The organism is Shinella sp. R2-11, from assembly GCF_055330205.1.
In genome coordinates this window covers 1-111,622 of record NZ_JBVAPC010000007.1, presented here as the reverse complement: position 1 = coordinate 111,622, position 111,622 = coordinate 1, and the positions used below count along the sequence as shown (strand labels likewise).

106 protein-coding genes, 1 tRNA gene, 1 pseudogene and 1 riboswitch (1 of these 109 cut by a window edge) are annotated in these 111,622 nt (G+C 65.1%); of the genes and pseudogenes, 62 read left to right on the top strand and 46 right to left on the bottom strand.

The annotated features are described in order from the left end of the window. On the bottom strand, nucleotides 1–559 hold the 5' portion of the coding sequence (gene dnaN, locus ACZ1A1_RS17905; RefSeq protein ID WP_463620973.1) for a DNA polymerase III subunit beta. It extends 560 nt beyond the left edge of the window; only the first 559 of its 1,119 coding nucleotides appear in the window; its start codon is at nucleotides 557–559; its stop codon lies off the left edge, out of view. 232 nt (nucleotides 560–791) lie between these two features. Between dnaN and rsmI the strand changes: the two genes are divergently transcribed. The 9 genes from rsmI to ACZ1A1_RS17860 all read left to right on the top strand — a co-directional run bounded on the left by rsmI (nucleotide 792) and on the right by ACZ1A1_RS17860 (nucleotide 10,294). Then, on the top strand, nucleotides 792–1,718 hold the full coding sequence (gene rsmI, locus ACZ1A1_RS17900; protein ID WP_463621128.1) for a 16S rRNA (cytidine(1402)-2'-O)-methyltransferase: 927 nt from the start codon (nucleotides 792–794) through the stop codon (nucleotides 1,716–1,718). Next, nucleotides 1,708–2,076, top strand: coding sequence for a YraN family protein (locus ACZ1A1_RS17895; protein WP_313195553.1), 369 nt, complete (start codon nucleotides 1,708–1,710; stop codon nucleotides 2,074–2,076). Before rsmI ends, ACZ1A1_RS17895 begins: the two co-directional genes overlap by 11 nt. A 102-nt stretch (nucleotides 2,077–2,178) precedes the next feature. Continuing rightward, on the top strand, nucleotides 2,179–3,477 hold the full coding sequence (locus ACZ1A1_RS17890) for an extracellular solute-binding protein (protein WP_463620972.1): 1,299 nt from the start codon (nucleotides 2,179–2,181) through the stop codon (nucleotides 3,475–3,477). Nucleotides 3,478–3,647: 170 nt separating this feature from the next. Beyond that, entirely contained in the window at nucleotides 3,648–4,529 is an 882-nt protein-coding gene (locus ACZ1A1_RS17885; protein WP_463620971.1) for an ABC transporter permease subunit, read from the top strand. Between the two features lie 13 nt (nucleotides 4,530–4,542). Next, nucleotides 4,543–5,385 (top strand): sn-glycerol-3-phosphate ABC transporter permease UgpE, encoded by an 843-nt coding sequence (ugpE, locus tag ACZ1A1_RS17880; RefSeq protein ID WP_415215189.1) that lies wholly within the window; start codon nucleotides 4,543–4,545, stop codon nucleotides 5,383–5,385. Nucleotides 5,386–5,397: 12 nt separating this feature from the next. Next, entirely contained in the window at nucleotides 5,398–6,510 is a 1,113-nt protein-coding gene (locus ACZ1A1_RS17875) for a sn-glycerol-3-phosphate import ATP-binding protein UgpC (protein WP_463620970.1), read from the top strand. Further along, the gene (locus ACZ1A1_RS17870; protein ID WP_463620969.1) at nucleotides 6,507–7,499 is read left to right on the top strand and encodes an endonuclease/exonuclease/phosphatase family protein; all 993 of its coding nucleotides are present in this window, start codon (nucleotides 6,507–6,509) and stop codon (nucleotides 7,497–7,499) included. Before ACZ1A1_RS17875 ends, ACZ1A1_RS17870 begins: the two co-directional genes overlap by 4 nt. A 60-nt stretch (nucleotides 7,500–7,559) precedes the next feature. Continuing rightward, complete coding sequence (gene gshB / locus ACZ1A1_RS17865) at nucleotides 7,560–8,504, top strand: glutathione synthase (RefSeq protein WP_463620968.1); 945 nt, start codon at nucleotides 7,560–7,562, stop codon at nucleotides 8,502–8,504. A gap of 257 nt (nucleotides 8,505–8,761) precedes the next feature. Continuing rightward, the gene (locus ACZ1A1_RS17860; protein WP_463620967.1) at nucleotides 8,762–10,294 is read left to right on the top strand and encodes a YifB family Mg chelatase-like AAA ATPase; all 1,533 of its coding nucleotides are present in this window, start codon (nucleotides 8,762–8,764) and stop codon (nucleotides 10,292–10,294) included. A gap of 90 nt (nucleotides 10,295–10,384) precedes the next feature. Here the strand turns inward: ACZ1A1_RS17860 and ACZ1A1_RS17855 are convergent, their stop codons facing one another. From ACZ1A1_RS17855 to dut, 4 genes are all read right to left on the bottom strand, one after another. Further along, on the bottom strand, nucleotides 10,385–10,783 hold the full coding sequence (locus ACZ1A1_RS17855) for a VOC family protein (RefSeq protein ID WP_463620966.1): 399 nt from the start codon (nucleotides 10,781–10,783) through the stop codon (nucleotides 10,385–10,387). A gap of 70 nt (nucleotides 10,784–10,853) precedes the next feature. Then, complete coding sequence (gene cysK / locus ACZ1A1_RS17850; protein WP_313195562.1) at nucleotides 10,854–11,822, bottom strand: cysteine synthase A; 969 nt, start codon at nucleotides 11,820–11,822, stop codon at nucleotides 10,854–10,856. A gap of 118 nt (nucleotides 11,823–11,940) precedes the next feature. After that, complete coding sequence (locus tag ACZ1A1_RS17845) at nucleotides 11,941–12,825, bottom strand: GNAT family N-acetyltransferase (protein ID WP_463620965.1); 885 nt, start codon at nucleotides 12,823–12,825, stop codon at nucleotides 11,941–11,943. Between the two features lie 4 nt (nucleotides 12,826–12,829). After that, nucleotides 12,830–13,303: a dUTP diphosphatase gene (gene dut, locus ACZ1A1_RS17840; RefSeq protein WP_463620964.1), complete on the bottom strand. Its 474-nt coding sequence runs from the start codon at nucleotides 13,301–13,303 to the stop codon at nucleotides 12,830–12,832. Between the two features lie 93 nt (nucleotides 13,304–13,396). Between dut and ACZ1A1_RS17835 the strand changes: the two genes are divergently transcribed. Continuing rightward, nucleotides 13,397–14,977: a peptide chain release factor 3 gene (locus ACZ1A1_RS17835; RefSeq protein WP_460929423.1), complete on the top strand. Its 1,581-nt coding sequence runs from the start codon at nucleotides 13,397–13,399 to the stop codon at nucleotides 14,975–14,977. Between the two features lie 203 nt (nucleotides 14,978–15,180). After that, nucleotides 15,181–15,277, top strand: a riboswitch (TPP riboswitch). Nucleotides 15,278–15,316: 39 nt separating this feature from the next. Next, a complete protein-coding gene (gene thiD / locus ACZ1A1_RS17830) occupies nucleotides 15,317–16,120 on the top strand; it encodes a bifunctional hydroxymethylpyrimidine kinase/phosphomethylpyrimidine kinase (protein WP_463620963.1) in 804 nt (267 codons plus the stop codon). 3 nt (nucleotides 16,121–16,123) lie between these two features. On the opposite strand, the gene ACZ1A1_RS17825 is transcribed toward thiD, so the two are convergent. The 4 genes from ACZ1A1_RS17825 to ACZ1A1_RS17810 form a co-directional block, all read right to left on the bottom strand. Then, nucleotides 16,124–16,732 (bottom strand): LysE family translocator, encoded by a 609-nt coding sequence (locus ACZ1A1_RS17825; RefSeq protein ID WP_463620962.1) that lies wholly within the window; start codon nucleotides 16,730–16,732, stop codon nucleotides 16,124–16,126. A 76-nt stretch (nucleotides 16,733–16,808) separates the two neighbouring features. After that, complete coding sequence (locus ACZ1A1_RS17820) at nucleotides 16,809–17,609, bottom strand: AraC family transcriptional regulator (protein WP_463620961.1); 801 nt, start codon at nucleotides 17,607–17,609, stop codon at nucleotides 16,809–16,811. A 3-nt stretch (nucleotides 17,610–17,612) separates the two neighbouring features. Continuing rightward, complete coding sequence (locus ACZ1A1_RS17815; RefSeq protein WP_463620960.1) at nucleotides 17,613–18,017, bottom strand: GFA family protein; 405 nt, start codon at nucleotides 18,015–18,017, stop codon at nucleotides 17,613–17,615. Nucleotides 18,018–18,072: 55 nt separating this feature from the next. Further along, complete coding sequence (locus tag ACZ1A1_RS17810; RefSeq protein WP_463620959.1) at nucleotides 18,073–18,984, bottom strand: pirin family protein; 912 nt, start codon at nucleotides 18,982–18,984, stop codon at nucleotides 18,073–18,075. 262 nt (nucleotides 18,985–19,246) lie between these two features. On the opposite strand from ACZ1A1_RS17810, the gene ACZ1A1_RS17805 reads away from it, so the two are divergent. Continuing rightward, complete coding sequence (locus ACZ1A1_RS17805; RefSeq protein ID WP_234189039.1) at nucleotides 19,247–20,068, top strand: class II glutamine amidotransferase; 822 nt, start codon at nucleotides 19,247–19,249, stop codon at nucleotides 20,066–20,068. On the opposite strand, the gene coaBC is transcribed toward ACZ1A1_RS17805, so the two are convergent. The 4 genes from coaBC to ubiE form a co-directional block, all read right to left on the bottom strand. After that, complete coding sequence (gene coaBC, locus ACZ1A1_RS17800) at nucleotides 20,061–21,266, bottom strand: bifunctional phosphopantothenoylcysteine decarboxylase/phosphopantothenate--cysteine ligase CoaBC (protein WP_463620958.1); 1,206 nt, start codon at nucleotides 21,264–21,266, stop codon at nucleotides 20,061–20,063. The two genes, ACZ1A1_RS17805 and coaBC, sit on opposite strands and share 8 nt — an antisense overlap. Nucleotides 21,267–21,352: 86 nt before the next feature. Continuing rightward, on the bottom strand, nucleotides 21,353–22,156 hold the full coding sequence (locus ACZ1A1_RS17795; RefSeq protein ID WP_463620957.1) for an ion channel: 804 nt from the start codon (nucleotides 22,154–22,156) through the stop codon (nucleotides 21,353–21,355). A 46-nt stretch (nucleotides 22,157–22,202) separates the two neighbouring features. Further along, complete coding sequence (ubiB, locus tag ACZ1A1_RS17790; protein WP_463620956.1) at nucleotides 22,203–23,777, bottom strand: 2-polyprenylphenol 6-hydroxylase; 1,575 nt, start codon at nucleotides 23,775–23,777, stop codon at nucleotides 22,203–22,205. Between the two features lie 37 nt (nucleotides 23,778–23,814). Beyond that, a complete protein-coding gene (gene ubiE / locus ACZ1A1_RS17785) occupies nucleotides 23,815–24,591 on the bottom strand; it encodes a bifunctional demethylmenaquinone methyltransferase/2-methoxy-6-polyprenyl-1,4-benzoquinol methylase UbiE (RefSeq protein ID WP_463620955.1) in 777 nt (258 codons plus the stop codon). Between the two features lie 175 nt (nucleotides 24,592–24,766). On the opposite strand from ubiE, the gene mutM reads away from it, so the two are divergent. From mutM to dnaA, 4 genes are all read left to right on the top strand, one after another. After that, complete coding sequence (mutM, locus tag ACZ1A1_RS17780) at nucleotides 24,767–25,657, top strand: bifunctional DNA-formamidopyrimidine glycosylase/DNA-(apurinic or apyrimidinic site) lyase (protein WP_463620954.1); 891 nt, start codon at nucleotides 24,767–24,769, stop codon at nucleotides 25,655–25,657. A gap of 18 nt (nucleotides 25,658–25,675) precedes the next feature. Then, nucleotides 25,676–26,449, top strand: a complete 774-nt coding sequence (locus tag ACZ1A1_RS17775) for an enoyl-CoA hydratase (protein WP_415213319.1) — start codon at nucleotides 25,676–25,678, stop codon at nucleotides 26,447–26,449. A gap of 266 nt (nucleotides 26,450–26,715) precedes the next feature. Then, nucleotides 26,716–26,982, top strand: coding sequence for a 30S ribosomal protein S20 (rpsT, locus tag ACZ1A1_RS17770; RefSeq protein ID WP_203317299.1), 267 nt, complete (start codon nucleotides 26,716–26,718; stop codon nucleotides 26,980–26,982). Nucleotides 26,983–27,962: 980 nt separating this feature from the next. Beyond that, a complete protein-coding gene (gene dnaA, locus ACZ1A1_RS17765) occupies nucleotides 27,963–29,414 on the top strand; it encodes a chromosomal replication initiator protein DnaA (RefSeq protein ID WP_313195578.1) in 1,452 nt (483 codons plus the stop codon). Nucleotides 29,415–29,576: 162 nt separating this feature from the next. Here the strand turns inward: dnaA and hemW are convergent, their stop codons facing one another. The 4 genes from hemW to rph are packed head-to-tail and all read right to left on the bottom strand — an operon-like array spanning nucleotide 29,577 to nucleotide 32,578. Then, entirely contained in the window at nucleotides 29,577–30,770 is a 1,194-nt protein-coding gene (hemW, locus tag ACZ1A1_RS17760) for a radical SAM family heme chaperone HemW (protein ID WP_463620953.1), read from the bottom strand. A gap of 6 nt (nucleotides 30,771–30,776) precedes the next feature. Next, the gene (rdgB, locus tag ACZ1A1_RS17755; RefSeq protein WP_463620952.1) at nucleotides 30,777–31,421 is read right to left on the bottom strand and encodes an RdgB/HAM1 family non-canonical purine NTP pyrophosphatase; all 645 of its coding nucleotides are present in this window, start codon (nucleotides 31,419–31,421) and stop codon (nucleotides 30,777–30,779) included. Between the two features lie 8 nt (nucleotides 31,422–31,429). Then, nucleotides 31,430–31,846, bottom strand: coding sequence for a VOC family protein (locus ACZ1A1_RS17750; RefSeq protein ID WP_463620951.1), 417 nt, complete (start codon nucleotides 31,844–31,846; stop codon nucleotides 31,430–31,432). A gap of 15 nt (nucleotides 31,847–31,861) precedes the next feature. After that, complete coding sequence (rph, locus tag ACZ1A1_RS17745) at nucleotides 31,862–32,578, bottom strand: ribonuclease PH (RefSeq protein ID WP_318910698.1); 717 nt, start codon at nucleotides 32,576–32,578, stop codon at nucleotides 31,862–31,864. A 151-nt stretch (nucleotides 32,579–32,729) separates the two neighbouring features. Between rph and hrcA the strand changes: the two genes are divergently transcribed. The 3 genes from hrcA (at nucleotide 32,730) to ACZ1A1_RS17730 (ending at nucleotide 35,533) form a co-directional block, all read left to right on the top strand. Next, a complete protein-coding gene (gene hrcA, locus ACZ1A1_RS17740; RefSeq protein WP_313195583.1) occupies nucleotides 32,730–33,812 on the top strand; it encodes a heat-inducible transcriptional repressor HrcA in 1,083 nt (360 codons plus the stop codon). Nucleotides 33,813–33,957: 145 nt separating this feature from the next. Next, nucleotides 33,958–34,578 carry a nucleotide exchange factor GrpE gene (grpE, locus tag ACZ1A1_RS17735; protein WP_463620950.1) on the top strand — a complete coding sequence of 207 codons (621 nt, stop codon included), beginning with the start codon at nucleotides 33,958–33,960 and terminating at the stop codon, nucleotides 34,576–34,578. Nucleotides 34,579–34,786: 208 nt separating this feature from the next. Next, complete coding sequence (locus ACZ1A1_RS17730) at nucleotides 34,787–35,533, top strand: sulfite exporter TauE/SafE family protein (protein WP_463620949.1); 747 nt, start codon at nucleotides 34,787–34,789, stop codon at nucleotides 35,531–35,533. A gap of 80 nt (nucleotides 35,534–35,613) precedes the next feature. On the opposite strand, the gene ptsN is transcribed toward ACZ1A1_RS17730, so the two are convergent. The 6 genes from ptsN to lptC form a co-directional block, all read right to left on the bottom strand. Next, on the bottom strand, nucleotides 35,614–36,075 hold the full coding sequence (ptsN, locus tag ACZ1A1_RS17725) for a PTS IIA-like nitrogen regulatory protein PtsN (RefSeq protein WP_119257409.1): 462 nt from the start codon (nucleotides 36,073–36,075) through the stop codon (nucleotides 35,614–35,616). Between the two features lie 73 nt (nucleotides 36,076–36,148). Further along, nucleotides 36,149–36,724, bottom strand: a complete 576-nt coding sequence (hpf, locus tag ACZ1A1_RS17720; RefSeq protein ID WP_313195586.1) for a ribosome hibernation-promoting factor, HPF/YfiA family — start codon at nucleotides 36,722–36,724, stop codon at nucleotides 36,149–36,151. 249 nt (nucleotides 36,725–36,973) lie between these two features. Next, the gene (gene rpoN, locus ACZ1A1_RS17715) at nucleotides 36,974–38,515 is read right to left on the bottom strand and encodes an RNA polymerase factor sigma-54 (protein WP_463620948.1); all 1,542 of its coding nucleotides are present in this window, start codon (nucleotides 38,513–38,515) and stop codon (nucleotides 36,974–36,976) included. A 149-nt stretch (nucleotides 38,516–38,664) separates the two neighbouring features. Continuing rightward, the gene (gene lptB / locus ACZ1A1_RS17710) at nucleotides 38,665–39,462 is read right to left on the bottom strand and encodes an LPS export ABC transporter ATP-binding protein (protein ID WP_409530062.1); all 798 of its coding nucleotides are present in this window, start codon (nucleotides 39,460–39,462) and stop codon (nucleotides 38,665–38,667) included. A 27-nt stretch (nucleotides 39,463–39,489) separates the two neighbouring features. Further along, nucleotides 39,490–40,053: an LptA/OstA family protein gene (locus ACZ1A1_RS17705; RefSeq protein ID WP_234189057.1), complete on the bottom strand. Its 564-nt coding sequence runs from the start codon at nucleotides 40,051–40,053 to the stop codon at nucleotides 39,490–39,492. Between the two features lie 7 nt (nucleotides 40,054–40,060). Further along, nucleotides 40,061–40,729, bottom strand: a complete 669-nt coding sequence (lptC, locus tag ACZ1A1_RS17700; protein ID WP_313195588.1) for an LPS export ABC transporter periplasmic protein LptC — start codon at nucleotides 40,727–40,729, stop codon at nucleotides 40,061–40,063. Nucleotides 40,730–40,939: 210 nt separating this feature from the next. Between lptC and sppA the strand changes: the two genes are divergently transcribed. The 3 genes from sppA (at nucleotide 40,940) to ACZ1A1_RS17685 (ending at nucleotide 42,657) form a co-directional block, all read left to right on the top strand. Continuing rightward, nucleotides 40,940–41,890, top strand: a complete 951-nt coding sequence (gene sppA, locus ACZ1A1_RS17695; RefSeq protein ID WP_463620947.1) for a signal peptide peptidase SppA — start codon at nucleotides 40,940–40,942, stop codon at nucleotides 41,888–41,890. Between the two features lie 9 nt (nucleotides 41,891–41,899). Next, the gene (locus ACZ1A1_RS17690) at nucleotides 41,900–42,217 is read left to right on the top strand and encodes an integration host factor subunit beta (RefSeq protein WP_162911428.1); all 318 of its coding nucleotides are present in this window, start codon (nucleotides 41,900–41,902) and stop codon (nucleotides 42,215–42,217) included. A gap of 95 nt (nucleotides 42,218–42,312) precedes the next feature. Continuing rightward, nucleotides 42,313–42,657, top strand: coding sequence for a DUF1049 domain-containing protein (locus ACZ1A1_RS17685; RefSeq protein WP_463620946.1), 345 nt, complete (start codon nucleotides 42,313–42,315; stop codon nucleotides 42,655–42,657). Here ACZ1A1_RS17685 and ACZ1A1_RS17680 read toward each other — a convergent pair whose 3' ends face one another. Next, on the bottom strand, nucleotides 42,658–43,107 hold the full coding sequence (locus tag ACZ1A1_RS17680; protein WP_463620945.1) for an SRPBCC family protein: 450 nt from the start codon (nucleotides 43,105–43,107) through the stop codon (nucleotides 42,658–42,660). It abuts the gene before it with no gap. Between the two features lie 138 nt (nucleotides 43,108–43,245). Between ACZ1A1_RS17680 and ACZ1A1_RS17675 the strand changes: the two genes are divergently transcribed. The 5 genes from ACZ1A1_RS17675 (at nucleotide 43,246) to olsB (ending at nucleotide 49,000) form a co-directional block, all read left to right on the top strand. Then, complete coding sequence (locus tag ACZ1A1_RS17675) at nucleotides 43,246–44,343, top strand: class I SAM-dependent methyltransferase (protein ID WP_463620944.1); 1,098 nt, start codon at nucleotides 43,246–43,248, stop codon at nucleotides 44,341–44,343. Continuing rightward, nucleotides 44,340–45,194, top strand: a complete 855-nt coding sequence (locus ACZ1A1_RS17670; protein ID WP_463620943.1) for a TrmH family RNA methyltransferase — start codon at nucleotides 44,340–44,342, stop codon at nucleotides 45,192–45,194. The genes ACZ1A1_RS17675 and ACZ1A1_RS17670 overlap by 4 nt, the downstream gene beginning before the upstream one ends. Continuing rightward, entirely contained in the window at nucleotides 45,191–45,682 is a 492-nt protein-coding gene (gene lspA, locus ACZ1A1_RS17665) for a signal peptidase II (protein WP_463620942.1), read from the top strand. Before ACZ1A1_RS17670 ends, lspA begins: the two co-directional genes overlap by 4 nt. 55 nt (nucleotides 45,683–45,737) lie before the next feature. Beyond that, nucleotides 45,738–48,023 (top strand): hybrid sensor histidine kinase/response regulator, encoded by a 2,286-nt coding sequence (locus ACZ1A1_RS17660; protein ID WP_463620941.1) that lies wholly within the window; start codon nucleotides 45,738–45,740, stop codon nucleotides 48,021–48,023. 98 nt (nucleotides 48,024–48,121) lie between these two features. Then, on the top strand, nucleotides 48,122–49,000 hold the full coding sequence (gene olsB, locus ACZ1A1_RS17655; protein WP_313195595.1) for a l-ornithine N(alpha)-acyltransferase: 879 nt from the start codon (nucleotides 48,122–48,124) through the stop codon (nucleotides 48,998–49,000). A gap of 60 nt (nucleotides 49,001–49,060) precedes the next feature. Here the strand turns inward: olsB and ACZ1A1_RS17650 are convergent, their stop codons facing one another. Next, entirely contained in the window at nucleotides 49,061–51,346 is a 2,286-nt protein-coding gene (locus ACZ1A1_RS17650; protein WP_463620940.1) for an NADP-dependent malic enzyme, read from the bottom strand. 137 nt (nucleotides 51,347–51,483) lie between these two features. Here ACZ1A1_RS17650 and mutS point away from each other — a divergent pair, with 137 nt between their 5' ends. The 3 genes from mutS (at nucleotide 51,484) to murJ (ending at nucleotide 58,740) form a co-directional block, all read left to right on the top strand. Then, nucleotides 51,484–54,219 (top strand): DNA mismatch repair protein MutS, encoded by a 2,736-nt coding sequence (mutS, locus tag ACZ1A1_RS17645; protein WP_463620939.1) that lies wholly within the window; start codon nucleotides 51,484–51,486, stop codon nucleotides 54,217–54,219. 94 nt (nucleotides 54,220–54,313) lie between these two features. Next, a complete protein-coding gene (locus ACZ1A1_RS17640) occupies nucleotides 54,314–57,157 on the top strand; it encodes a [protein-PII] uridylyltransferase (RefSeq protein ID WP_463621127.1) in 2,844 nt (947 codons plus the stop codon). Continuing rightward, nucleotides 57,154–58,740: a murein biosynthesis integral membrane protein MurJ gene (gene murJ / locus ACZ1A1_RS17635; protein WP_463620938.1), complete on the top strand. Its 1,587-nt coding sequence runs from the start codon at nucleotides 57,154–57,156 to the stop codon at nucleotides 58,738–58,740. Before ACZ1A1_RS17640 ends, murJ begins: the two co-directional genes overlap by 4 nt. 25 nt (nucleotides 58,741–58,765) lie before the next feature. Here murJ and ACZ1A1_RS17630 read toward each other — a convergent pair whose 3' ends face one another. Continuing rightward, entirely contained in the window at nucleotides 58,766–59,242 is a 477-nt protein-coding gene (locus ACZ1A1_RS17630) for a YcbK family protein (RefSeq protein WP_463620937.1), read from the bottom strand. Nucleotides 59,243–59,514: 272 nt separating this feature from the next. On the opposite strand from ACZ1A1_RS17630, the gene trpS reads away from it, so the two are divergent. The 15 genes from trpS (at nucleotide 59,515) to trmB (ending at nucleotide 73,203) form a co-directional block, all read left to right on the top strand. Continuing rightward, a complete protein-coding gene (gene trpS / locus ACZ1A1_RS17625; protein WP_463620936.1) occupies nucleotides 59,515–60,582 on the top strand; it encodes a tryptophan--tRNA ligase in 1,068 nt (355 codons plus the stop codon). A 35-nt stretch (nucleotides 60,583–60,617) separates the two neighbouring features. Continuing rightward, nucleotides 60,618–61,109: a universal stress protein gene (locus tag ACZ1A1_RS17620; protein ID WP_313195601.1), complete on the top strand. Its 492-nt coding sequence runs from the start codon at nucleotides 60,618–60,620 to the stop codon at nucleotides 61,107–61,109. A 97-nt stretch (nucleotides 61,110–61,206) separates the two neighbouring features. After that, nucleotides 61,207–61,776 carry a NifU family protein gene (locus tag ACZ1A1_RS17615; protein ID WP_313195602.1) on the top strand — a complete coding sequence of 190 codons (570 nt, stop codon included), beginning with the start codon at nucleotides 61,207–61,209 and terminating at the stop codon, nucleotides 61,774–61,776. A gap of 30 nt (nucleotides 61,777–61,806) precedes the next feature. Next, nucleotides 61,807–62,454: a tRNA (adenosine(37)-N6)-threonylcarbamoyltransferase complex dimerization subunit type 1 TsaB gene (gene tsaB, locus ACZ1A1_RS17610; RefSeq protein ID WP_463620935.1), complete on the top strand. Its 648-nt coding sequence runs from the start codon at nucleotides 61,807–61,809 to the stop codon at nucleotides 62,452–62,454. Beyond that, nucleotides 62,455–62,949: a GNAT family N-acetyltransferase gene (locus tag ACZ1A1_RS17605; RefSeq protein ID WP_463620934.1), complete on the top strand. Its 495-nt coding sequence runs from the start codon at nucleotides 62,455–62,457 to the stop codon at nucleotides 62,947–62,949. Nucleotides 62,950–62,986: 37 nt separating this feature from the next. Then, on the top strand, nucleotides 62,987–63,412 hold the full coding sequence (locus ACZ1A1_RS17600; RefSeq protein ID WP_119257429.1) for a Fur family transcriptional regulator: 426 nt from the start codon (nucleotides 62,987–62,989) through the stop codon (nucleotides 63,410–63,412). 220 nt (nucleotides 63,413–63,632) lie between these two features. Then, the gene (gene olsA / locus ACZ1A1_RS17595) at nucleotides 63,633–64,421 is read left to right on the top strand and encodes a lyso-ornithine lipid O-acyltransferase (protein ID WP_463620933.1); all 789 of its coding nucleotides are present in this window, start codon (nucleotides 63,633–63,635) and stop codon (nucleotides 64,419–64,421) included. Between the two features lie 54 nt (nucleotides 64,422–64,475). Further along, a complete protein-coding gene (gene miaB / locus ACZ1A1_RS17590) occupies nucleotides 64,476–65,864 on the top strand; it encodes a tRNA (N6-isopentenyl adenosine(37)-C2)-methylthiotransferase MiaB (protein ID WP_463620932.1) in 1,389 nt (462 codons plus the stop codon). A 27-nt stretch (nucleotides 65,865–65,891) separates the two neighbouring features. Continuing rightward, nucleotides 65,892–66,944, top strand: coding sequence for a PhoH family protein (locus ACZ1A1_RS17585; RefSeq protein WP_415215862.1), 1,053 nt, complete (start codon nucleotides 65,892–65,894; stop codon nucleotides 66,942–66,944). Between the two features lie 14 nt (nucleotides 66,945–66,958). Continuing rightward, nucleotides 66,959–67,468, top strand: coding sequence for an rRNA maturation RNase YbeY (gene ybeY, locus ACZ1A1_RS17580; protein WP_463620931.1), 510 nt, complete (start codon nucleotides 66,959–66,961; stop codon nucleotides 67,466–67,468). Nucleotides 67,469–67,477: 9 nt separating this feature from the next. Continuing rightward, nucleotides 67,478–68,620, top strand: coding sequence for a hemolysin family protein (locus ACZ1A1_RS17575; RefSeq protein ID WP_463620930.1), 1,143 nt, complete (start codon nucleotides 67,478–67,480; stop codon nucleotides 68,618–68,620). A gap of 294 nt (nucleotides 68,621–68,914) precedes the next feature. Next, on the top strand, nucleotides 68,915–70,498 hold the full coding sequence (gene lnt, locus ACZ1A1_RS17570) for an apolipoprotein N-acyltransferase (RefSeq protein ID WP_463620929.1): 1,584 nt from the start codon (nucleotides 68,915–68,917) through the stop codon (nucleotides 70,496–70,498). A gap of 146 nt (nucleotides 70,499–70,644) precedes the next feature. Next, nucleotides 70,645–71,064, top strand: a complete 420-nt coding sequence (locus tag ACZ1A1_RS17565; protein ID WP_415212062.1) for a helix-turn-helix domain-containing protein — start codon at nucleotides 70,645–70,647, stop codon at nucleotides 71,062–71,064. A 191-nt stretch (nucleotides 71,065–71,255) separates the two neighbouring features. Beyond that, nucleotides 71,256–72,494 (top strand): methionine adenosyltransferase, encoded by a 1,239-nt coding sequence (gene metK / locus ACZ1A1_RS17560; RefSeq protein ID WP_463620928.1) that lies wholly within the window; start codon nucleotides 71,256–71,258, stop codon nucleotides 72,492–72,494. Nucleotides 72,495–72,501: 7 nt separating this feature from the next. After that, the gene (gene trmB, locus ACZ1A1_RS17555; protein ID WP_463620927.1) at nucleotides 72,502–73,203 is read left to right on the top strand and encodes a tRNA (guanosine(46)-N7)-methyltransferase TrmB; all 702 of its coding nucleotides are present in this window, start codon (nucleotides 72,502–72,504) and stop codon (nucleotides 73,201–73,203) included. A gap of 26 nt (nucleotides 73,204–73,229) precedes the next feature. On the opposite strand, the gene ACZ1A1_RS17550 is transcribed toward trmB, so the two are convergent. Continuing rightward, on the bottom strand, nucleotides 73,230–73,490 hold the full coding sequence (locus ACZ1A1_RS17550) for a BQ00720 family protein (RefSeq protein ID WP_119257505.1): 261 nt from the start codon (nucleotides 73,488–73,490) through the stop codon (nucleotides 73,230–73,232). A gap of 131 nt (nucleotides 73,491–73,621) precedes the next feature. Further along, complete coding sequence (locus ACZ1A1_RS17545) at nucleotides 73,622–74,053, bottom strand: Hsp20 family protein (protein ID WP_463620926.1); 432 nt, start codon at nucleotides 74,051–74,053, stop codon at nucleotides 73,622–73,624. A 173-nt stretch (nucleotides 74,054–74,226) separates the two neighbouring features. On the opposite strand from ACZ1A1_RS17545, the gene ACZ1A1_RS17540 reads away from it, so the two are divergent. The 3 genes from ACZ1A1_RS17540 (at nucleotide 74,227) to ACZ1A1_RS17530 (ending at nucleotide 76,670) form a co-directional block, all read left to right on the top strand. Further along, nucleotides 74,227–75,168 carry a nucleoside hydrolase gene (locus ACZ1A1_RS17540; RefSeq protein WP_463620925.1) on the top strand — a complete coding sequence of 314 codons (942 nt, stop codon included), beginning with the start codon at nucleotides 74,227–74,229 and terminating at the stop codon, nucleotides 75,166–75,168. Further along, the gene (locus ACZ1A1_RS17535; RefSeq protein ID WP_463620924.1) at nucleotides 75,168–75,518 is read left to right on the top strand and encodes a hypothetical protein; all 351 of its coding nucleotides are present in this window, start codon (nucleotides 75,168–75,170) and stop codon (nucleotides 75,516–75,518) included. The genes ACZ1A1_RS17540 and ACZ1A1_RS17535 overlap by 1 nt, the downstream gene beginning before the upstream one ends. 66 nt (nucleotides 75,519–75,584) lie before the next feature. After that, on the top strand, nucleotides 75,585–76,670 hold the full coding sequence (locus ACZ1A1_RS17530; RefSeq protein WP_463620923.1) for a glycosyltransferase family 4 protein: 1,086 nt from the start codon (nucleotides 75,585–75,587) through the stop codon (nucleotides 76,668–76,670). On the opposite strand, the gene pgi is transcribed toward ACZ1A1_RS17530, so the two are convergent. Together pgi and ACZ1A1_RS17520 are read right to left on the bottom strand one after the other, a co-directional pair. Further along, nucleotides 76,667–78,292 carry a glucose-6-phosphate isomerase gene (gene pgi / locus ACZ1A1_RS17525; RefSeq protein WP_463620922.1) on the bottom strand — a complete coding sequence of 542 codons (1,626 nt, stop codon included), beginning with the start codon at nucleotides 78,290–78,292 and terminating at the stop codon, nucleotides 76,667–76,669. The genes ACZ1A1_RS17530 and pgi overlap by 4 nt on opposite strands. Nucleotides 78,293–78,408: 116 nt before the next feature. After that, nucleotides 78,409–80,109 carry a long-chain-fatty-acid--CoA ligase gene (locus ACZ1A1_RS17520; RefSeq protein WP_463620921.1) on the bottom strand — a complete coding sequence of 567 codons (1,701 nt, stop codon included), beginning with the start codon at nucleotides 80,107–80,109 and terminating at the stop codon, nucleotides 78,409–78,411. A 282-nt stretch (nucleotides 80,110–80,391) separates the two neighbouring features. Between ACZ1A1_RS17520 and ACZ1A1_RS17515 the strand changes: the two genes are divergently transcribed. Beyond that, entirely contained in the window at nucleotides 80,392–81,597 is a 1,206-nt protein-coding gene (locus ACZ1A1_RS17515; RefSeq protein ID WP_463620920.1) for an AI-2E family transporter, read from the top strand. Nucleotides 81,598–81,608: 11 nt separating this feature from the next. Here ACZ1A1_RS17515 and ACZ1A1_RS17510 read toward each other — a convergent pair whose 3' ends face one another. After that, on the bottom strand, nucleotides 81,609–81,800 hold the full coding sequence (locus ACZ1A1_RS17510) for a hypothetical protein (protein WP_463620919.1): 192 nt from the start codon (nucleotides 81,798–81,800) through the stop codon (nucleotides 81,609–81,611). A 65-nt stretch (nucleotides 81,801–81,865) separates the two neighbouring features. Further along, on the bottom strand, nucleotides 81,866–82,237 hold the full coding sequence (locus tag ACZ1A1_RS17505) for a hypothetical protein (protein ID WP_463620918.1): 372 nt from the start codon (nucleotides 82,235–82,237) through the stop codon (nucleotides 81,866–81,868). A 122-nt stretch (nucleotides 82,238–82,359) separates the two neighbouring features. Here ACZ1A1_RS17505 and ACZ1A1_RS17500 point away from each other — a divergent pair, with 122 nt between their 5' ends. Then, a complete protein-coding gene (locus ACZ1A1_RS17500; protein WP_463620917.1) occupies nucleotides 82,360–83,049 on the top strand; it encodes a hypothetical protein in 690 nt (229 codons plus the stop codon). A 31-nt stretch (nucleotides 83,050–83,080) separates the two neighbouring features. Here the strand turns inward: ACZ1A1_RS17500 and ACZ1A1_RS17495 are convergent, their stop codons facing one another. After that, nucleotides 83,081–83,359, bottom strand: a complete 279-nt coding sequence (locus ACZ1A1_RS17495; protein WP_463620916.1) for a hypothetical protein — start codon at nucleotides 83,357–83,359, stop codon at nucleotides 83,081–83,083. A gap of 582 nt (nucleotides 83,360–83,941) precedes the next feature. Here ACZ1A1_RS17495 and ACZ1A1_RS17490 point away from each other — a divergent pair. Further along, entirely contained in the window at nucleotides 83,942–85,834 is a 1,893-nt protein-coding gene (locus ACZ1A1_RS17490) for a DUF262 domain-containing protein (RefSeq protein ID WP_463620915.1), read from the top strand. Nucleotides 85,835–85,854: 20 nt separating this feature from the next. On the opposite strand, the gene ACZ1A1_RS17485 is transcribed toward ACZ1A1_RS17490, so the two are convergent. From ACZ1A1_RS17485 to ACZ1A1_RS17455, 7 genes are read right to left on the bottom strand one after another with little or no spacing between them, the layout of a single operon-like run. Further along, the gene (locus ACZ1A1_RS17485) at nucleotides 85,855–86,115 is read right to left on the bottom strand and encodes a hypothetical protein (RefSeq protein ID WP_463620914.1); all 261 of its coding nucleotides are present in this window, start codon (nucleotides 86,113–86,115) and stop codon (nucleotides 85,855–85,857) included. 37 nt (nucleotides 86,116–86,152) lie between these two features. Then, entirely contained in the window at nucleotides 86,153–89,224 is a 3,072-nt protein-coding gene (locus ACZ1A1_RS17480) for a type I restriction endonuclease subunit R (RefSeq protein ID WP_463620913.1), read from the bottom strand. A 1-nt stretch (nucleotide 89,225) separates the two neighbouring features. Then, nucleotides 89,226–89,933, bottom strand: a complete 708-nt coding sequence (locus tag ACZ1A1_RS17475) for a TIR domain-containing protein (protein ID WP_463620912.1) — start codon at nucleotides 89,931–89,933, stop codon at nucleotides 89,226–89,228. A 12-nt stretch (nucleotides 89,934–89,945) separates the two neighbouring features. Continuing rightward, complete coding sequence (locus tag ACZ1A1_RS17470; protein WP_463620911.1) at nucleotides 89,946–90,791, bottom strand: hypothetical protein; 846 nt, start codon at nucleotides 90,789–90,791, stop codon at nucleotides 89,946–89,948. Nucleotides 90,792–90,794: 3 nt separating this feature from the next. Next, entirely contained in the window at nucleotides 90,795–91,406 is a 612-nt protein-coding gene (locus tag ACZ1A1_RS17465) for a hypothetical protein (protein WP_463620910.1), read from the bottom strand. After that, nucleotides 91,403–92,716, bottom strand: a complete 1,314-nt coding sequence (locus ACZ1A1_RS17460; RefSeq protein WP_463620909.1) for a restriction endonuclease subunit S — start codon at nucleotides 92,714–92,716, stop codon at nucleotides 91,403–91,405. Before ACZ1A1_RS17460 ends, ACZ1A1_RS17465 begins: the two co-directional genes overlap by 4 nt. Continuing rightward, on the bottom strand, nucleotides 92,713–94,890 hold the full coding sequence (locus tag ACZ1A1_RS17455) for a type I restriction-modification system subunit M (protein WP_463620908.1): 2,178 nt from the start codon (nucleotides 94,888–94,890) through the stop codon (nucleotides 92,713–92,715). Before ACZ1A1_RS17455 ends, ACZ1A1_RS17460 begins: the two co-directional genes overlap by 4 nt. A gap of 342 nt (nucleotides 94,891–95,232) precedes the next feature. Between ACZ1A1_RS17455 and ACZ1A1_RS17450 the strand changes: the two are divergent. The 5 genes and pseudogenes from ACZ1A1_RS17450 to ACZ1A1_RS17430 form a co-directional block, all read left to right on the top strand. Continuing rightward, nucleotides 95,233–95,451, top strand: a pseudogene (locus ACZ1A1_RS17450) (hypothetical protein); the annotation flags it as partial. Between the two features lie 18 nt (nucleotides 95,452–95,469). Continuing rightward, nucleotides 95,470–96,399: a tyrosine-type recombinase/integrase gene (locus ACZ1A1_RS17445; protein ID WP_463621126.1), complete on the top strand. Its 930-nt coding sequence runs from the start codon at nucleotides 95,470–95,472 to the stop codon at nucleotides 96,397–96,399. Beyond that, nucleotides 96,386–96,856 (top strand): hypothetical protein, encoded by a 471-nt coding sequence (locus tag ACZ1A1_RS17440; RefSeq protein WP_463620907.1) that lies wholly within the window; start codon nucleotides 96,386–96,388, stop codon nucleotides 96,854–96,856. The genes ACZ1A1_RS17445 and ACZ1A1_RS17440 overlap by 14 nt, the downstream gene beginning before the upstream one ends. A gap of 332 nt (nucleotides 96,857–97,188) precedes the next feature. Continuing rightward, complete coding sequence (locus ACZ1A1_RS17435) at nucleotides 97,189–97,419, top strand: helix-turn-helix transcriptional regulator (RefSeq protein WP_463620906.1); 231 nt, start codon at nucleotides 97,189–97,191, stop codon at nucleotides 97,417–97,419. Further along, nucleotides 97,412–99,823, top strand: a complete 2,412-nt coding sequence (locus ACZ1A1_RS17430) for a bifunctional DNA primase/polymerase (RefSeq protein ID WP_463620905.1) — start codon at nucleotides 97,412–97,414, stop codon at nucleotides 99,821–99,823. Before ACZ1A1_RS17435 ends, ACZ1A1_RS17430 begins: the two co-directional genes overlap by 8 nt. Nucleotides 99,824–100,142: 319 nt before the next feature. On the opposite strand, the gene ACZ1A1_RS17425 is transcribed toward ACZ1A1_RS17430, so the two are convergent. Continuing rightward, nucleotides 100,143–100,361 carry a helix-turn-helix domain-containing protein gene (locus tag ACZ1A1_RS17425; RefSeq protein WP_463620904.1) on the bottom strand — a complete coding sequence of 73 codons (219 nt, stop codon included), beginning with the start codon at nucleotides 100,359–100,361 and terminating at the stop codon, nucleotides 100,143–100,145. A gap of 114 nt (nucleotides 100,362–100,475) precedes the next feature. On the opposite strand from ACZ1A1_RS17425, the gene ACZ1A1_RS17420 reads away from it, so the two are divergent. Next, a complete protein-coding gene (locus tag ACZ1A1_RS17420; RefSeq protein ID WP_463620903.1) occupies nucleotides 100,476–100,772 on the top strand; it encodes a hypothetical protein in 297 nt (98 codons plus the stop codon). A gap of 6 nt (nucleotides 100,773–100,778) precedes the next feature. Here ACZ1A1_RS17420 and socB read toward each other — a convergent pair whose 3' ends face one another. From socB to ACZ1A1_RS17400, 4 genes are all read right to left on the bottom strand, one after another. Beyond that, the gene (gene socB, locus ACZ1A1_RS17415) at nucleotides 100,779–101,501 is read right to left on the bottom strand and encodes a type VI toxin-antitoxin system SocB family DNA replication inhibitor toxin (RefSeq protein WP_463620902.1); all 723 of its coding nucleotides are present in this window, start codon (nucleotides 101,499–101,501) and stop codon (nucleotides 100,779–100,781) included. Beyond that, entirely contained in the window at nucleotides 101,479–102,030 is a 552-nt protein-coding gene (gene socA, locus ACZ1A1_RS17410; protein WP_463620901.1) for a type VI toxin-antitoxin system SocA family antitoxin, read from the bottom strand. Before socA ends, socB begins: the two co-directional genes overlap by 23 nt. A 31-nt stretch (nucleotides 102,031–102,061) precedes the next feature. Then, a tRNA-Thr gene (locus ACZ1A1_RS17405) sits at nucleotides 102,062–102,137 on the bottom strand. 261 nt (nucleotides 102,138–102,398) lie between these two features. Then, the gene (locus ACZ1A1_RS17400; protein ID WP_463620900.1) at nucleotides 102,399–103,358 is read right to left on the bottom strand and encodes an NAD(P)H-dependent flavin oxidoreductase; all 960 of its coding nucleotides are present in this window, start codon (nucleotides 103,356–103,358) and stop codon (nucleotides 102,399–102,401) included. A gap of 1,068 nt (nucleotides 103,359–104,426) precedes the next feature. Here ACZ1A1_RS17400 and ACZ1A1_RS17395 point away from each other — a divergent pair. Further along, complete coding sequence (locus tag ACZ1A1_RS17395) at nucleotides 104,427–105,566, top strand: biotin transporter BioY (protein WP_463620899.1); 1,140 nt, start codon at nucleotides 104,427–104,429, stop codon at nucleotides 105,564–105,566. Nucleotides 105,567–105,595: 29 nt separating this feature from the next. Here ACZ1A1_RS17395 and ppk2 read toward each other — a convergent pair whose 3' ends face one another. After that, on the bottom strand, nucleotides 105,596–106,477 hold the full coding sequence (gene ppk2 / locus ACZ1A1_RS17390; RefSeq protein WP_463620898.1) for a polyphosphate kinase 2: 882 nt from the start codon (nucleotides 106,475–106,477) through the stop codon (nucleotides 105,596–105,598). 144 nt (nucleotides 106,478–106,621) lie between these two features. On the opposite strand from ppk2, the gene phoR reads away from it, so the two are divergent. The 4 genes from phoR to ACZ1A1_RS17370 all read left to right on the top strand — a co-directional run. Next, nucleotides 106,622–107,911: a phosphate regulon sensor histidine kinase PhoR gene (phoR, locus tag ACZ1A1_RS17385; RefSeq protein ID WP_463620897.1), complete on the top strand. Its 1,290-nt coding sequence runs from the start codon at nucleotides 106,622–106,624 to the stop codon at nucleotides 107,909–107,911. Nucleotides 107,912–108,100: 189 nt separating this feature from the next. Beyond that, nucleotides 108,101–109,135 (top strand): substrate-binding domain-containing protein, encoded by a 1,035-nt coding sequence (locus ACZ1A1_RS17380; protein WP_415212075.1) that lies wholly within the window; start codon nucleotides 108,101–108,103, stop codon nucleotides 109,133–109,135. A gap of 153 nt (nucleotides 109,136–109,288) precedes the next feature. Further along, nucleotides 109,289–110,773, top strand: a complete 1,485-nt coding sequence (pstC, locus tag ACZ1A1_RS17375) for a phosphate ABC transporter permease subunit PstC (protein ID WP_313196715.1) — start codon at nucleotides 109,289–109,291, stop codon at nucleotides 110,771–110,773. Continuing rightward, nucleotides 110,770–111,622, top strand: an 853-nt coding sequence (locus ACZ1A1_RS17370; RefSeq protein WP_463620896.1) for a DUF3333 domain-containing protein, incomplete at its 3' end; no start/stop codon positions are given. The genes pstC and ACZ1A1_RS17370, both read left to right, overlap by 4 nt.

The following is a 111,622-nucleotide window of genomic DNA, read 5'->3' as shown; positions in this document are numbered from 1 at the left end:
CGTCGGCGCGGGCAAGGCGATGGCCGTCGGTCGCGACGGCGCGCAGCTTGAGGTCGCCCTTGCTCTCGATCGTGTGGATGAAGATGCCGTTGAGGTAGTAGCGGGTCTCTTCCGTCGAGATCGCGAACTGGGTGCGATCGATCAGCATCTTGAGATCCGCCGCCTTGAGGCGGAACGTGTGCGAGAAGCTGCCGGCGGTGAGGTCCGGGAAATCGGACTGCGGCAGGCATTGCAGCGAGAATTTCGAGCGGCCCGAGGCGACCGTCATCGACGCGCCGTCGGCGCTCGTCGCCAGAAGCACTTCCGAACCGTCGGAGAGCTTGCGCACGATGTCGTAGAGGAGATGGGCCGGAACGGTCGTTGCGCCAGCCTGCTCGACCTGCGCGGGCGTCGCCTCGGTGATTTCGAGGTCGAGGTCGGTCGCCTTCATGTCGAGGCTGGCGCCGTCGGCCCGCAGCAGCACGTTCGAGAGGATCGGGATCGTGTTGCGCCGTTCGACCACGCGATGGACGTGGTTCAGCGACTTCAGAAGATTGGACCGCTCGAGAGTAATGCGCATGGAACTGTACCGCTTTCGACCGCTAGCCCGCCGGAACCCGGCGCGGCATTGCCTTGAAGGTCCGGCAGGTGCCGGAAGATGTGGACGGGCAAAATGGCAGAAGTTCCGGCAGGATTGCAAGTGCTAACGGCGCGCGATGCACGATAGTCGACAGCCGGACCTTGCGGGGCCATCCGCCCTCGCCCATAAGGAGGGAAAAGTGCGGCCATCCACGGCCGGAAAGGGACGGACGATGCGGGACGAGGGTGCGACAGGCGGGGCAGGCGACGGCGCGAAGAGCTTCCGCCTCCACAATGCCGTCATCCCCGCCCGGCCGCTGGAGCCGGCGCTCTATCTCGTCGCCACCCCCATCGGCAATCTCTCCGACATCACGCTGCGGGCGCTCGAAACGCTGGCCGGCGCCGACGTGCTCGCCTGCGAGGATACCCGCGTCACCCGCGTCCTGCTCGACCGCTACGGCATCGTGGGCCGGCCCTATGCCTATCACGAGCACAATGCGGACGAGGCAGGTCCCCGTCTCATCGCCGCGCTGGAAGCCGGAAAGTCCGTCGCCCTCGTCTCCGATGCGGGCACGCCGCTCGTCTCCGATCCCGGCTATCGCCTCGCGCTTCTCGCCATCGCCGCCGGCCACCGCGTCGTGCCGATCCCCGGCGCCTCTGCCCCGCTCGCAGCCCTCGTCGGCTCGGGCCTGCCGAACGACGCCTTTTTCTTCGCCGGCTTCCTGCCGTCCAAGGACAAGGCGCGCCGCGACCGCCTCGCGGAACTGGCGACTGTTCCGGCAACGCTTCTCTTCTTCGAATCGCCGCACCGCATCGCCGCGACGGTCGCCGCCGCCGCCGACGTGTTGGGCGAGGCGCGCGCGGCCTGCGTCTGCCGGGAGCTGACGAAAACCTTCGAGGAATTCCGCCGCGGCACGCTCGGCGAGCTTGCCGCCCACTATGGCGACGGCGCTTCCGTGAAGGGCGAGATCGTCTTCGTCATCGGCCCGCCGGGCGAGGCGCCCGCGCCGGAGGCGGAGGATGTCGACCGGCTGCTGACGATGCTCGCGAAGGACATGTCGACCGGCAAGGCGGCGACCGAGGCGGCGCGCCAGACCGGCCTGCCGCGCAAGGACCTTTACCAGCGCCTCCTCGACCTGAAGGACGCCGATGGGAAATAGGACGGCGGACCCGAACAGGCTGAAAGCCTTCCGCCGGGGGCACGTCTCCGAATATCTCGCCGCGCTCTATCTCCTCGCCAAGGGCTACCGCATCCGCGCCATCCGCTACCGCACGAAGCTGGGCGAGATCGACATCGTCGCCCGGCGCGGCGATCTCGTGATCTGCGTCGAGGTGAAGGCGCGCCGGGATGTCGGCAGCGCCGTCTTCGCCGTCACCGGAACGGCGCAGCAGCGCATCCGCGCGGCAAGCGGCATCTGGCTCTCCCGCCAGCCGGACGCCCACCGCCTCTCCTTACGATATGATATCGTTGCGGTCCTGCCCTGGCGGCTTCCGAAACACCTGCCGGATGCATTTTGATTGAAAGGAAAATGTAACGAAACTGACATGAAAGCGTAACGCGTCTGTCATCGGGCGCCCTTAGTGCACCCCTCACACCAATCCGGTGAAGAGGAGCAACCCATGTTCAAGCCGCTTTCCCTCGCAGGTTTCGCACTCGCAATTTCCGCCACGACGTCGATGGCCGCCACCAACATCACCTGGTGGCATGGCATGGCCGGCCGCAATGGCGAGGTCATCAACGAAGTCGCCCAGAAGTTCAACGCTTCCCAGTCGGCCTGCGCCATCACGCCGGTCTCCAAGGGCACCTACGAGGAAGCGCTCGCTTCCGGCATCGCCGCCTTCCGCTCGGGCGAGCAGCCGAACATCCTGCAGGTCTTCGACGCCGGCGCGGCGACGATCATCAACGCTCCGGGCGCCGTCATCCCGGCCGAGGACCTGATCACGCAGGCCGGCTATAAATTCGACCGCGAGGCCTTCATCGAGGGCGTGCGCTATTTCTACGCCGCCCCGGATGGCAAGTTCGTCGGCATGCCGTTCAATTCCTCGGCGCCGATCATGTATGTGAACACCGAGGCTCTCGAAAAGACCGGCGTCGAGGCGCCGAAGACCTGGGAAGAGTTCGAGGCGATCGCCCCGAAGCTGAAGGAAGCCGGCTACCTGCCGCTCGTCCAGTCGCAGCTCACCTGGCAGTTCACGGAAAACTTCTTCTCGCGCCACAACATCCAGTTCGCGACCAACAACAATGGCTACGACTCGGTCGCCGACACCAGGATCAACATGACGGACCCGAACCTCGTCATGATGTTCACGAAGCTGAAGGCCTGGGCCGACGAGGGCTATTTCGGCTATTACGGCGCCGGCTGGAACGACAACCAGAAGCTCTTCGAAGACGGCAAGGCCGCCTTCTGGATCGGCTCCTCGGGTTCGTTCGGCGGCCTCCAGAAGACCGCGCAGAAGCCGTTCACCGCGACCTTCCTGCCCTACTGGCAGAGCGTGAAGGGCGCCGGCACCAATACCTTCATCGGCGGCGCGGCGCTCTTCGCCATGTCCGGCAAGCCGGCCGCCGCGAACAAGTGCACGGCCGACTTCTTCCAGTTCCTGACCTCGCCGGAAATCCAGAAGTTCTACCACGAGGCCACCGGCTACGTCGCCATCACCAAGGCGGCCTACGAGCTGGCCAAGTCCGAAGGCTATTATGAGAAGGCCCCGGTCGCTGAAGTCGGCATCCAGCAGCTCATGCTGCCGTCCGGCGAATGGTCGAAGGGTTATCGCCTCGGCTTCTACCCGCAGATCCGCGAGATCATGGAACGCGAATACGGCCGCATCTTCGCCGGCGAGACCTCCGTCGAGGACGCCCTGAAGACCATCGAGACGGAAGCGAACGACCTGCTCGCCCGCTTTGCCAAGACCGCCGGTTGATAGGGTCTGCGTCTGGCAGGCCCCTCATCCGGCCTGCCGGCCACCTTCTCCCCGCAGGCGGGGAGAAGGTGATTTGCCGCACCGTCGCTTCCCCTCTCCCCGCTTGGCTAGGGAGAGGGTCGGGGTGAGGGGCGACCGCCCGCTTCTCCCGCTCTTTCGAAGGCTACGCCATGAAGCGCGTCCAGTTCTCGTCGCCCTATCTGCCCTATCTCTTCCTCGCGCCGCAGATGGCGATCATCTTCGTCTTCTTCTACTGGCCGTCCGTGCAGGCGATCCAGTCGTCCTTCTACCTTGAAGACCCTTTCGGCTTCGGCGCCACCTTCGTCGGCCTTTCCAACTATTCGGATGCGCTCGGCTCCGTGCAGTACCGGTCGATCGCCCGCTTCACCGTCGTCTTCACGGCGCTGGTGACGTTCCTGTCGCTAGGGATCGGCATGCTGCTCGCCGTCAAGGCGGATGCGGTGCTGAAGGGCAGCTCCGCTTACAAGACGCTGCTGATCTGGGTCTATGCCATCGCCCCGCCGGTCGCCGGTCTCATGGGCATGATGTTCTTCGACCAGCATATCGGCCCGCTGGTGAAGTTCGCGGCCCTCTTCGGCTGGGACATGAAGGTCGGGCTCAACTACACCGACACGGCCTTCGCGATGATCGTCGTCTCGGTCTGGAAGCAGATCCCCTACAATTTCATCTTCATCCTGTCGGGCCTGCAGGGCATCCCCGTGTCCGTGCGGGAAGCAGCCACCATCGACTGCCGTTCCGGTTTCCGCCGCTTCTGGACGATGACGCTGCCGCTGCTCGCGCCCACCGCCTTCTTCCTGCTCATCATCAACATGACCTACGCGCTCTTCGACACGTTCGGCGTCATCGACGTGATGGTGAAGGACAAGGCCGCCAACAACCCGATCACGCTGGTCTACAAGGTCTACATGGACGGTTTCCGCGGCAACGACCTCGGCGGCTCCTCGGCCCAGTCCGTCATCCTGATGATCGTTGTCTTCGTGCTCACCGTCTTCCAGTTCCGCTTCATCGAGCGGCGCGTGCACTATAATTGAGAGGGCGCCCGCGATGAACCGTATCCGCCTTTTCGATCATCTCGTCCTCATGCTCGGCGTCTTCGTCATGGTGGCGCCCGTCGTGGTCGCCTTCATGACCTCCACCCACGATGCCGCCGACATCCACCGCAACGGCCTGTCGCTCACCTGGGGCGGCAACTTCACCGAGACTTACAATACCGTACTGACGCGAAAGGGCGGCTTTACCGGCGAGATCACCGGCGCGCGCATGATCTGGAATTCGCTGATCCTCGGTGTCGGTTTCGCGGCCGGAAAGATCGTGCTTTCCATGCTCGCCGCCTATGCCATCGTCTATTTCCGCTTCAGGCTCGGCACGCTGTTCTTCTGGATGATCTTCACCACGCTGCTGCTGCCGCTCGAAGTGCGTATCCTCCCCTCCTACGAGGTGATGAACAAGCTCTCGCTCACCAACACCTATACCGGCCTCATCGTGCCGCTGCTGGCCTCGGCCACCGGCACCTTCTTCTTCCGCCAGTTCTTCAAGTCCGTGCCGGAGGAACTGCTGGAGGCCGCGCGCATCGACGGGGCGGGGCCGTTCAAGTTCTTCGTCGACGTGCTGGTGCCGCTGTCGCGCACCATGATCGCGGCCATCTTCATCATCATGTTCGTCTATGGCTGGAACCAGTATCTCTGGCCGACGCTGATGACCACGGACGAGCGCTTCTTCACGCTGGTGCGCGGCATCAAGCAGATCCTGCTCGTTTGGGTCGGCTCCAACATTCCCGATTACAACGAAGCCTTTGCGCTGGCGATCCTCGCCATGCTGCCGCCGGTGATGATCGTGCTGATCTTCCAGCGGTGGTTCATCAAGGGTCTCACCGAAAGCGACAAGTAAGGAGTTCCGTCCATGGCATCCATCGGCATCAAGGACGTATCCAAGATCTACAATGGCGGCGTGACTGCGGTCAGCTCCGTCAGCATCGACATCGCCGACGGCGAGTTCATCGTGCTGGTCGGCCCGTCGGGCTGCGGAAAGTCGACGCTCCTGCGCATGGTCGCGGGGCTGGAGACGATCAGCGAGGGCGAGGTCACCATCGGCGGCCGCGTGGTCAACGACGTCGACCCGGCCGACCGCGACATCGCCATGGTCTTCCAGAACTACGCGCTCTACCCGCATATGACGGTCTACGAAAACCTCGCCTACGGCCTGAAAAACCGCCGCACGCCAAAAAGTGAGATCGACGCCCGCGTGGCGGAAGCGGCCCGCATGCTGGAGCTCCAGCCCTATCTGGAGCGCAAGCCCCGCGCGCTTTCCGGCGGCCAGCGCCAGCGCGTCGCCATGGGCCGCGCCATCGTGCGCAAGCCCTCCGCCTTCCTCTTCGACGAGCCGTTGTCGAACCTCGACGCCAAACTGCGCGTCTCCATGCGCGGCGAGATCAAGCGCCTGCAGCGCCGTGTCGGCACCACCTCGATCTATGTCACCCACGACCAGCTCGAGGCCATGACGCTCGCCGACCGCCTCGTCGTGCTCTCCGGCGGCCGGATCGAGCAGATCGGCGCGCCGCTCGATGTCTATCATCGCCCGGCCACCACTTTCGTCGCCAGCTTCATCGGCTCGCCGGCCATGAACCTCGTCGGTGGCGAGCTGCACGGCAGCAGGCTGGCGCTCGGCCCCGCCCTCCTCGATCTCGGCGCGACGGTGCCGGCGCAGGGCGCGCTCACCGTCGGCCTGCGCGCCGAGGACCTGCGGCTTCACGCGGGATCGGACGGTGCCATGCCCTTCCGCATCGACTATGTCGAGGAACTCGGCTCCCAGCGCCTCGTGCACGGCCTCGTCGGCGACCAGCCGATGGTCGCCGCCGTCTCGTCGGAGATCCCGCTGCCCGAGACCGCCTCGCTCTCCATCGCGCCTTCCCGCCTGCATTTCTTCGACACGGCGAGCGGTCACCGCATCGACTGGGCGGGCGCGGAACGGAGCCCGGCCGCAAGCGTTGCCGGTCTGGAGGTCGCCGCATCATGATCCGCGCCACCACGGACCGGCTTGCCGCCCCAAGCGCGGAAGACCGCGCCGCCATCGCCAGCCTTGAGAGAACCATTGCCGCGCACGACGCCCGCATGGCGGAACTGCCCGCCATGAACGCGGTGGAAACGGGCGGCCACGCCGAGCGCGCCGGAACGCTGCCGTTCCCCTTCACCGTCGCCGCCTGGAACCTTGAGCGCTGTCTTTTTCCGCTGCAAAGCGCCGAGCATCTCGGCGCGGCCGGCGCCGAAATCGTGCTTCTCTCCGAAATGGACGACGGCATGGCCCGCACGCGCCAGTCCCACACCACGGCCGAGGTCGCCGGGGAGCTGGGCATGGCCTATCTCTACGGCGTCGAATTCATCGAGCTCGGCCTCGGCTCCGACACCGAGCGCGAATTCTGCAAGGACCGCTTCAACCGCCGTGGTCTGCATGGCAATGCGCTCCTCTCCGCCGTGCGCCTGCGCGAGCCCTTCCTCCTGCGGCTGGAAGGCGAGCGCCTCTGGTTCACCGGCGAGGTCGACCAGCCGCGCCTCGGCGAACGCATGGCCATCGGCGGCATGGTCGATACGGAATCCGGCCCGCTCGTCCTCGTCTCCACCCATCTCGAAAGCGCCGCCACCGCCGCCTATCGCGAGCGTCAGGTGGTCGGGCTCATCGACGCGCTCGACGCCGCCTTCCCCGGTCGCCCGGTCCTCATCGGCGGCGATCTCAACACCGGCAACCATGCGGGCGGCGATTTCGAGTCGGAGGGACTTTTCGCCCGCGCCGCCGAGCGCGGCTTCACCCGTCATGGCGGCCCGCTCGATGTCATGACCACGCGCCCGAGCCTCATCACCCGCTGGCCCGAGCGGGCGATGAAGCTCGACTGGTTCCTCTCGCGCGGCCTTGCCGTCTCCGGGGTGGAGATCGTCTCCTCGCTCTCGCCGACGGGCAAGCCGCTCTCCGACCACGACATGATCACCTGCCGCATCGACGGCTTTGCCTGAGCCCGTTGCCATGGCGCCCGGTGCATCCTAAATGTGTGGGACATCCTCAGGGGACTTTTCATGGCAAAGATCAAGAACGTCGCGGTCCAGATGGACCACGTGTCGACCATCAACATCGCGGGCGATTCCACCTTCGCCATGAGCATCGAGGCGCAGAACCGTGGCTACAGGCTCTTCCACTATACGCCGGATCGCCTAAGCCTTCGCGACGGCAAGGTCCATGCCACGGTCGAGCCGATGGAGCTGCGCGACGTCAAGGGCGACCACTACACGCTCGGCGAAGCCGAGCGCGTCGATCTTTCCACGATGGACGTGGTGCTGCTGCGCCAGGACCCGCCCTTCGACATGTCCTACATCACCTCCACGCACCTCCTGGAGCGCATCCACCCCAGGACCCTCGTCGTCAACGATCCGGCCTGGGTGCGCAACTCGCCGGAGAAGATCTTCGTCACCGAATTCGCCGACCTGATGCCGGCGACCCTCATCACCCGCGATCCCGTCGAAATCCGCCGCTTCCGCGACGAGATGGGCGACATGATCCTGAAGCCGCTCTATGGCAATGGCGGCGCCGGCGTCTTCCATTCCACCAAGGACGACCGCAACCTCTCCTCGCTCCTCGAAATGTTCGGCCAGATGTTCCGCGAGCCCTTCATCGCGCAGCAATACCTGCCGGACGTGCGCAAGGGCGACAAGCGCATCATCCTCATCGACGGCGAGCCGGTCGGCGCGATCAACCGCGTGCCCGCCGAGCACGACGCCCGCTCCAACATGCATGTCGGCGGCCGCGCCGAAGCGACGGAGCTGACGGCGCGCGAGAAGGAAATCTGCGCCCGCATCGGCCCCGCCTTGCGTGAACGCGGCTTCCTCCTCGTCGGCATCGACGTCATCGGCGACTACATGACCGAGATCAACGTGACCTCGCCCACCGGCATCCGCGAGGTGAAAAAATTCGGCGGCGCGGACATCGCCTCGCTGCTCTGGGACGCCATCGAGAAGAAGCGCTGAGCCGCCACGGCAGGGCGCGCCGGGACCGTCCGTTCGCGAACGGTCCCGGCTTCGTTCCGCAAATGCAACCGCCCACAACCGATGGGCGGAAAATTCCCGCTTCGGTTCTATAATTGTTCTTGTTTCATTCCATCTTTCATGCCAGATTTGCGGCTGCAACCCAGAGGCGGTTGCGGGAGCGGTTTTCGGCAAAAAGGTGTTGCGGCGTCGCTAGCGCATGAGCGGCGCGCGGCGCTGCACGGCGGGCGGGGGCAGGCATGGTGGCGCGGGTCGGTACGATTGCGTTTCAGGGCATCGAGGGCGTTCCGGTGGACGTCCAGGTCATGGTCGCGCCCGGCAAGGTGGGCATGCAGATCGTCGGCCTGCCGGACAAGGCGGTCGCCGAAAGCCGCGAGCGGGTCCATGCCGCGCTGCACGCATCGGGACTTTCCCTTCCGCCGAAGCGCGTCACCGTCAATCTCGCCCCGGCCGATCTTCCGAAGGAAGGCAGCCATTACGACCTCGCCATTGCGCTCGGCCTCATGATGGCGCTCGGCGCCGTGCCTGGCGATGCGCTGGAGGATTACATCGTCATCGGCGAGCTGAACCTCGACGGCACGATCGCCTCCGTCACCGGCGCGCTTCCCGCGGCGATGGGCGCCAATGCGCTCGGCAAGGGCCTCATCTGCCCGGCGGAGAACGGGGCGGAAGCCGCCTGGGCCGGCGGCGGGCTCGACATCCTTGCGCCGCGCAGCCTCATCGCGCTCGCCAATCATTTCAAGGGCACGCAGGTTCTCGCGCGGCCGGCGCCGGCGATCCGCGCCCCCGCCGCCGGCCTGCCGGACCTTGCCGATATCCGCGGCCAGGAAAGCGCCAAGCGCGCGCTGGAAGTGGCCGCCGCCGGCAACCACAATCTCCTGATGGTCGGCCCGCCCGGCTCGGGCAAGTCGATGCTCGCCGCGCGCCTTGCCGCCATCCTGCCGCCGCTCTCGCCGGCGGAGCTGCTCGAAGTCTCGATGATCCATTCCATCGCCGGCCAGCTTTCCGGCGGCCGGCTGTCGGATCGCCGGCCCTTTCGCACGCCGCATCATTCGGCCACCATGGCCGCCCTCGTCGGCGGCGGGCCGCGGGCAAGGCCCGGCGAGGTCTCGCTCGCCCATAACGGCGTCCTCTTCCTCGACGAACTGCCGGAATTCTCCCCGCAGGCGCTGGATGCATTGCGCCAGCCGCTCGAAACGGGCGAATGCATCATCGCCCGCGCCAATCACCGCGTCAGCTATCCGGCGGCCGTGCAGCTCGTCGCGGCGATGAATCCCTGCCGCTGCGGCATGGCGGGCGAACCTGGCCGCACCTGCGCCCGCGGCCCGCGCTGCGTGAGCGACTACCAGGCCCGCGTTTCCGGCCCGCTGCTCGACCGTATCGACATCCGCATCGACGTGCCGGCCGTATCGACGACGGACCTCATCCGCCCCATGGCTGCCGAGACCAGCGAAACCGTCGCCGCAAGGGTCGCAAGGGCCCGCGCCCTGCAGATCGACCGCTTCGCCCGCCTCGGTATGGCCGGGGTGACGAGCAATGCCCGCGCCTCGACGGCGCTTGTCGAAAAGATGGCCGAGCCCGATGCCGGCGGCCTCCAACTCCTGCGCGATGCGGCGGAGAAGATGCGCTTTTCCGCCCGCGGCTACCACCGCGTCCTCAAGGTCGCGCGCACGCTGGCCGATCTCGACGAAGCCTCTATTGTCGGCCGCATCCATCTGGCGGAAGCGATTTCCTACCGCATGGCTGGCGAGCGGCTGACTGCGTTGGCGTGAGCGCCGGCAGCAGAAGGATTGCGTGCGGAAATGTGAAAGCGGTGCCGGCTTTAAGCCGAAGGCGGCCGCGTTTCCGAAATCGGCCCGGCCTCAGGCCAGTCCCTTGAAAACGGCTTCGAGCCGATGCCCGTCCGGGTCGATGACGAAGGCGGCATAATAGGTCGGGCCGTAGGGACGGCGCAGTCCCGGCGGGCCGTTGTCGGTTCCGCCGGCCGCGAGCGCGGCCTTGTGGAAGGCGTCGACCGCCGGCCGGTCCGGCGCGGCGAAGGCAATGTGGAAGCCGGGGCCGGGCGCGCGGGCGGCATCGCCCAGATGCTTGAGCGCAAGCTTGTCGCCGCCGCTCGCCGGCCCGTAGCCGATGGCCTGGTCCGGTTCGCCGGGCCTCATGTCGGACCAGACGCGGCAATAGCCGAGCGGCGCAAGGGCCGCGTCGTAGAAGGTGGCCGCGCGTTCGATGTCGGAGACGCCGAGGGAGAGGTGGTGGAGCATATCCGGTGCTGCAGCCGCAGGGTTCGGGAAAGGCCCGCCGCGCGGGTGTCGCGCGGCGGGCCCTCGCGATTCAGCCGCCGAGGCCTTCGAAGAGCGCGGTCGAAAGGTAACGCTCGGCGAAGGAGGGGATGATGACGACGATGGTCTTGCCGGCATTTTCCGGCCGGCTGCCCACCTTGGCCGCCGCCGCCAGCGCGGCGCCGGAGGAAATGCCGACCGGCACGCCCTCGAGCCGTGCGACGAGGCGCGCATTCTCGAAGGCCTCGTCATTGGTGACGGTCACCACCTCGTCGTAGATCGCCGTGTCGAGCACTGCCGGCGCGAAGCCCGCACCGATGCCCTGGATCTTGTGGGGGCCGGGATTGCCGCCGGAAAGCACCGGGCTGTCGGCCGGCTCCACGGCGATGACCTTGAAGCCCGGCTTGCGCGCCTTCAGCACCTGCCCCGCGCCGGTGATGGTGCCGCCCGTGCCGATGCCGGAAACGAGGATGTCGACCGCGCCGTCGGTGTCGTTCCAGATTTCCTCCGCCGTCGTCCTGCGGTGGATTTCCGGATTGGCCGGGTTCTCGAACTGCTGGGGGATGACGGCGCCCGGAATGGTGCTTGCCAGTTCCTCCGCCATGGCGATGGCGCCCTTCATGCCCTTCGGGCCTTCCGTCAGCACCAGCTCGGCGCCAAGCAGGGCCAGCATCTTGCGCCGCTCGACCGACATGGTCTCCGGCATGGTGAGGATCAGGCGGTAGCCCTTGGCGGCGGCGGCGAAGGCGAGCGCGATGCCGGTATTGCCCGATGTCGGTTCCACCAGCGTCGACGTGCCGGGCGTGATCTTGCCCGCCGCTTCCAGCGCCTCGATCATCGCCACGCCGATGCGGTCCTTGACGGAGGCGATGGGGTTGAAGAATTCGAGCTTGGCGAGAAGGGTGGCGACGACGCCCTTTTCCTTCGCGAACTTGTCGAGCCGCACGATCGGCGTATCGCCGATCGTCTCGGTGATGGAGGCATAGATACGGCCACGGCCGGGCTTGCGGGTTTCGGTCATCGGGTGCTCCTCTGTTCTCTTTGCCGGAGAATGTAGGAGGGAACGCGGCCTTAGACGAGTCCGGATTTCGCTGCAGGCGGGCGAAAGCGGAATATTCCTTCGCCATTTGCGTGCGGCCTCAGAATTCCGCCATCGGCGAAAGGGCAAAGGCCCCCTCCGGCCGCAGGGCTTTCGCCATACGGAGCATCAGGACCATCTCGTCCGTGTCGGCAAGGGCCTCGCCCTGCCATTCCAGCCTGTCGGGCGGGAAATGGACGACGACCTGCGCCGCAGCGGCCTGCACACTGGCAAGGATATCCGCAAGGCGGGGAATGCGCGTGCCGGCGACGTCCAGCAGATCGAAAGCCCCGTCCCCGGCCATCCGCCACGCGACGACGGCGTCCTCGCCGATCAGGTCGAGCCTGACATCCGGCATCAGGGCGGCGTTGAAGAGGAACATCCCGGTCTGCCGCACCGGCGCGAAGCGATCCGAAACGGGCTGGCGGCTGTCGAGCAGCCGGCGCAGCAGCGCGATATCCGCCGCGCTTCCAAGGTCCAGCCGCCGCACCGGGCCCGCCCTCCCGCCGCCGGGCGCCGCACCGGCGAAGCGGTGCTGCGCCAGCGGCTCGAAACCGTAGCGGCCGTAGAGCGCCGGCGTATCGGTCAGGAGAGCGACGGCCGCAAATCCTTCCGAATCGCAATGGGCAAGCGCCGCCTCCATGACGTCGCGGTAAAGGCCCATGCCGCGATGGCCCGGCCGCACCGCGCCGGATTGCAGGCCGGCCGCGCGCAGGGAAACGCCATCGATGACGAGCGGCAGCGAGAAGGCGCTGATATTGGCGACGCAGGCACCATCCGCATCGAACCACGAGAAGGGAATGCCGGTCGGGTCCGATCTGCCGAGCCGGTCCATGATCGTCACGTCGATCCCGAAGACGTCCTGCAGCAGGCCTGCAAGGGCGCGCGATGCCGCGGGATCGCCGAAATAGCCGTAGCGGAAGGAAAGGTCCTTGCGGACGGGCATCGCCTCAGCGGACGCCGGTCGAGCCGAAGCCGCCCGCGCCGCGCGTGGTCTCACTCGCTTCCGTCGCCTCGCGCACCGCGACCTGCGTCACGGGGGCGATCACCATCTGGGCGATGCGCATGCCGCGCTCGATGACGAAGGCCTCCTCGCCGAGATTGGCGAGCAGCACCTTCACCTCGCCGCGATAGTCGCTGTCGACGGTGCCGGGCGTGTTGAGGCAGGTGATGCCGTGCTTGAAGGCAAGGCCGGAGCGCGGCCGGATCTGGCCCTCGTAGCCATGCGGGATCTCGAAGACGAAGCCGGTCGGCACCAGCGCGCGTTTTCCGGGCTCCAGCGTGAGCGGCGCATCCGCTGCTACGGCGGCGCGAAGGTCCATGCCGGCGGCGCCTGAAGTCTCGTAGGCGGGTAGCTCTATGCCGTCGCCATGGGGCAGGCGGACGAGGGAAAGCATGGGGTGGGAGGGGGCGTGCGCGTTCATGCGCCCATAAGCCGGCGCCGGGCGCGCCTCGTCAATTGCGCTTTTTCGGCGGAGCCTGTAAAGACCCCGGCAACTCACAGGATATTGCAGAAAATGGCCGAAACCCTTGCCGAGGCGGTCTCCCGCCGCCGCACCTTCGCGATCATCGCGCACCCGGACGCCGGTAAAACCACCCTTACCGAAAAACTGCTTCTCTTCGGCGGCGCCATCCAGCTCGCCGGCGAGGTGAAGGCGAAGAAGGACCGCATCCAGACCCGCTCGGACTGGATGAAGATCGAGCGCGAGCGCGGCATCTCCGTCGTCACCTCGGTGATGACCTTCGAATATGACGGCAACGTCTTCAACATTCTCGATACGCCCGGCCACGAGGACTTCGCGGACGACACCTACCGCACGCTGACGGCGGTGGACGCTGCCGTCATGGTCATCGACGCCGCCAAGGGCATCGAGCCGCGCACGCTGAAGCTCTTCGAGGTCTGCCGCCTGCGCGACATCCCGATCATCACCTTCGTTAACAAGATGGACCGCGAGAGCCGCGATCCGTTCGAGATCCTCGACGAGGTGGAGGAGAAGCTCGCGCTCGACACCGCCCCGGTCACCTGGCCGGTCGGCCGCTCGAAGACCTTCTGCGGCTCCTATCACCTCGCCGACCGCACCTTCCGCGGCTCGGACACGCAGGTCCAGCCGACGCGGATGGACGATGCGGCGGAGGTCGCCAAGCACCTGCCGGAAAACGAGCGGGACGCCTTCATCGAGGAGATGGAGCTTGCCCGCGAGGCCTGCCGCCCGTTCGACCGCGAAGCCTTCCTCGAAGGGCACCTGACGCCGGTCTTCTTCGGCTCGGCGCTCCGCAATTTCGGCGTGCGCGACCTCATCAACGCGCTCGGCGCCTTCGCGCCGCCGCCGCGCGACCAGGTGGCGGATGTGCGCAAGGTCCACGCCTCGGAAGACAGGATGACGGCCTTCGTCTTCAAGATCCAGGCCAATATGGACCCCAACCACCGCGACCGCATCGCCTTTGCCCGCGTCTGCTCCGGCATGCTGGAGCGCGGCATGAAGGTGCGCCTTGCCCGCACGGGCAAGACCATCGGCCTCTCGGCCCCGCAGTTCTTCTTCGCCTCGCAGCGCCAGCTTGCCGACACGGCCTATGCCGGTGACGTGGTGGGCATCCCCAACCACGGAACGCTCAGGATCGGTGACACGCTGACGGAAGGCGAGGCGCTGGTCTTCGAGGGGGTGCCGAACTTCGCGCCGGAAATCCTGCGCCGCGTGCGGCTGGAAGACGCCATGAAGGCCAAGAAGCTGAAGGAGGCGCTCCAGCAGATGGCCGAGGAAGGCGTCGTGCAGCTCTTCTCGCCGGAAGACGGCTCGCCGGCCATCGTCGGCGTCGTCGGCGCGCTTCAGCTCGATGTGCTGAAGGAGCGGCTTTCGGCGGAATACGGCCTGCCGGTCTCCTTCGAGATGTCGCGCTTCTCCGTCTGCCGCTGGATCTCCTCCGACAGCGCGGCCGAGCTCGACAAGTTCGTTACGCAGCGTCGCGGCGATATCGCTCGCGACCTCGATGGCGATCCGGTGTTCCTGGCGCAGGACGCCTTCTCGCTGCGCTACGAGGCGGAGCGCTATCCGGCGATCAAGATGGTCGCCATCAAGGAGTATCACGTCACCAAGGCATGACAGGCGAGGCAGCCCCTCATCCGGCCTGCCGGCCACCTTCTCCTTGGCTGCGGGGAGAAGGGGATATGCCGTGCTGTTTTCCCAAAACAATAACCGTTCGTGGGGCACGTCCCCTCTCCCGCTCGCGGGGAGCGGGCTAGGGTGAGGGGCCATCGCCAGCATTCATTTTCCGGGTGACACGCACCTCCTCATTTGCGAAAATCATCCCGAGACAGGGGCGTCCGCCGGAAGGCGGGCTGAGAAGCACCCTTTGAACCTGAACCGGATCATGCCGGCGGAGGGAGTCGAACGGGCCTCAATTCCGCTGCCCGAAGACCGCCTTCGCCCCAAGGAGGCGAAATGGCCATCGCAAACATTCTCTCGATCGCGGGCTCCGACCCGTCGGGCGGGGCCGGCATCCAGGCCGATCTCAAGACCTTCGCCGCCCGCGGCACCTACGGCATGGCCGTGCTGACCGCGCTGACGGCGCAGAACACGCAGGGCGTCTCCGGTGTGCATCTCGTGCCGCCGGCCTTCGTCGCGGCGCAGATTGCGGATGTGTTCGGCGATGTCCGTGTCGATGCCGTGAAGATCGGCATGATCGCCTCGGCGGAGATCGCCGGGGCGGTGGCGGATGCGCTTCTCCCCCATCGCGGCACGCCCGTCGTGCTCGATCCGGTCATGGTCGCCAAGGGCGGAGCGTCCTTGTTGGCCGAGGCGGCCGTCGACGCGCTGACCCGCCGCCTCCTGCCGCTCGCGACGGTGCTGACGCCGAACCTGCCGGAGGCGGCAGCGCTCCTCGGGGAGCCGGAGGCCGCCGACCGGGCCGCCATGGAAGGGCAGGCGACGCGTCTGCTCGCGTTCGGCCCCAAGGCGGTGCTGCTGAAGGGCGGGCACCTGCCGGGCGGCGAAAGCCCGGACGTGCTGGCGACGCCGGGCGGGCTGCGCTGGTACGAGGGCGTGCGGGTGCTGACGCGCAACACCCACGGCACAGGCTGCTCGCTGTCGAGCGCCATCGCCGCTGAAATCGGCAAGGGCAGGCCGCTTGCCGATGCCGTGGCGGCGGCGAAGAGCTTCATCGCCGGCGCGGTGCGATCCTCGGATGCGCTGTCGGTCGGCGCCGGCCACGGGCCGCTCCATCATTTCCATGCGCTCTGGACCTGATCCTCAGCGGTCCGCCAGCGCGAGCCTGAGGCCCATCACGCCGAGGGCGGCGGCAAAGCCCCGCTGCGTCCAGGCCATGATCCTCGGCCGGCTCAGCACCTGCTCGCGCAGGCCGGCCGCAAGCGCGGCATAGACGGCGAAGACGAGGAAGGTCAGCCCCATGAAGACGCCGCCGAGCAAGAGCATCCGCGCGGTGGCGCCGGCTGCATTCGCGGGAACGAACTGCGGCAGGAAGGCGAGGAAGAACAGCGAGAGCTTCGGATTGAGGATGTTCGTGAGAATGGCCTTGCGCACGATGCGCAGCGCCTTTTCCACCGGCTCCGCTCCGGGATCGAGCGTCCCGCTCTCCTTCAGCAGGCTCCAGGCGATAAAAAGCAGGTAGGCGACACCGATAGTTCGCAGCACCTCGAAGGCGAGGGCGCTCGCATGCAGCACGGCGGCAAGGCCGGCGACGCTGGCGAGGATATGCGGCACGATACCGAGCGTGCAGCCGAAGGCGGCGAGCAGGCCGGCGCGCAGGCCGCCGCTGATGCCGAGCGCCAGCGTATAGATCACCCCCGTGCCCGGAAGCAGGATGACGACGAGCGAGGTGATCAGGAATTCAGCGGTCATGACGGGCTCCATGCGGCTTGGAAGCGGCAGGAGACACCGGAGGCCGGGTCCCCGTCTTGAACGAAATTGCGGGCGGTCAGGCGCGGGCGGCGCGCAGGGCGCCCGGCGTATAGCCGTAGCGCCGCGTGAAGTTGCGCGTCATGTGGCTCTGGTCGGCAAAGCCCGCGTCCATGGCCGCCTCGGCAAGCGGCGTGCCGGCGGCGACCAGCCGGCGGGCAAGCTCGGTGCGCCGCTGGAGCTGGTAGGCATGGGGCGTCAGGCCCGTGGCGCGGGCGAAATCGCGCACCAGCCGGAAGCGCCCGATGCCGCATCCGGCGGCAAGCGTTTCGAGGCTGACAGCGGCGGCCGGGTCGTTGTCGAGCCGTTCGCGGGCGCGGGCCACGGCCGGCAGGGCCATGCCGTCGGGGCGGGGCGTCTCCTCGCGCAGGAGCGCGGCGAGCAGCAGGAAAAGCCGCTCTTCCGCCGCAAGCGGCGCGGCGGCGCGATCCATCAGCGCGGCGAGCGTTGCCGAGACGAGCCCGGCAATCCGCCCGTCCTCCAGCACCGGCGCATGGAATTCCCCGCGCGGGCGGCCTTCGAAAATGTCCCGCGCCGCGGCCGCGACGACGGCGGGCTGCATGTAGAGCATGCGCCAGGCGCGCGGCGCATCGCCGATCGGCGCGCCGTCATGCACCTCGCCGGGATTGACGGTGATCGTATGGCCGGCCCCGGCCTCGACCATGCCGCGCCCGCTGGCCGATCTCTGCGCGCCCCGCTCGATGACGCCGACGCCATAGGCGTCATGGCTGTGGCGGGCGAAGGAATGCCGGCTGTCGGCGAAGACGGCCTCTACGCCGGCAATGCTTGTGCTGAAAAGCTGGAAGCGCCCGGCCGCCACGGTTCAGTCCCCCGGCACGACGGGAAGCGCCGCGGTCTCGCCGACCCAATCGGCGGCGGACCTGCACCAGAACTGCCGTGTCGGCTTCAGCCCGGCGCGCTGGTTGATGCTGCCCCAGCGGATGCCCCAGGTCTTCGCGTCCTCCCCGGTGCCGGTGGTGAAGAGCGGCGAGCCGCATTCCGGGCAGAAATATTGCAGCCGCAGGCGGCCGTTCTCGGCGGTCTTGGTGTAGAGCTTCGGCGGGTTGCCGGTGAGCCGCACGGCCGTTTCGGGCACGATGGCGGTGACGCGATAGGGCGAGCCGGTCAGCCGCTGGCAATCCGTGCAATGGCAGATCAGGATCTCGCCCGGGTCGATCTCCGCCTCATAGGTCACGAAGCCGCAATGGCATTGCCCGTCGATCCGCATGAAAACTCCCTCCGCCGCAGGATACGGCGGAAGGATAGGGGCCTTTGGCCTCGCGTCAATGCGCCGGCCTGATGAAGGTGCCGTTGCGAAGCTCGCGCATCGCCTGCTGCAGCTCTTCCTGCGTGTTCATCACGATGGGGCCGTGCCATGCGACCGGCTCCTGGATCGGCTTGCCCGAGACGAGGAGGAAGCGGATGCCGTTCTCGCCGGCCTGCACCGTTACCTCGTCACCCGTGTCGAAGACGACCAGCGTGCGGTTGCCGGAAAGGTCGCGGATGTTCAGCTCCTCGCCCTGGTATTCCTTCTCCACCTTCACGCCGAAGGGCTTGGAGGCGTCGCGGAACGTGCCGGAGCCGGCGAAGATATAGGCGAAGGCCGAGCGATAGGTATCGACCGGCAGCCGCTTCGTCTTGCCGGGCGGCACGGAGATGTCGAGATAGACCGGCTCGGCGGCGATGCCGTCGACCGGACCTGTCCTGCCCCAGAAGCTGCCGGCGATGACGCGCGCGGCCGTGCCGTCGTCGTCGACGACCACGGGAATGTCGGCGGACTTGATATCCTGGTAGCGTGGCGCGGTCATCTTCAGCGACGAGGGCAGGTTGGCCCAGAGCTGGAAGCCGTGCATCCTGCCGGCGAAATCGCCGCGCGGCATTTCCTGGTGCAGGATGCCGCTGCCGGCGGTCATCCATTGCACGTCGCCGGCGCCCATCACGCCATGATTGCCGAGGCTGTCGCCATGCTCGACGGAGCCGGCCAGCACATAGGTGATGGTCTCGATGCCGCGATGCGGATGCCAGGGGAAGCCGCGAACGTAATCCTCGGGATCGTCGTTGCGGAAATCGTCCATCATCAGGAAGGGGTCGGTCATCGATGGATCGCCGAAACCGAAGACCCGGTGCAGCCTGACGCCGGCGCCTTCCATGGCGGGGCGGGCGATGCTTTCGTGTTTCACGGGGCGTATGGACATTGCGAGGTCCTTTCGACTGGGTTGCTTGGAGCCCTTATACGCCTCCGCCATTGTTCACGAAATCGGGCCGGATCGAAACGCAGTGTTCACAAGATCGGCTTTTCTGTAGGTCGCCGGTCTCGCAATGGCACGCATGGCCCGCGCCATTTACTTTCGTTAACGCATTATTACCCATTTCCATTGAGAATCCGGCCTATGCCATGGTTAATGCGTCGCGGCCGTCAGCGGGTCGCGCCGGTCCTCTCAGAGCGGGAATAGCATCATGTGCCGTTGGGCAGCCTATCGCGGAGAGCCGCTTTTTCTCGAGGAACTGGTGTCCTCACCCGCCCATTCGCTGATCGAGCAATCCCACTGTGCCACCCGCGCCAAGACGGCCACCAACGGCGACGGCTTCGGCATCGCCTGGTACGGCGACCGCCCGGAGCCCGGCCGCTATCGCGATATCCTGCCTGCCTGGTCGGACTGCAACCTCAGGAGCATCGCCCGGCAGGTCCGCTCGCCGCTTTTCCTCGCCCATGTGCGCGCATCGACCGGCGGCGGCACGCGGCGCGACAACTGCCATCCCTTCGTCCACGGCATCTGGACCTTCATGCACAATGGCCAGATCGCTGATTTCGAGCACCTGCGCCGCCCGCTCGAAACCATGCTCGACAACGACCTCTACAATGCCCGCACCGGCTCGACGGATTCGGAGCTGCTGTTCCTGCTGGCGCTGCAATTCGGCCTGGAGCGCGATCCGCTCGGTGCCATGGCCGAGGCCATCGCCTTCGTCGAGCGCCTTGCCGCGCATCTGGAGCGCAAGGTGCTGGTGCGCTTCACCGCGGCCTTTTCCGACGGCAGGCAGCTCTATGCCGTGCGCTACGCGACGGATTATGCGGCCCCCACGCTCTACGCCGCGCCGATGGGCGAGACGGGCGGCTATTGCCTCGTCTCCGAGCCGCTGAACGACGACACGGAAGCCTGGGTGGAAATCCCCGACGGCAGCGCCGTCGTGCTCGGGGAAAACGGGGTGGACGTGCGCATCTTCTCGCCCGCCGGCCGGCCGGCGAGCACGATGGATGCGGGGCTCGCCCTCGTCAGCTGAGCCGTTCGGCGATCCAGCCGGCAAGGCGCCCGGCGACCTCGTCCTTGGATAGATCCGGCCACTCTTCGATGCCGGCGGCGGTGATCAGCTTTACGCTGTTGCGCATGCCGCCCATGATGCCGGTCTCGGGCGAGACATCGTTGGCGACGATGAGGTCCGCACCTTTCTTCTGAAGCTTCGTCCGGCCGTTGTCCTCGACATCCTGCGTCTCGGCGGCAAAGCCGACGACGACCTTCGGCCGCTGCGCGTGGTGGCCAACCGTCTTCAGGATATCCGGGTTCTCCGCCAGCATCAGCGGCGGCGGGCCTTCGCCCGGCTTCTTCTTGATCTTCTCCGTGTTCGCCGTCGCCACCCGCCAGTCCGCGACGGCGGCGACCATGACGGCGATATCGGCCGGCAGCGCGCCGAGAACGGCTGCAAGCATCTCCTCCGCCCGCTCGACCCTGATCACCTTCACACCGCGCGGATCGGGCAGCGTCACCGGGCCGGAGACGAGCGTCACGTCCGCGCCAAGCTTTGCGAGGGCGGCGGCGATGGCGTGGCCCTGCCGGCCAGAGGAGCGGTTGGCGATGTAGCGCACCGGGTCGATGGGCTCATGCGTCGGGCCTGACGTGACCACGGCCCTGCGGCCGGCGAGCGGCTTCCTGCCGCCGTCGAGCAGGTCTTCCGCCGCGGCGACGATTTCCAGCGGCTCGGCCATGCGGCCGAGGCCCGCCTCGCCGCCCTCCGCCATCTCGCCGGCATTGGGGCCGACGAAGGAGAGGCCGTCGCGGCGCAGCGTCTCGACATTGCGGCGCGTAGCGGCATGCGACCACATCTTCGGGTTCATCGCGGGCGCGACGAGAACGGGCCGGTCGGTGGCGAGCAGGACGGTCGAGGCGAGGTCGTCGGCAAGGCCGTTCGCCATCTTCGCCATCAGGTCGGCGGTCGCCGGCGCGACGACGATGAGGTCGCAGTCGCGCGCAAGGCGGATATGGCCGACATCCTGCTCGTCCTCGCGGGAGAAGAGATCGGTATAGACATGGCCCGAGGAGAGCGCGCCGACGGCGAGCGGCGTCACGAATTCGCGCGCGCCCGCCGTCATGACCGGCCGCACCTCCGCGCCGCGTTCGCGAAGGCGCCGGATGAGGTCGAGGCTCTTGTAGGCGGCGATGCCGCCGGAGATGACGAGGAGGATGCGTTTTCCTGCAAGCGACATGGCGGATCCTCGTAAGGCGCATGGCAGGCCCGAAGGCCGTCAAATCCTCCTATCCCTTTGAAAGCGCTTTTCCAAGCCGTTTCGGCTCAGGCCCCCTCGTCGGGAATGTTGAGCACATGGCCGCAGGCCTTGCAGTGCACGGCGTCCGCATCGTGGCGGGAAAGGCCGCATTGCGGGCAGGGGAAGGTCACCTTGTAGGGCCTGACGATCGCCTGCGCGAGCCGCACGAAGAGCGAGATGCCGATGATCATGGTGACGATGGCGGTGAGCTTGCCGAGCGTGCCGGGCAGCACGATATCGCCGAAGCCCGTGGTGGTGACGGTCGCCACCGTGAAATAGAGCGCGTCGACGAAGCCGGCGAAGCCCTCCGCGCCGTAGAAGAAATTGCTGTAGACGAAACCGGCGACGAGGAAGAGGAAGACGAGGAAATTGGCGCAGGCCTGGATGATGTCCTCCTTGTCGCCGTTGCCCGTGCGGTACAGCATCAGCGTCACCAGCTTGCTCTGGCTGATCGCCCAGATGCGCAGGACGCGCAGGAACGCGAAATTGTGGAGGTGGCTCGGAACGAGCAGCGTGCCGAGGATGACGATATCCACCCAGGTCATCGGCCGCAGCAGCCAGTAGCGCAGGTTCGGCGCGATCAGCGCCCGCGCGCAAAGCTCGAAGGCGATGACCGCCGCGATGAGATAATCGACGATGACATAGGTCGAGCCGGCGCGCAGATAGGGGCCGGTGACGAAGAAGACGAGGATGGCGATGTCCAGCAGCAGCATCGCCACCTGGAAGCGGATCGCCTCCCGGTCGCGCCCGAAATAGAGCCCGCGCAACTGCCGGCGCAGCCTTTCGATGAAGGGTTGCGGTTCGGTATCGCTCAGGGGCTCGTCTGTCATGGAGGAGAGACTAGCGCCCGGCCGGCGCTGGTCAAGCGGAGCCGGCTCAGGCCAGCTTCCAGGCGATATAGACGAGCGTGGCGGCGATCACCCAGAGCGCGAGACGGCCGGAGCGGCTGTGCCGCGCCTCGGAGCGGCCGATGGCTTCCGCCGTCTCCGCGTCGAAACGCAGGCCCTTTTCCGCCATGGCGGTGAGGTCCTGCGAGAACTTCTCCGCCTTGGCGGCGATCTCCGGCGCGGCCTCTGCGAGCCTGAGCGCGGCATGCGCGCCGTCGCGCAGGTCGGCGAGAAGGCGCTTCGGGCCGAGATTGTCGCGGATCCAGTCGCCGACGACCCCCTCGGAGGCCTTCCACATGTTGAAGCGCGGGTTGAGCGTGCGCGACACGCCCTCCACCACCACCATGGTCTTCTGCAGCATGACCAGTTCGGTGCGGGTCTCCATGTCGAAGAGCTCCGTCACCTCGAAGAGCAGCGTCAGGAGCTTGGCCATCGAGATCGTCTCGGCCGGCTGGCCGTGGATCGGCTCGCCGATGGCACGGATCGCCTGCGCGAAGCTCGCCGTATCGTGGTGCGAGGGCACGTAGCCGGCCTCGAAATGCACGTCGGCAACGCGCTGGTAGTCGCGCGTGATGAAGCCGTAGAGGATTTCCGCGAGGAAGCGGCGCTCCTTCCTGCCGAGCCGCCCGACGATGCCCATGTCGACCGCGACGATGACGCCGTCAGGATCGACGAAGAGGTTGCCCTGGTGCATGTCGGCATGGAAGAAGCCGTCGCGCAGCGTGTGGCGCAGGAAGGACTGGATCAGCGTGTCGGCGAGCCTGTCGAGGTCGTGGCCGGCGGCGCGCAGCCCCTCGACGTCGGACATCTTGATGCCGTCGATCCATTCCATGGTGACGACGTCGCGGCCGGTGCGCTCCCAGTCGACCGCCGGCACGCGGAAGCCGGGATCGTCCTTGGTGTTCTCGCCGAGTTCGGAAAGGGCGGCGGCCTCCAGCCGAAGGTCCATCTCGACCTTGGTCGTCTGCTCCAGCGTCCGCGTCACCTCGACGGGCTTGAGCCGTCGCGTGTTGGGCAGGATCTTTTCCTGCAGGCGCGAGGCCGCATACATGGCCTCGAGGTCATGGGCGAAACGCTGGCGCACGCCGGGGCGGATGACCTTCACCGCGACCTTCCGCTCGCCGTTTCCGTCGCGCACCGTCGCGGGATGGACCTGCGCGATGGAGGCGGCGGCGATGGGGTCGCCGAAGCTCACATAGAGATCGTCGAGCGGCCGGCCGAGCGAGCCTTCCACCGTGGCGACGGCCGCTTCCTTCGGGAAGGTCGCCATGCGGTCCTGCAGGGCCGAAAGCTCGACGGCGATTTCCGCGCCGACGACGTCGGGACGGGTCGCCAGGAACTGGCCCATCTTCACATAGGAGGGGCCGAGGCGCTCGATGGCGCGGGCAAGGTTGTCGCCGCGCCCGCCCTTGGCAGCCTTGCGCCGCTCGAAGAGGCCGGCAAAGGCATGGGCGGTGCGGGCAAGCGTCGGCATGCCCTCGGTCGGCAGCGCCGAGACGACGCCCTCGCGCACGAGGACCCAGCCCACGCGGGCGAGGCGAAGATAGGCGCCGATGACGCTCATGCGGAAAGGCCGTTCTTGGCCGGGAAGAGGATCATGCTCAGAGCTTCCAGCCCGAATGCAGCGCCGCGATGCCGCCGGTATAGTTGGTATAGGACACGCGAGAGAAGCCGGCCTTGCGGATCATCGCCGCGAAATCCTCCTGGTTGGGGAACTTGCGGATCGATTCCACGAGATACTGGTAGGGCTCGGCATCGCCCGTGATCATCTTGCCGAACTGCGGGATCGCCTTGAACGACCAGGTGTCATAAAACTTGTCGAGAAGCGGCATCTCCACCTCGGAGAATTCCAGCACGAGCAGCCGCCCGCCGCGCTTCAGCACGCGGTAGGCTTCGGACAGCGCCACGTCGATGCGCGGCACGTTGCGGATGCCGAAGGCGATCGTATAGGCGTCGAAGGTGCCGGCCTCGAAGGGCAGTTCCTCGGCATTGGCCTCGACGAAGTCGAGATTGGCCGAAAGCCCCTTCTTCGCCGCGCGGTCGGCGCCGACGGCGAGCATCGAGCCGTTGATGTCGAGGACGGTCGCATGGGCGAGACGGTCGGACGCTTCCACGATGCGGAAGGCGATGTCGCCAGTGCCGCCGGCGACATCCAGCACCTTGTAGGATGCGTCCTTGCGCGGGTTGAGGCTCGCGATCATCGCGTCCTTCCAGGCCCGGTGCAGGCCGGCGGACATGACGTCGTTCATGATGTCGTAGCGCTTGGCGACCTTGTGGAACACGTCGTTGACGAGCGCCTGCTTTTCGCCCTGCGAAACCTCGCGGAAGCCGTAGGAGGTTTCCATGCCGCCGTCTGCGGATGTGCGCTGTTCGGTCATCGTCTTCTCCATGGGCCGGTCTGTCGCAGCCGTAATGCTGCCAAGACCATAGCGAATTGGCTTTGGCCGCGCTATCTGAACGCTTCGCCGGGTATATAGGACATTGATGGCCGGGAGGGAAATGCCGGACCGCGGCAAATGCGCTCAAGGTTAAATCGTCTTCAAGGAGAACGGGATGCCGGAATTGCCGGAAGTGGAAACGGTCAGGCGCGGCCTTGCGCCCGTCATGGAAGGAGCGCGCATCCGCCGCGCGGAATTGCGCCGCCCGGACCTGCGCTTTCCCTTCCCGCCTGCCTTCTCCGAAGCGCTTCAAGGTCGCCGCGTCGTCTCGCTCGGCCGCCGCGCGAAATATCTGCTGATCGATCTTGAAGGCGGCGACGTCGTCATCGCCCATCTCGGCATGTCCGGCTCGTTCCGGGTGGAGGGCACGCCGGAGGCGGAGACGCCCGGCGACTTCCATATGCCGCGCAGCAAGGACACGCGCCACGACCATGTCGTCTTCCATCTGGAGACGGCGGACGGCGAGCGCCGCGTCGTCTACAACGACCCGCGCCGCTTCGGTTTCATGGACCTCGCCCGCCGCGAGGACCTTGCCGCCCACCCCTTCTTCCGAGACCTCGGCGAGGAGCCGACCGGCAACACGCTCGACGCCGACTATATCGCGGCAAAGTTCCGCGGTCGCCAGACGCCGCTGAAGGCGGCGCTGCTCGACCAGAAGAACATTGCCGGCCTCGGCAATATCTATGTCTGCGAGGCGCTGTGGCGCGCCCATCTTTCGCCGGAGCGGCTGGCCGGAACGCTGGTGACGGCGGCCGGCAAGCCGAAGAAGGAACTCGTGGCGCTGACCGAGGCGATCCGCCAGGTCATCGCCGATGCCATCGAGGCCGGCGGCTCGACCCTGCGCGACCATATCCGCGCCGATGGCTCGCTCGGCTATTTCCAGCACTCCTTTTCCGTCTATGACCGCGAGAAGGAGCCTTGCCGCACGCCGGGCTGCACGGGCACAATCGGCCGCATCGTGCAAAGTGGCCGGTCGACCTTCCACTGTGCCGCCTGCCAGAAATAATAGGAAGAGGAGAGAAACATGGCCCATGAAACCCTGCTGGTCGAGACGCGCGGACGCGTCGGCCTCGTCACGCTCAACCGGCCGCAGGCGCTGAACGCGCTGAACCGCCAGCTTCTCGACGAGCTGAGGGGCGTGCTCGCCGGCTTCGAGGCCGACGCCGGCATCGGCGCGGTCGTCCTCACCGGCTCGGAAAAGGCCTTCGCCGCCGGGGCCGACATCAAGGAGATGCAGCCCTACGGCTTCGCCGAGGCGATGGTCGAGGACCTTGCCGCCGGCTGGGACGAGGTGGCGGCCTTCCGCAAGCCGATGATCGCGGCCGTCAGCGGCTTTGCGCTCGGCGGCGGCTGCGAGGTCGCCATGATGTGCGATTTCATCATCGCCTCCGAGACGGCGAAGTTCGGCCAGCCGGAGATCACGCTCGGTGTCATCCCCGGCATGGGCGGCACCCAGCGCCTGACGCGCGCGATCGGCAAGTCGAAGGCGATGGACCTCATCCTCACCGGCCGCATGATGGACGCGGCGGAGGCCGAGCGCTCGGGCCTCGTTGCCCGCGTGGTGGCGCCGGAGAAACTGCTGGAGGAGGCGCTGGCGGCGGCCGAGAAGATCGCCGGCTTCTCCCTGCCCTCGACCATCATGGCCAAGGAGGCGGTGAACCGCGCCTATGAGACGGTGCTGTCGGAAGGCATGCGCGCCGAGCGTCGGCTGTTCCACGCGCTCTTCGCCACTGAGGACCAGAAGGAAGGCATGACGGCCTTCATCGAGAAGAGGAAGCCCGCCTTCCGCCATCGCTAGGCGGGCGCTGCCGCCTGACGGCATGCGGGAATCGGAGCGCGAAGGCGTGGCCAGCCGATCCAAAGGGTCGCGACACGCCTTCGCGCGGCGTTTCTTGCAGAATCCGCGTTGACGCCATCGCGGTTTCCGGCTATACGCCGCCCACAGTTTGGAAAGCCGCACTCCAAGGTTTTCCGATATTGCTCCCGAATTGCTTTGATGACAGGTCGCAGTGACCCGGCACGGCGAGGGTGGAGTTTGTGTCAGATTTCTGAAGAGAGGCATACATGGCCAATACCACCTCGGCTAAGAAGGCGACCCGCAAGATCGCCGCGCGCACCGCAGTCAACAAGTCGCGCCGTTCGCGCGTCCGCAACTTCATCCGCAAGGTCGAAGAGGCGATCGCCTCGGGCGATCAGGCTGTTGCAGCCGCCGCCCTGAAGGCCGCCCAGCCGGAACTGATGCGCGCCGCCACCAAGGGCGTCCTTCATTCCAACACGGCTTCCCGCAAGGTTTCGCGCCTCGCCGGCCGCGTGAAGGCGATGACGGCCTGATCGGCCCCGCCACAGAGCTATGCAATATTAGTAAAAGCCCGGTGCCCGCACCGGGCTTTTTCTTTGCTTTTCGCGCCCGGCCATGGTTAATCCGCAAGGCTCGATCGTGTCAAAAGAGTGACGAGAAAAATCATTTAAATTCAGTTACTTGTGGGAGGTTATCCCCCGCCGCTCGCCCTTTCGTTGCGGGAGTTTGACAGCATCCGGAGTCAAGCGAATTTTTATTTTTTTCGTTTTCGGGGCCGCCCGAAAGCCACCCGAAAACAAAGCCATTGATTCGTAATGGATTCTCCCCCGAGAGAGCGATTCCGAGTCAAAAACGGCATCCCGAGTCAACGCCCGCCCCTTAATTTTGCGTAAAATTCGTGATTGATCTTGGTGCCTGATCCTGCCTAAATGCTTTCCACAGGGGGCGCGGAGATAGCCTTAGAATGATCGCCGACAAGACTGCCTCACGAGGCAGCGGTGATTGTTTGTCCCCTGTAACGGAGCGGCTCCGCTTCGTAAAATCATCCAATCGGCAGAGCTTGCCCCAGGTGCCCCACGGCGCGCTGGCAAGGGTCTTTGCGACCATCGGTTTTGCCGGTTGAAGGCCGCGAAAGCGGTCGGATGATTGAGGGGCATGCCCGCCGGGCGCTCTACGAGGGAGTGAGCGGCGCGGCCACAGACGGGACTGCGGATCCGGCATGACGCCGGATCGGGCGGGACCGACTTGTGTTTGGCAAACAGGGATTGTGCCGGAGCAGGGGGCCGGTGCAGTCGGGGCACCAGATCCCGGACCGGGCGATGGCTCGGCACGGCCGGGGGACGGCAAACATGAAAGGCGCCGGCAGCAATGCCGACGTGGCGAATTGAGCATGAAAGGCGGCAAGATGCAGATGAATACGGCCAGGACGGCTGGTACATTCGCAAACGGGGAAAATGCACGACAAACGCTCCCGCAAGAAGGGGCACAAGAGGCGGCGGGGGTTGCATCCGACATGAAGCATGATGCGCTTTTCGAACGGGTCAGTGCGCGCCTGAAGGCGCAGGTTGGGCCGGACGTTTTCGCAAGCTGGTTCGGACGCCTGAAAATCCATTCCGTATCCAAGAGCGTGGTGCGTCTGTCGGTGCCGACGACGTTCCTCAAATCCTGGATCAACAATCGTTATCTCGACCTGATCACCAGCCTCTTCCAGCAGGAAGACGCGGAAATCCTCAAGGTGGAGATCCTGGTGCGGACCGCGACCCGCGGCGCGCGCATCGGCGTTGTCGATGAGGCCGTTGCCGTTGCGGAACCCGCCCCGCAGGCCCAGCCGCGCCGTTCGGCGGGCAGCCCGCAGTCGGTGGCAAGCGTCGCCGCTTCCGTCACCGCCACGGCCCAGCCGCGCGCCCAGCATTCCGGCCCGCTCTTCGGCTCGCCGCTCGACCAGCGCTACACGTTCGACGCCTTCGTCGAGGGCACCTCGAACCGCGTCGCCCTTGCCGCCGCCCGCACCATCGCGGAAGCCGGTGCCGGCGCCGTGCGCTTCAACCCGCTCTTCGTCCATTCCAGCGTCGGCCTCGGCAAGACGCACCTTCTCCAGGCGATCGCGCTCGGCGCGCTCTCCAGCGCCCGCAACCCGCGCGTCGTCTATCTGACGGCCGAATACTTCATGTGGCGCTTCGCGACCGCGATCCGCGACAACGATGCGCTCTCCCTCAAGGAGACGCTGCGCAACATCGATCTCCTGATCATCGACGACATGCAGTTCCTGCAGGGCAACTCGATCCAGAACGAGTTCTGCCACCTGCTCAACATGCTGCTCGATTCGGCCAAGCAGGTCGTGGTCGCTGCCGACCGCGCGCCGTGGGAGCTGGAATCGCTCGATCCGCGCGTGCGCTCGCGCCTGCAGGGCGGCGTCGCCATCGAGATGGAAGCGCCGGACTACGAGATGCGCCTTGAGATCCTCAAGCGCCGCCTTGCCGCCGCGCAGCAGGAAGACCAGTCGCTCGACATCCCGGTCGAGATCCTCAGCCATGTCGCGCGCAACATCACGGCCAGCGGCCGCGAGCTGGAAGGCGCCTTCAACCAGCTGCTCTTCCGCCGCTCCTTCGAGCCGAACCTGACGATCGAGCGCGTCGACGAGCTGCTCGGCCATCTGGTCGCCGCCGGCGAGCCGCGCCGCGTGCGCATCGAGGACATCCAGCGCGTCGTCGCCAAGCACTACAATGTCTCGCGCCAGGAGCTGGTCTCGAACCGCCGCACGCGGGTCATCGTCAAGCCGCGCCAGATCGCCATGTATCTGTCGAAGACCCTGACGCCGCGCTCCTTCCCGGAGATCGGCCGCCGCTTCGGCGGACGCGACCACACGACCGTGCTGCATGCCGTGCGCAAGATCGAGGAACTGATCTCAGGCGACACCAAGCTCAGCCACGAGATCGAGCTTCTGAAGCGCCTGATCAACGAATAGTACGGGTCAGACTGGGCTATGCTTAAAAAGGGGCCGAAAGGCCCCTTTTCTTTGACGCGGGATCTAAAGCCCTCTGCATCATGGTTGCGTGTGAGCGTGCAGAGACCCTCGGGTCGAGCCGATGGCCGGAGTTCAAGACGGATATGGGAGAGCGTGCCGGCCTTAGCAGGCGAGGTCCGCGACGACGGCGTCGAGGATCAGCATCCCGGCCGGCGTGCAGCGCAGGCGCGAATTGCCGAGCCGCTCGATGAAGCCATGGTCGATGAGGAACTGTTCGCGGTCCGGGTCGAGGCCGCGGCCGGAAAGGGTCTGCCAGCGGGCAAGGTCGACGCCCTCCCTGAGCCGCAGGCCCATCAGCAGCAATTCGTCCGCCTGTGCCTCGTATTCCAGCACTTCCTGGTCGACCATGCCGTGGCCTTCGGCTTCCACGAGCTCCAGCCAGCCCTCGGGCCTCCGCTCCGTCGCGGTGGCGATCTTCGCGCCGCCCGTCGTCAGGCGGCCATGGGCGCCGGGGCCGATGCCGACATAGTCGCCATAGCGCCAGTAGGTGAGGTTGTGGCGGCTTTCCGAGCCGGGACGCGCATGGTTGGAGACCTCGTAGGCCGGCATGCCCTCGCGCTCGGTGATCTCCTGCGTCGCCTCGTAGAGCACGGCGGAGTGCTCGCCGTCCGGCACGACCAGCTTGCCGGCCTTGTGCAGACCGTAGAAGGGCGTGCCTTCCTCGATGGTGAGCTGGTAGAGCGAGAGATGGTCGACCGCGTAGGACACGGCCTCCTTCAATTCGCGATCCCATTCCTCCACCGTCTGGTTCGGGCGCGCATAGATGAGGTCGAAGGACATGCGCGGAAAGATGTCGCGCGCAAGGCGGATCGCCTTCAGCGCGTCGGCGACGTCATGCAGCCGGCCGAGGAATTTCAGGTCCCGGTCGTTCAGCGCCTGCACGCCGAGCGAGACGCGGTTGACGCCTGCGGCGCGGTAGCCACGGAAGCGCTCGGCCTCCACGCTGGAAGGGTTCGCCTCCATGGTGATCTCGATGCCGTCCGGCACATGCCAGTGGCGGGCAATGCCGTTGAGGATGGCGTCCACCGTCTCCGGCGCCATCAGCGAGGGCGTGCCGCCACCCATGAAGATGCTGGTGATGGAGCGCGAGCCGGTCAGCCGGCGCATCGTCGCCATTTCCTTCAGGAAGGCTTGCACGAAGCGCGGCTGGTCGACCGGCTGGTGGCGCACATGGCTGTTGAAGTCGCAATAGGGGCATTTGGCGGCACAGAACGGCCAGTGCACATAGATGCCGAAGCCGGGATCGGCAAGGTCCGCTCCCATGCTCGGCCGGATATCGAAGGGCACCGCCGTCATGATGCCTTACGCCTTCAGGCAGGTTTCGACGAAGACCTTGAAGGCGCGGGCGCGATGCGACAGCGCGCTCGCGTCGCCCGGCTTCCAGCCGTGCTTTTCTTCCGCGCTCATCTCGCCGAAGGTCGTGTCAAAGCCCTCCGGCTGGAAGACGGGATCGTAGCCGAAGCCCTTGTCGCCGCGCGGCGGCCAGACCACATGGCCTTCCACCTCGCCGCGGAAGAGTTCCGTATGGCCGTCAGGCCAGGCAAGGCAGAGCACGGAGACGAAGCGCGCGGTGCGGTCCTTTACGTCCGTCGCGCCCTTTTCGGCCAGCGCCTTTTCGACCTTCTCCATGGCCATGGCGAAATCGCGCGTGCCGTCTTCCTTTTCCGCCCAGTTGGCGGTGTAGACGCCCGGCGCGCCGTCCAGCGCATCGATGACGAGGCCGGAATCGTCCGAAAGCGCCGGAAGGCCCGAGGCTTTCGCGGAGGCGAGTGCCTTGATCGTGGCGTTTTCCTCGAAGGTGGTGCCGGTCTCGTCCGGCTCCTCGAATTTCAGTTCGGCGGCGGACTTGGCGGAAAAGCCGAAGGGACCGATCAGGTCCTCGATCTCGCGGATCTTCCCGGCATTGTGGCTGGCGACGACGATCGTCTTGGTATCGAGCTTGCGCATAAGGGGTCCTAAGCGATGTTCCACAGAGCCGGCTCGGCGCATTCGAGGCTGTTGCCGGCGGGGTCGCGGAAATAGATGGAGCGGGCGCCGTTCGGCCAGCGAAAATCCGCTTCGATGGCGATTCCGGCTTCTTCCAGCTTTTTCACCCAGAAATCAAGCGCGGGACCGGCAACGCGGAAACAGGCATGGCCGGGGCCGGCAGCGCCGTGCACCGGCACGGGAAAGGCCTGCGGCGGCGGGGGAACGGCGGTCTCCTTCGCATTGAAGATCAGGAGGACGCCGGGACCGCAACGGAAGAAGACGTGGCGGTTGCCCTGCCGCGTGATCTTCTCCAGCCCCAGAAGGCCGCCATAGAAGGCTTCTGCCGCGTCGAGGTCGTCCGCATAGAGCGCGGTTTCGAGAATGCCTTCGATCGCGGCGGTCATGGTCTTGTGCCCTTCTCAGGCGATGGCCTGCTTCTGCAGGGCGACGAGGTCGGCGATGCCGCCCCGGGCGAGCGCCATCAGGCTGGAGAATTCCTCCTCCGTGAACGGCTTGCCTTCCGCGGTGCCCTGGATTTCGACGATGCCGCCCGAGCCGGTCATGACGAAGTTGGCGTCCGTCTCGGCGGCGGAATCTTCGAGATAATCGAGGTCGATCACCGACTGGGCGGCGAAGATGCCGCAAGAAATGGCGGCGACGTGATCCTTCAGGACCTTCTCGACCTTGATCATGCTGCGTGCTTCCATCCATTTCAGGCAGTCGTGGAGGGCGATCCACGCGCCGGTGATGGAGGCCGTGCGCGTGCCGCCGTCGGCCTGGATGACGTCGCAGTCGACGGTGATCTGGCGCTCGCCGAGCGCTTCGAGGTCGACGATGGCGCGCAGCGACCGGCCGATGAGGCGCTGGATCTCCTGCGTGCGCCCGCCCTGCTTGCCTGCGGCGGCCTCGCGCTTCATGCGGTCGCCGGTGGCGCGCGGCAGCATGCCATATTCGGCCGTCACCCAGCCCTTGCCGCTGTTGCGCAGCCACGGCGGCGTCTTGTCTTCCAGGCTTGCCGTCACCAGCACATGCGTGTCGCCGAACTTGACGAGACAGGAGCCCTCGGCATGCTTGGAAACGTTGCGCTCGAAGGAAACCTTGCGCATCTGATCGGTTTTTCTGCCGGACGGCCGCATCGCGAACTCCTGTCTGAGATGTGTTTGAGGCTGCTTTAGACCGTTTCGCCGGGCGAGGGAATGGCGGAGGGGCAAGGTGGGGGAAAATCCGTTTTGCGCCGGCCGGTGAAATCACTATATTCCGGGCGGACAACAGGGTTGCAGTTCGAAGATGGTTTTGAAGAATCCTCCGGGACCTGACATTCAGGCGGCGCTCGACGAGCGTTCGGGCGAGATCTTCCGCCGCATCGTCGAGACCTATCTGGAAAGCGGCGAGCCGCTCGGCTCGCGCAACCTGTCGCGCATCCTGCCCATGTCGCTCTCGCCCGCCTCCGTGCGCAACGTGATGAGCGACCTGGAGGAGCTCGGCCTCATCTATTCGCCGCATATCAGCGCCGGCCGCCTGCCGACGCAGCTGGGCCTGCGCTTCTTCGTCGACGCCTTCATGCAGGTCGGCAATATCTCCGCCGAGGACCGCGCCTCCATCGAGCGCCACGTGCGCCCGCATGGGCAGAAGCACTCGGCCGTCGAGACCATGATGAACGAGGCGAGCCAGGCGCTGTCCGGCATGTCGCGCGGCGCCGGCCTCGTCATCACCACCAAGAACGACGCCGTGCTGAAGCATGTCGAGTTCATCCGGCTGGAGCCGACCAAGGCGCTGGTCGTGCTGGTGGGCGATCACGACCAGGTGGAGAACCGCATCATCGAACTGCCGGCGGGTGTCACCAGCTCGCAGCTCACGGAGGCTGCGAACTTCCTCAACGCGCATCTTTCCGGCAACACGCTGCTGGAGGCGCGCTCGCAGCTGGAGCGCCTGCGCGGCGAGATCAGCAGCGAGCTGGACAAGCTGTCGCAGGACCTCGTGGAACGCGGCCTTGCCGTCTGGTCCGGCGGTTTCGATGAGGCCAAGCCCACGCGCCTCATCGTGCGCGGCCGCGCGAACCTTCTCGAAGGCCTTGCCGGGGCCGACGATATCGACCGCCTGCGCATGCTCTTCGACGACCTGGAGCGCAAGGACAGCCTGATCGAGCTCCTGAACCTCGCCGAGACAGGACCGGGCGTGCGCATCTTCATCGGCTCGGAGAACAAGCTCTTCTCGCTCTCCGGCTCCTCGCTCATCGTCGCGCCCTACAGGGACGGCGACGACAAGATCGTCGGCGCGGTCGGCGTCATCGGGCCGACGCGGCTCAACTATTCCCGCATCGTGCCGATGGTGGACTATACGGCGCAACTGATGTCGCGGCTTTCGCGCTGAAGCATGCCGCGTGAAGGCGTGCAGCGGCCCCGCGAGAACGGCATGCCATCCGATACGCCGGCTTTCCGGCCGCCAGCCCTTGATTTTTCAGGCCCGAAGCTCGATATCGGGCGCAACCCCTTAGCAATGCAATTCGGAGTACGTCATGACCGACGAGACCAAGAAACACGGACCTGACGAAGCGGTGGACAGCAACCTTGCCGCTGAGGCATCCGCGGCTGACGCCGCCGTCGAGGCGGAAGTCCCGGCCGAACCCGATCCGGTCGAGGTTCTGAAGGCGGAGAACGCCGACCTTCGCGACAAGTACCTGCGCCTCGCCGCCGAGATGGACAACCTGCGCCGCCGCACCGAGCGCGACGTGAAGGACGCCAAGTCCTATTCCGTCGCGGGCTTTGCGCGCGACATGCTGGCCGTGTCCGACAACCTGCGCCGCGCGCTCGACGCCATCCCGTCCGAAGCCCTCGCGGGCGACGATGCCGGCCTCAAGGCGCTGGCGGACGGCGTCGAGATGACCGAGCGTTCCATGCTGTCGGCGCTGGAGCGCCATGGCGTGCGCAAGCTCGATCCGATCGGCGAGAAGTTCGACCCGCATTTCCACCAGGCCATGTTCGAGGTGCCGAACCCCGACGTCGCCAGCAACACGGTCGTCCAGGTCGTGCAGGACGGTTACGTCATCGGCGAGCGCGTCCTGCGCCCCGCCATGGTCGGCGTCTCCAAGGGCGGCCCGAAGGCCCCCGCCGGCGAGACGAGCACCGCGCAGGCCTGACCGGTCTTCCCGACACGTTCCGGCGCCCGCATCCGCAACGGTGCGGGCGTTCGATCGTCGGCAGGCGTCTTCCATTCACGTCCGCGACGCGCTTGTGCATGCATGGTCGAGTCGAGCCCGACCATGATGGAAGATAGTACGGGTGTTTGCCCGGCGCTTTCCCTTGCGGCATTCTCTCCCGCGAGTTCCTGTCCCGAAAGGATATCCCTTGCCTGAGACTGTGTGGATCATTGCGCTCGGCGCAATCGTCGCGGGTTTCGTGCAGGGCCTTTCCGGTTTCGCCTTCGGGCTGGTCGCCATGTCCTTCTGGGCCTGGACGGTGGAGCCGCAGCTTGCCGCGGTGCTCGTCGTCTTCGGCGCGCTGACGGGACAGGTGGTCGGCGCCGTCTCGGTGCGGCGCGGCTTCAGCCTGCCGGTCCTCATGCCCTTCCTGCTCGGCGGCCTCGCCGGGATTCCGATCGGCACGGCGATCCTGCCGCTGCTGGACGCGCGGCTCTTCAAGATTATGCTGGGCTTGCTGCTGGTCGTCTGGTGCCCGATCATGCTGTTTTCCCGCGCCCTGCCGCCGGTGCGGTTCGGCGGGCGCCTCGCGGATGGCGCCGCGGGCCTTGTCGGCGGCATCATGGCGGGCCTCGGCGGTTTCTCCGGCCCGGTGCCGACGCTCTGGTGCACCCTGCGGCAGATGGAGAAGGATACCCAGCGCACGGTCATCCAGAATTTCAATCTCGCAACGCTCGCCGTCACCATGGCGACCTATTTCGCCACCGGCGCCGTCAAGACGGAGATGCTGCCGATGTTCGCCGTCGTCGCCCCGGCCATGCTCTTGCCGACACTGCTCGGTAGCCGGCTCTATATCGGCATCAGCGAGGCGGCCTTCCGCCGCATCGTGCTCGGCCTGCTCACGGCCTCGGGCGCGGCGATGCTCGCCGCCACCCTGCCGCAGCTTCTCGCGTAAAGCCCGCACGAATGAAAACCGCCGCAGGACGTGATGTCCGCGGCGGCTTCACAGGCAATCGAATAGGGTATTGCGCAGCCTCAGGCCGCGGATGCCTGCTCCTCGCTGAGGCAGGCATAGATGGCGCTCTCGCTGTCGGAGGCGCGCAGCTTGGCGACCATGGCCGGGTCACGCAGCACGCGGGCAATGCGCGAAAGGGCCTTCAGGTGGTCCGCGCCGGCGCCTTCCGGCGCGAGCAGCAGGAAGACGAGGTCCACCGGCTGGTCGTCCAGTGCCTCGAAGTCCACGGGGGTTTCGAGCCTCGCGAAGAGGCCGGTGATCTGCGAAAGCTCCTTCAGCTTGCCGTGTGGAATGGCGATGCCATTGCCGACGCCGGTCGAACCGAGGCGCTCACGCTGAAGGATGACGTCGAAGATCTCGCGTTCCGGAATCCCGGTAATCTTTGCCGCTTTTGCTGCCAGCTCCTGAAGCAGCTGCTTCTTGGAATTGGCCTTCATCGCCGGAATAATCGCACTCTGCTGCAGTAGACCTGCCAATGCCATGCTCTTGTCCTCGTGCGCTGGGTGAAGGGTTTGAAGAAGCGTGGTGCCCGTCCCGGCACCACGCTCCCGTCACTCAGCCTTTGATATTGGCTGCATCGATCCAGCCAATATTTCCGTCGTTGCGTCGGTAGACGATATTGAGCTGCTCCGACCCGGCGCTGCGGAAGAGAAGAACCGGCTCGTCCGTCATGTCGAGCGCCATGACGGCGCCCGCGACGGACATGGTCCTGAGTTTCTTCGTGCTTTCCGCGACGATGGTCGGCGCGTAGTCCTCGGGAAGCTCTTCGTCTTCGTCGGGGACCGAATCCATCACCGTGTAGGCCACCTCTGCATAGGCATCATGACCGTTGCCATTGTGGTGTGCCTTGAGTTTGCGCTTGTACCGGCGCAGGCGCTTTTCGATCCGCTCCGAGGCTGCCTGGAAGGCTGCCAGGGGATCGTTGGCCTCGCCATTGGCCTGCAACGCCGTACCCGTATCCAGGTGAAGCTTGCAGTCCGCACTGTAGCGCGATCCCGCCTTTTCCACGGTGACCTGGCTCGAATATCCTCCGTCAAAATATTTGGTAACGGCTTCTCCCACCTGCTCTTCAATACGCTGGCGGAAGCTGTCGCCGATTTCCATATGTTTACCGGACACACGCACACTCATGGAGGGTACCTCTCTTTCATGATTTGCGTACACCAGTCTATTCCAACCTCATCTGCGTTCCAAGCGTTTCACGCACGCGCTGTTTGCTGCATCGCACGCTCGAGAAAAGCGGGGATAGTCTGGAAGTCCGGCCTGCCTTCCCTTCGGAAGTGGGGCGCGCATTAGCCCTTCCAGCCCGCGAAGTCAATCGGCCGATTCAGCCATCGTTAACTTCTCACAGGCGGAAACGCGGCTGTCCCGGGCTTTGTTTCAAGTGGCAGAGGCCTTTGCGAGCGCCCGTTTTTCGCGTCGGCGCTGCACGGAGGAGGGGATGTTCATCGCCTCGCGGTACTTCGCCACCGTGCGGCGGGCAAGCTCCACGCCGCCCTTGCGGAGGGCATCGACGATGTCGTCGTCGGAGAGCACCGCCTCGGGGGCTTCCTGCGCGATCATGCTGCGGATGCGGTGGCGCACGCTCTCGGCCGAATGGGAATCGCCGCCCTCGGCCGAGCCGATCGAGACGGTGAAGAAATATTTCAGCTCGAACAGGCCGCGCGGCGTCAGCATGTATTTGTTCGAGGTGACGCGGCTCACCGTCGATTCATGCATCCTGATCGCCTCGGCGATCGTCTTGAGGTTCAGCGGGCGCAGGTGGTCGACCCCGTTGACGAGGAAGGCATCCTGCTGGCGCACGATCTCGCTCGCCACCTTCAGGATGGTGCGGGCGCGCTGGTCGAGGCTGCGCGTCAGCCAGTTGGCCGTCTGGAGGCATTCGTTGAGGAAGCCGTAGTCCGCGCTGTCGCGGCTCGTGCGGCTGGAAACGGCGGTATAGTAGTCGCGGTTGACCAGCACGCGGGGCAGCGTGTCGGCATTGAGTTCGACATGCCAGCTTCCGTCGGATGCGGTGCGCACGACGATGTCCGGCACCACGGCCTCCGAGGCGCTGGTCTCGTAGCGCGTGCCGGGCTTCGGGTCGAGCTTGCGGATTTCCGCCAGCATGTCGAGGAGGTCCTCTTCGCCCACGCCGCAGAGCTTCTTCAGCGTCGCGAAGTCGCGCCGGGCGAGCAGTTCCAGATTGTCGACCAGCGCCGCCATGGCCGGGTCGAGCCGGTCCCTGGCCCTCAGCTGGATCGCAAGGCATTCGCTGAGCGAGCGGGCGAAGACCCCCGGCGGATCGAGCTCCTGCAGGCGGGCGAGCACGCGCTCGATCTCCGCGGCGGGCTTGCCGAGCTTCGCGGCGGTCTCCGCCGTGCTGCCCTGGAGATAGCCGGCCTCGTCGAGCTGGTCGACGAGATGCTGGGCGATCAGCCGGTCGACGGGACCGGCAAGGGCGAAGGGGATCTGCTCGTTCAGGACGTCGCGCAGCGTCTTGCGGCTCGCCACGAAGTCGTCGAGGTCGTAGCCCTCGCCGTCCCCGCCGCCGCCCGGCATGGACTTCCACTGGCCGATCAGCTCCGGCGCGTCCGCCGCCCGGGGGCCGGCATCGTCGGGAAAGACATTGTCGAGCCCGCCGTCGAGCGTCTCGGGCGCGCTGCCGGCGGTGCCGCTGGTGGCGGTGTCGTAGAGGTCCGCCTGTCCGCCGTCCTCGCCGCGCTCGGTGGGGGATTGCTCGGCCTCGGCGGAAAAACGCTCGTCGCGCGCACCGTCGTCATTCGCGGCGATTTCGAGGAGCGGGTTCTTCTCGACTTCCTGCTCGATGAACTGCGTCAGCTCGCCATGCGTCATCTGCAGCAGCTGTATCGACTGCATGAGCTGCGGCGTCATGACCAGCGACTGGTTTTGGCGCAGGAAAAGGCTGGCGGCGAGGGCCATGCGGACGCTCTACTCTCCGAAAATCCGCCCGAAGCCACAGGATCGGGGCGGCAGAAACCAACTGGCCCAAAAATTGCTTTTTAAAAGCATTTGGTCAAGCGGCAGGCGCGAACTTGGTGAAGATCGCGGCAATCGGGCGCGTTCTGCCCTCAGAGGCTGAAATTGTCGCCGAGATAGAGGCGGCGCACGTCGGCATTGCTGACGATGTCGTTCGCCCGGCCGTGGGTCAGCACCTCGCCGGCATGGATGATATAGGCGCGGTCGATGAGGCCGAGCGTCTCGCGCACGTTGTGGTCGGTGATCAGGACGCCGATGCCGCGCGAGGTGAGGTGGCGCACCAGCGCCTGGATATCGGCGACCGAGATCGGGTCGACGCCCGCGAAGGGCTCGTCGAGCAGCATGAAGGTCGGGTCGGTGGCAAGCGCGCGGGCGATTTCGAGGCGCCGGCGCTCGCCGCCCGAAAGGGCGACGGCGGGCGACTTGCGAAGATGCGAAATCGAGAACTCGGCGAGCAGGCTGTCGAGCTTTTCCTCCCGCCGCGCCTTGTCCTTGTCGTGCACTTCCAGCACGGCGCGGATGTTCTCCTCCACCGTCAGGCCGCGGAAGATCGAGGCTTCCTGCGGCAGGTAGCCGACGCCGAGGCGCGCCCGGCGGTACATCGGCATGGTGGTGACGTCGTGGCCGTTGATCTCGATCGAGCCCTCGTCGACGGGCACGAGGCCGGTGATCATGTAGAAACAGGTCGTCTTGCCGGCGCCGTTCGGGCCGAGCAGGCCCACGGCCTCGCCGCGCCTGACGACGAGCGACACGCCGTTGACGACGCGCCGGTCGCGATAGGTCTTCGTCAGCCCCCGGGCAATGAGGGTCCCTTCGTAGCGCGACAGGTCGGCGCTGCGGTGGGGTTCCTGCGCACCCTTCTTCGGGTGGCGCGTCAGGCGGGTGAGCAGGGAAGATGACACGGGAGAAGCGCTATATCAGTTCGTTTTCTGGCGGGATTTGGGGTCGAGCTGGATCATGACGCGGCCGCCGCAGGCATCCAGCTTCGCTTCGCCGGTGCGCATGGTGACGGAGAGCTGACAACCGACGAAGACGTTCTCGCCTTCCGACAGCACCACCTTCTTGCCCTTGAGGACCAGCGTCTCGTTGTCGAGGTTGAACGTGCCGGTATCGGCGGTCGCCTCCTGCGTCTGCGACTTCAGGTAGACCTTGTCGAAGACGTCGATCTTCTCGATGTCGGCATTGCCGCTGGCGACGGAGCCCTTGCCGCCCGACTTGTAGTGGACGACCATGCGGCCTGCCTGCAATGTCGTCGTGCCCTGCACGACCTTCACATTGCCGGTGAATTCGGCCTTGTTCTCCTGGTCGCGAATCTCCAGCGCGTCGCTCTCGATCTGGATCGGCTGGTCGTTCGAGAGCTGCACGCCCTTCATCTTGCTCGCCGTCTGCTGGGCGCCGGCATGGCCCGCGGCCAGTGCGAAGCCCGCGGCAAGAACGAAAAGGCTGGCGGCCCGGGCGGGGGCGGAGAGGGTGGCGAACATGGCGCTGTTACTTTTCCCGGTTGCGGATGGCGGCAGGGTCGACATCGACGACGACCTTGCCCTCGAAGACGACGACACGGCCTTTATCCGTCATTCGCAGCGACTGCGCAACAATGGATGCGCCGGGCGAGCGGATGGAAACGGGGTCCTTCGTCTCCATCGTCCCGCCGTTGATGTCGAGATGGGCCGAACGGAAGTCGGCGGCAAGGCCGGTATTGAGGTTGATGGTGAAGGGCCGGGTCATGTCGAGCTGGTTCTTGCCGCGGTCGTAGACGCCGGTCTCGGCCTTTACTTCCGCGGTGGTCGTGTCGTTGACCGGCATCTTCGCCGTGATGTTCTCGAGCGTGATGACGTCGGGCGTCTTCATGTCCTGCAGAGCCCGCTCGGCCTTCATCGAATAGCTGATGCCGTCCTTGTTGCGGCCGGCGATCGCCGGATAGCGCATCACGATCTTGCCGTCCTCGATGGTGGCGCTCTCCACATGGAGGTCGGAGGGCAGGTAGGTGCGCACGATGGAGACGACGGCGAAGATCGCGGCGATGATCAGGGCTGCGACCGGCAGGGCGATCTTGAGGATCCGCACGCGCGCGGAATGGCGCGTCGCCAGGCGATAAGCCTCGGCGGAAATGCCCATGCCCTGTGCACCGGTCGGTGCTTCTGTCACGCTGTTCAGCATAGTGCCTGCTTGAATGGTCCGGTTCCGGCCCTCGCCGCGCATGAGGGGCCGCAACTATAACGGGCCCCATATGGCGATTATTCCTGAACAAACAATGGATGTCCAAGAAAGTTCGGCGACGAATTGCCATTTGAGCGGGGAATGCCATATCGATAGGGCCTTCTGCAAGCCACCTTGATGCGAGGCGGCCATCAGCACCGAGGACAGGACATGGAACAATCCGCCATCGCCGACCGCCGGCAACTGCGCCGCAAGCTCACCTTCTGGCGCGTCGCGGCCGTGCTGATCGCGCTCGCGGCGATCTGGGCCGCCGTCGCCTGGCGCGCGCCCGACATCGGTTCGGGCGACCATATCGCCCGCATCGGCATCTCCGGCATCATCCAGGACGACAAGGATCTCCTGGAGCGTCTCGACCGCATCGCGAAGAACGACCGGGCCAAGGCGCTCGTCGTGACGATCTCCTCGCCCGGCGGCACGACCTATGGCGGCGAGGTGATCTTCAAGGCGCTGCGCAAGGTGGCGGAAAAGAAGCCGGTCGTCTCGGACGTGCGCACGCTCGCCGCCTCCGCCGGCTACATGGTCGCGACGGCGGGCGATACGATCGTCGCCGGCGAAAGCTCGATCACCGGCTCCATCGGCGTGCTCTTCCAGTATCCGCAGATGAAGGAGCTGATGGACAAGATCGGCGTCTCGCTGGAGGAGATCAAGTCCGCGCCGCTGAAGGCCGAGCCCTCGCCCTTCCATCCGGCGAGCGAGGACGCCAAGGCGATGATCCGCGCCATGGTGATGGACAGCTACGACTGGTTCGTCGACCTCGTCGCCGAGCGCCGCAAGCTGCCGCGCACCGATGTGCTGCGCCTTGCCGACGGCAGCATCTTCACCGGCCGGCAGGCACTCGCCGCCAAACTGGTCGACACGCTCGGCGGGCCGGAGGCGATCCGCGCCTATCTCGACACCCGCAAGGTGGCCAAGGACCTGCCCTTCGTCGACTACGAGCCGACGAACCGGTCGGGCATTCCCTTCATCGGCGGCAGCATCCGGGAATTGGCCCGCTCGGTGCTCGGCCTGTCGCTCGACCTTCAACCGACGATCGAAAAGCTGGCCGGCGAAAAGTTGTTTCTTGACGGTCTTGTTTCGGTTTGGCAGGTTGATCGCGATTGAAAAACAAGAATTTTTAAGGGGGATACCGTGATCAAGTCGGAACTGGTCCAGATCGTCGCAGCCCGTAATCCCCATCTCTATCACCGCGATGTCGAGAACATCGTCAACGCGGTGCTGGACGAGATCACGGATGCGCTGGCCGGGGGCAACCGGGTGGAGCTGCGCGGCTTCGGCGCCTTCTCCGTCAAGAACCGCCCCTCGCGCTCGGGCCGCAACCCGCGCACGGGCGACGCGGTCTTCGTCGAGGAGAAATGGGTTCCGTTCTTCAAGACGGGCAAGGAACTGCGCGAGCGCCTCAATCCCGGTCAGGCCGATCAGGACGATTGAAGCAATTCCGGCGGGCAGCGTGAAACGGCCTTGCGGGGATTGCCAGGGGCAGGGCGGGGCTTCCCGCCGGCGCCGCGCGCAAGAAAGGTGACGCAATGGTCAAGAGAATAGTCAACGTCCTCATCCTGATTCCGATCGCCATCGTGCTGATCGTGCTGTCGGTGGCGAACCGGCAGTCGGTGACGCTGGCGCTCAATCCGTTCCGGCCGGAGGACAGCGTGCTCTCCGTCACCGCGCCCTTCTTCGTCTATCTCTTCCTCGCGACGATCCTCGGCCTCATGCTCGGCGCGCTCATCACCTGGTTCACGCAGGGCAAGCACCGCAAGCGCGCCCGCATCGAGGCGAGCGAGGCGGTCAAGTGGCACACGGAGGCCGAAAGGCATCGCGGCCGCGCCGAAGCGCTGGCCTCGCAGGCCGTCGTGCCGGTTTCCGGGAAATGATCAGGCGGCTTCGCCGTTCAGCTTCGCGCCGAGATCGGAGAAGAACTGCGTCGCCAGTTTCCTCGACGTCGAATCGATGAGGCGCGAGCCGAGCTGGGCGAGCTTGCCGCCGATCTGCGCCTTCACGTCATAGGCAAGGATCGTCTCGCCGCGGTCCTCGATGAGGCGGACATCCGCGCCGCCCTGCGCGAAGCCCGCGATGCCGCCCTTGCCCTCGCCGGAGATCGTGTAGCTTTCCGGCGGGTTGAGGTTGGAGAGCGTCACCTCGCCGTTGAACGTCGCCGAGACCGGGCCGATCTTGATCTTCACGGTCGCCTCCAGCTCGTTCGGCGATTTCAGGGTCAGCGACTGACAGCCCGGAATGCAGGCCTTCAGGATCTCCGGATCGTTGAGCGCGGCCCAGACGGCCTCGCGCGGGGCGGCAATACGTTCTTCGCCGGACATGTCCATGGTCGATCCTCCTGCCTGGAACGGTTCCAAATTTATCGCAATCGGAAAGCGCTTTGCCAAGTGGGGGAGGGATGGTATGGGAGCCGCTTGTTTTCCGGCTTTGCCGGCAAGGTTTCAACCGACGACGGACGATCGATCGTGAAGGACAAGCACCGCCGGCCGAAGAGCGGCCCCGCCGCGCCCGCCAAGGCGAAGGCCCATGCGCGGCCGGCCGTGAAGGCTGAGGCTCCAAGGGCCGCGGCATCCAGGCCGCCGGCCCCGAACAGGGAGCCGCGCCCCGCGCCCGAGGCCCCCGCCCGCCCGCTGCTCCGCCGCGAGGGCGACAAGCCCGCCGAGCGCGTGCCGGTGATCCTGGAGACCGCCGGCTCCGACCAGTACCGCCTCATCGACAGCGGCGCCGGCGAGAAGCTGGAGCAATACGGCCCCTACCGCATCGTGCGCCCGGAAGCACAGGCGCTCTGGCAGCGCAGCCTGCCGGCCGCGCTCTGGGACAAGGCCGACGCCCTCTTCACCGGCGATACGGACGAGGACGGGATGGGCCGCTGGAAATTCCCCAAGGCGGCGCTCGGCGAGACCTGGCCGATGCAGCTCCTCGGCGTCGATTTCCACGGCCGCTTCACCGCCTTCCGCCATGTCGGTGTCTTCCCCGAACAGCTCGCCCATTGGCGCTGGATGAAGGAGAAGGTCGAGGCCGCCGGCCGCCCCGTCAAGGTGCTGAACCTCTTCGGCTATACCGGCGTCGCCTCGCTGGTCGCAGCCGCCGCGGGCGCGGAAGTCACCCATGTCGACGCCTCGAAGAAGGCCATCGGCTGGGCGCGCGAGAACCAGGCGCTCGGCCGCATGGAGAAGCTGCCGATCCGCTGGATCTGCGAGGATGCGATGAAGTTCCTCCAGCGCGAGGAGCGCCGCGGCAGCAAGTACGACATCATCCTCACCGACCCGCCGAAATTCGGCCGCGGGCCGAACGGCGAGGTCTGGCACCTCTTCGACCACCTGCCCTTGATGCTCGACATCTGCCGCGAGATCCTGTCGCCGAAGGCCATCGGCCTCGTGCTGACGGCCTATTCGATCCGCGCGAGCTTCTATTCCATCCACGAACTGATGCGCGAGACCATGCGCGGGGCCGGCGGTACGGTGGAATCGGGCGAACTCGTCATCCGCGAGAGCGGCCCGGACGGCGGCGAGGCCGGCCGCGCCCTCTCCACCTCCCTCTTCAGCCGATGGATCAGCGCATGAGCCACGACCACCATGGAGCCCGCCGCGTCGGTCAGGTGAAGGAGGTCACGAGCCTTTCGAACCCGATCGTCAAGGACATCAAGGCGCTGTCCGACAAGAAGCACCGCGACGAGACGAAGAGCTTCATGGCCGAGGGCCTGAAGCTCGTCATTGACGCGCTGGAACTCGGCTTCGAGATCAGGACGCTGGTCTATGCCAAGAACGTCAAGGACAAGCCGCAGGTCGTGCAGGCCGCGACGAAGACCGTGGCGCGCGGCGGGCTGGTGCTGGAGGTCAGCGAGAAGGTGCTCTCCTCGATCACGAGGCGCGACAATCCGCAGATGGTCGTCGGCATCTTCACCCAGCGCTGGACGAACCTCCGGGACCTGAAGCCCAAGGCGGACGAGACCTACGTGGCGCTCGACCGCGTGCGCGACCCCGGCAATCTCGGCACGATCATCCGCACGGCGGACGCGGCGGGCGCGAGCGGCGTCATCCTGATCGGCGAGACGACCGATCCCTATTCGATGGAGACCGTGCGCGCCACGATGGGCTCGGTCTTCGCCCTGCCGCTGGTCAAGGCCAGCCCCGCCGACTTCCTCGCCTGGAAGAAGGGCGCCGGCGTTTCCGTCGTCGCCACGCACCTTGCCGGCGCGGTCGACTACCGCACCATCGATTATAAAAGGAAGCCCGTCGTCCTCCTCATGGGCAACGAGCAGGCGGGCCTGCCGGACGCGCTCGCCCGCGAGGCCGATGCGCTCGCCCGCATCCCGCAGGCCGGCCTTGCCGATTCGCTGAACCTCGCCATCGCCACCGGCATCATGCTCTTCGAGGCGCGCCGCCACCTCCTGACGCTGGAAGAGCGCGCATGAACGAACGCATTCCGCTTTTCTCCCGGCCGCTTCCGGTCGTCGTCTTCATCCTGCTCGCGCTGCTGCTCGATCAGGCGGTCAAGTTCGCCGTCGAGTCCTGGCTTCCCTTCCAGGAGGCGGTGCATGTCGTGCCCATGCTGGCGCTCTACCGCACCTACAATTACGGCGTCGCCTTCTCCATGCTGTCGGGCATGGAGGGCTGGTTCATCGTCACGCTCCGGCTCTTCGTCGTCGCCTTCGTCGTCTGGCTCTGGCGGCAGACGCCCAAGGCGCGGGGGCTTGCCCATGCCGGCTATGCCTTCATCATCGCCGGCGCCTTCGGCAACCTCATCGACCGCGCGCTCTTCGGTTACGTGATCGACTATGTGCTCTTCTATACCGAGACCTGGTCCTTCGCCGTCTTCAACCTTGCCGACAGTTTCATCACCATCGGCGCGGGCCTCGTCATCCTCGACGAGCTCCTGTCGATGCGCCGCGCGAAACGTTAAAATTCGAACGACTTGCTGAAGCCGTTCTGAACGGTCCGCATGCTATGCGGGCCTCATGAGCGAACCTGTCAAGCTACAGAACCGGCTCAAGGCCGAATTTGCCGAGGCGCCGCCCCGTTCCCCCCGCACCCGTTCCGAAAGGGCGGCGGCGCCGGATGACCGCGCCATGGAGGCGCCCGCCAGCGCGCCGGTGCCGGACAAAAATCTTCCATTCCGGGCCATCCTTTCCGGCCTCGTCCTGTTCCTTTCCGGCCTGGCGCTGGCGACGGGCCTCTCGTCCGGCTTCCCTATCGCCGCCACGGGCCTTGGCCTTGCCGGCGTTGCGGGCGCCGCCTTCCTCTTCTTCACGCGCCGGCCCGCGACGGGCGTCGAACATGCGCGCGACCGCTCCTGGGAGCGCAGCGAGACCTCGCAGATCCTCTCGGCCATCCATGACGTGCTCGGCGACATCGTCGTCGTGCGTGCGCTCGACGGCCGCATCCTCAGCGCCAATGCCGTGCTCGGCGAGCTGACGGGTATTGTGGAAGTAGAGGGCAGGACATGCGAGGCGCTCGGCCTCACCTTCCGCTCGCAGGCGATCCCCCATCGCTACGACGTCGATGTGGCCGGCCCCGCCTGCCGGCGCGTCTATTCCTGGCACGACGTCACCGTGCGCGATCCCGCCTCTGGCGAACTGGTCGTCCACTCCATCGCCCGCGACGTGACGGAGGAGCGCCTTGCCGAGGGCGAGCGCGAACGCGCCCGCCAGCGCGCGGAGGAGGCGAGCGCCGCGAAATCGCGCTTGCTCGCCACCGTCAGCCACGAGATCCGCACGCCGCTCTCCGGCATTCTCGGCATGTCGCACCTCATCGGCCAGACGCGGCTGACCGCCGAGCAGAAGAACTATCTCGCCGGCATGCGCCAGTCCGGCCACGCGCTGGTGCAGCTCGTCGACGACCTCCTCGATTTCTCGACCATCGAGGCCGGCCGCTTCCAGCTCCGTCCCTCGGAAGAGCCGGTGCGCCCGATGCTGGAAAGCGTCGTGGAGATGCTCTCCCACCGGGCGCATGAGAAGGGCATCGAGATCGGCTCCTTCGTGGCGCCGGACGTGCCGGGCCTCCTGATCTACGATGCGCCGCGCCTGCGCCAGGTGCTCTACAACGTCGTCGGCAATGCCGTGAAGTTCACCCATGCCGGCGGCGTCTCGCTCGACACCGCGCTGGACCACGGCGCCGTCGTCATCCGCGTCACCGATACCGGCCCCGGCATGAATGCGGAGGAACAGGCCCGCATCTTCGAGGAGTTCGAGCAGACCGGCAGCCCGGCCCAGCGCAGCGGCGGCACCGGCCTCGGCCTTGCCATCTCCGCCCGCATCCTGAAGGAGGCCGGCGGCGCGCTGACGCTCGAAAGCACGCCCGGCAAGGGCAGCACCTTCACCATCCGCATGCCCGTCGATATCCGCACGCCGAAGACCGCGCGCGGCTCGCGCAAGGGCATCCTTGCCGGCAGCCTCGTCTTCCTGCTGGCCCCCGCCGGCCCGGCCTCGGCGGCGCTCGCCCGCACCGTGGAGGCCCTCGGCGGCGCCTGCCACCTCGCCACCTCCGCCGACGAGGCGCTCGACCTCGTGCAGCATCTTTCCGGTCGCAAGGCGAAGCTCACCGACATCATCGTCGACAACCGCCTTGCCGGCGCCTATCGCCGCGACCTCGCGGATATTGCCTTCCTGCGCGACAGCAACGCGCGCCGCATCTATCTCGTCAATCCGGAGGAGCGCGGCGGCCGCGCGCTCGGCAATGGCGAGGGTTTCGATTCCTGGCTCATCCGGCCGCTGCGCGAGCGCTCGCTGGTCGAGGTGCTGCGCGGCCGCATGAAGGGCGTGGAGGTTCGCGACGCGATCAACGACAACCGCCCGATCCTCAAGGACCTGCCGCAGCAGGCGGCGTCTCCCGTACCGGCAGAGCCCGCCGGCATCCGCATCCTGCTGGCCGAGGACGATCCGGTGAACGCCATGCTGGTGCGCTCCGTGCTGGAGCGGGCGGGCCATACGGTGCGCCATGTGCCGGATTATCCGGCGCTCGTTGCCGCGCTTGCCGGCGCGACGGCGGCCGGACCCTTCGCGGCCGACCTCATCGTCACCGACCTCGGCATGCCGGGCGGCGACGGCAGGGAGATGATCGCGCGCATCGTCCGGCGCGACTACGGCAATGCGGCCCTGCCGGTGCTGGTCCTGACAGCCGACAGCCGCGCGGGTCTGCGCGAGGAGCTTCTGGCCGTCGGCGCGGACGCGGTGCTGGCAAAGCCCGCCGATCCCGTGCGGCTCATCGCCGAGATCGACCGGCTGGCGCGGCGCGCCAGCGCATAGGCGGGCACGCTTTGGGGTGTTCAAGCCTGCGTTGCGTCATTATCCTGTTGCAGAATCGTGGTTAAACCCACGAAGCTTCGCTTGACAGGTGCACCGCCATGACGCTCGACCTCGCACAGACCATCGCCCCGGCGGAAGTCGCCCAGCAGCCGGCTCCGGCCGCGGGCCGCACGGGCACGGACGTGCTCGGCCGCATCGGCAATCTCGAAACGCGCGTCGCCCGCTCCGTCTCGGAGATCGATGCGGCGCAGGCCGTGCGCTACCGCGTCTTCGCCGAGGAGATGAACGCGCAGCTCTCGCCGGACGCCGTGCGCCGCAAGCGCGATATCGACGCCTGGGACATGGTCTGCGACCATCTCCTCGTGCTCGACACCGCCATCGAGGGCGATGCCGAGGAGCAGATCGTCGGCACATACCGCCTGCTGCGGCAGGATGTCGCCATGGTCTCCGGCGGCTTCTATTCCCAGTCGGAATTCGACGTCGATACGCTGATCGCCCGGCATGCGGACAAGCGCTTCATGGAGCTCGGCCGCTCCTGCGTGCTGCCGGCCTACCGCACCAAGCGCACGGTGGAGCTGCTCTGGCAGGGCGCTTGGGCCTATTCGCTGAAACACGGCATCGACGTGATGTTCGGTTGCGCCTCGTTCCACGGCATCGTGCCGGAGGAACATGCGCTGGCGCTCTCCTTCCTGCACCACAATGTGCTGGCGAAGGACGAGTGGCACGTCTCGGCCCGCCCGGAGCTCTTCCGCACCATGGACCTGATGCCGTCCGAGGGCGTCGACGCGCGCAAGGCGCTCTCCGCCATGCCGCCGCTGATCAAGGGCTACCTGCGCCTCGGAGCGGCCATCGGCGAGGGCGCCGTCGTCGATCACGGCTTCAACACGACGGACGTGCTGATCGTCCTGCCGATCGGCAAGATCTCCGGCCGCTACCTCAATTATTACGGTGCGGACGCCGGGCGTTTCGCGAGCTGAACAGGAATTAGGCAACAGCCGACAGGCAGCAGGGATATTTCTTCGCCTACTGCCTACTGCCTAAACCCCCGAATTATACGCCGCCAGCGTCGCCATGTTGACGATGTCGCTGTCCTTGGCGCCCATCGTGACGATCTGCACCGACTTGTCGAGGCCGACGAGCAGCGGGCCGATCACCGTCGAGCCGCCGAGTTCCTGGAGCATCTTGGTCGAGATCGACGCCGAGTGGAACGCCGGCATGACCAGCACGTTGCCGGGGCCGGAGAGGCGGCAGAACGGATATTGCTCCATCATGCGCGGGTTGAGCGCCACGTCCGCGGCCATCTCGCCGTCATATTCGAAATCGACGCGGCGGCGGTCGAGGATCTTCACCGCCTCGCGCACCCGCTCGGAGCGTTCGCCCGACGGATGGCCGAAGGTCGAATAGGCGAGCATGGCGACGCGCGGCTCGTAGCCGAGGCGGCGGGCAAGGCCGGCCGCTTCCTCCGCGATATCCGCCAGCTCCTCCGAGGAGGGCATGTCGTGCACGGCGGTGTCGGCGACGAGCACGGCGCGGCCGCGGCAGAGCGCCAGCGAGGCGCCGATGACCCGGTGGCCCGGCTTGGCGTCGATGCAGCGGCGCACATCCTCCAGCGCGGTGGAATAGTTGCGGGTCAGGCCCGTCACCATCGCATCGGCATCGCCGAGCGCCACCATGCAGGCCGCGAAATGGTTGCGGTCGTTGTGGATCAGGCGCTGGGCATCGCGGAAGAGATAGCCCTTCCGCTGCAGGCGGGCATAGAGATAGTCGATATAGACGTTGTTGCGCGTCGAGATGCGGGCGTTCACCAGCTCGATGCCGGGGCGCTCGAGGTCGATGCCGGCCCGTTCCGCCGTTTCGCGGATATGCTCCTCGCGGCCGAGCAGGATGGCGGTGCCGAGCTGCTGGTTGGCGTAGGAGACGGCCGCGCGCATCATCTGCTCCTCCTCGCCCTCGGCGAAGACGACGCGCTTCGGCTGGCGCCGGACGCGGGCATAGATCTGCTGGAGCGTCGAGGCGATCGGGTCGCGGCGGGCGCGCAGGTCCCGCGCATAGGCGTCGAGGTCGGGAATGTCCTTGCGCGCGACGCCGGTCTCCATCGCCGCCTTGGCGACGGCGACGGGGATTGCCGAGATGAGGCGCGGATCGAACGGCACGGGGATGATGTATTGCGGCCCGAAGCGCGGGCGCACGCCCTGATAGGCGGCGGCGACGTCGTCCGGCACGTCTTCCTTGGCAAGATGCGCCAGCGCCTCGGCGGCGGCGATCTTCATCGCGTCGTTGATGGTGGAGGCGCGCACGTCGAGCGCGCCGCGGAAGATATAGGGGAAGCCGAGGACATTGTTGACCTGGTTCGGATAGTCCGACCGGCCGGTCGCGACGATGGCGTCGTCACGGATGCGGGCGACCTCCTCCGGCGTGATCTCCGGATCGGGATTGGCCATGGCGAAGATGATCGGCTTCGGCGCCATGGAGCGGATCATCTCCTCCGAAAGCGCGCCCTTGGCCGAAAGGCCGAAGACGACGTCGGCGCCTTTCATGGCCTCGGCCAGCGTGCGGCGATCCGTCTTGACGGCATGCGCCGACTTCCACTGGTTCATGCCGTCTTCGCGGCCCTGGTAGATAACGCCCTTGGTGTCGCAGAGGATGACGTTCTCGGGCGCAAAACCCATCGACTTGATCAGCTCGATGCAGGCGATGGCGGCCGCGCCCGCGCCGTTGCAGACGAGCTTGGTCGTCTTGAAGTCGCGGCCCGTCAGCGCCAGCGCGTTGATGAGGCCGGCGGCGGCGATGATGGCGGTGCCGTGCTGGTCGTCGTGGAAGACCGGGATGTCCATCAGCTCGCGCAGGCGCTGCTCGATGATGAAGCAATCGGGCGCCTTGATGTCTTCCAGGTTGATGCCGCCGAAGGAGGGGCCGAGATAGCGCACGCAGTTGATGAACTCGTCGACATTCTCGGTATCGACCTCGAGGTCGATGGAATCGACGTCGGCGAAGCGCTTGAAGAGGACGGACTTGCCTTCCATCACCGGCTTGGAGGCGAGCGCGCCGAGATTGCCGAGGCCGAGGATGGCGGTGCCGTTGGAGATGACGGCGACCATGTTGCCGCGCGTCGTGTAGTCGTAGGCAAGGCCGGGATCATCGGCGATGGCCTTCACGGGCACGGCGACGCCCGGCGAATAGGCGAGCGAGAGGTCGCGCTGCGTCGCCATCGGCTTGGTCGGCGTGATCTCGAGCTTGCCGGGACGGCCGTTCGCGTGGAAATCCAGCGCCTCCTGGTCCGTGACGGTTGCCCTCTGGCGATCTGATTTGTCGGTACCCGGCATGCTCCCCCCTTCACACTCCTGTGGGCGATAGGCCCATAGCTGCTGACAGCTGTTGTTTTCTATATCGCTGCGCGGCTAGGGTGGCACTTCTTTTTTGGGAAGAACAGACCCTTCATTTTAGAAGAAACAGAATCTCCGTGAACGATCAGATCGTGCGACCGAACGATATCCTGTCGACGGCCGAGCTCGCCAGCGACGAAAGCCGCGCATCGGCAACGCCGATGATGGAGCAGTATATCGAGATCAAGGCGGCCAATCCGGACAGCATGCTGTTCTACCGCATGGGCGACTTCTACGAGCTGTTCTTCCAGGACGCGGTGGACGCCTCCCGCGCGCTCGGCATCACGCTCACCAAGCGCGGCCAGCATATGGGCCTCGATATCCCGATGTGCGGCGTGCCGGTCCATGCGGCGGACGATTATCTCCAGAAGCTCATCGCCGTCGGCTTCCGCGTCGCCGTCTGCGAGCAGGTCGAGGACCCGGCGGAGGCCAGGAAGCGCGGCTCGAAATCCGTCGTTCGCCGCGATGTCGTGCGCCTCGTCACGCCCGGAACGCTGACCGAGGAAAAGCTCCTCTCGCCGTCCGACGCCAATTACCTGATGGCCGTCGCGCGCATCCGCGGCGGCGGCGAGCCCGCCATGGCGCTCGCCTGGATCGACATCTCCACCGGCATCTTCCGCCTCTCCGAGACGGCGCAGGGCCAGCTTCTCGCCGATATCCTGCGCATCGACCCGCGCGAGCTGATCGTGCCGGACACTTTGTTCCACGACCCGGAATTCCGCCCCGTTCTGGACGTCGTCGGGCGCGTCGCCGTCCCGCAGCCGGCCGTGCTCTTCGACAGCGCGACGGCCGAGGGCCGCATCGCCCGCTATTTCGGCGTCTCGACGCTCGACGGCTTCGGCACGTTCTCGCGCGCCGAACTGGCGGCGGCCTCGGCGGCGATCTCCTATGTCGAGAAGACGCAGATCGCCGAGCGCCCGCCGCTCGGCCGGCCGGAGCGCGAAAGCTCGGCCTCCACGCTCTTCATCGACCCGGCGACGCGCGGCAATCTCGAACTGGTGCGCACCCAGTCCGGCGACCGCGCCGGCACGCTGCTGAAGGCCATCGACCGCACCGTCACCAGCGGCGGCGCACGCCTTCTCGCCGAGCGACTGATGTCGCCGCTGACCGATCCCGAGGCGATCAACACCCGCCTCGATTCCATTTCGACGCTCGCCGACCGCCCCTCCTTCTGCGAGGACCTGCGCCGGACGCTGAAGCAATTGCCCGACATGCCGCGCGCCCTCTCGCGCATCGCGCTCGGCCGCGGCGGCCCGCGCGATCTCGGCGCGATCCTTCAGGGCCTTTCGACCTCCGCCGAGATCGCCCGGCTGATGGCGGCGGAAGAGCTGGAGGGCGAGCTTGCGGACGCCCGCACCGCCATAGCCGAACTGCCCGTCGACCTGTCGCACCGTCTCGCCGTGATGCTGGCCGACGAGCTGCCGCTCCTCAAGCGTGACGGCGGTTTCATCCGCGAGGCGGCGGATGGCGAACTGGACGAGATGCGCGCGTTGCGCGACCAGTCCCGCCGCGTCATCGCCGGACTGCAGCTGCAATATGCCGAGGAGACGGGCGTCAGGTCGCTGAAGATCAAGCACAACAACGTGCTCGGCTATTTCATCGAGGTCTCCGCCGGCAATGCCGCGGCCTTGACGGACGGCGACGAGGCCAAGGCCCGCTTCATCCACCGCCAGACCATGGCCGGCGCCATGCGCTTCACGACCACGGTGCTCTCCGAGCTCGAAACCAAGATCGCCAATGCCGCCGACCGGGCGCTCGCCATCGAGCTTGCCGCCTTCGACGGGCTCGTGGAAGCGGTCGTGGCGGAAGCCGAGGCCATCAAGGCGGCGGCGCGGGCGCTCGCCGTCGTCGACGTCTCCGTCGGCCTTGCGGCGCTTGCCGAGGAGCAGGCCTATTGCCGGCCGGTGGTCGACAATTCCACCATGTTCGCCATCGTCGGCGGCCGTCATCCGGTGGTGGAGCAGGCGCTGCGCCGCCAGCAGGCCGCCGCCTTCGTCGCCAATTCCTGCGACCTCTCGCCGACGGACGGCAAGGGCCATGGCGCGATCTGGCTGCTGACCGGCCCCAACATGGGCGGTAAGTCGACCTTTCTGCGCCAGAACGCCCTCATCGCCATCCTTGCGCAGATGGGCACCTACGTTCCGGCCGAAAGAGCCCATATCGGCATCGTCGACCGCCTCTTCTCGCGCGTCGGCGCCTCGGACGACCTTGCCCGCGGCCGCTCCACCTTCATGGTCGAGATGGTCGAGACGGCGGCGATCCTCAACCAGGCGACCGAGCGCTCGCTGGTCATCCTCGACGAGATCGGCCGTGGCACCGCCACCTTCGACGGCCTCTCCATCGCCTGGGCCGCCGTCGAGCACCTGCACGAGGCGAACCGCTGCCGCGGCCTCTTCGCCACGCATTTCCACGAGCTGACCGTGCTGTCGGAAAAGCTCGCCCGCCTTTCCAATGCCACGATGCGCGTCAAGGAATGGGACGGCGACGTCATCTTCCTGCACGAGGTCGGCCCCGGCGCGGCGGACCGCTCCTACGGCATCCAGGTGGCGCGCCTTGCTGGCCTGCCGCCCTCGGTCGTTGCGCGTGCGCGGGACGTGCTCGCGAAGCTGGAGGATGCCGACCGCAAGAATCCGGCAAGCCAGCTCATCGACGACCTGCCGCTGTTCCAGGTCGCGGTGCGCCGCGAGGAGGAGAGGCGCAGCGGCCCGTCGAAGGTCGAGGAGCTGGTCAAGGGTCTCAACCCGGACGACATGACGCCGCGCGAAGCGCTCGATGCGCTCTACGCGCTGAAGAAAGAACTTGGCAAAGCCTAGCGGCTCGGATCATTGTCCGCGCATGCTGAAAGGGTCTACAGGCATGCGAATCGAACGGGCGATGGACGAAAAGCGGGACCCGGGCCGGCATCCGATGGAAAAGAAGCTTCTGGCGCCGGCCGAATCCGGCCTTCTCGACGTTCCGGCGCTGCGCGCCCGCTGCGAGTTCATCGCCAGCACCAATGCCGATTATCGCGACCGCATGCGCAGCGCGCTTCTGGCCGAGTTCAAGAAGGTCAATGCGGCGGGCCGCGAGCGGGCGCGCGAACTGCTTTTCGAGGATGGCAGCGGCCTGCAATGCGCCGCGCGCATCTCCTGGCTCCAGGACCAGCTCATCGCGGTCCTGCACGATTTCGCGCTCAACCACGTCTTCAGCGCGGGGCAGGCCCCGCCCGCCGCACGCATCACGGTCACGGCCGTCGGCGGCTACGGGCGCGGCACGCTGGCGCCGGGCTCGGATATCGACCTGCTCTTCCTGCTGCCGGCAAAGCCGGCCGCCTGGAGCGAGCCGGCCATCGAGTTCATGCTCTATATCCTGTGGGATCTCGGCTTCAAGGTCGGCCACGCCACGCGCAATCTGGAGGAATGCATCCAGCTCTCCAAGGGCGACATGACCATCCGCACGGCGATCCTGGAGGCACGCTACATCTGCGGCTCGGTGGCGCTGTTCGAGGAGATGGCGGTGCGCTTCGACCGCGAGATCGTGCGCGGCAGCGGCCCCGAATTCATCGCGGCGAAGCTCGCCGAGCGCGACGAGCGCCACCGCAAGGCGGGCGACACGCGCTACCTCGTCGAGCCGAACGTCAAGGAAGGCAAGGGCGGGCTTCGCGACCTGCACACGCTGTTCTGGATCGCCAAGTATTTCTACCATATCCGCGATCCCGCCGAGCTGGTGAAGCGCGGCGTCCTTTCCCGCCAGGAATACAAGCTCTTCCAGAAGGCCGACGATTTCCTCTGGGCGGTGCGCTGCCACATGCATTTCCTGACGGGCAAGGCCGAGGAGCGGCTGTCCTTCGACATCCAGCGCGAGATCGCCGAATGCCTCGGCTACCAGCCGCATCCCGGCCTTTCCGCCGTCGAGCGCTTCATGAAGCACTATTTCCTCGTGGCCAAGGACGTCGGCGACCTGACGCGCATCTTCTGCGCCACGCTGGAGGACCAGCAGGCCAAGGAAGCGCCCGGCATCACCGCCGCGATCAGCCGCTTCACGCGGCGCGCGCGCAAGATCGCCGGCACGCTGGATTTCCTGGAGGACCGCGGCCGCATCACCATCGCCGATTCGGATGTCTTCAAGCGCGATCCGGTCAACCTCATCCGCCTGTTCCACATCGCCGACATCAACGGGCTGGAGTTCCACCCCGACGCGCTTCGTGAGGCCACGCGCTCGCTGAAGCTCGTCAACGCCGCGCTGCGCGAGGATGAGGAGGCGAACCGCCTCTTCCTCTCCATCCTCACCTCGCCGCGCGATCCGGCGCTGATTCTCCGCCGCATGAACGAGGCGGGCGTGCTCGGCCGCTTCATTCCGGATTTCGGCAAGATCGTCGCGATGATGCAGTTCAACATGTATCATCACTACACCGTCGACGAGCACCTGATCCGCTCCGTCGGCGTGCTGGCGGATATCGACCAGGGTCGCGAGAAGGAGGCCCATCCCCTCAGCTACCAGGTGATGCCGAGCATCGAGGACCGCATCCCGCTCTATGTCGCGGTGCTGTTGCACGATATCGCCAAGGGCCGCCCGGAGGACCATTCCGTCGCGGGCGCCAGGGTCGCGCGAAAACTCTGCCCGCGCTTCGGGCTCTCGCCCAAGCAGACGGAGCTGGTCGTCTGGCTGATCGAGGAACATCTGACCATGTCCATGGTCGCCCAGACCCGCGACCTCAACGACCGCAAGACCATCGTCGACTTCGCCGACAAGGTGCAGTCGATGGAGCGGCTGAAGATGCTGCTGGTGCTGACGGTCTGCGATATCCGCGCGGTCGGCCCGGGTGTCTGGAACGGCTGGAAGGGCCAGCTCCTGCGCACGCTCTACTATGAGACGGAGCTTCTCATCTCCGGCGGCTTTTCCGAGCTCTCGCGCAAGGAGCGGGCGCAGGCCGCCCGCGAGATGCTGTCCGAGGCGCTGCCGGCCGACTGGAGCCAGAAGGACCGCAGGACCTATGCGCGCCTTCACTACGAGCCCTATCTGCTGACCGTCTCGCTGGAGGACCAGGTGCGCCACGCCGCCTTCATCCGCGAGGCAGACAAGGCGGGGCAGACGCTCGCCACCACGGTCCGCACCCATTCCTTCCACGCCATTACCGAGATCACGGTGCTCTCGCCCGACCATCCGCGCCTGCTGACGGTCATTGCCGGGGCCTGCGCGGCGGCGGGGGCGAACATCGTCGATGCGCAGATCTTCACGACCTCCGACGGGCGGGCGCTCGACACGATCCTCGTCAACCGCGAATTTCCCAACGATGCCGACGAGACGCGCCGCGCCGGTACGATCGGCCGGATGATCGAGGACGTGCTGTCCGGCCGCAAGCGCCTGCCGGAGGTGATCGCGACGCGCGCCAAGGGCCGCAGGCGCAGCCGCACCTTCACGGTCTCGCCCGCCGTCACCATCTCCAACACGCTGTCGAACAAGTTCACCGTCATCGAGATCGAGTGCCTCGACCGCCCCGGCCTTCTCTCCGAGGTCACGGCCGTGCTCTCCGACCTCTCGCTCGACATCGCTTCGGCGCATATCACCACCTTCGGCGAGAAGGTCATAGACACCTTCTACGTCACCGACCTCGTCGGCCAGAAGGTCACCAACGAAAACCGGCAGGCCAATATCGTCGCGCGGCTGAAGGCCGTGATGGCCGACGAGGCGGATGAACTGCGCGATCGCATGCCGCCCGGCATGATCGCGCCCGTTGCCGCCATGGCGAAAAGGATCAGGGCAGAACAATGAGTCTCGTCAGGAAATTCGCGACCGTGGGCGGTGCGACGCTCGGCAGCCGCGTGCTCGGCTTCGCGCGTGAAACGCTGATGGCCGCGGCCCTCGGCACCGGGCCGATGGCCGACGCCTTCTACGCCGCCTTCCGCTTCCCCAACCTCTTCCGCCGGCTCTTCGCCGAGGGCGCGTTCAACGCCGCCTTCGTGCCGCTCTTCGCCAAGGAGATCGAGGAGGGCGGTATAGACGGGGCCAAGCGCTTCTCCGAGGAGGTCTTCGGCGTCCTCTTCACCGTGCTCCTGATGCTGACCGTGGCGATGGAGCTGATGATGCCGCTCATCGTCTCCTGGATCATCGCGCCGGGCTTCGTGGGCGATACGGAAAAGTTCGACGTGACGGTCAAGCTCGCCATCGTCATGTTCCCCTATCTCATGTGCATGTCGCTGACGGCGATGCTGTCGGGCATGCTGAACTCGCTGCATCACTATTTCGCTGCCGCCGTCGCCCCCGTCTTCCTCAATTTCGTGCTGATCGGCGCGCTCGGCTACGGGCTCTGGCAGGGCGCCTCGCCGCTCGATACGGCCTGGTATCTCTCCTGGGGCGTGCTCGCCGCCGGCCTTCTCCAGATGGCCGTGCTCTATGCCGGCGTGCGCCATGCCGGCATGCGCATCGGCTTCCGCCGCCCGCGCATGACGGAGAATGTCAGGCGCCTGCTGTGGCTGGCGCTTCCGGCCGCCGTGACGGGCGGCATCACCCAGATCAACCAGCTCATCGGCCAGATGATCGCCTCCACCAAGGACGGCGCCATCGCCGCCCTGCAATATGCCGACCGCGTCTACCAGCTTCCGCTCGGCGTCGTCGGCATCGCCGTCGGCGTGGTGCTGCTGCCGGAGCTGGCGCGGGCGCTGAAGGGCGGCCACGAGCGCGAGGCGGGCAACCTGCAGAACCGCTCGATGGAATTCGTGCTCTTCCTGACGCTGCCGGCCGCAGGCGCCCTCTGGGTGATGTCCGACGAGATCGTCCGCGTCCTCTACGAGCGCGGCGCCTTCAGCCCTCAGACGACGTCCGTCGTGGCGGGCACGCTCGCCATCTACGGCCTCGGCCTGCCCGGCTTCGTGATGATCAAGGCGCTCAATCCCGGCTTCTTCGCCCGCGAGGATACAAAGACGCCGATGCGCATCACCCTCTTCTCGGTGGTCGTCAACTGCGTGCTGGCCGTCTCGCTCTTCCCGCTCTTCTACGAGCGCGGCATCGCCACCGCCGAGGCGGTTTCCGGCTGGCTGACGGCGCTGATGCTCTTCGTCACGCTGGTGCGCCGCGGCCACTGGCCGCTGGAAAAGGCGCTCGCGTGGCGCGTCGCGCGGCTGCTGGTCGCGACCGTCGTCATGGCGGGCACGATCGAATATGCCTCCGGCTACCTCGCCGACCGCCTCTCCTCCACCGCGCGGCTTTACGAGCAGGTCTCTGCGCTCGGCATGCTCGTCGCGCTCGCCATGGTCGTCTATTTCTCCGTCGCCTTCCTCATCGGCGGCGCCGACCTCGGCATGATCCGCCGCAACCTCAAGCGCGGCGGCAAGGCGGAGGCCACGCCGTCGGAATAGACCCGGCATGCAGGCGCCCGCCGCGTCAGCGGGCGGCGAAGCGCGCCCGCTTCGTCAGCCGCGCGAGCCCGCCGCAATGGCTCCAGCTCCGCCTCGGCCCCACGTCGACATGCACGATGCCGTTGCAATAGGTGCCGACGCCGCCGATGGCCGGCGCCGAGTGCGCCGCCGCGAGAATCCTCTGCACGGCAACGCCCGGCACGCGGATATCGGCGGCAAGGCATTTGCGGTGATAGGAGCCGCGCCGCCCGTTCGAACGGCGGCCGGAGGTGACCAGCGGCCGCCGGCCGACCTGCCGCGCGATATGGGCGAGCACCGCCCGCAGCCGACCCGGGAAGCATCGGTGCCGCACGCGCGGCGTCTGGATGGAGTAGATCTTCGCCACGCTCGCCTTTTCGGCGCGGGAGGCATGCCTGTGGCCGCGGCCTGCGCTGGTCTCGGTCGCCAAGAGCGATGTCAGCGCGACGACGCAGGCAAGCAGGATGGAACCGTTCTTTCGCACGGGTCATCTCCGTCTTGTGCCCCTTCGTCACAAAACGGCCGATCGGGACCGGCCTTCCCCCCAAATCCCCGCCGGGAAGGGACGACCGGAAAATGTCTTTTATAAGGACTCCCTCATGCGCGCCGCGGCCTCTCGGCGCGCCCCCTTGATCGAGGCCCCCGCGCCGTGCATAAGCGCGACGTATTTTCATACGCGGTTCCGGCTCGGGATTTCCCCGGAACTGCGCGTGCAACAGGGACCAGGCCCTCCACCCGCCTGAAGGAAACACCGTCATGAGCGCATTCAAGCCTCTCGTCTTCTCCGGCGTCCAGCCGACCGGCAATCTCCACCTCGGCAACTATCTCGGCGCGATCCGCAAGTTCGTCGCCCTGCAGGAAGACAACGACTGCATCTACTGCGTCGTCGACCTGCATGCGCTCACCGCGCAGCTGGTGCATGAGGACATGCCGAACCAGATCCGCTCGATCGCCGCCGCCTTCATCGCCTCCGGCATCGACCCGAAGAAGCACATCGTCTTCAACCAGTCCGCCGTGCCGCAGCACTCGGAACTCGCCTGGATCTTCAACTGCGTGGCGCGCATCGGCTGGATGGAGCGCATGACGCAGTTCAAGGACAAGGCCGGCGGAAAGAATGCCGAGCAGGTCTCGCTTGGCCTCCTCGCCTATCCGAGCCTGATGGCCGCCGACATCCTCGTCTACCGCGCGACCCACGTTCCGGTCGGCGACGACCAGAAGCAGCACCTGGAGCTGACGCGCGACATCGCGCAGAAGTTCAACATCGACTTCGGCAGCCATATCCGCAAAGCCGGCACGGGCGTCGACATCGTCGTCGGCGAGGAGCCGGTGCATGCCTATTTCCCGATGGTCGAGCCGCTGATCGGCGGCCCCGCGCCGCGCGTCATGAGCCTTCGCGACGGCACCAAGAAGATGTCGAAGTCGGATGCCTCGGACCTGTCGCGCATCAACCTGCTCGACGACGCCGACACCATCTCCAAGAAGATCCGCAAGGCCAAGACCGACCCGGACGCCCTGCCGAGCGAGGCCGAGGGACTGAAGGGCCGCCCCGAGGCGGAAAACCTCGTCGGCATCTATGCCGCGCTCTCCGACAAGTCCAAGGCCGATATTCTCGCCGAGTTCGGCGGCCAGCAGTTCTCGGTCTTCAAGCCGGCGCTGGTCGACCTTGCCGTCAACGTCCTCTCGCCGATCACCGACGAGATGCGCCGCCTGATGGACGACACCAGCCATATCGACGCGATCCTCCGGGACGGCGGCGAAAGGGCGCGGGCGCGGGCGGAAAAAACCATGAAGGAAGTTCGCGACATCATCGGCTTTGTGCAGTAAGGTCGCCGCGAAAAGACCGTATATCAGGAGCGCGCATGGTTTCTCGACGACTTTCCCGCCTTGAAGGTCACCGCCGCAAGTTCCTAGCGGTCATCGACGATACGCCGGAATGCCAGCGTGCCGTCCATTTCGCGGGAATGCGTGCGAAGAACTCCAACGGCGGCGTCGTCCTGCTCTACGTGATCGCCAATGCCGATTTCCAGCAATGGCTCGGCGTCGAGGAGATCATGCGGGCGGAAGCCCGCGAGGAGGCGGAGGCCGTGCTCGCCAAGGCGGCGCAGGCGCTGCGCGAGGCGATCGGCATCGAGCCGGAGACGGTGATCCGCGAGGGCGTGGCCAGCGAAGAGATCAACGGCCTCATCGAGGAGGACCGCGACATCGCGATCCTCGTCCTGGCCGCCGGCTCCGCCAAGGAAGGGCCGGGGCCGCTGGTCTCCTCGCTCGCGAGCCGCGCGCAGGCCTTCCCGATCCCGGTGACGGTCATTCCGGACCAGCTCACCGACGAAGAGCTGGACGCGATGAGCTGACCTTCGACTTGAAGAGCGGCGCTGGAGCGCCTATCTTCTTTTGAATTGTTCTAAATGTACGGGGCCGACCCAAGCGCCCGGCCGCACGGAGAGAAAGATGTTCATCCAGACCGAAGCGACGCCGAACCCGTCGACCCTGAAGTTCCTGCCGGGCAAGGTGGTGCTGGAGACCGGCACGGCCGAGTTCCGCGACGAGACGGAGGCGCGCGCCGCCTCGCCGCTCGCCGCCCGCCTCTTCGGCATTCCGGGCGTCACCGGCGTCTTCCTCGGCTACGATTTCATCACCGTCACCAAGGACGATGCCGACTGGCAGCACATGAAGCCGGCCATCCTCGGCAACATCATGGAGCACTTCATGTCCGGCCAGCCGGTGCTTGCCGGCGGCGCGCTCGGCGGCAGCGACGACATGGAAGGCGAGTTCTTCGACGAGGGCGACGAGACCATCGTCGCCACCATCAAGGAACTGCTCGACACGCGCGTGCGCCCCGCCGTTGCGCAGGACGGTGGCGACATCACCTTCAAGGGTTTCCGCGACGGCGTCGTCTATCTCAACATGAAGGGCGCCTGCTCGGGCTGCCCCTCCTCGACGGCGACGCTTAAGCACGGCGTCCAGAACCTTCTTCGCCATTTCGTACCGGAAGTGCAGGAAGTTGAAGCCGTCATGTAAGGCCCGCCGCGGGATGCCGGAGTGCCCCGCATGATCGTTCTGGCCATCGATACGGCGGGCGCCGGCTGCTATGCGGCGCTCTACGATTCCGATCAGGATGCCGTCCTCGGCGCCGCGGGCGCCGAAATCGGCCGCGGCCATGCCGAGCGGCTGATGGAATTCATCGACGCGGCGCTCGATGCGGCCGGCATGGACCTTGCGGCCGTCGGCCGCATCGCCGTCACCGTCGGCCCCGGCTCCTTCACCGGCATCCGCGTCGGCGTCGCAACTGCCCGCGGCCTTGCGCTCGCCCTCGGCGTTCCGGCCGTCGGCGTCTCCACCCTTTCGGCACTCGCCGCCGAGCACGGCGCCGAAGCGCCGCTGCTGGTGGCGATGGATGCCAAGCGCGACGAGGTCTACTGGCAGCGTTTCGCCGCAGACGGCGTTGAGGCGTCGCCGCCGGCGCTCGCCGCCCTTTCCGAGGCGCGCGATATCGCCGCCGGCCACGAGGGCGCGCTCGCGGGCTCCGCCGCCGCCCTCCTGCGCGACGATGCGGCGCCCGCGGCCGATGGCGTTTCGATCGTCACCGTCGCCCGCCTCGGCGCCCGGCTCGATCCTTCGAGCCACCAGCCGAAGCCGCTCTATCTGCGCGGTCCCGATGCCAAGCCGCAGGCGGGTTTCGCGATCCGGAGAGCCTGAATGTCCCTCAGCGACTACTTCACCCGCAAGCCCGTCTTCGAGATATTCCCGCTCGAGACGGACGATGCCGGCATTGCCGCGGCCCTGCACCGAACCCGTTTTCCCCAGCCTTGGAACGACGGCGAATTCCATTCGCTGCTCTCTCAGGACCCCGTCTTCGGCTTCCTCGCCCTGAAGGAGGGCGTGCTCGGCCGGACCGCCGGCGGCTTCGTGCTGGCGCGCGCGGCGGCGGGCGAGGCGGAGATCCTGACCATCGGCGTCGACGAGCGATTCGGCCGCGCCGGCCTCGGCTGGCGGCTGATGCTGGCGGCGCTGCGCGAGGCGAAGATGCGCGGCGCGGAGGCCATCTTCCTTGAGGTCGACGAGGGCAATGCCGCGGCCCGCGGGCTCTATGCCAAGCTCGGCTTTTCCAAGGTCGGCGAGCGCAAGGCCTACTATGCCGCCGCCGATGGCAGCCGGTCCACGGCGCTTGTCATGCGGCGCGATCTTCGCTAGTCCCCTTGCGGGGGGCATAACGAGAAGGGCTGGTCGCATGGCGGACGCGGAAAAATCGCTGGAAGAGCTTTGTGTCGAGCGCGGCATGCGCATGACCGAGCAGCGCCGCGTCATCGCGCGCGTGCTGGAAGCCTCCGACGATCACCCGGATGTCGAGGAACTCTACCGCCGCTCCTCCGCCGTCGACGCGCGCATCTCCATTTCCACGGTCTACCGCACGGTCAAGCTCTTCGAGGATGCCGGCATCATCGAACGCCACGATTTCCGCGACGGCCGTTCGCGTTACGAGACCGTGCCGGACGAGCACCACGACCACCTGATCGACCTGAAGAGCGGCGAGGTCATCGAATTCCATTCGCCCGAGATCGAGGCGTTGCAGGAGCGCATCGCCCGCGAGCACGGCTTCCGGCTCGTCGACCACCGGCTGGAGCTCTACGGCGTTCCGCTCAAGGAGGGCGAGTGAGGCGGACGGCATTGCGGCACCCCCCTCTGCCCTGCCGGGCATCTCCCCCACAAGGGGGGAGATTGGGTGGGGCGCTGTCTCGCCCATCTATGACGTTGCTGATTGAGCAAGGTTTGCGCGTCTTGCCGATCTCTCCCCTTGTGGGGGAGATGCCCGGCAGGGCAGAGGGGGGTAGCTGCGGAACGCGAGCGGAAGCCTTCCCCCACCCCCCGGTGACCCCGTGATCACCTGGCTGCGCATCGCCCTCGGCCTCGTCATCCTCGCCGTGGTCACCCTCGTCCTGCTTCCGGCCCAACTCGTCGGCCTGCGCTTCAACCTGAAGATCCGCCGCTACCTGCCGCGCCTCTGGCACCGCGTCGCCTGCCGCGTGCTCGGCCTCAAGGTGCGCGTGCACGGCGCGCTGGAGAAAAAACGCCCCCTCCTGATCGCCGCCAACCATGCCTCCTGGAAGGACATCATGGTGCTCGGCTCCGTCGCCGACGTCGTCTATATCGCCAAGTCCGAGGTGCGGGGCTGGCCGGTCTTCGGCATTCTCGCCCGCCTGCAGGCGACGATCTTCGTCGAGCGCGAGCAGCGCCAGAAGACCGGCGACCAGGTGGACGAGATCGCACGGCGGCTGGCGGACGGCGAGATCGTCGTGCTCTTTCCGGAGGGCACCACCTCGGACGGCAACCAGCTCCTGGAGATCAAGTCCTCGCTCTTCGGCGCCGCCGCCTCCGCCGTGCCGCATGCACCGGAGGGTGTCGTGCATATCCAGCCGGTCTCCATCGCCTATACGGGCCTCCACGGCATGGCGATGGGCCGCTACCATCGCCCCATCGCCGCCTGGCCTGGCGATATCGAACTGCTGCCGCATCTTCTCGGCATCGCGCGGGAAGGCGCGGTCGATGTCGACGTCGATTTCGGCGAGCGCGTCGACTACACGCGGGCAAGCAACCGCAAGGACGTGAGCCGCACGGTCGGCGCGCGCATCCGCGCCATGCTCGGCGCGCGGCTGCGCGGCCGGTAGAGGCGCGATGCGACGGGGCTTCAATTTCCGGCCTTTTTCCACTATGGAACGGCCATGAGCGAACAGTCCGTCATCCCTTCCTCGGCCGATGCCAAGCCGAACACCCGCAAGGTCTTCGTCAAGACCTACGGCTGTCAGATGAACGTCTACGACAGCGAGCGCATGACGGATGCGTTGTCGAAGGACGGCTATCAGGCGACGGACCTGCTGGAGGATGCCGACCTCGTCCTCCTCAATACCTGTCATATCCGCGAGAAGGCGGCGGAGAAGGTCTATTCCGAGCTCGGCCGGCTGCGCGAGATGAAGAAGGCCCGCGCCAGGGACGGCCGCGAGATGGTGATCGGCGTCACCGGCTGCGTCGCGCAGGCCGAGGGCAGGGAGATCCTGCGCCGCGCCCCCGCCGTCGACCTGGTGATCGGCCCGCAGACCTATCACCGCCTGCCCGAGGCGCTGCGCCGCGCCAAGGGTGGCGAGCGTGTCGTCGAGACGGACTACGCGCTGGAGGACAAGTTCGAGCACCTGCCCGCGCCGGAAAAGGCAAGGACCCGCGCCCGCGGCGTCACAGCCTTCCTCACCGTTCAGGAAGGCTGCGACAAGTTCTGCACCTTCTGCGTGGTGCCCTATACGCGCGGCTCGGAAGTCTCCCGCCCCGTCGTCCAGATCGTCGCCGAGGCCGAACGCCTCGTCGAAGGCGGCGTGCGCGAGATCACCCTGCTCGGCCAGAACGTCAATGCCTGGCACGGTCTCGGCCCGGACGGCCGCGAATGGGGCCTCGGCGACCTCCTCTACCGGCTTGCCGAAATCGAGGGCCTCGCGCGCCTGCGCTACACGACCAGCCACCCGCGCGACATGGACGACCGCCTCATCGAGGCCCATCGCGACCTGCCCAAGCTGATGCCCTACCTGCACCTGCCGGTGCAGGCCGGCTCCGATCGCATCCTGAAGGCCATGAACCGCCGCCACACGGCAGCCGAATATATCGCCCTCATCGAGCGCATCCGCGCCGTCCAGCCGGCGCTGGCCATATCGGGCGATTTCATCGTCGGCTTTCCCGGCGAGACCGATCAGGACTTCGAGGACACGATGCGCCTCGTCGAGACCGTCGGTTATGCACAGGCATTTTCGTTCAAGTATTCCATCCGTCCCGGCACGCCCGGCGCGGAAATGGATGGCCATGTCGCGGAACATTTGAAGGCCGAACGTCTTGAAAGATTGCAGGCTTTGCTCTTCCGCCAGCAGCGCGACTTCGCCGCCGGCTGCGTCGGCAAGGAGATCGACCTGCTTCTGGAGAAGCCTGGACGCAAGCCCGGCCAGCTCGTCGGCCGCTCGCCCTGGCTTCAGCCTGTGAATATTGATGCAAAAGCTTCTGAAATCGGTGACATTATCCGGGTACGAATCACCGATGCCGGGCCCAACAGCCTCTTCGCGCAAGCGATCGGTTGACGGGCGGAACGCAAGGAGCCTGACCGCTTGAACGGACACGAACTGATGACGTCATCGCCGCGCCAGTCGAAACAAGGGATCGACGCCAATCAATTCGTGCTGACCTTCGAGAACAATCGATACGCAAGCGAGCTCTTCGGCCAGTTCGACCAGAACCTGAAGCTCATCGAGCAGCGCCTCAACATCGATGCGCGGGCACGCGGCAACTCCGTCTCCATCTCCGGCGAGGTGCTGGCCACCAACCAGGCCCGCCGCGCGCTGGATTATCTCTACGACCGGCTCCAGAAGGGCGGCTCCATCGAGCTTTCCGATGTCGAGGGCGCCATCCGCATGGCGATCGCCGCGGACGACCAGCTCTCGCTGCCGACGATGGAGCGCAAGGCCAAGCTCACCATGTCGCAGATCTCCACCCGCAAGAAGACCATCGCCGCCCGCACGCCGACGCAGGATACCTATATCCGCGCGCTGGAGCGCTCCGAGCTCGTCTTCGGCGTCGGCCCGGCCGGCACCGGCAAGACCTATCTCGCCGTCGCCTATGCCGCCCAGCTGCTGGAGCGCGGCGCGGTCGACCGCATCATCCTCTCGCGCCCGGCCGTCGAGGCCGGCGAGCGCCTCGGCTTCCTGCCGGGCGACATGAAGGAGAAGGTCGATCCGTATCTGCGCCCGCTCTATGACGCGCTCTACGACATGATGCCGGGCGACAAGGTCGAACGCGCCATCACCGCCGGCGTCATCGAGATCGCGCCGCTCGCCTTCATGCGCGGCCGCACGCTGGCGAACGCCGCCGTCATCCTCGACGAGGCGCAGAACACGACCTCGATGCAGATGAAGATGTTCCTGACGCGTCTCGGCGAGAACGGCCGCATGATCGTCACGGGCGATCCGAGCCAGGTCGACCTGCCACGCGGCGTGAAGTCCGGCCTCGTCGAAGCGTTGCAGATCCTGCATGGCGTCGAGGGCGTCTCGGTCGTCCGCTTCAAGGATGTCGACGTCGTGCGCCATCCGATGGTCGCCCGCATCGTGCGCGCCTACGAGGCGCAGACCGCCGTGCAGGACGAAAGCGAGCAGGTGGACCGCTGACGGTCCCGGCAAACATGAGCGAACTCGACATCCAGATCTCCATCGAGGAGGGCGCATGGCCCTCCGAGGAGCGCCTGTTCGACATGAGCGGGCGCGTGCTCGGCGCGGCGGGGGATTACCTGCGAAAGCAGGAAAAGCAGCCCTTTCCGAAGACCGGCGCACCGGAAGTCTCGCTCGTCTTCACGAATGACGAGAGCATCCGCGCCATCAATGCCGAGTGGCGCGGTCAGGACAAGCCGACCAACGTCCTCTCCTTCCCCGCCTTCCCGGTGACGCCGGGAAAAATGCCCGGCCCGATGCTCGGCGACATCATCTTCGCCGAGGAAACATTGACTCGCGAGGCGGCCGATCTCGGCAAGTCCTTCGACGATCATCTCACGCATCTGATGGTGCATGGATTTCTGCATCTCTTCGGCTATGATCACATGGAAGACGAAGAGGCCGAAAAAATGGAGGGGCTGGAGACTCGCATTCTTGCCGAGCTTGGCCTATCTGACCCCTACGGGGATGGCCCCGAAGAATAGTTTGGACCGATGAGCGATTTCAGAAACCAGCCGGCAGCGGCGGAAAAGAACGAGGCGGACGCCTCAGGTCAGGACGAGGCGGGCAGTAGTAGCAGCGCGCCGAGGCAGGAAAGCGGGGGCCGGTCATCCTTCTGGTCCCGTGCGGCACGGCTTTGGCGCATGACGGGCGCCTCCACCCTGCGCAAGGACCTCGCCGAGGCCCTGATGACGGAAGACACCGGCGGCGAGCCGGCCTTCCTGCCCGAAGAACGGGCGATGCTGCACAACATTCTCCGCTTCCGCGAGGTGCGCGTCGAGGACGTCATGGTCCCGCGCGCCGATATCGAGGCCGTGGACCAGGACATCACCATCGCCGAGCTTATGGTGATATTCGAGGATTCCGGCCGCTCGCGCATGCCGGTCTACAACGAGAGCCTCGACGATCCGCGCGGCATGGTCCATATCCGCGACCTCCTCGCCTATGTCACCAAGCAGGCCCGCAACAAGCGCCGCAACGGCGCCAAGCCCGCAGCCGCCACCGGCGAAAAGCCGGCGCGTGCGCCGAAGGCCGAGTTCGACCTCGGCCGCGTCGATCTGTCCAAGACCGTCGCCGAGGCCGGCATCATCCGCCAGGTCCTCTTCGTGCCGCCGTCGATGCTGGCCGCCGACCTGATGGCGCGCATGCAGGCCGACCGCACCCAGATGGCCCTCGTCATCGACGAATATGGCGGCACGGACGGCCTCGCCTCGCTGGAGGATATCGTCGAGATGGTCGTCGGCGACATCGAGGACGAGCACGACGACGAGGAGGCGATGATCCAGCGCGTCAGCGACGACGTCTTCATCGCCGACGCCCGCGTCGAGCTGGAAGAGCTCGCCGAGGCCATCGGCCCCGATTTCGACATCCGCGAGCAACTGGAAGACGCCGATACGCTCGGCGGCCTGATCTTCGCCTCGCTCGGCCGAATCCCGGTGCGCGGCGAGGTGGTGCAGGCGATGCCCGGCTTCGAATTCCATATCCTCGATGCCGACCCGCGCCGCGTCAAGCGCGTGCGCGTCACCCGCAAGCGCGCCGGCTCCGTCCGCCGCCGCGAGCGCCGGCCCGGCGAGAGCCTTTCCGCCGACCGCACCAATCCGGCCGAGCAGCGTAGCGACGAGGCGGGGGCGGAGTAGGGCTCCCTTCTTTACGGAACAGGGCGTTGCATTGCCCCTCACCCCAACCCTCTCCCCGCAAGCGGGGAGAGGGGACTTACCCTATGCATGGCCGTTGGTTGGGGAAACCGGTGCAACATAGTCCCTTCGCCCCGCCTGCGGGGAGAAGGTGGCCGGCAGGCCGGATGAGGGGCAAGGCATCCCCACTACCCTCCAGAAAGCGCCATCCCGACATCCCCCCTCATGACACGGGACAAGACGCTGCTTTTTTGGAAGACTGGCGCGGCTGATTCGGGGACATGTGAAGGGGACGGCATGGAGCGGCTGGCGGGCAAGGTCATGCTCCTGTCTGGGACGAGACGGGCGCTGACGGCATTTGTTGCGGGGCTCGCCGGCGTGCTGGCGCTGCCGCCCTTCGGATTTTTCGCGGCGCTCTTCGTGTCCTTCACCCTGCTCACCTGGCTGCTCGACGGGGCGAGCGGCGCGCCGGAAGCCGGCTTCCTCCGGCGCTTGGCGCCCGCTTTCCGCATCGGCTGGTTCTTCGGCTTCGGCTATTTCGTCGGCGGGCTCTGGTGGCTGGGCAATGCGCTGCTGGTCGAGGCGGATGCCTTCGCCTGGGCGCTGCCGCTCGCCGTCTTCGGCCTGCCGGCCTTCCTCGCCATCTATTACGGCATCGCCGCCGCGCTCGCCCGGCTCCTCTGGTCGGACGGCATGGGCCGCATCGCCGCGCTCGCCTTCGCCTTCGGGGTGGGGGAATGGCTGCGCGGCACGCTCTTCACCGGCTTCCCGTGGAATGCCGTCGGCTACGGCATCATGCCCGTGCCGCTCCTCATGCAGTCCTCGGGTATCGTCGGCATCGCCGCGATGAACGCGCTCGCCGTCTTCGTCTTCGCCGTGCCCGCTCTTCTCGGCACGCGGCGGGGCAGGGGCATCGGCCTTTCGCTTGCCGCGCTGCTCTTCGCCGCCCATGTCGGCTACGGCTACTATGCGCTGAACCTCCTGCCGACGCCAGACGACGACAGCACCGTCGTCCGCCTCGTCCAGCCGGTGATCGACCAGGCGATGAAGCTCGACGACACCGCAAGGGCCGAGATCTTCGAGCGGCATCTGACGCTGAGCGCCGCAAAGCCCGAGGGCGGCGGCAAGCGGCCGGACATCATCGTCTGGCCGGAAACCTCCATCCCCTTCATCCTGACGGACAATCCCGATGCCCTCGTGCGCATCGCCGCCGTGCTCGACGATGACCAGGTGCTGATCGCCGGCGCGGTGCGCACCGAAAGCGCGGGCTCCGGCAAGGCGCCGCGCTACTACAATTCCATCTACGCCATCGACGGCAAGGGCCAGATCATCGGCGCGGCCGACAAGGTGCATCTCGTGCCCTTCGGCGAATACATGCCCTTCGCCGAGGTCTTCGAGAGCTTCGGCGTCAGCGCCGTCGCCATGCCGGGCGGCTTTTCCGCCGCACGCGAGCACCAGCTCCTGACGGCCCGAGGCAAGGGGCTCTATCCGCTGGTCTGCTACGAGGCGATCTTCCCCTCCGAGATCAACGGCGTGGGGAAGACGGCTGCCGCGCTGCTGAACGTCACCAACGACGCCTGGTTCGGCAACACGCCCGGCCCCTACCAGCATTTCCTGCAGGCGCGCCTGCGCGCGGTCGAGCGCGGCATGCCGCTGATTCGCGCCGCCAACAACGGCATTTCGGCCGTGGTGGATGCCAAGGGGCAGGTCGTTTCCGGCCTTGCCTACGATGTCCCCGGTTTTGTGGATGCAACCTTTCCGGGCAAATTGGCGCCGGCAGAACGGGCAACACGGCAGAACCGGGCGTTTCTGATTGCCCTGACCATGCTCCTCGGGGCGGCGCTTATTTCTCGCATGGGTTTTAGAAATCGGGTGAATTGACCCAAAACCCCTAAAATAGCATAGTGCACGCCGCCGGCCGTTCTCCTGTATTGTAGCGACCTTCAGAGTCTGCGCATACAACGTGACGTTAAGTTTTCGTTAAGGCTGCCGGTGGGTAGGGGCCATTCCGCGTTAGGACGAAAGTGATGATGGAAAACAAGAAGAAGCCGAATCCGATCGATATACATGTCGGCAGCCGGATCCGGCTTCGCAGGACCATGCTCGGCATGAGCCAGGAGAAGCTGGGCGAAAGCCTCGGCATCACCTTCCAGCAGATTCAGAAATACGAGAAGGGCACGAACCGCGTCGGCGCCAGCCGGCTGCAGAACATTTCGAGCATTCTCAACGTGCCGGTCTCCTTCTTCTTCGAGGATGCCCCGGGCGAGCAGGCGGATGTCCAGGCCGGCTTCGCCGAAGCCTCCAGCTCCAACTATGTCGTCGACTTCCTCTCCTCCTCCGAAGGCCTGCAGCTCAACCGCGCCTTCGTGAAGATCGGCGATCCCAAGGTGCGCCGCAAGCTGGTCGATCTGGTGAAGGCGCTGGCCGCCGAGGCCGAGGTCGAGTGACCCGTCCCTGCCGGAACGCATGAAGGAACGGCCCTGCGGGGCCGTTTTTCATGCCTGCCTGCCGCCTCGGCGCGGCGGATGCGGCAAATCACCCGAGAATTTGGGACATAAAGATATACTTATGTCCTTGTCTTTGCCGCGCGAACTGAATAATTACGGTCGTAGTCCATTTCTTTGAGGGGAATTCCCGCATGCGCAGCAGTTACCTCTTCACCAGCGAGTCCGTCGCCGAAGGCCATCCGGACAAGGTGTGCGACCGTATCTCCGACGAAATCGTCGATCTGGTCTACCGTGAAGCCGTGAAGTCGAAGATCGATCCCTGGTCGGTCCGCATCGCCTGCGAGACGCTTGCAACGACCAATCGCGTCGTCATCGCCGGTGAGGTCCGCCTGCCGCCGAGCCTTCTCAAGAAGGACAAGAACGGCAACGACGTCATCAACCCGTCCAAGTTCAAGTCCGCCGCCCGCAAGGCGATCCGCGATATTGGCTACGAACAGGACGGCTTCAACTGGAAGACCGCGAAGATCGACGTGCTGCTGCACTCCCAGTCCGCCGACATCGCCCAGGGCGTCGACAACGCCGCCGACAAGCAGGGCGACGAGGGCGCGGGCGACCAGGGCATCATGTTCGGCTATGCCTGCCGCGAGACCCCGGAACTGATGCCGGCCCCGATCTACTATTCGCACCGCATCCTCCAGCTCCTCGCCGCCGCCCGCAAGAAGGGCGAGGGCGATGCCGGCAAGCTCGGCCCGGATGCCAAGAGCCAGGTGACCGTGCGCTATGTCGACGGCAAGCCGGCCGACGTCACCTCCATCGTGCTGTCCACGCAGCACCTCGATGCGAGCTGGGATTCCAAGAAGGTGCGCCAGGTCGTCGAGCCCTATATCCGCGAGGCGCTGGCCGACCTGAAGATCGCCGACGATTGCTCCTGGTACATCAACCCGACGGGCAAGTTCGTCATCGGTGGCCCGGACGGCGACGCCGGCCTCACCGGCCGCAAGATCATCGTCGACACCTATGGCGGCGCGGCCCCGCATGGCGGCGGCGCCTTCTCCGGCAAGGACACGACCAAGGTTGACCGCTCGGCCGCCTATGCCGCGCGCTACCTCGCCAAGAACGTCGTTGCCGCCGGCCTTGCCGACCGTTGCACGATCCAGCTCTCCTACGCCATCGGCGTCGCCCAGCCGCTGTCGATCTATGTCGACCTGCACGGCACCGGCAAGGTGAGCGAGGATGCGGTGGAAGCGGCGATCCGCAAGGTCATGGACCTGTCGCCGTCGGGCATCCGCCGCCATCTCGACCTCAACAAGCCGATCTATGCCAAGACCTCCGCCTATGGCCATTTCGGCCGCAAGGCCGGCCGTGACGGCTCGTTCTCCTGGGAGCGCCTCGACCTCGTCAAGGCCCTCAAGGACGCCATAAAGAACTGAGGCCGACATGACCGATGCAGAGCGCCGCAGCCGCGCGACCGAAGCCTTCTTCGGTCGCCGCAAGGGAAAGCCGCTACGCGAGCGGCAGGCGCAGCATCTCGAAACGCTGCTGCCGGTGCTGAAGGTCGACCTGTCGACCCCGGCTCCGGCAGATCTCGCAACGCTCTACGATTTCACGCCGGCCCGCACCCGCCTCGAGATCGGTTTCGGCGGCGGCGAGCACCTGATCCACCGCGCGGTGGAAAGCCCGGACACCGCCTTCATCGGCGTCGAGCCCTTCGTCAATTCCATGGCGAAGCTGGTCGGCAGCGTGGAGGAGAAGGGCGCGAGGAATATCCGCCTTTACGACGACGATGCGACGGAACTCTTAGACTGGCTGCCGGCGGACTCGCTCGACCAGATCGACCTGCTCTATCCCGATCCCTGGCCCAAGCGGAAGCACTGGAAGAGGCGCTTCGTGTCGAAGGTCAATCTGGATCGCTTCGCCCGCGTGCTGAAGCCGGGCGGAATCTTCTGCTTCGCGTCCGACATCGACACTTATGTCAACTGGACGCTGATGCATTGCGGGGCGCATCCCGCCTTCGTCTGGACCGCGGAAAACGCGGCCGATTGGCTGACGCCCTATGCCGGCTGGCCGGGCACGCGCTACGAGGCCAAGGCCAGGCGCGAGGGCCGCAAGTCGGCCTATCTCACCTTCCGCCGTCTCTGACGGAAAGCGTTTTCAGGGCATTATCGTCAGTGCAGGCTGACCGTGCGCAGATCGTCCTCGGCGGCCTTGTAGAAGGTGCTGGAACGGTTATCGGTGAGCAGGATCGGCGTGCCGTCCGCGCCGAACAGCGCCCACAGGTCGAGGCTCGGGTCGATTTCGGGCGCTTCCGGGAAGACACGGGAGACTTCCTCGGCCTTCATCTTGCGGATGTAGCCGACTTCGCCGGCGCCCAGATGCGCAAGGTCCGCCTTCGATACGGTGGTGGGGGTAACGGTTTTCAGGCCCATTTTTGCCTCCATGGCAATGCCGGACTTGCCGGCCACCGGACGCTGATGGCCACCATGGCCCATCGGTCGTTCGGCGATCAGGTTATGCGCGAAACGGTCCGGCGGGTGTTCCCGCAGGAACGGCTCACGTTCTAGTCTGGTACGGAAATGTTAATTTTCTTTACCATACGCACGGGCTCCGGCCGGACGAGGTCCACCGAGAGCAGGCCGTTCTTCAGTTCGGCGCCCGAGACATGCATGCCGTCGGCAAGCACGAAGGTGCGCTGGAACTGGCGGGCGGCGATGCCGCGGTAAAGATAATCCCTTTCGCCGAGATCGGTCTGCCGGCCGCGGATGACGAGCTGGTTTTCCTCCGTCGTCACGTCCAGCTCCTCCTCGGAGAAGCCCGCCACGGCAAGCGTGATGCGCAGGCGCTCCGGGGCGCCCGTCTCGCCGTCCGGCCGAAGCCGCTCGATATTGTACGGCGGATAGCCATCGTTGCCCTTGGCGATGCGCTCGAGGGTCTTTTCCATGGCGTCGAAGCCCAGCAGTAGCGGGCTCGTGAAAGGGGTCATGCGTGTCATCGTCCAGTCCTTGGCTTCAAGCGACTTTGGCGAGGCCCGGCTGCGGCGCCCCGACGGCTGCAATATGGTGATTGCGCGATGCCGGCGCAAGACGCTTGCGAAAGGCGGCCCGGCAAATATAGTCGCCGCTTCCCCGCCGGTCCGGCGCAATCAGAAAACAGGAATGAAGCGGCATGTCCGAGCCAAGGAAAATCATCATCGACACCGATCCCGGCCAGGACGACGCCGCCGCCATCATGCTGGCGCTCGGCAGCCCGGAGCTGGAAATCCTCGGCATCACCACGGTCGCCGGCAACGTGCCGCTGTCGCGCACCTCCACCAATGCCCGCATCATCCTGGAATTCTGCTCCCGGCCGGATGTCAGGGTCTTCGCCGGCGCCGACAGGCCGATCGCCCGTCCGCTGGTGACGGCCGAGCACGTCCACGGCAAGACCGGCCTCGACGGCCCGGACCTGCACGAGCCGAAGATGCAGCTCGAAACGCAGCACGCCGTCGACTTCATCGTCGAGACGCTGAAGCGCGAGCCCGCCGGCACGGTGACGCTCTGCACGCTCGGCCCGCTGACGAACATCGCGCTCGCGCTGGAAAAGGCGCCGGAGATCGCCGGCCGCGTGCGCGAGCTGGTCATGATGGGCGGCGGCTTCTTCGAGGGGGGCAACATCACGCCGGCCGCCGAATTCAACGTCTATGTCGACCCGGAGGCGGCCGCCGCCGTCTTCAGGTCCGGCATCCCGATCGTCATGATGCCGCTCGACGTCACCCACAAGGTGCTGACGCTGAAGAGCCGCGTCGAGACGCTGCGCGCGATCGGCAACCGCCCGGCGCTCGCCCTCGTCCAGATGCTGGAATTCTTCGAGCGTTTCGACATCGAGAAATACGGCTCCGACGGCGGCCCGCTGCACGATCCGACGGTCATCGCCTATCTGCTGAAGCCGGAGCTTTTCGGCGGGCGCGATTGCAATGTCGAGGTCGAGACGGCTTCGCCGCTCACCGTCGGCATGACCGTGGTCGACTGGTGGCAGGTGACGGACCGCAAGCACAATGCGCGCGTCATGAAGGATGTCGATGCGGACGGCTTCTTCGCGCTTCTCACCGAGCGCGTCGGGCGCCTTTGATGCGCGGCCCCGCTCCGGGGACGGAGGCCCGCTTCCACAAGGAGATGGCGGGCCTCTACGACCGCTTTGCGGAACTCGGCTTCCGCCCCGTCCTGCTGCGCCGCTGCATCACGCTCAACGGCGGCGTGGCGGCGGCGAAGGAGCTCGTCTTCACCCCCGGCACGACCGGCCTCGAACGTCTCCTCGACGCCGGCAAGCCGGAGCTTTCCATGGAGGCGCTGATGCTGCGCCCGGAATACCGGGACCTCTTCACCGAGCTGGAGCTGAAGGAAGCCGCCCGCCGCCTCGCCAATGCCGCCCCCGGCCGCTCCCGCGGCCGCCTCCAGCCCCAGCCGACGGAACGCAAGTAACCCGCCCGGCCCGCGGGCGGGCCGTCACGTTCATTCGCCTGTCATCGCGGCATGGTCAAAGGGGCCATGCTCGAAGACACCGCTCCAGATTCGTCCTTCCCCGCCGCGTCCGGTGACCGGGCGCCCACCGTCCTCGTCGTGACGGATGCCTGGCGGCCGCAACTCAACGGCGTGGTGCACACGCTGGAGGAACTGGCCCGCTCGGCGGCGGAGGAGGGGGTGGATGTCGTCTTCCTGACGCCGGAGAAATTCGCGACCATCCCGCTGCCCTCCTACCCGGAGATCCGGCTCGCCATCGCGTCGAGTCGCCAGGTGCTGGCCGAGATCGAGGCCGTCGCGCCGGATTACATCCATATCGCGACCGAGGGGCCGCTCGGCATGGCGGCGCGACGCGCCTGCCTGCAGCGCCGGCTGCCCTTCACCACCGCCTACCACACGCGCTTTCCCGAATTCATCAGCGCGCGCCTGCCCATACCGGAAAGCTGGAGCTACTGGTGGCTGCGGCGCTTCCACAATTCCGGCGCGGGCATGATGGTGGCCACCAGGTCGCTCGGCGCGGAAATGGCGGCGCGCGGCTTCGTGCGCATCAAGCGCTGGTCGCGCGGGGTGGATACCAGGCTGTTCGACCCGGCAAGGCGGCGCGATCTTGGCCTGCCGCGCCCGGTCTTCCTCAATGTCGGGCGCGTGGCGGTGGAGAAGAACCTGCCCGCCTTCCTCGGCCTCGATCTGCCGGGCAGCAAGGTCGTCGTCGGCGACGGGCCGGACCTCGCGGCGCTCCGCCAGCGCTATCCGAACGTGCATTTCCTCGGCCGCAAGACCGGCGAGGAGCTTGCGGCCGTCTACGCCTCGGCCGACGTCTTCGTCTTCCCGAGCCGCACGGATACGTTCGGCAATGTCATGCTGGAAGCCTTGGCGAGCGGCATTCCCGTCGCCGCCTTCCCGGTCACGGCCCCGCGCGATGTGCTGGGCGAGGCGGGGGCGTTGTCGGAGGACCTGCGGGAGGCGGCCCTTGCCGCGCTCGATATCCCGAAGGACGTCGCCCGCGCCCGCGCCATGGCCTATAGCTGGCGCGCCTGCGCCCGCCAGTTCCTCGGAAACCTTGCCCGCGTGCCGCGCGGTGCTTTCGCGGCACGCCGTTTGAGCCTGCGTTAGTTCGCGGCTTTCAGCAGCGCCGCGACAAGGCCCGCCGTCGAGGAATCGTGCCCGGCGGCGCTCTCCTTGCCTTCCACGACCGGCAGCAGGCCTGTCGCCAGCTCCTTGCCGAGCTCCACGCCCCACTGGTCGAAGGAGTTGATGTTGAACAGCGCGCCTTCCACGAAGACGCGGTGCTCGTAGAGCGCGATCAGCCGGCCGAGCGCAAACGGCGTCAGGCTGTCATAGACCATGGTGATCGACGGGCGGTTGCCGGAGAAGACACGGTGCGGCGCGATCCTGTCGGCCTTTGCCTCGTCCATGCCCTTCGAGGTGAGCTGCGCCTTCGCCTCTTCGAGCGAGCGGCCCTTCATCAGCGCTTCCGACTGCGCCAGGCAATTGGCGATGAGGAGCTGGTGCTGGTGGCGCAGGTTCTTCTCGTGGCCGTTGGCCGCGATCATGAACTCGGTCGGGATGATCGAGGTGCCCTGGTGGATGAGCTGGTAGAAGGCGTGCTGGCCGTTGGTGCCGGGCTCGCCCCAGACGACCGGGCCGGTCTTGCAGGCGACTGGCGTCGAATCCACCGTCACCGACTTGCCGTTCGATTCCATGTCGAGCTGCTGGAGATAGGCCGGGAAGCGCGACAGGCGCTGGTCATAGGGCAGGATGGCGCGCGAGGGATAGTTCAGCACGTTGCGATGGTAGAAGCCGATGAGGCCGAGCAGCATCGGGATGTTCTGACGGATCGGCGCCTCGCGGAAGTGATTGTCGATGGCATGGCCGCCGGCGAGGAACTCAGCGAAATCGTCTTTGCCGATGGCGATCATCAGCGGCAGGCCGATGGCTGACCAGATCGAATAACGCCCGCCGACCCAATCCCAGAAGCCGAAGACGCGCGCTTCGTCGATGCCGAAGGCCGCGACCTTGTCGAGCGCCGTGGAGACCGCGCAGAAATGGTGGCCGACGGCGGCCTCGCCCAGCTTGTCGGCGATGAATGCGCGCGCCGTTGCGGCATTGGTCATCGTCTCGATGGTGGTGAAGGTCTTGGAGGCGACGATGAAGAGCGTCGTCTCGGCCTCCAGCAGCTTCAGCGTGTCGGCGATATGCGCACCGTCGATATTGGAGACGAAGTGCAGGCGCGGGCCGTCATGGTAGGGCGCGAGCGCCAGCGTCGCCATGACCGGGCCGAGATCCGAGCCGCCGATGCCGATATTGACGACATCGGTGATCTTCCTGCCCGTCGCGCCTTTCAGCGCGCCCGAGCGGATCGCCTCGGCGAAGGCGCCCATGGCGTCGAGCACCGAATTGACATCCGGCATGACGTCCTTGCCCTCGACGAGGACGGGCGTGTTGGCGCGGTTGCGCAGCGCCGTGTGCAGCACCGCGCGCTCTTCCGTGATGTTGATGATCTCGCCGGCGAACATGGCGTCGCGCTTCTTCTCGACGCCGGCTTCCTTCGCCAAGGCCTCCAGCGTATCCAGCACGACGTCGTTCACCGCGCATTTGGAATAATCGAAGAGAAAGTCGCCGAGCGTGGTGCTGTAGCGGGAGAACCGCTGCGGGTCGGCCGAAAAGGCGGCCCGGATGTCTGTGGCATTGGTATCGCGGACGATGGATTTCAGCTTTTCGACAAGCGCGTTCATCGGCGTCTTCCCTGGCTTTGGACGATGCCGCTAGCTAGTCGCTTTGATATGGTCAAATCAAGACCGGAAAGGCCGCTTGCCCGAAAAAATTAAATCGGTTTAACCGCGGCCGCCCGTCAGCCGCGCAGGTCCTTGCGCAGAATCTTGCCGACATTGGACTTGGGCAGCTCGGTGCGGAATTCGACGAATTTCGGCCGCTTGTAATTGGTGAGGTTCGCCGCGCAATGCGCCTTCACGTCGGCTTCCGTCAGTGCCGGGTCCTTCTTCACGACGAAGAGCTTCACCGCTTCGCCGGAATGCTCGTCCGGCACGCCGATGGCCGCGCATTCGAGGATGCCGGGATGCGACATCGCCACTTCCTCCACCTCGTTGGGGAAGACGTTGAAGCCGGAGACGAGGATCATGTCCTTCTTGCGATCGACGATCTTGGTATAGCCCTCCGCCGTCATGAAGCCGATATCGCCTGAGCGGAAGAAGCCGTCCGGCGTCATCACCTTGGCCGTCTCGTCCGGGCGCTGCCAGTAGCCGGCCATGACCTGCGGGCCGCGGATGCAGATCTCGCCGACCTCGCCGAGCGCCAGCGTGCGGCCGTCGTCGTCGCGGATCTCGATCTCGGTGGAGGGCAGCGGCAGGCCGATCGTGCCGGTGAATTCCGGCCGGTCGAAGCGGTTGGCGGTCGCCACCGGCGAGGTCTCGGAAAGGCCGTAGCCCTCGGTGATCGCGCAGCCCGTCATCTTTTGCCAGCGTTCTGCGACCGGCCGCTGCACCGCCATGCCGCCGCCGAGCGTCAGGACGAGCTCGGAGAAATCGAGCCTGGAGAAATCCGGATTGTTCATCAGCGCGTTGAACAGCGTGTTGAGGCCCGGGAAGATATGGGTGCGGTATTTCGCCAGTTCCTTGACGAAGGCGGGAATGTCGCGCGGATTGGCGATGAGCACGTTATGGCCGCCGAGCGCGATGCCCATCAGCCCGTTCACCGTCAGCGCGAAGATATGGTAGAGCGGCAGCGCGCAGATGAAGGTGAGCTGCTCCGGCCGCTTCTTGATCGTGAAGGTCGGCTCGATCCACAGCTTGATCTGCTCCATGTTGGAGAGCAGGTTCGCATGGGTGAGGATGGCGCCCTTGGAAACGCCCGTCGTGCCGCCGGTATATTGCAGGAAGGCCATGTCGCCCGGCGCGATCGCGACCGGCTTCACCGCGCCGCGCGCGCCTTCCGCCATCACCTGCCTGAACGGGACATGCCCGGGCAGCGACCATTCCGGCACGAGCTTCTTCACCTTGCGCACGACGAGATTGACGATGAGGCCCTTGAGGCCGAGCATGTCGCCCATCGTCGCGACCACCACGTGGCGCACGTCCGTGCGCGCGACGACCTGCGCCACGGTGCCCGCGAAATTCTCCAGCACGAACAGCGCCTTGGCGCCGGCATCCTTGAGCTGGTGCTCCAGCTCGCGCGGCGTATAGAGCGGGTTGACGTTCACCACGACGAGCCCGGCGCGTAGGATGCCGAAGATGATCACCGGATTCTGCAGGATGTTCGGCATCATGACGGCGACGCGGTCGCCCTTTTCCAGCCCCCGCGCCTGCAGCCAGACGGCGACCGTCCGGGAGGTGGCATCGAAGTCGCGGAAGGTCAGCGTCTTGCCCATGCTGGTGAAGGCCGGGCGGTCGGCAAAGCGCGCGCAGCAGCTTTCCACCAGCGCACCGATGGAATCGTGGGCGAGCGGGGCGATCTCTCCCGCCATGCCGTCCGGATAGGAGGAGAGCCAGAAGCGGCCGGACGGCGCGGTTGACGGATGCATCTGTGAGACCGACATATGTGCTCCTCCTCGTTGGGCGCGGGCATCGTCCGTCCCGCCGCAGCGAAAGGCCCTCCAACCGTCCGATGCCGACAGGATGATGCTTTTGTCGGGCGCCATCAAGAGACATCGCTATCTTACATTGACGTAAACGTCAACAATCCGCAGTGACGGTCTCGGCTTGCCCTTCGGGCCGCCGCCTGCGGCGTCTCGGCGCGCCGCCGCTGAAAAAGACCACGTATATGTTTAACATTCTTCCGCTACACCTTATCTTGGTGGTCCGGCGCGGACGCCGGAGCCATGGAGTGGACGAGTTTGTTGCATTCGGAACATCGCAAAAGTGAGCCCCGGTTTCTCGGCGCGGCGCGCCAGGGCGGCGCTGCGCTCATCTCCCCGATCTCGGCGGCGCGGTGGCTTCTCGTCCTCATCGTCTTCGCCGGCATCTATTTCTTCCACGGTTTCGTCGTGCCGGTGCTGGCCGCGCTGGTCATCGCCTTTGCGAGCTGGCCGCTCTATTCGCGCCTCCTGGCGCAGGTGAAGGGCAACCGCACGCTCGCCGCCTCCATCGCCATCCTCCTCATCCTCGCCTTCATCGTTGGGCCGATCGTGATCGCCTCGACCTATGCCCTGCACGAGATCCGCGACTGGATCGGCTGGGCCGTCGAGACGAACCGCACCGGCGCTCCGACGCCGGAATGGATCGGCGCGCTGCCCGTGGTGGGCGGCTGGCTCGACATGCAATGGACGCGCTTCCTCGATCATCCGGGCGCGATCGGCGAACTGACGCAGATCGTCAGCGGCGCCAATATCGGCAATATCTACCGCGTGGCGCTGGCGGCCGGCGGCAAGGCGTTCAACCTGCTGCTCGCCATGCTTTTCATGCTGATCGCGCTGTTCTTCATCTACCGCGACGGCCAGGCCTTCGCCGGCCAGGTCGACCGGCTCGGCGAGCGCATCCTGCCGATGCGCTGGGAGCGCATCTCGCGCATCGTGCCCGCGACGATCAGCTCGACCGTCACCGGCATGACGCTGATCGCCATCGGCGAAGGCATCGTTCTCGGCGTTGCCTACTGGATCGCCGGCGTGCCCTCGGCCGTCACGCTCGGCGTGCTCACTGGCGTCATGGCGCTGTTCCCGGGCGGCGCGCCGCTCTCCTTCACGCTGGTCTCGGTCTATCTCGTCTCCAGCGGCTCGCCCGTGGCGGGCCTCGCGCTCTTCGCCTGGGGCTCGGTGGAGCTCTTCATCGTCGACAAGACGCTGCGCCCGCGCCTCGTCGGCGGCCCGATCAAGCTGCCGTTCCTGCCCACCTTCTTCGGCCTGATCGGCGGCGTGAAGACCATGGGCTTCCTCGGCCTCTTCATCGGCCCGGTCCTGATGGCTCTGCTCGTCGCCATCTGGCGCGAATGGATTCGTGAGGTCGAGGCGACCGAGCCCGCCTCGGCGATCCTGCTCGATCCCCACGCCGAGCCGCCCCCCTTGCCCGGCAAGGAACGCAATGTCGGCTGAAGCCCGGCCGCTTAGCGTTCTCCTTCGGCGCAGAACCGGGCGAAATCCGCAAGATAGGCACGCATCGTCTCGACGGCATCCGCGGCGCGCAGCCGCTCGGCGATATCGTCCGGCGAAAGCGCCATCAGGGGAAAGCGCAGGAAAATATCCGCGCTGAACCGCCCGCTGACCGTCGCAAGCACGGTGCGCAACTGCCCGAGCATGTCGTCGCCGCGATGGGAGGCATGGCGGCAAGGGAGGCACGGCGAGTCAGGCGAGGAAGGCGGCATCACGGGGCTTTAGGGTTTTGGCATTTTATCTGCCCGGACAGGCATGCCTCGCCTATGGCGGACGATGTATATGACAGAAGCGTGATGTATGTTTGATGCTCCGGCAGTCTGTAATGGGCTTTCACGATCATCCTTTGCGTCTTGCGCCCCAGAAATGGCCACCAGGGCTCCAGCTTCCCCTTCAGGAACATTTCCTGGACGAGACATTTTTTCAATTCGGCCGCCTGTTCGTTTGCGTCCAGCATCCTTGCGACCAAGCCCTTGCAAAAAACTTCGGTCTGAAGCTGAGGGAATGGGTATTCTTCCTCAGCGGATGCGGACGAGGTCGTGTAGCCGAGTAACAGGCATAGTGCGAAAACCGCGTCGCGCATGAGGCCTCTCCAGGGATTCTGGTTGAAACATATGACGAACCTGGCCAATCTGCAATTGCAGGGCCATGCGCTCAACCGACCGGCTTCGTCGACTATCCGTCCCTCGATAACTGTGAGATCATATGGATTTCGCCTTGGCAATGCTCTGTTTTCTGATCGCTTTTGCGCTCGTGATCATAGGCATCGTTGTGTTTGTCTTTCTCGGCCTTCGCCGAATCTGGCGACGGACGAGATCCGATCAGCTCGTTCTGCGCGGCCTCATCGTCGTGTTGGGCGTGGGGTTCGTTGTGGCGCCCTACATGGCATTCAAGTTTGAAGAACGACGCTGGATTCTGGCACACGTTCCCCAGCCTCTCGACGTTGCAGAGATCGAATTCAGGGTGGAGGAACTCTACGGCATGGGTTTCATGCCCGGCGACAACGAAACCGGCTTTGTCGTTTATCGATTGACCGACGCCAGCGCATTATGGGCGCGGGACCAAGGGCGCCGCCTGGGTGAAGCGCTCGAAGGAGCCGAAGGCACATGGCTCATGACGCCAGTCGATGACAGGAGCACCGAGCAAGCCGTCAGCCAGTGGCATCCCTACGACAACCCGCCGGTTCGGGGAGTTGAACGCATTGCCCGCGATCCTCCAAGCGTATCGGAGTTCCTGGGCAAGTATGGCTTTGAAATCTCCATCGATGCACGGTTCGAGCGCGAAGCCAACGAAGCGATACAGTCCGGAGGATCGCTTTACCATTATGGGCCGGGCGGCAGCGTTACGATCGTCGATCCGAACAAGGGAAAGGTGTATTTCTTCTACGCTGGGTGAATGCGCTGGCTTCCGATGGATTGCCATTCCCTCATTCGTCCGTGCGGTTCCAGTAATCGTGATCCAGATCCGTCCAGACATAGAAGCCGTTCCACAGGCCGAGCCAAACGCGCAAGGGGCCCGCGGCGCCTGAAAGCATGATTTCGATGCCGGTGTCTTGTCGTTCCTCAGGGAAAAAGGCCAGGGTGGCCGCACCCATGAGTGCACTCCCCGCCCACAGTCCGTAGATCAGCCAGAGTGTGGGCCAGACATAAGCGACGACCGCCAGGCAAATGAGCAGGATCGCGCGGTAGATACTGAGCTTCGACAAGAGTGCCTCCAGACCGCTTTCAAGCATGTCGCCATCGGCACTATCTTGGCAACAGGGAGCATCTGTGACGAGACCAAGCAGCCCTGACATCCACCTAGCGCAGACTGACGGATAACCGCAGAGGACCGCTGGGCTTTGACTTTACCTGGATACTTGAAAAAAATGGTGCCGCTTAGGTGACTCGAACACCTGACCCCATCATTACGAATTGTTTTTCGCAATAATATCAGAGATTTAGACGCTGTACGAAATCATTGGACCCTACTGGACAAGCCATTGGTCGGAATCCACTTTCAGGAGCTGAGAAGTAGCACAGGGTATCACCCCGTTGCCACCTCTTTGACCCCGCGACACTACTAGAAGCCTACAGTTCACGGTTGGCCCTACTAATCGGCACCGCACCCCGCCGGACCTCCCCCCATCAACGGCGTTCTCAGATTAGGGTGCGGGCGGGAGTCCGTGGGCGTCGGGATGTCCCGGATCGGCCGGATTCTTGATGTTCAGGCATTGGCGGAAACGGTAAGCGCTTGATCTGTCAGTCCAAGCGGGTGATCTTGGCGCTTCAGGCTGGGGGGAAGTGCATTGCAGACGGACGATTTTTCGATCGAAACAATATTGGCCGAAGGCCGCCGATTTATGGTTCCGCTGTATCAGCGGAAATACCAGTGGGCAGACGAGCGGCTGGTACCCTTTTGGGATGATGCCGAAGCAAAGGCCGCAGAAGTGCTCGGCGGCAACAATCGATTTCAGCACTACATGGGCGCTCTCATCCTAGCACCTCTTGGCGAAGGTTCGCAAATTGGAGTGACGCCAAGGGTGCAGGTGGTCGATGGTCAGCAGCGGCTAACGACCTTTCAGCTTTTCCTTGCGGCACTGCGCGAGGTGGCCCGGACGCACCAGTTCGCCGGCATCATTGATCAAGCGAATGGCTACCTGTTTAATCAGCCGCGCTCGAAAGACACTGACCCGCTGGTAAGGTTCAAGCTGACACCGACGCCATCGGACCGCGAAGTCTTCCACGACATCATAGATACTGAGTATCCAAAGGTCCGGGCGAAGTACCAGCGCTTTTATTGGGGCAGTGGCGTTCCGAAGAACACACCGTTCCGGGCGTTGCGTGCATACGACCTGTTTCGGAAGTGGATCAGCGAATTTGCGCTGAACGGCCCCAGCGACGCTGAACCTGACACAGAAGATGAGTCGGTCGAAGCGGCAGATGAGGGCGCCACGCCGGAGGTAATCGAGCAGCGCCTTGATGCCCTGCTAAGCGCCGTCCTTGCCCAAATGAAGCTCGTCGTCATCACACTAGGCGAGGGCGACGACGCTCAGGTCATTTTCGAGACGCTAAATTCCAAGGGAGAACCGCTCCTGGCTATGGACTTGGTACGGAACAACATCTTCCACCGGGCCGAGAAGCAACCCACGGCTACGGATGAGCTTTATAAAGAGCTTTGGGACCCGTTCGACGCGCCTTGGTGGCGCGAGGACGCTCCGAACGCTCGGCCTCGGCGTCCGCGAATTGATCACTTCCTCGCGCATGTCCTTGCCGCCGAGACCGGTGCGAGTATCGCCATGCGCGAACTCTATGCAGAGTATCGCGCGTTCGCGGTTCCGAAAGGACGGCCCCGTTTCCCGAATGTCGAAGACGAACTGAAGGTGTTGCAACGACACTCGCCAATCTATGAAACCCTAGAGGGCCGGGCAGACGAGAATCCGACAATGGCTTGGCTGGGTCGAAAGCTGGCAACTTGGCAAGTCACCACGGCATACCCGATTGCATTGCAGATCGCTGCGGCAGGGCTTCCAGACGATGAGCAAGACAGCATCGCCCGGCTGGTCTATTCCTACATCGTCCGCCGCGCCGTCTGCGACCTCACCAACAAGAATCTCAACAAGCTGTTTCAGGCTGTCTCGCAGAAATTCTTTGAAGATGGTCCGTCCTATGACAACCTTCGGGACTTCTTCGTCACCCGCTCGGGAGAGAGTTCGCGTTTTCCCGGCGATGAAGAATTCCGGCGCGGCATTCTGCAGAACCCTGTCTATCAACTGGCTCCCGGCGACCGCAACAAGGATATCCTGTGGGAGCTTGAGCTAGCCAGCCGCTCGAAGTTTGCGGAGAAGGTCGCTCGTCCGGGTGGGCTGTGGACTGAGCACGTCTTGCCGGTGTCGTGGACTGAGGACTGGCCGTTCGCTGAAGGTGAGTTCATACCGCGCGGTCAAGGGCACCAGCAGGCGGAAGACCGCGACCGGTTGCTGCACACGCTGGGCAACCTGACCTTGATCACCGGTGCCCTCAACATTTCATCGGGCAACAAGGGCTTCGCTCAAAAGCGCGAGAAGTTTGACGAGCACACGTCGCTTTTCCTGAACAAGTGGTTCGCCAAGCGGGATTCATGGACCGAAGCCGACATCCAGGAAAGGGGTGAGCATCTAGCGGAAAAGGCGTTAGTCATCTGGCCCGGATTGGGAGCGTGACCTTCGCCTGCGATGGCGCACTACATGATGACGGGCCGGAATATCGACTCCGGTGTAATCAGGCTTGGCGCAATGATGCCGTTGGCCGGGTTCGACATCCTCAGGCCGAACCCTTTTTCAAGCCACGGCAGGATATCGGTTTCGCTCGTAACCCGGATATAGTCTGCCTCGAAACGGGTCTTGGACACCACATAACTGCCGTCCTCATGTTTGTGAGGAAATAGTAGCTCCCCCGAACGAGCGCCCCGGCTGACGAATGCGTGCAGGCTATGCTTTGGCACTCAAAATTCTCCGAATGAATGGTCGCTGTCGTGAAATTCATTCCGCCGCCTTGCCTTCCCGCACGCGCCTGAAGATTTCGAGCGCAAGGTGTTCATGGGCAGCCGAACGAAATTCCTTGTCGGTCATCACGCGCGAGAAGATTTCCTCGTTGCCTTCCATGCGGTCGATGAACAATTCGTCCAGCATCCGCTCCAGATAGGAAGAGAAGTTGGCGAGGTTGTTCGCCTTGGCGGCTTCGACGATCTTGTCGTCTTCCTCTGCGCTCGCACGTATCTGATCGAAAAAGAACTGGTCGGCTTCGGTGAAATTCGTGCCGAACCGCTCGTTCAGCTTCGACACCAGCGTGGACAGTGCAACTGCTTCCTCGCTAAAGCCGCCTGTACCAACATCGGTCGGTCCTTTAAGCGGCGCGGCTTCGCCATAGCCAAGATCGATTGACCCTTCGGTCATCTGTTGGAGGCGGAAGAAGCGGAGCGCGACTTCGTCGTCCAAGGCGAAAGCTTGGCCGTCGCCGGGTGGCGGTAGCTTGGCGATGAGATTGCGGACGAAGGCGTACAGCTTTTCAAGTTCGCTGTCCTGATAGGGGATGATCTGCGAGAGGAAAGCATAGAGGTTGCGGAAGGCAGTCAGTTGGCCGCGAAACTCGTCCTGTTGCTGTTCTTCCCTCTCGCCAAATCTCTGCACGACCGCGTCGAGCACCGCATTCATCAGGCGGTGGTCGGTGGCAGAGTGATCACGCTTGCCACGATACCATACCTCGGCAAAGGCATTGATATCATCCGGCGCGAAAATCGCCCATTCCAATAGCTTGTGCTGTAACTCGGACAGGCGGTGAGGATCGGCATTCTCGCCAATCGGCGTCGCCTCGTAATAGGGCTTGAACGCCTTGTAGATGTCGTCTTCCTCGTTGGCGAAATCGAGCACGAAGGTGCGCGCCTTGCCGGGAGCCATGCGGTTTAGTCTGGAGAGCGTTTGCACGGCCTGCACCCCTGCCAAGCGCTTGACCACGTACATGGTCTGCAACAAGGGCTGATCAAAGCCGGTTTGATATTTCTCGGCTACCAGGAGGACGCGGTAATCGTCGCGCTCAAAGGTTTCGGGCAGTTCGCTTTCGGCTAAGCCCTCGTTCATGGAAACTTCGGTGTAGGACGCGCCGGGGTCTTCCGGGTCCTCGACTGTGCCTGAAAACGCCACCAGTGACCGAATTCCCGTGTAGCCGTTGTTCCTGATATAGTGGTCGAAGGCTAGCTTGTATTTGACGGCGGCGAGCCGCGAACCGGTGACGACCATCGCCTTGGCCCGTCCGCCAAGCTCATGCATCACGTAGAGCCGGAAATGCTCCACGATGACCGATACGACTTGCTCGATATTGACAGGGTGCAGTTCCAGATACCGCGTCAGCGCCTTCGCCGCCTTCTTGCGCGGAACTTCGGGGTCGTTCTCCACCTGTTTGATCAGACCGAAGAAGCGCTTGTAGGTCGTGTAGTTTAGAAGCACGTCCATGATGAAGCCTTCTTCGATGGCTTGCCGCATGGTGTACTCATGAAACGGCGATGTGCCAGACGGTCCCGGCTCGTCAAACAGCACCTTGGTTTTGAACTTCGGTGTGGCTGTGAAGGCGAAGAACGAAAGGTTCGGCTGCCGGGCGCGCTTCAGCGCATCGCGCAGCATCGCCGCCTTGGCCTCGTCGGAAAGATCGTCATCCTCTTCTTCTGACATCTGTGCCGCGATTGCGGCCTCAATACTGTCCTTGTTCAGCATCCCCTTGAGCGCCGTGGCGGTCTCACCGCTTTGCGAGGAATGGGCCTCGTCCACGATCACTGCGAAGCGCTTGCCTGCCGTGTCGATCTTTACGCCTGTGCCCTTGCCTTCGAGGGTAGACAGCGCCTGCGAGATGAACGGGAATTTTTGAATCGTCGTGATGACAATCGGCGTGCCCTGAGACAGGGCGCGAACGAGTTGCTGGGTGTCTTCGTCGATCTTCTCGACCACCCCGGTTTTGTGCTCGAATTGATAGATGGTGTTCTGCAATTGTTGGTCGAGCACGCGCCGGTCGGTGACAACCACGACCGAATGAAACACCTTCTCGTCATTGGCGTCGTGCAGGCTCGCCAGCCGATGCGCCAGCCACGCTATGGAGTTGGATTTCCCCGATCCCGCCGAGTGCTGAATGAGGTAATTTCGCCCTGTGCCGTACTCGCGCGCATGGGAAACGAGTTTGCGCACCGCGTCGAGTTGGTGATAGCGGGGGAACACCATCGTTTCCTTGCGGATGGTGCGCACGCCTTTGTCGGTCTTGACCTGCCGCTCCTTCACCTCCAGGTGCATAAAGCGCTGCAAGATGTCGATCAGGCTATCGGCCTGGAGCACCTCGTCCCAGAGGTAGTGGGTTTTCCAGTTTCCCTCGACAGGCGGATTGCCCGCACCATGATTGTTGCCTCTGTTGAACGGGAGAAAAACCGTCTCCTTGCCCTTGAGGCGCGTGGTCATCCACACCTCGTCCGGGTCCACCGCGAAATGCACCAGCGCCCGTTTTTTGAAGGCGAACAGCAAATCGCGCTCGTCGCGCGCATCGCAATATTGGCGAACGGCATCCGCCGCGCGCTGCCCGGTTAGCGGGTTTTTCAGTTCCGCTGTGGCCACGGGCAGACCATTGACGCTCAATGTCACGTCAATGATGCAGCGCCGGTTCTTGCCTTCGGCGTTTTTCATTATCGAGGTGAAGGCGACCTGCCGCGCGATGGTCAGGCGGTTCGCGGCATAGGACGCGGCGGCCTCGGGGTTCATGCCGGAGTTCGGGCGGAAATAGGCCAGCCGAAACGTCTTGCCGTAGCATTTGAAACCATGCCGCAGGACGTGGAGCGTGCCCTTGATGTCGAGTTCCTTGGCGAGACTGTCCAGCACCGTCGCTTCGGTCTTCGCCCCGAGCAGGGCTTCAAGCTGTGCCCACCTTGCCGCCTGACTGTCCCTGAGAAAGCCAGTTACATCCCCGGGAAACAACGCCAACAACTCGTCATAAGCGGCGGGTGAGCGCATGGCATAGCCGCCCGCGCCGACTAGTCCAGCTTCGATGGCTGTCTCAAAATCGCTTTCAGTATGCCCCGCCATGTCAGAGCTTCGCTACGTCGATGGTGTAGCCCTGTGCCGCCATTTCTTTGGCTAGCAAGGTTCCTGCTTCCTTCTGCAGGTTCTCCTTGAAGGGGATGTAGATAAGTCCCTGAATGTCGGAGGGGCGCTCCATTTCCACTTGATTGCCGAGCAGGATCGCCACTTTCGGACGGCCCAGTTTCACGAGCAGCATTCCCAGCTCGAGCACAACATTCTGTCGGGCACGGTAGGCTTTTTGGTCCTCATGGTCCTTTGGATATCCAAGATCGTCAGGGGTGGCCAGGACAACACCGAAGCCGACATCTTCCGTGTAATCCTCCAGTTTCTCGATGATGGTTTGACCTTTGGAGGGTAGCTGGTCGAGGATTACTGGCTCCAAGCCCCAACGTCGGAGCATGGCATCAAGTTGGGTGCGTGCTGCTTCGTCGTGCCCGTAGACGACGAAAACCTTTTTGCTTGGCCCATCGGGCTGGGCTACTGCCGGCACCGCGACCGGTTGGTCGCCGTTGAAAGCAGCCTCAATGTCTTCTTTTCCGGGTGACTTACCTTGAATCAGAACAGTACCCTTGCCCGGCCAGAAGAGCAGAACTCCACCCCGTTGGGAGTCAAACCGATGGCAGCCGTTGGGCTCCGACCAAGCACCTTTTAGCCCTGCGGCCTCAAGTCTCGCCTTGAGCGCTTCAATCCCATCATAGAACTTCGAAGCCATACATCCCCCCAATCAGCCCAAAGGCCAATTCTTGCGCGTCTTCAGAAAATTGTCATCAACAGTATAGGTTTGGAAGTATTCCCAAACGCCAAAAAAGGCGTCGATATTGTGTGTGTAACAAGCCAAGCGGGAAAGCTCTGAAAAGACTTCGGAGAGCCATCGGACGACAGTGAGCGTATAGTAGCGGCCATAGCGTTGAACGAGTTCGGTCTGTCCAGTGCGGATCGACGCTGTGAGCACGTCCTGCATCGTATCGCCGGTTTCGCTGAAGTAGAGCACCATAGAGACAGGAGACATCACCGCATCCACCACGCTCGCGCGACCTTCCACCCGTTTCTGCGCTGTCTTGCCGTAATAATGCTCTTTCAGGATCAGTTCGGCGACCTCACCCCACCATTTGCCAATAGGTTCATCCCGCCCAAGATTGGGATCGCCCAAAGCAGCAAAGTTGGCGTAGCGGCCCCGCCCTGCATCCGCGAAGGCATCAAGGCATTCGACAATCTTCTGACTGATCGCGTCTCTCGGGCGGGGATAGTCGAGCTTCAGGGCATCATTTGTGGAAACCTTGTCCGCTGCATCCATCAGGTCAGACAGCTTGTGACCATACTGGCGAACCAACTTTTCAGTGGGCATCTTCCCGGCGTTCGTGATTGCGTGATCCGCGACGAGAACGAGCTTAGCCAATCGTTCCAGCCCAACGGACAAGCCGAAGAAGGCCGTGTAATACTCACCCTTTTGGTCGGCGTAGTTGGCACGGCCCAAAGCGGTGGCACCAGAGCCGATTAGGTGGCGCACAAGCGCGCATTCGCGCCTAATGGCGTGCCATTCAGGAATCTTCCAAGGATCGCGATGGCTCACCGGCTAAACCTCCTGCACCGAGGTGTTGTGCAGCGCCGCCAACGACAGACCGTTCACCTCGTCAAAATGATAATAGCGAATTGAGGGATCGGCATTAAGTTGCCGATTAGCATCGAGATATGCTGCGGGATTCTCATTCTCGGCAAAGACGAACTTGCGCACTCTGATTTTTCGGCTATCGCCAGTATAGTGCTCCACTGTGCGCTTAAGCGTCCTTACCCAACTGAGACCGGCCTTGAGTTGCGGAACGATCTTTTCCGCTGACAGGCTCTTGGATTTGAACTCGATACAGTCAGCATAGAACGCTTGCCCCTTTGTGTAGAATATGACGAAATCGCAACGCTTTGACCACGGCTTCGCATTGTCGTCGAGGAAATGAAACAAGGGCGGCTTGGACTTCTTGCGCTGTAGCTCAACCTGATCATGATCCAGTTTGAAAGCCAAGCCTTGGCCGGGCAGCAGCAATCGAATGCGACGAGTCTTGGCGCGCGTGCCAGTTGCCGGGAAGTATTTTTCGGAAAGGACGACTTCACCACCCGCGCCGTCGTGGGTGATGTAGCGTCTGTTCATGTAGGCGCGCAAATGCCCGAAATATGTCGGAGCATCCAGCGTCATTGGAACTCCCCGATCTGCCCTGTGACGGCAGCGGTGATGATTGCCCCTCGGTACTGGCTTAGCAGCGCAATGCTGTTTTCGACCTGCTGAATGACGTTCGCATTCCGCGCATCATGGGACCTCAGATGCTCGGAAATCTCGTGCTGCTCGGCAGTAGTAGGTCTCAAAATGGGAAGTGATTTGGTCCCGCTCTGATTGAGAATTCCCAGCGTGTTGCCGTTTGATGAAACACGCACCTCATCTCGGAAACCGTGTAGAAAGTAAGCGAGGTAATAGGGGTCATTCTCCTTTTCGAGAACAATCGCATTGATCTGCTGGTTGGCCGACCCTGGCGCGGTACCAACGGCGACCTTCCCAAGCGTTGCACCAATGCCAACGAGGAAGACAGTGTCTGTCGGGAAGAGTGAAGCGACTCCATCATGCAGCGCTTCAGGAATGAGACGTCGAGCCGATTCAGTCAGCTCAATGCCGGACCCGAAATCGCCGGGCGTAAACCAGTTGACCTCGCCGCCCGCGAAATAGTCTCCTTCTGCTGCCGGAGGTGTTCGGCCCGTCGAGACCGACCGGGCGAGACGACGCAACGGCAGCACCTCCCAATGCGCCGGGATGTCGCCGAGCCAATCGATGCCGGAGGGCTTCATGGGCGCGTCGGGGTTGAGGCCTTTGGTGACGGCACGGATGATGAGGGCCTGCCGCTGTTCAGCAAGCCGGTCGAGAAGCGCGCGCTTCCTATCAATCAGCCCGTCGATCCGCGCCGTCTTCTCATCTAAAAACCGCGCAATGCGCCGCTGGGTTTCGATGGGTGGGAGTGCGACGAATGCGTTCTTCATCGGGTATTGCCCGAGACCGTACCGCGTCACTCCGTTCGCGCCCAACTTGAACTGGTCGTTCAGTGGCTCGGAACGGCAGAGCCAAGCTAGGAATCCACCGTCGAGTTCATTCCTCGGTTCCAGCACTGACAGATGATAGCCACAGAGCACATCCGGCATGTCTGCGGTGACCAGCGCGGGAATGCCGATATCGTCCCACCCCTCGCTGTCCTTGGTGATGATCACCTGTCCACGCTTAAGCTGGAACTTCTGAATCTCGGCCTCGGTCGCCGATCCGTTCGTAAATTCAAGATCAGGTGTAATCCGGTCGTTGTAGTAGACGTCTGTATAATTGCAGAGCCGAACTGGCTCCTCATCTTCAGCTACGGTCTTGTCGACATTGCTGTTGCGCACATCCGCGAAGAATTTGAGTTTTTCGAGCCGCCATCCGTTCGGCAAGGAGCCATAGGCTTGCTGCACTTTCTCCGGCACGGTCGTCATGCCACCAGCCCTTTCAGCAGCCCGGCAATCTCACCTTCCAGGGCCGTGATGTCGGCTTCAATTTCCCCCAGCGGGCGCGGCGGCTTGTAGACATAGAAATGCCGATTGATCGGGATTTCGTAGCCGACCTTGGTTTTATCATAATCGATCCAGGCATCGCCCACATGCGGCAGTACCTCACGCGCCATGTAGGCGTCGATCACGTCGCGGAATTCCTCCACCAGCTTGTCATTGGGCTTGTCCGGCCCGAACTGCATGGGGAGCGGCAGGGTGGTACCTTCGGGCAGCGGGATGTTCTCGGTGTCGCGCAATTCGCTATCCGGCTCCGGCCTGCCCTTGCTGTCGCGGCAAATCGCGGCATCCGGGTCGCGCTCGCCCAGCGCAGCAAAGATCGCCTTCTTGCTGGGACCGGCGAGTTTCAGACCAGCGCGCTTGGCGGCGCGGGTCAGGTCGGCATCGAACGCCTCGCGATCCATGTAGCGCCCATTGGCTCCCAGAGTTGAAAGCACGGCACGAATGGCGTCCTGTTCGGCACGTCCAGCCGCTTCCTCGGCCTCTACCGCTTTCGCATCCTTGCGCTTCTTAGAAATGGCGAGATTGGTGAAAGCGGATTGGTCATACAGCCGAGCGATGCGCTCGGGCGTCGCTTCGAAATTCATGCGCAAGGGGCGCTCGACGGTCACCTTGAGGAAGCCGAACTCGCGGTTTTCGAAGATGCGGGAGACGACGCGCGTTTCGGTATTGCCATTGATGCGGACTTCGGCAGTTTCTCCATCACGGAAACTGCCGTAGATACGGGTGAGATCGCGGATTTGATCGTCAGTAATCTCGTTGCGCTTATTGTTGAGGCTCTTCTTCATGCGCTGGGAAAAGCGCGTGCCGTCAATCAATTGCACCTTGCCGCGCCGCTCAGGCGCCTTGCGGTTCGTAACGAGCCAGACATATGTGGAGATGCCGGTATTATAGTAAAGCTGATCAGGCAACGCGACGATGGCGTCCAGCCAATCGTTCTCGATGATCCAGCGGCGGATATTGGATGGACCTGACCCAGCATCACCGGAAAACAGCGGCGAACCATTGAAGACAATGGCGATCTTGGAGCCGGTCGCGTTCTCGTCACCTTCCTCGTAGGGGTGCATCTTCTCAATCATATGCTGCAAAAACAGCAGCGAACCGTCATTGATGGCGGGTAGGCCCGCGCCGAAGCGACCAGAAAAGCCCATCTCTTTGTGCTCGCGTTCAACGACCGCCTTCTGGTCCTTCCACTCCACGCCGAAGGGCGGGTTGGCGAGCATGTAGTGAAAGCTGCTCCCCTCGAATCCATCACGGGTCTTGCCATCGCCTAGAGTGTCGCCAAGCACGATGTTCTTTGTGTCTTCATCCTTGATGAGCATATCCGAGCAGCAGATTGCCCAGGACTCGTCATTGTACTCCTGCCCGTGCAGGGCAAGGTTGGCTTGGCTGTTCTGGTCGAGGATGAACTTTTCGGATTCCGACAGCATCCCGCCCGTCCCGCACGCGGGGTCGTAGATGGTACGGAAGATGCCAGGCGTATAGACGTCCTGCTCGCCCGTATAGACGAGGTTCGCCATCAGGCGGATGACCTCGCGCGGGGTGAAGTGGTCACCGGCTTCTTCGTTGGCCTGTTCGTTGAAGCGCATCACCAGATGCTCGAACAGGTAGCCCATCTGCAGGTTGTCGATGCGATCTGGGTGCAGGTCCACATCGGCCATCGCCTTGACGATGGTGAAAAGCCGGTTGCTGGCATCGAGCTTTTCGATCTGGTCGGTGAACTTGAACTTCTCGAAGATGGTGCGGGCGGTGGACGAGAACCCGTTGATGTAAGAGACGAGGTTTGGCGCGATGTTTTCGGGATCGCCTAGCAATCGTTCGAAAGTGTACGGGCTGGTATTGTAGAGCGGATGCTTGCGGTCGGGGTCGGCGGCGCGGCCAAGCAGGCGCTCCATCGCGCTTTCCGGCATGTTCTGCGCAGTAAGTTTTTCGTATTGTTTGAGAACCGCATCCTTACTCGGCTCAAGAACGCAGTCGAGGCGGCGCAGAACGACCATCGGCAACATGACCAAACGATATTGCGGCGGGCGATATGGTCCGCGCAGACGGTTCGCAATTTCCCAGATGTGGGATTTCAGCTGGTCATGGGCCTGAATATTCATCGACGACTATACTTCTCGTGTTTTTGCGATCTGCCCGGCAGGACTTAAGTGCTTTGTATGGCAGATAGAATCTTTCAATCTGGTTTGGTCAAGCGTGAATGGGAGTTAGCGGCTTGTCGCACGCAATTTTTGCGATGAGCGACTTTGCAAGAGCGCCAGGCGGTGTCGCTGGGCTAAACTGAAACGGGCGTTGCTCATGTGCGTCCGATCGCGCGTGCGCAGGCGTTGGACAGGATTTCATTGCGGCGCATCCGGCTGGCAAATGTTATATAAGTATCTGATATTGCTTGTATTTTCAAGTTAATTTGGTTAGTTTGAGTTGAGGCCAACAGGAGGTCTCAAATGCCTAGCCTACGTCTTACCCGCCGCGCCATTGACGACATTCCGTTCTCTGCAAGCGACCAAATCCTTTACCGTGATACGTTGCTGTCCGGTTTCGGCCTCCGGGTCGGCAGCCGCTCCAAGGTCTACTTCGCCGAAGGGCAGGTGAACCGTGACACCCGCCGCGTCACCATTGGTCGCGCGGACCTGTTTGCGCCGGAGGTGGCCCGCAAGAAGGCTCTTGCGTTGCTCGGCGAAATGGCCGAGGGCCGCAACCCCAACGAAGAAAAGCGCAAGGAGACGGTTGAGCGCGTCACGCTCGCCGTGGCCTTTGAACGCTTCTTCGAGGCGCGCAATAAGCTGTCGCCGCACACCGTTACCAATTACGGGCGCACTGCCAAGCTCTACCTCAAGGCATGGCGCAAGAAGCCCATGAACCAGATCACCCGGCAAATGGTGCTGGCCAAGCACCAGGAAATTGCCAAGGTCCACGGCGAGGTGACCGCCAACAATGCGATGCGACACCTTCGGTCGGTCTATAATTTCATTGCCGCCACGCAGGATGATTTTCCGCCCAACCCGGTGCTGATCCTGTCGCAGGCTCGGGCTTGGTATCGCGAGCGGCGTCGGCAGACTTTGGTCACGGCGCTGGACCTGCCCATGTGGTGGAAAGCCGTCATGGCTGAGCCGGATTATTCCCGCGATTTTCTGCTGACCGCGTTGTTCACCGGAATGCGCCGGGGCGAGCTGATGAAGCTGCGCTGGGAAAATGTGGACCTCGCAGCCCGCACCCTGCATCTGCCCACAACGAAAAACGGTGACCCGCTGAACCTGCCCTTGTCAGCATTCCTTGCGGACCTGCTGACGAAGCGCAAAGAACAGGCGGATGGGTCGCCTTGGGTGTTTCCAGGCCGCGGCAAGAACGGCCATCTGGTAGAGACCAAGAAATTCCTGCTCCGCGTCAGCACCGGCTCGGGCGTGAACTTCACGCTGCACGATCTGCGCCGCACGTTCATCACCATCGCTGAAAGCCTCGATGTTCCCTACTACGCGCTCAAGCGGCTCCTGAACCACCGCGCCAACGGCGACGTCACGGGCGGCTATATTGTCGTCAATGCCGAGCGCTTGCGCGGGCCGGTGGAGCAGGTAGCGGAACGGATTCTGGAGTTGGCCAATGTCAGGCAGTGACTCCCCCACCCCGGCCATCGTCATGCACGGCGCAACCGTACTGGAATGCGTTCTTCTCGCCATCATCAATGCGCATACGGCCGACAAAGACGAGGACTGCCGCGCAGAGCGACTGCAAGCAGCGATGACCGCGCTCATCGGTCCTGCGAGGCCGGAAGGGCACGACATGGAAAGGGCGCTGCTGTACATGGTCCGGGAGAGGCAGAAGGACATTTGCGATTTTGAGATGCAGGCGCTGCGGTTGCGCACACCGGCCTCAAGGTCTGCGATCCGCCCTGTCTCAGAATTGGCAACAGTCGCGGCGCGCGATGTTGTGGGCTGCACCACGGGTGCCGAAGTGGAGGCGACCGTCAGCGCCCTTTGCGAGATGTACCGCCAGCGATGCCGGGGCTATGAGGTGGAGCCGGATCACTTGGGATGTCCCCGCGAGGCTTTGAGGCCAGTTTTTCTGCGATGATAGCAAGCCGAATATTGGACAGGCTTGCACTGCATTTCACTGCAACAATGTCTTCTTGTCTTTGCCTGTCCCAGCTCCTATCGTGGTCGGGCTTGGAAGCGCTTTCCTCGCTGAATGCGGCGAGCGATACACCCAGGACGCGGGCTGACACCCCGCAGGGGCGGTAGCAGTCCGACACCAGGCCGGCGAGACCAGGACAACGCGGAGGTCTCGTAAGCGAACGGGAGTTGCCCGCCTTCAGGGGGGCCGAAGCCAGCGCCGAAGTCACTCACCCAGAACATCAATTCGGCACGCCCGCCTGTCGATGGCGTGCTCAATGGTGGAGTGGCCCGATGGCACATCCCGATACGCAAACACGCGTGCAGCCTGACGAATGGCTCTGCACGAAAGAAGTCGCCCGGCTGACCAAGCTCAGCACGTCCCTGTTTGAAAAGGCGCGCCTTCCCGGTCGGTGGAACGGTTTACCCTGGTACAAGATTGGGGGACGCGTTCTCTACCGCAAATCCGAGGTCCTGGCCTGGATGGCCTCCTTCCGAGTTGAAGGGGATGTCTGCCATGTCTGAATTCAACCTCACCTCGGATAAGCAGTTCGCTTCGCCGGCTGACGCCGCGGTCTTCTACAACCGCATGGGCTGGGAGCCGCTTGTGCTGCCGGAGCGAAAGAAAGCGCCAAAGGGCAAGTGGGGCGATCTGCCCCGCATGACCGACGAGGAATTGACCCGCAAGTTCGGCGTTACCAACAATCTCGGCATTGCGCTGGGCGAGCGGTCGGGCGGCCTGGTCGATCTCGATTTCGATTGGTCCGAGGCCGCGCGCGTCGCAGAATTCGTCTGCCCGGACCTGCCCAGCTTCGGGCGGGCAACGTCGCCGCGAAGTCATCGCTTCGCCCGGTGTAGACTGACCAGGAACCGGCAATACAAGATTCCGCCCGATGCGGCGCATCTTTTCTCCGCAGACCGGGCGGTTGTCATGGAACTGCGTGGGGACGGGCTGCAAACGATGGCCCCGCCCTCGGTCCATCCCAATGGTGAGACCGTGCTATGGCACGACGATCCGCGCGGGACGCCGGAAGTGGACGCGGAATTCCTGGAGCGCCGCGCTGGCGTCACCGCTTCGCTTGCTGTGATATATGCCAAATATCCGTCGTTACCCGGCAACCGCGACAATATCTGCCTAGCCCTGACTGGTGCGCTCGTGCGCGCCGGGTTTGACAACGACGATGTTGATCGTTGGGTCGAGCACGTCGCAACCCTTGCCGGCGATGAGGAGGCAGCGAAGCGCGGCGGCAAGGCCGCTGCTACCCGCTTTCGACTTGAGGCCGGCGAGGAGGTCTGGGGTATTCCGACTCTATGCGAGCATCTCGATATTGAGCCGATGGCTGAGACCCTTCGAAGCTGGCTCGGCATCCGAGGCGAAAGCGACGATGGTGGAAACGCCATCGCCGTGCGCCCCGGCTTCCTGCCGCAGGCGGTGGACGCCGCAGAGGCTGAATTGCTTGCGGCAGGGGTACCCATATACCAGCGCTACGATACCCTCGTCCGGCCCATTCGCCTAACGGTAAGCGCCGATCAAGAAGGCGTCGGCAGGGATAGCGGCGCGCTGATCCTGCAGCCGGTCGTACCGGCATGGCTTCGCGAGCAGTTCGCGCTTACGGCCAGATGGGTTCGGGAGACGGAGGACGGTCCGAAGCGGATTGATCCGCCAGCGCAGGCCGGCATCGCCTATCTCGCCAGAGTCGGCGATTGGCGGGTGCCGTTCCTGCAGGGTGTCATCCAAAGCCCGACGCTCCGTGCCGATGGCACCATGCTCCAGGAGCCGGGATACGACACCGCATCCGCACTGCTCTACGATCCGGGCAATGTGGTCTTTCCGCCGGTTCCGGAAGAGCCATCCAAGGCCGATGCCGAGAAGGCCATCGCGCTTATTGCCGAGCCGTTCCGGGACTTCTGCTTCGCGAGTGAAGCGGATCGAAGTGTCACTCTCGCGGCGGTGCTGACGGCACTCGTTCGGCCGATGTTTCCGTCAGCGCCGCAATTCGCCATCGACGCGCCGACAGCGGGGACCGGTAAGTCGCTGCTCGCCGAGACGATAGGCGTGATCGCCACCGGCCACAAACCGGCGATGCTCTCACAGGGCTTCAACGGAGAGGAAGATCAGAAGCGGCTTTCGTCGGTGCTGATGGCCGGGGATCAGGTCATCGTGATGGACAATTGCGAACGCCCGATCCAAGGCGACTTCCTGTGCTCCATGCTGACCCAGGAGCGGGTGCGCCCGCGCATCCTCGGCAAGTCCGAGATGCGGACGCTGCCGACGCGTTGTCTCGTCTTGGCGACCGGCAACAACCTGACGCTTTCGGGCGACGTAACTCGGCGCGCGCTGATCTGTCGGATGGACCCCGGCATGGAACGACCGGACCAGCGGCAGTTCAGCTTTGACCCGCGTGCTGAGGCGCGCGCAAATCGTCCGCACTTGGTCATGGCCGGGTTGACGGCTTTGCGTGCCTACATCGGCGCGGGGCGTCCGCAACCGCTCGACAAGATCGGCTCGTTCGAGGACTGGAATCTTGTGCGCGAGGCCATCGTGTGGCTCGGCCATGATGACCCCGCTGACACGCGTGAGCGCATCCTTGCCGACGATCCGGCCAAGGCGGTGCTACTCGACCTGCTCCGGCTCTGGTGGTCCGCATTGCAGGACCGCCCGGTCACCCTCGCCCAACTGGCCGCGATGACCGACAAGCAAGGCAGGGGCCCGGCGCAGGAGCTCGTCGCAGAGTTGATCGCCACGACCCGGTATCAGCACTTCAATGCGCGCAGCGTCGGGCGATTCCTGGCCAAGCATGTCGATCGGATAGTCGGCGGCTTGGTGCTGCTGTCGGAGACGGACGGATCGGGCGTAAAAGCTTATCGGGTCAGGGATATCGGCGCCGCCGCACGCGCGGAGCGGACTGATCGCGGATCGCCCTTCTGAGGGCAGGCCATGGAGCGTACCGGCCTGAACAGGGTTTGGATGGGTTTGCCGGGTTTGCCGCCACCGCGCGTGCCCGGCAAACCCGCATAACCCCTCAAAACCCCTCAAAACCAACAAGCCCAGCGGGTATGGCATCCGCTGGGCTTTTGCATGGCCGTCAGAGCCGCCTCAGACGTCCGAGGACGGCGGGCTTGGACCGCTGCCGATTAACCCGCATAACGCGCCTGTGGGGCGCTCTGAGGGCTGTGCGGCGGGGCTATGTGCGCCGGGTTTGGTCTTGCGGCGCGTGAGGGTCGCTAGTGGCCTTCTCCGGCCGAGATCATGCGCCCTGGTCGGTCAGCAGGTCCGCCGTCGTTGTCTCGAGCGCTTCGGCGAATTTCGCGACCACCGTGATCGTTGGATTCCTGACCTGCCGCTCAATGCCGGAGACATAGGTGCGGTCGATCTCTGCGCGGTCGGCAAGCTCTTCCTGCGAAAGATTCAGCCGTTTCCGGGCTGCCTTGATGTTTCGGGCCAGTATCGCGCGCACGTCTTCCATGTGCGGCATTCATCGGAATTGAAGACGATAAGCCCACGGACGATGAGTCTCATTTTGCTTTCGATCTTTGCTTGTTGACTATAGGCTACATCGCACTTCATTTGGGGGCGTGCGATGTGGGACATACTCGGCCAGGCATTCTCATGGCTCTTGCTGATCTTCTTCGGCGGCCAAGCACTTATCTTCGTTGGACTGGTCCTGTGGACAATCTGGATCGACGCGATAAAGCCAAGGCTGATCCCTGCCGCCGACATTGACCGCGTGGCCGCTGACATTGTCGCCAACTACCCCGATCCCGAGGGAGAGGCCTTCGCCCGCCACGAGCGCGCGTGGTACGACAGCGACGGCGCGGAGCAGACCTATTGGTACCGAGTGCGGAAGGCCGTCAGGCGACGGCTGGAAGGACGCTGAGGCCCGTCAGTCGAACAGAGGACCGTGACCACCGCCAGCGGCCTTACGGCGAACCTCGTCTTCGTGCGCCTCGCTGACCTCGCGCCAGATGTCGTAGGTCTCGCGCACCATCTGGTCGAGCTGGTCAAAGCCAAAGAGTTCGCCCCCTTCGTCGGTGCTCAGCGTCACCGGGCGCTGGTCGTCAACCGCATCGCCGAACTGCACGACCCCGAGCCGAGCGGCGGTGAAGTCCGGATTGGCGACCCGGATATGCTCATGCATCATCGAGAAGACAAACCGTCTCGCTTCTGCCGTAAGGCGCTTGCCGCGCCGGGGGTCGATGAAGATCACCAGCGGGGCACCCTCCAGCGCCGTCACCATCGGCAACCAGTATTCCACCTTCTCGCCGACGCTCAGAGGAAGTGGGAAGAAGGCTTGAGAGCGGCTTCGCAAGGCATTTGCGCGCGCGAAGTCATGCAGACCCTTGGCGACGAGCAGGTTGGCGTTGCATTCGTCGTCGGAGGTCGCCTTTGCCTGTATCAGTCGTTCCAGAACCGGCCACGCGGTCGGGTCGGCAGCCGCGAACATATCAGGCTGAACATTGAAGATATCGGCGAACCGGGCGCGTACCGGTTTGTAGGTGATCGTCGGATGCCCGAGCTTAAAACGCTCAAGTTCGCGCCGCTTCTGATCCGTCGGCAGCGTTGCGACACGGGCAAGATCGATCTCAGGTAAGCGGCGTATCTTCATCCGGTTCTCCCGCGGCCGGAGCCGCGCCAACGGAAACCTTGTGGAACTTGAATCGGTTAACGATGACATCATCGGGGATTCGCAACCCCAGCGCAACCGATGTTCTTCCTTTGTCCGCAATGTAATCCCAAGGCGCTCCCTTGGCGTGGGAGATGTCCACCAGCCGCCCCGGCGATAGCTGCCCGTAGGACGACATGATACGCGCCAGATGACGCCGAATGGCCGGGTCCTTGGGAAGGTCCAGCGTATGGCGCTCGCCGGTCATCACGTTCTGCCCGGTGGCGCGGAAGTCGATAGGAGAACTGCCAGCCGTCTTGAAAGCCGAGTAGGCAGCAGGATGCACCGGCCCGTATTGCCATGCCTCAAAATAGCCGCTGACCAAAGGTCGCTTGGCTTCGATCAGGAAAATGGAGTGGGCGAAGTAGAGGAGTTTTTGCAGTGCAAGATTGGTGACCTTGATCCCCGACCGGTCAGCCTCGTCCAGCATGAGGTTGGCGACGGCTCTCGGATCGTATGGACCACCGGTCATCTGCGCACTTTGACTTCCTCGGGCTGGGAAGTGGTGCCGCTTGCGTGACTCGAACACGCGACCCCATCATTACGAATGATGTGCTCTACCGACTGAGCTAAAGCGGCTTAACCCTTCACACACGGCCATACTATGGCCCTACTAACTTACACTCACCAGCCCCAACTCACTGGCTTTACACCTCATTCTCTAGCGGACCCGCTAATTACGAATGATGTGCTCTACCGACTGAGCTAAAGCGGCCCTTCAGCGGTCCCGAAGCGTGTCGGGACCGGAATGGGTGCGCTGATAACCGCATTGGACGGAGATTTCAAGCGGGGAGTTTCAACTTCCGCATTTTTCCGGCGCGGCGTGGTTAAATGGAGGCCTCAGGCCGCGATGCGGGCCCTGGCGGCGGCGTATTCGCGGGCAAGGCGGGCGACGAGCGCTTCGACCGGCTCGACGGCCTTCACGGCGCCGATGCCCTGGCCGCAGCCCCAGATGTCCTTCCAGGCCTTGGCGCCGGTCGTGGCCTTGTCGAAATCCATCTTCGAGGGGTCGGCTTCCGGCAGGTGGTCGGGGTCCATGCCGGCGGCCGCGATGGAAGGCTTCAGATAGTTGCCGTGGATGCCCGTGAAATAGTTGGAATAGACGATGTCGGAGGCAGTGCTGTCGACGATCGCCTGCTTGTAGGCTTCGCTGGCGCGCGCCTCGGTGGTGGCGATGAAGGGAGAGCCGATATAGGCCATGTCCGCGCCCATCGCCTCGGCGGCCAGGATCGCCCCGCCCGTCGCGATCGCGCCGGAAAGGAGGAGGGGGCCGTCGAACCATTCGCGGATTTCCTGGACGAGGGCGAAGGGGGAAAGCGTGCCGGCATGGCCGCCCGCGCCGGCCGCCACCGCGATCAGCCCGTCCGCGCCCTTGCGGATCGCCGAATTGGCATGGCGGTTGTTGATGACGTCGTGCAGCACGATGCCACCGTAGGAATGGATTGCCGCATTCACCTCCGGCACGGCGCCGAGCGAGGAGATGACGACCGGCACCTTATATTTCACGCACATCGCCAGGTCGTGCTCCAGCCGCCTGTTGGACCTGTGGACGATCTGGTTGACGGCGAAGGGGGCGGCGGGGCGGTCGGGATGCTTCGCATCGTGCGCGGCAAGGCCCTCGGTGATCTCCGCCAGCCATTCGTCCAGCTGCGATTCCGGGCGGGCGTTCAGCGCCGGGAAGGCGCCGATGACACCTGCCTTGCATTGTGCAAGGGTCAGCGCGGGATGCGAGACGATGAAGAGCGGCGCGCCGACGACGGGCAGGCGCAGCTTGTCGTTGAGGATCGCGGGCAGGGCCATGGCGGAAGTCCTGACATTTTGACGTTTACGAAAACGTCAAAACCATATCAGCGGGAATTCCCTCTGAAAAGGGGTGCTGGTGCGTCGCGGCGCAGTCAGTGACGAAACGGCAAGACGCGCTTTTCCTCCGGGCGGCATGGCAAGGTGGCACGCTCCGGGCATCGGTGAACACGGCCATTGGATGACAGGCTGTCGCGCGCAGGCGGCGGAGATGAAGGCGAGGGAAGGCGTTATGCTTCGGGCATCGGGCGAGCACGGCCGTCGGCTTGCCGGGTGCAGGCGGTAGCGGTGCGAAGGAGGGGCGATGCCGCGCTCCGGGCGTCGGGCGAACATGGCCATCAGGACGGCGTGACAACGGCGCGCGCGGCAGCGGCGCAGATGAACGGAAATACGGCATTCCGGGGAATCAGGCGAGCTTGGCTGGCGAGATGGCGAGGCATCGGCGCAGGTGGCAATGGCGTAGGTGAGTGGCGGTAATGCGCCCCAAGTGTCGGGCGAGCTTGGCTAGCGGGCGCTGGCCACCGGGCGCACATCGCAGAGGCGGTCGAGCGGAGTTGCTACATTTCGGGCGTTGGTCGGAACTTAGCCATAGGGATGGCGAAGCACCGGGCGCGGGCGGCAATGGTGCAGGCAAGCGGAGGTAGCGCATGCCATGTATCGGACGAGCATGGCCATTGGGTTGCTTGGCCATCGGGCGCATGCCGCAGAGGCGCAGGCGGTTGGAGGTTCCACATTTCGGACCGCCGGTGACCATGGCCGTCGGGACGGCGATCCATCCGGGTACACGCAGCAACGGGGCAGGTAACAGGAAGCGCCGCGCTCGGGCAACGGCGATGCATGGCAAGCGGGATACATCCGGCCATCGGATGCAGGCAGCGGTGCCACAAGGCCGGGCCCCGCATGATTCGCTCCGGCTTATCCCCGCAGAAGAACGGGCAGTTTCGGCGGCAAGGCTTGCGAAAATTTCCGTCAAACGTTACGCAAAAACTAACAAAAGCCGGAAAGTAGGGCTCTTTCCACAGATGGATCGTGCCGCGCCGTCGCGCGGCTCCCGCAGAAGGGTCGGATGTGAGCGGACTGGAAACGGCAATCAGGAACGCGCTGGCGCGCTCGGAGCGCGGCAATGCCGAGGTGCGCGCGCGCATCTACCAGTCGGCGCGCAATGCGCTCGAGGCGGGCCTGCGCAAGCAGGAGGTCAACGACCCGGGAACCGTCGCCGCGCAGCGCCACCGGCTCGAAGCCACCATTCACCAGATCGAGGCCGAGGAGCGCGCTGAGATCGCCTCCGCTGCCGCGCGCAATGTCCGCGTCGAGCCGGCGGTCGATGTGCGGCCGGAGCCGGTGCTGCGCGCCGAACGCGACGTGCGTCCCGAGCCGAAGCTCGATGCCGGGCCGCGCCTTGAGGCGGAAAAGCCCGCTGCCGGCGCCGCCGATATCGGCGCCATCCGCCCCGACCGCCAGGACGGCTTTGCCGCCGGCGGCGCGGCGGCGACGCCCGCCAAGACGGCAAAGGCCCCGGATTTCCGCCCCGAGCGGGTGGCCAAGGCCCGCAAGCGGCGCGGACGGCTGTTTTCCTTCCTGCTCGTCCTCGCCACGCTGATCGCCGCCCTCGGCGCGCTCGCCTGGTGGGTCCAGACGAGCGGGCTTCTCGACGACCTGCGCAACGTCGCGGACGGCTCCAGGCCGCCGGCCCGCGTCTCGGGCGAGGATTTCTCGGGCGAGGATCCGCTCAAGAAGGCGCTCGACACGCAGAACCACTTCTCTTCCGACTGGCGCGCGGTCTTCGCGCCGGCCGATACGGCGAAGATCTCCGCCGGCCCCGCGGGCCGCTTCGAATCGGTCAGCACCAGCGAGGGGCCGGCCGTGCGCGTCACTTCCACCAATCCGGACCGCGACGGCGCGGTGCGCATCGAGGTTTCTCCGGACGTGCTCGGCGAAATGAGCGGCAAGGCCTCCACCGTCGCGCTCACCGTGCAGGCGGCCGGCGACAAGCCGGTGCAGGTCGCCGTCGAATGCGATTTCGCCTCCATGGGCACTTGCGGCCGCCACCGCTTCACCGTCTCGGAGCGCACCGACATCCTGTTCCAGGTGGAGTTCGACCGCTCGCTCTCGCCGAGCGAGCCGGGTCATATCCTGCTGAACAGCGACATTTCCGGCGGCAATGCCAGCGTCAACCTCTTCGGCGTGCGCATCCAGCCGGGCGAGTAGAGCGTTCCGGCGAAAGCGCGGGCACCGGGCTATTTGAGGAAGCCCGGGCCGGAGCCGACGATCCTGTCGTCGATCTCGCCGATCGCCTGCTTGTCCTTGCCGTCATAGTCGAGCGATTTCAGGATGTGGCGGATGAGGTTGACGCGCGCGCGGCGCTTGTCGTTGGCGCGGATCACGGTCCAGGGCGCGTTGTCCGTGTGCGTTTCCTTCAGCATGCGGTCGCGCTTTTCCGAATAGTCGCCCCATTTGTTGAGCGCGGCGATGTCCATCGGCGACAGCTTCCAGATCTTCAGCGGATCGTGCCGGCGGTCGTGGAAGCGCTTGAGCTGCATCTCGCGGCCGATATCCAGCCAGAACTTGAAGAGATGGATGCCTTCCGAGACGATCATCTTCTCGAAGCGCGGCGTCTCCTTGAGGAATTTCTCGTATTGCTCGGGCGTGCAGAAGCCCATGACCGGCTCGACGCCCGCCCGGTTGTACCAGGAGCGGTCGAAGAGCACGAATTCGCCGGTCGTCGGGAAGGTCGCGACATAGCGCTGGTAATACCACTGGCCCTGCTCGGTGCCGGTCGGCTTGGTCAGCGCCACGACGCGCGCCGAGCGCGGGTTCATGTAGGAGGCGGTGGCGTGGATGGCGCCGCCCTTGCCGGCCGCGTCCCGCCCCTCGAAGACGGCGATGATGCGCTTGCCGGTCTTCTGCTGCCAGAACTGCACCTTGACCAGCTCGATCTGCAAGAGCTTCAGCAGCCGTTCGTATTCCTTGTTGTCGAGCTTCTTGTCATAGGGATAGTCGCCCGAGCCGAAGGCCTTGTCGTCGATCCAGCCGGGCAGGACGGGATCGTCGACATCGAACACGCGCTTCTTGTCGTGGATGTCGAGTTCCACGCCCCGGCTTTCGGCCTTTTCCGCCATCGTCTGCTCCTTGAATGTCGCTCCGCGGCAGGGGGCCGCTTCGGCGAAGGTGGCCACAACCGCATTGCGAATTCAAGCCGGCCGTGAAAAACATGTCATGAAGCCGCGCTATCCATCGGGAATCATGGAGGCGTGGAGGCTACGATGCTTGCAAGGGAATGGGTGGTCGTGACGGATCAGCGCACGGGCCTCGGATGGCTGGCGACGCAACTGTGGGGCGAACGCGTACTCATTGCCTCCGCCGTCTTCGTCGGCTTCATGATGTGGCTTGCGGGCCTGCATCTCGGCTGGGTGTCCTTCGCGGTGCTGCTCCTCGTCATCGCCGGCCTGCTGCGGATGGAGCGGCGCGCCGTCGAGGCGGGCCGCCGGACGATGGCGGTGGCCCCGGCCGCGCCCGTCGTGGAGGCCGCCCCGCCGGCGGAGGACCTCACCCCCATCTCGGCCGTCCTCGGCGCGCTCGATGCGCCGGCGCTGCTCCTTTCCGCCCGCGAGACCGTGAAGCTGCAGAACCGCGCCGCCGAGGCGATCTTCGGGCCGATCCCCGAGGGCAGCGACCTTGCCGGCCGCATCCGCGCGCCCGGCATCCTCGACATGGTGCGCGATGCCATCGGCTCCGGCCAGCCGGGCGAGACCGAACATGCCGAGCGGCTTCCCTCCGAGACGGTCTATGTCGTGCGCATCGCCCCGCTCGCCGGCCCCACCACCGAGCCGCTCTGGCTGCTGACCTTCCGCGACGTCTCGCAGGCCCGCCGCATCGACCGCATGCGCTCCGACTTCATCGCCAATGCCAGCCACGAGCTGCGCACGCCGCTCGCCTCGCTGCGCGGCTTCATCGAGACGCTGCAGGGTCCGGCGAGGAACGACCTCAAGGCGCATGAGCGCTTCCTCGCCATCATGCACGAGCAGGCGACGCGCATGAGCCGACTTGTCGACGACCTGCTCTCGCTTTCCCGCCTCGAGCTGCGCTCGAACCTCGCCCCCGACCAGACGGTGGACCTCGCGCCGCTTCTCGGCCATGTCCGCGACAGCCTCCAGCCGCTCGCGAACGAGCTCGGCGTCGAGATCGCGCTCGCCCTGCCGGCGCACCCCGTCACCGTGGCCGGCGACCGCGACGAGCTGGTCGAGGTCTTCGAGAACCTTCTCGAAAATGCCTGCAAATACGGCCAGGAAGGCAAGCGGGTGGACGTGGCGCTGTCGGGCGGGCAGGGCGTGCCCGTCGAGCTCTCCGTCACCGATTACGGCCCCGGCATCCCGCCCGAGCACGTGCCGCGCATCACCGAGCGCTTCTACCGGGTCAATGTGGAGGCGAGCCGTTCCAAGAAGGGCACCGGCCTCGGCCTTGCCATCGTCAAGCACATCCTCACCCGCCACAAGGCGCGCCTCGTGGTGAAGTCCGAGGTGGGCAAGGGAACGGTCTTTACCGTCAAATTCTGACACAAAGGACGGCGATTTCGTCTTGTCGTCTGAAATAGACGAGAAATTTCAGGCGTTTGGCCTGTCACAAATGTTTCGTCAAAGTGACATAAAAGGGATGGCGATCGAGGTTTAGAGAAGGGCCGCCGGTCAACGGCAGAGAGCGCGAACCGCGCGCTTCCAACACACGTCCTCTTCGGGAGAACCCAGATGAAATCTCTTAAGCTCACTGTCGCGGCGCTCGTTGCCTCCGCAGCCTTCGCGGGCGTTGCCGTTGCGCGCGACCAGATCCAGATCGCCGGCTCCTCCACCGTTCTTCCTTACGCCAAGATCGTCGCCGAATCGTTCGGCGAGACCTATCCGGACTTCAAGACGCCGATCGTCGAATCCGGCGGCACCGGCGGCGGCCTCAAGGAATTCTGCAAGGGCGTCGGCCCGGACACCATCGACATCGCCAATGCGTCGCGCCCGATGAAGGACAGCGAAGTCGAGGCCTGCAAGGCTGCCGGCGTCACCGAGATCCAGGAAGTCAAGATCGGCTATGACGGCATCGTCTTCGCCACCGACAGCGGCAATGCCGACCTGAAGCTCGAGCCGAAGGACGTCTACCTCGCGCTCGCCGCCGAAGTCGTCGTCGACGGCAAGCTCGTCGCCAACCCCTACAAGAAGTGGTCGGAGTTCAACAAGGACCTGCCGGACGCCGAGATCGCCGCCTATATCCCGGGCGAAAAGCACGGCACGCGTGAAGTCTTCGACGAGAAGATGCTGGCTGCCGGCTGCGAAGCCACCGGCGCTGCCGAAGTGATCAAGGCTGCCGTCGCCGACAAGGACGAGCAGCATGCCAAGTGCATCGCCGTTCGCAAGGACGGCCTGGCCGTCGACATCGACGGCGACTACACCGAGACGCTCGCCCGCATCGCCGCCAACAAGTCCGGCATCGGCGTCTTCGGCCTCTCCTTCTACGAGAACAACGCCGACAAGCTGAAGGTCGCGACCGTCAGCGGCATCGTTCCCTCGACCGAGACGATCGCTTCCGGCGAATACCCGGTTTCCCGCCCGCTGTTCTTCTACGTCAAGAAGGCGCATCTCGGCGTCATCCCGGGCCTGAAGGAATATGTCGAGTTCTTCACGAACGACGACATGATCGGCCCGGATTCCCCGCTGGCCGAATACGGCCTCGTCCCGGCTCCCGATGCCGAGCGCGACACCGTTCGCAAGGCCTTCGCCGACGGCAAGATCATGTAATGACCCTGGCGGGCGCGGCCTTGCAGCCGCGCCCGCCGCTCCCTTCCGGGCGGCGACGCCAAGTCACGGTCTTCGACCGGAAATGGGGCGCCTGTCGAACCTTGCGACACACAGAATGACTGCGCGGATGATCTCGCCGGGGGAATTTCCGAAATGAGTATTTCCATACTATTGCTTATCGTCGCCGTGATCGGCGTGGCGGGCTATCTGGCGGGCAGCTGGCGCGCCAATGCGCTTGCCGGCGGCAAGTCCTCCAGCCTGCATTCGCGGCCGGGCTACTACGGCGCCTTCGTCGCGATCTGGTCCATGCTGCCGGCGGTCATCGTGCTGCTGGTCTGGATCATCGCGAGCCCGATCTATATCGGCTCGACCGTCCGCGCCGGCTTTCCCGACGAGGTGAAGGCCGAGCCGCAGGCGACGCAGAACCTCAACTACAACATGATCGGCGCCATCGCCCGCGGCTTCAGGCTGCTTTCGGCGGAAGAGCGCCAGGCGGTGTTCGCCGACGCCGCGACCGCCCGCACGGTGCTGGCCGGCAAGGGCGTGCCGCTCGCGGCCGATCCCGCGCCCTACATGCTGAAATCCGCCGACGACCTCAACCGCATGACGACGACCAGCAGCACCATCCTGTCGGCCCTCGTCGTGCTCTCGGCCCTTGCCGGCGCCTTCCTCGCCTACCGCGCCATCGCGCCGCGCTTCCGCGCCCGCAACCGCGTCGAGGGCGTGATGCTGGCGGCCCTGATCGGGGCCTCCTCCATCGCCATCCTGACGACGATCGGCATCGTCGCCTCGATGCTGACGGAGGCCGCCCACTTCTTCAACATGGTCCCGGCCTGGGAGTTCTTCTTCGGCACGGTCTGGGATCCGCGCTTCGCCGCGGCGGGCGCGACGGCCTCCTCCGGCCAGTTCGGCCTGCTTCCGCTGCTCGCCGGCACGCTCTATATCGGCTTCGTCGCCATGCTGGTCGCCGTGCCGGTCGGCCTCTTCGCCGCGGTCTACATGTCGGAATACGCTTCGCGCACCGTCCGCTCGGTCGCCAAGCCCCTGCTCGAAGTGCTCGCCGGCATCCCGACCATCGTCTACGGCTTCTTCGCCCTCATCACGGTCGGTCCGTTCCTGCGCGATATCTCCGCCCAGCTCAACGGCCTCGTCACCGGCAACTATTCGAACTTCATCCAGGCGCAGAGCGTGCTGACCGCCGGCTTCGTCATGGGCATCATGCTGATCCCCTACGTCTCCTCGCTGTCGGACGACATCATCACCGCCGTGCCGCGGGCGCTGCGTGACGGCTCGCTCGGCCTCGGCGCCACCCGTTCCGAAACGATCAAGCGCGTCATCCTGCCGGCGGCCCTGCCGGGCATCGTCGGCGCGCTGCTGATGACCGCCTCGCGCGCCATCGGCGAGACCATGATCGTGGTGCTCGCCGCGGGCGTCGCCGCCCGAATGCAGCTCAATCCCTTCGAGCCGATGACGACGGTGACGGTCAAGATCGTCAACCAGCTGACGGGCGACCTCGAATTCACCTCGCCGCAGACGCTGGTGGCCTTCGCGCTCGGCATCACGCTCTTCGTCATCACGCTTTGCCTCAACATCTACGCCCTCTACATCGTGCGCAAATACCGGGAGCAGTACGAATGAGCCAGGTCTCCACCACGAGCCCCGCCCTCGGCATCGCCGAAAGGCCCGAACGCCGCGATATCGGCCTTCGCCGCCGCTACGCCGCCGAACGCCGCTTCCGCTTCTACGGCATGGCCGCCATCGGTTTCGGCCTGCTCTTCCTGTTCCTCCTCCTGTTCTCGGTGGTCTCCAAGGGCTACACGGCGTTCCAGCAGTCGATGATCACGATCCCGGTCGAGTTCTCCGAACAGGTCATCGACAAGGACAACGAGCGCGCCACGAACCCGCAGAAGCTGGTCTCGGCCAACTATCCGGTCCTCGCCCGCAATGCGCTCGCCAAGGTGCTCGGCGTCAGCGAGGACGACCGCGCCGGCCTGAAGGCCGTGAACGGCATGATCTCGGACAGCGTCCGCGTCCAGTTCCGCAACCTCGTCACCGCCGATCCCTCGATCATCGGCACGACGCAGACCGTCACCTTCCTCGCCCATGGCGATCTCGACTCGGCCTTCAAGGGCCAGATCGACCTCTCCGTGCCGGAAACCAACCGCAAGGTCTCCGACAAGCAGGTCGGCTGGATGAACACGCTTGCCGAAAGCGGCGCGCTCTCCAAGCATTTCAATACCGGCCTCTTCGTCAACGGCGCGTCGAGCCGCCCGGAAGCCGCCGGTGTCGGCGTCGCGCTCGTCGGCTCGCTCTACATGATGCTGATCGTGCTCGTGCTGTCGCTGCCCATCGGCGTCGCCGCCTCGATCTATCTGGAAGAGTTCGCCCCGAAGAACCGCTTCACGGACCTCATCGAGGTGAACATCAACAACCTCGCGGCCGTGCCCTCCATCGTCTACGGTCTGCTGGGCCTTGCCGTCTTCGTCA

Bases quoted from the DNA above. Each gene is read 5' to 3' on its own strand.
- ACZ1A1_RS17890 (WP_463620972.1), top strand. From the start codon at position 2,179: ATGTTCAAGCCGCTTTCCCTCGCAGGTTTCGCACTCGCAATTTCCGCC.
- ACZ1A1_RS17550 (WP_119257505.1), bottom strand. From the start codon at position 73,490: ATGGGCCTGAAAACCGTTACCCCCACCACCGTATCGAAGGCGGACCTT.
- ubiB (WP_463620956.1), bottom strand. From the start codon at position 23,777: ATGAGCGTCATCGGCGCCTATCTTCGCCTCGCCCGCGTGGGCTGGGTC.
- ACZ1A1_RS17540 (WP_463620925.1), top strand. From the start codon at position 74,227: ATGTCCGAGCCAAGGAAAATCATCATCGACACCGATCCCGGCCAGGAC.
- ACZ1A1_RS17810 (WP_463620959.1), bottom strand. From the start codon at position 18,984: ATGTCCATACGCCCCGTGAAACACGAAAGCATCGCCCGCCCCGCCATG.
- ACZ1A1_RS17875 (WP_463620970.1), top strand. From the start codon at position 5,398: ATGGCATCCATCGGCATCAAGGACGTATCCAAGATCTACAATGGCGGC.
- ACZ1A1_RS17835 (WP_460929423.1), top strand. From the start codon at position 13,397: ATGGCCGAAACCCTTGCCGAGGCGGTCTCCCGCCGCCGCACCTTCGCG.
- ACZ1A1_RS17620 (WP_313195601.1), top strand. From the start codon at position 60,618: ATGGTTTCTCGACGACTTTCCCGCCTTGAAGGTCACCGCCGCAAGTTC.
- ACZ1A1_RS17460 (WP_463620909.1), bottom strand. From the start codon at position 92,716: ATGACGACCGTGCCGGAGAAAGTGCAGCAAGCCTATGGCTCCTTGCCG.
- ACZ1A1_RS17465 (WP_463620910.1), bottom strand. From the start codon at position 91,406: ATGACGCTGGATGCTCCGACATATTTCGGGCATTTGCGCGCCTACATG.
- gshB (WP_463620968.1), top strand. From the start codon at position 7,560: ATGGCAAAGATCAAGAACGTCGCGGTCCAGATGGACCACGTGTCGACC.
- ACZ1A1_RS17640 (WP_463621127.1), top strand. From the start codon at position 54,314: ATGGAAAAGAAGCTTCTGGCGCCGGCCGAATCCGGCCTTCTCGACGTT.
- ACZ1A1_RS17380 (WP_415212075.1), top strand. From the start codon at position 108,101: ATGAAATCTCTTAAGCTCACTGTCGCGGCGCTCGTTGCCTCCGCAGCC.
- ACZ1A1_RS17400 (WP_463620900.1), bottom strand. From the start codon at position 103,358: ATGGCCCTGCCCGCGATCCTCAACGACAAGCTGCGCCTGCCCGTCGTC.
- ACZ1A1_RS17500 (WP_463620917.1), top strand. From the start codon at position 82,360: ATGGATTTCGCCTTGGCAATGCTCTGTTTTCTGATCGCTTTTGCGCTC.
- phoR (WP_463620897.1), top strand. From the start codon at position 106,622: ATGCTTGCAAGGGAATGGGTGGTCGTGACGGATCAGCGCACGGGCCTC.
- ACZ1A1_RS17615 (WP_313195602.1), top strand. From the start codon at position 61,207: ATGTTCATCCAGACCGAAGCGACGCCGAACCCGTCGACCCTGAAGTTC.
- rph (WP_318910698.1), bottom strand. From the start codon at position 32,578: ATGCGGCCGTCCGGCAGAAAAACCGATCAGATGCGCAAGGTTTCCTTC.
- ACZ1A1_RS17530 (WP_463620923.1), top strand. From the start codon at position 75,585: ATGCTCGAAGACACCGCTCCAGATTCGTCCTTCCCCGCCGCGTCCGGT.
- hemW (WP_463620953.1), bottom strand. From the start codon at position 30,770: ATGACGGCGGTGCCCTTCGATATCCGGCCGAGCATGGGAGCGGACCTT.
- ACZ1A1_RS17535 (WP_463620924.1), top strand. From the start codon at position 75,168: ATGCGCGGCCCCGCTCCGGGGACGGAGGCCCGCTTCCACAAGGAGATG.
- ACZ1A1_RS17670 (WP_463620943.1), top strand. From the start codon at position 44,340: ATGAGCCACGACCACCATGGAGCCCGCCGCGTCGGTCAGGTGAAGGAG.
- dut (WP_463620964.1), bottom strand. From the start codon at position 13,303: ATGAACGCGCACGCCCCCTCCCACCCCATGCTTTCCCTCGTCCGCCTG.
- ACZ1A1_RS17805 (WP_234189039.1), top strand. From the start codon at position 19,247: ATGTGCCGTTGGGCAGCCTATCGCGGAGAGCCGCTTTTTCTCGAGGAA.
- socB (WP_463620902.1), bottom strand. From the start codon at position 101,501: ATGAAGATACGCCGCTTACCTGAGATCGATCTTGCCCGTGTCGCAACG.
- ubiE (WP_463620955.1), bottom strand. From the start codon at position 24,591: ATGACCGAACAGCGCACATCCGCAGACGGCGGCATGGAAACCTCCTAC.
- ACZ1A1_RS17440 (WP_463620907.1), top strand. From the start codon at position 96,386: ATGTCAGGCAGTGACTCCCCCACCCCGGCCATCGTCATGCACGGCGCA.
- ACZ1A1_RS17425 (WP_463620904.1), bottom strand. From the start codon at position 100,361: ATGGAAGACGTGCGCGCGATACTGGCCCGAAACATCAAGGCAGCCCGG.
- ACZ1A1_RS17845 (WP_463620965.1), bottom strand. From the start codon at position 12,825: ATGCCCGTCCGCAAGGACCTTTCCTTCCGCTACGGCTATTTCGGCGAT.
- cysK (WP_313195562.1), bottom strand. From the start codon at position 11,822: ATGACCGAAACCCGCAAGCCCGGCCGTGGCCGTATCTATGCCTCCATC.
- ACZ1A1_RS17565 (WP_415212062.1), top strand. From the start codon at position 70,645: ATGATGGAAAACAAGAAGAAGCCGAATCCGATCGATATACATGTCGGC.
- ptsN (WP_119257409.1), bottom strand. From the start codon at position 36,075: ATGGCATTGGCAGGTCTACTGCAGCAGAGTGCGATTATTCCGGCGATG.
- sppA (WP_463620947.1), top strand. From the start codon at position 40,940: ATGGAACAATCCGCCATCGCCGACCGCCGGCAACTGCGCCGCAAGCTC.
- ACZ1A1_RS17430 (WP_463620905.1), top strand. From the start codon at position 97,412: ATGTCTGAATTCAACCTCACCTCGGATAAGCAGTTCGCTTCGCCGGCT.
- tsaB (WP_463620935.1), top strand. From the start codon at position 61,807: ATGATCGTTCTGGCCATCGATACGGCGGGCGCCGGCTGCTATGCGGCG.
- ACZ1A1_RS17445 (WP_463621126.1), top strand. From the start codon at position 95,470: ATGGCCGAGGGCCGCAACCCCAACGAAGAAAAGCGCAAGGAGACGGTT.
- lptC (WP_313195588.1), bottom strand. From the start codon at position 40,729: ATGCTGAACAGCGTGACAGAAGCACCGACCGGTGCACAGGGCATGGGC.
- olsB (WP_313195595.1), top strand. From the start codon at position 48,122: ATGACGCTCGACCTCGCACAGACCATCGCCCCGGCGGAAGTCGCCCAG.
- ACZ1A1_RS17420 (WP_463620903.1), top strand. From the start codon at position 100,476: ATGTGGGACATACTCGGCCAGGCATTCTCATGGCTCTTGCTGATCTTC.
- ACZ1A1_RS17650 (WP_463620940.1), bottom strand. From the start codon at position 51,346: ATGCCGGGTACCGACAAATCAGATCGCCAGAGGGCAACCGTCACGGAC.
- metK (WP_463620928.1), top strand. From the start codon at position 71,256: ATGCGCAGCAGTTACCTCTTCACCAGCGAGTCCGTCGCCGAAGGCCAT.
- hrcA (WP_313195583.1), top strand. From the start codon at position 32,730: ATGGTTTTGAAGAATCCTCCGGGACCTGACATTCAGGCGGCGCTCGAC.
- ugpE (WP_415215189.1), top strand. From the start codon at position 4,543: ATGAACCGTATCCGCCTTTTCGATCATCTCGTCCTCATGCTCGGCGTC.
- ACZ1A1_RS17475 (WP_463620912.1), bottom strand. From the start codon at position 89,933: ATGGCTTCGAAGTTCTATGATGGGATTGAAGCGCTCAAGGCGAGACTT.
- mutM (WP_463620954.1), top strand. From the start codon at position 24,767: ATGCCGGAATTGCCGGAAGTGGAAACGGTCAGGCGCGGCCTTGCGCCC.
- ACZ1A1_RS17600 (WP_119257429.1), top strand. From the start codon at position 62,987: ATGGCGGACGCGGAAAAATCGCTGGAAGAGCTTTGTGTCGAGCGCGGC.
- ACZ1A1_RS17815 (WP_463620960.1), bottom strand. From the start codon at position 18,017: ATGCGGATCGACGGGCAATGCCATTGCGGCTTCGTGACCTATGAGGCG.
- hpf (WP_313195586.1), bottom strand. From the start codon at position 36,724: ATGAGTGTGCGTGTGTCCGGTAAACATATGGAAATCGGCGACAGCTTC.
- ACZ1A1_RS17545 (WP_463620926.1), bottom strand. From the start codon at position 74,053: ATGACACGCATGACCCCTTTCACGAGCCCGCTACTGCTGGGCTTCGAC.
- ACZ1A1_RS17455 (WP_463620908.1), bottom strand. From the start codon at position 94,890: ATGAATATTCAGGCCCATGACCAGCTGAAATCCCACATCTGGGAAATT.
- ppk2 (WP_463620898.1), bottom strand. From the start codon at position 106,477: ATGGCGGAAAAGGCCGAAAGCCGGGGCGTGGAACTCGACATCCACGAC.
- lnt (WP_463620929.1), top strand. From the start codon at position 68,915: ATGGAGCGGCTGGCGGGCAAGGTCATGCTCCTGTCTGGGACGAGACGG.
- ACZ1A1_RS17510 (WP_463620919.1), bottom strand. From the start codon at position 81,800: ATGCTCGGGCAGTTGCGCACCGTGCTTGCGACGGTCAGCGGGCGGTTC.
- pgi (WP_463620922.1), bottom strand. From the start codon at position 78,292: ATGAACGCGCTTGTCGAAAAGCTGAAATCCATCGTCCGCGATACCAAT.
- ACZ1A1_RS17685 (WP_463620946.1), top strand. From the start codon at position 42,313: ATGGTCAAGAGAATAGTCAACGTCCTCATCCTGATTCCGATCGCCATC.
- ACZ1A1_RS17825 (WP_463620962.1), bottom strand. From the start codon at position 16,732: ATGACCGCTGAATTCCTGATCACCTCGCTCGTCGTCATCCTGCTTCCG.
- rpsT (WP_203317299.1), top strand. From the start codon at position 26,716: ATGGCCAATACCACCTCGGCTAAGAAGGCGACCCGCAAGATCGCCGCG.
- ACZ1A1_RS17660 (WP_463620941.1), top strand. From the start codon at position 45,738: ATGAGCGAACCTGTCAAGCTACAGAACCGGCTCAAGGCCGAATTTGCC.
- grpE (WP_463620950.1), top strand. From the start codon at position 33,958: ATGACCGACGAGACCAAGAAACACGGACCTGACGAAGCGGTGGACAGC.
- murJ (WP_463620938.1), top strand. From the start codon at position 57,154: ATGAGTCTCGTCAGGAAATTCGCGACCGTGGGCGGTGCGACGCTCGGC.
- lspA (WP_463620942.1), top strand. From the start codon at position 45,191: ATGAACGAACGCATTCCGCTTTTCTCCCGGCCGCTTCCGGTCGTCGTC.
- ACZ1A1_RS17680 (WP_463620945.1), bottom strand. From the start codon at position 43,107: ATGGACATGTCCGGCGAAGAACGTATTGCCGCCCCGCGCGAGGCCGTC.
- ybeY (WP_463620931.1), top strand. From the start codon at position 66,959: ATGAGCGAACTCGACATCCAGATCTCCATCGAGGAGGGCGCATGGCCC.
- ACZ1A1_RS17505 (WP_463620918.1), bottom strand. From the start codon at position 82,237: ATGCGCGACGCGGTTTTCGCACTATGCCTGTTACTCGGCTACACGACC.
- ACZ1A1_RS17885 (WP_463620971.1), top strand. From the start codon at position 3,648: ATGAAGCGCGTCCAGTTCTCGTCGCCCTATCTGCCCTATCTCTTCCTC.
- ACZ1A1_RS17895 (WP_313195553.1), top strand. From the start codon at position 1,708: ATGGGAAATAGGACGGCGGACCCGAACAGGCTGAAAGCCTTCCGCCGG.
- trpS (WP_463620936.1), top strand. From the start codon at position 59,515: ATGAGCGCATTCAAGCCTCTCGTCTTCTCCGGCGTCCAGCCGACCGGC.
- ACZ1A1_RS17480 (WP_463620913.1), bottom strand. From the start codon at position 89,224: ATGGCGGGGCATACTGAAAGCGATTTTGAGACAGCCATCGAAGCTGGA.
- ACZ1A1_RS17795 (WP_463620957.1), bottom strand. From the start codon at position 22,156: ATGACAGACGAGCCCCTGAGCGATACCGAACCGCAACCCTTCATCGAA.
- ACZ1A1_RS17520 (WP_463620921.1), bottom strand. From the start codon at position 80,109: ATGTCGGTCTCACAGATGCATCCGTCAACCGCGCCGTCCGGCCGCTTC.
- ACZ1A1_RS17870 (WP_463620969.1), top strand. From the start codon at position 6,507: ATGATCCGCGCCACCACGGACCGGCTTGCCGCCCCAAGCGCGGAAGAC.
- ACZ1A1_RS17575 (WP_463620930.1), top strand. From the start codon at position 67,478: ATGAGCGATTTCAGAAACCAGCCGGCAGCGGCGGAAAAGAACGAGGCG.
- miaB (WP_463620932.1), top strand. From the start codon at position 64,476: ATGAGCGAACAGTCCGTCATCCCTTCCTCGGCCGATGCCAAGCCGAAC.
- ACZ1A1_RS17605 (WP_463620934.1), top strand. From the start codon at position 62,455: ATGTCCCTCAGCGACTACTTCACCCGCAAGCCCGTCTTCGAGATATTC.
- pstC (WP_313196715.1), top strand. From the start codon at position 109,289: ATGAGTATTTCCATACTATTGCTTATCGTCGCCGTGATCGGCGTGGCG.
- ACZ1A1_RS17860 (WP_463620967.1), top strand. From the start codon at position 8,762: ATGGTGGCGCGGGTCGGTACGATTGCGTTTCAGGGCATCGAGGGCGTT.
- rdgB (WP_463620952.1), bottom strand. From the start codon at position 31,421: ATGCGCAAGCTCGATACCAAGACGATCGTCGTCGCCAGCCACAATGCC.
- rpoN (WP_463620948.1), bottom strand. From the start codon at position 38,515: ATGGCCCTCGCCGCCAGCCTTTTCCTGCGCCAAAACCAGTCGCTGGTC.
- ACZ1A1_RS17750 (WP_463620951.1), bottom strand. From the start codon at position 31,846: ATGACCGCCGCGATCGAAGGCATTCTCGAAACCGCGCTCTATGCGGAC.
- trmB (WP_463620927.1), top strand. From the start codon at position 72,502: ATGACCGATGCAGAGCGCCGCAGCCGCGCGACCGAAGCCTTCTTCGGT.
- ACZ1A1_RS17855 (WP_463620966.1), bottom strand. From the start codon at position 10,783: ATGCTCCACCACCTCTCCCTCGGCGTCTCCGACATCGAACGCGCGGCC.
- thiD (WP_463620963.1), top strand. From the start codon at position 15,317: ATGGCCATCGCAAACATTCTCTCGATCGCGGGCTCCGACCCGTCGGGC.
- ACZ1A1_RS17705 (WP_234189057.1), bottom strand. From the start codon at position 40,053: ATGTTCGCCACCCTCTCCGCCCCCGCCCGGGCCGCCAGCCTTTTCGTT.
- ACZ1A1_RS17775 (WP_415213319.1), top strand. From the start codon at position 25,676: ATGGCCCATGAAACCCTGCTGGTCGAGACGCGCGGACGCGTCGGCCTC.
- coaBC (WP_463620958.1), bottom strand. From the start codon at position 21,266: ATGTCGCTTGCAGGAAAACGCATCCTCCTCGTCATCTCCGGCGGCATC.
- ACZ1A1_RS17515 (WP_463620920.1), top strand. From the start codon at position 80,392: ATGGAGTGGACGAGTTTGTTGCATTCGGAACATCGCAAAAGTGAGCCC.
- dnaA (WP_313195578.1), top strand. From the start codon at position 27,963: ATGAAGCATGATGCGCTTTTCGAACGGGTCAGTGCGCGCCTGAAGGCG.
- socA (WP_463620901.1), bottom strand. From the start codon at position 102,030: ATGACCGGTGGTCCATACGATCCGAGAGCCGTCGCCAACCTCATGCTG.
- ACZ1A1_RS17435 (WP_463620906.1), top strand. From the start codon at position 97,189: ATGGCACATCCCGATACGCAAACACGCGTGCAGCCTGACGAATGGCTC.
- rsmI (WP_463621128.1), top strand. From the start codon at position 792: ATGCGGGACGAGGGTGCGACAGGCGGGGCAGGCGACGGCGCGAAGAGC.